Raw genomic sequence first — 113,003 nt, 5'->3', positions numbered from 1 at the left:
GGGCCCGGTAGCCGCCGCCGGGCAGCCCGCCCACGTCGAGGACGTCGGGGGACGGGGCGACGGCGTTGGGCCGGTAGGGCGAGTTGGGCACCTTGGCCACGGCGGACGCGAACGTGTCCAGCGCGTCGAGATGGCCGGGCCATGTGTCCAGGGTGCCGGTGCCCGCCTCCAGGACGAGCACGCGCCACCCCTGGTCCCCCAGTCGCTTGGCGACCAGGCTGCCTGCCATCCCGGCGCCCACCACGATCACGTCGTACCGGCGTCGGCCGGGGTGCGCCGAGCCGCTCACGCGGCGCCTCCCGCGCCGTGGGCCGCGCGCTCGGGCGGGGTGAGGGGCGGGGCACCGGGCGGCGGATCGGCCCAGGTGCCGAAGCCGGGGGCCTTCGCGCCCGGCGGGTGACCGTGGAAGGTCCGCCAGACCAGGCCCTCGGGGTAGGCCTCGGGGGCTACCGTGAAGGCGACGTTGGCCTTCTCCCGGCCGAGCGCGCGGTGCACGGACCGGGCGAGCGCGGGCCACACGCCCAGGTACCACAGATGGGTGACGGCCCGGGCGATGTCGCGGGACGTCTCGTCGACGAGCCGGTCCGGGTCTCCCCCGGCGGCCGCCATGTCGTCGATGAAGCGGCCGACGGCCTCGCGGCCCACCTGGTCGACCGTGGTGTCGTGGTACAGCTGGGCCATTCCGGTGGCATACAGGTCGAACGCCTCAAAACCGGTGAGGCGCTCGGAGATGTCGATGAACCCCGCTACGGGCGGGGGCACTTCGACGGACTCGTCTTCGAGTGCCGTTCGATTCAGCTCGGGAATCATGCGTGACCACCCCTCCAAGGGACTGCCCGCACATTCTTACCGAAGAGTCCATAGCGGTAGAAGGGGGGTGAACGACCTTTATCCGGAAGGAGGTTGGCGGAATAGGTGATTCGGGACAACCGCCTCCGGCTCAGCTCCGTGGCGGGGCCACCGCCGCCTCCAGCAGGACGCGCGCGGCCTCCTTGGCCCGGAGCGCCGGCTCGGCACCACCGGAGATCGCGGCCGTCACGATGGCCCCCTCGGCGAGCAGGGCGAGCTGGTCCGCGAGCGCGGCGGGGGCACCCGCCCCGGTCACCAGGCCGGTGAGATACCGCCGGAAGGCGTCCTTGTGGGCGCGGGCGACCGCCGCCACCGTTTCCGAGGCGGCACCCAGCTCCCCGAAGGAGTTCACGAAGGCGCAGCCGCGGAAATCGGGCTCCTCGAACCACTGGTGGAGCCAGTCGAAGACGGCCATGACCCGCTCGGGTCCGGCGGGCCGGGCGTCGGCGTAGCGCGCCAGCGCGTCCCGCCAGCGGGCGTCGCGCCGTCGCAGACAGGCCTCGACCAGCGCGTCCTTCGACGGATAGAGCTGATAGAGGCGCTTGAGGGACACACCCGACGCGGCACGGATCGCGTCCATGCCCACCGCCTGGAGCCCTCGCCCGTAAAAGAGCGTCCCGGCCGCGTCCAGCACCCGGGCCTCTGGCGTCGCGGCTTCCGTTGCCGTGGTTTCCATTACCGCTCCCACCTCGCGCCTTGCCTGAGAACCATCGTTCTCCTAGGCTACCGGACAGCAGAGAGAACGACCGTTCTCCGCGTGGAAGGGAAGAGTCATGTCCGAGCAGAGGCCGCCGCTCCCGCCGTTCACCGCCGAGTCCGCCCTGCGGAAGGTCCAGGCCGCCGAGGACGCCTGGAACAGCCGCGATCCCGAGCGCGTCGCCCTCGCCTACACCGAGGACTCCGAGTGGCGTAATCGCGATGTGTTCCTGAACGGCCGGGCGGAGATCGTGGACTTCCTCCGCGCCAAGTGGGAGCGCGAGCACGGCTACCGCCTGCGCAAGGAACTGTGGGCGTACGACGGCGACCGCATCGCCGTGCGCTTCGCGTACGAGTGGCACGACGACGAGGGCCAGTGGTACCGCAGTTACGGCAATGAGAACTGGGAGTTCGACGAGGACGGTCTGATGCGGCGCCGCTACGCCAGCATCAACGACCTGCCGATCAGCGAGGACGAACGGCGCATCGCCGTCTGACCGTCGCCTGCGGATCAGGCCAGAACGGCGGGGGCGGGGGCGGCGACGGGGGAGGCAGCGGTCAGCGGGGTGAGCTGCTCGATGTCATAGCGCTTGCGCAGCGCGGCGATGGCCTCCTGGTCGATGTCCGGCCCCGAGTTGAGGATCTCGAAGAGCTCCTCGAAATAGCGCTCGTGATCCGGCGGGGGCGAGGCCTGGAAGAACATGCGCGCGGGGTCGGACGTCGGGTTGGCGAACGCGTGCGGGCAGCCGGGCGGCACGACGATGAGCGTGCCCGCCGTGGCCCGCACACAGCGCTCCCCGCTCGGGGACTCCCACTCCCGCCAATTGTGGACGGTCCGGATGCGGGGCTCGAAGGCGAGGACGTCGAGCTCGCCCTCGAGCACGTAGAAGAGCTCCTCGCTGCGGGTGTGCAGATGCGCGCCGACGTCGAAGCCCGGGGGGACGACGACCTCGAAGCTGGAGGCCGCCCGCGAGTGCTCCCCGGTCACCTTGAACGTCACCTGCTGGGCCGCCGTGACCAGGGTGCGCCCCGCGCCCGGGGGGACGACGAGGCCATCCTGATAGCTGGTGAGAGTCATCGTGCGCAGCCTTTCGGGGTGTTCACGAGGAGACCGGATTCGATCGTCGTCATCGGCGTGCACTCCTCGTCATGAGGTGGACGCGGGCGAGGCGCGGCGGGAGACCCCCGTTCAGGCGCTCTCCCGGGAAATAATCCCCGACTCCGCCCGGCGGCCACAGGCCGCGCCCGGAAAATCACCCGTCCAGGGGACGGATTCGAAAGGCTCACTCCGGTTCCTTGTCCGCCGGGGGCACGGCTCCGGGCCGTCTCAGGGCCGCCCACGGGCCCGTCTAAGGTGACGGCATGGACGCCTTGGGGGATCTGTTGCGTGGAGTACGGGCCGACGGCGCCCTGTTCGGCCGGTGGACGGTGGCAGCGCCGTGGTCGCTGCGGTTCTCGGACGGGGCTCCGCTGACCCTGTGCACGCTGGTGCGGGGGACGGGGTGGCTCGTACCGGCGGAGGGCGAGCCGCGACTGCTGCGGCAGGGCGACACCGCGCTCGTGCGCGGGCCCGCGCCGTTCACCTTCGTGGACGCGCTCGCGGGCGCGCCTGCGGACCGCACCGGGGAGAGCGCCGAACTGGTGTCCGGTGCCTACCGCTCGGAGTCCGACATCGGCCGCCGCCTGACCGGTGCGCTGCCGCCGGTGCTGATCGTGCCCGACGAGGGCGGGCCGGAGAGCTGCGGCGCGCTCCACGAGTTCATCGCGGCCGAGGTGGCCGCCGACAAGCCGGGGCAGCAGTTCGTCCTCGACCGACTGATGGACTGGATGCTCGTGTGCACGCTGCGGGCGTGGTTCGACAGCCCCGAGGCCTGTCCGCCCGCGTGGTACCGCGCGCTCGGCGACCCGGTGGTCGGGGCGGCGCTGCGCGCGATGCACGACGCACCGGCCCGGCCCTGGACCATCGCCGCGCTGGCCACCGGGGCGGGGGTCTCGCGGGCGTCCCTGGCCAAGCGGTTCACCGAGCTGGTCGGGGAGCCGCCGCTGGCGTATCTGACGGGGTGGCGGATGACGCTCGCCGCCGAACTGCTGGCCGAGCCGGAGGCGACGGTCGCCGGGGTGGCGAGGCGGGTGGGGTACGCGGACGGGTTCGCCTTCAGCTCGGCCTTCAAGCGGGAACGCGGCCTCAGCCCGAGCGCGCACCGCGCGTCCCGGGCGGGGGCGGCCCGCGAGCGGGTCGGCGTCTGAGGGCACCGGCCCGGACGGCTCTGGACGCTCGGACATACGGTCGAGCGTTTCGGCCATGGCCCGGCGGTAGGCCCGGCGGGGAGGCTCGGGGCATGACGAACGAACCGGTATTGGTGATCGGCGGCACGGGCAAGACCGGCCGCCGCGTGGTGGCAGGGCTCCAGGAGCGCGGCGTGGCCGTGCGCGTGGCGTCGCGCAGCAGTGAGCAGCGATTCGACTGGCTGGACGAGAGCACATGGGAGGCGGCGCTGGAGGGCGTCGGCGCGGTGTACGCGGTACCGCTGGAGGGGGTGCCGGTGCCGCGCTCCTTCACCGAGCTCGCCGTGAAGAGCGGAGTCGGCCGCATCGTCCTGCTGTCGGCCCGCGGTGTGGACGTGCCCGGGTACTACGGGGACGGGGAGACTGCGGAAGCCGCGGAGGAAGCCGGCGTCGCGAGCCATCTCGAGGGCGAGCGCGCGGTGCGGGCCTCGGGCCTGGAGTGGACGGTCCTGCGTCCGGGCTGGTTCGCCCAGAACTTCAGCGAGGGTCTGTTCCTGGACCCGCTGCTCGCGGGCGAGCTGCGGCTGCCGACGGCGGACGCCGCGGCGTCGTTCGTCGACCTCGACGACGTCGCGGCGGTCGCGGTGGCGGCGCTGACGGAGGACGGGCACACCGGGCAGGTCTACGAGATGTCCGGCCCCCGGGCGGTGACCCTGGAGACGGCCGTCGCGGAGATCGCCGAGGCCACGGGCCGCCGGATCCGCTTCGTCCCGGTGACGGTGGACCGGTTCACGGCCGAGCTGAGGCAGGACGGGCTTCCGGCGGAGGACGCGGAGCTGTGGGCCGCGGCCCTCAACCCGATCCGCCGGGGTCTGGAGGCCAAGATCTCCGACGGTGTGCGGCGGGCGCTGGGCCGTGACCCGCGCGACTTCGCGGAGTTCGTGTCGGCCGCGGCCACCGCCGGGGCCTGGCGCGGCTGATCCGCCCGCGCCGAGCCGGTCCTGCCCCATGGGCCGGCTCGGCGCACCCCGTTCGTGTGACCTCCGGGCGTGGCACGGCGGGGGACGGGGTGCGCTCCCCGATCCTGTCGGCGCGGATGCGCGTCACGGGATGGGAGTTCTGCGTGGAGAACGGGATCACGGCGACGGCCCGGGCGGCCGTGTGAGACGCGTGTGGGTCGCCGTCCTCGCGGCGCTGAGCGTACTGGGGACATCAGGGGTGGCACAGGCCCACCACGAGGTGGGCGGACGCTCCACTCTCGCGGCGGTCACGCCGATCGTGACAGCCGACCAGGCCACCCGGTCCGTGTACGTACTGGACGCGGAGCGGACACGGTGGAGCGCCGAGGGGCCGGGCGGGGGCGTGCTGTGGTCATGGCGCGCCGACGGCCGCGCGGACCTCGCCGATCTGCGGCCCGGCAGCTCGTGGACGAACCCGAGCGAGGTCAAGCTCCGGGAGATGGACGGCCGGCGGTATCTGCTGACCACGGCCTCCGGCGGCCTGGCGGCCGTGGTGAGGTACCCGGAGGGCACGGCGTACTGGGCGGCCGACACCGGCTCGGGCAACGCGCACAGCATCGAGCTGCTGCCGGACGGGAACGTGGCGGTCGCGGCCAGCAAGGGCGAGTACGTGCGGTTGTACGCCGCGTCCCGGAGCACGCGGGCCACCGAGTACACACAGGTGGCCCTCGCCGGGGCGCACGGCGTGCACTGGGATCCGCGCAACGAGCTGCTGTGGGCGTTGGGCGACCGCGAACTCGTCGCGCTGGCCGTGGGCGGCACGGCGGACTACCCCGCTCTCACGGTCGTCCACCGCCGGGCGCTGCCCACCCGGGGCGGTCACGACCTGGCCCCGGTGCTCGCCTCGCCCGGCCGGCTGTGGGTGACCACGTCCTCGGCGGTGTACCAGTACGCGACCTCGGAGCGGCAATTCGTCTCCTACCCGCTCCAGTCCAGGGTCAGCGGGCGGTCGGTCAAGAGCGTCGGCGACGATCCGGTCACCGGACAGGTGCTGGTCGCCCGGCCCGAAGCGGGCAACCCCTGCGTCTGGTGCACCTCCACCCTGACCCTGTACCAGCCCGACGGGACCCGCACACTGCTGCGCGGCGGGATGTACAAGGCCCGCTGGTGGTCCCCCTACCGCAGCTGACGCCCCGCTAGCGGGCGACCGGGCGGGACACCTCCTCCGTCAGCCGGGCACGGACGTCCGCGGTGGCGTCGACGCTGTCGGGCACCTGCTCCCACAGGGCGAGCAGGGCGGGTGCCAGACGGCGGGCGCGCTCCCCGCTGTGCTGCCAGCAGTAGTGGGCCCGCTTCAACGCGGCGAGGGCCTCGGTGTCCGCCGGCCCGCCCCGGGCGAGGCGGTTCGCGGCGGCCGACATCCACAGCTCGGCGGCGCGCGGGTGATCGCCCGCCAGCCGGGCGAGGTCGGCGCGCACCTCGATCCACAGCCGGGCCTCGGCACTGTCGGAACCGTGCCGGCGCAGCGTCTGCTGTTCCCACGCGGCGGCCATGTTCGCGGCCTCGTTGTGCCGGCCGGCGTGGGCGGCGGCGAGGATCCGTGGCAGCGGGTCGTCGTCCGGCTGGGCCGCGGGCTCGGGGACCGCGGGCGCCGGGGGCGCGGTGTCGACGGGCGCGGGGGACCCGAATCCGGGCACCGCCGGCACGGGCGCGGGGCGCCGGACCACGGGCGTCGCGGAGGGGTTGGTGAGGACGGGGCCGAACGCGCCGTGCTGGAAGGCCACGACGCCCTCGGGGAGGGTGGCCTGGGCGAGGGCCTGGTGATGCACGTGGGCGGGGTCGAGCGTGGGGCCGGCGGTGGGGTTGCCGGTGCGCAGGGCCGCGAGGAAGGACCGGGTGTACGGTCCGGCCTCCAGGGGCGCCTTGGGTGCGGCGGGGGTGATGACGCCGCAGGCCGGGACCCCCGCCGCCAGGTGCCCTTCGCGGGCCGCGGCGGCCACGTGGGGCCGGGCGTGGGCGTCGGCTTCCGCGTCGATCACGAGCAGCGTGGGGCCGGGGTGGTCGCGCAGGGTGCGGGTGAGCCATTCCCAGGGCAGTCCGGTGTAGCGGACGGTGGCGGGGGTGCTCTCCCGCAGGGCCAGGTGCAGTTCGGTGCTGCGGCGGGCCGGGATCATGAGGTGCCCGGTGACCCAGACCAGCAGCGGTCCGGTGCCCGTGACGGCGTGCTGGAGGTAGGCCAGGACGCTCTGGGGGCCCGCCATCGCGGGAAGCTGGACCACGTCGGCGGACGCGGCGGCGAGGAATCCGCGTGGGTTGGCTCCGGCGATGGCGTGCGCGGTGGGGTTGGGTAACGCTCCCCGCCGTCTGTCCGGGGTGCCGTCCAGCAACAGAACACAACCATGAGCGGGGTGGTTCACTGCGCGCTTCCTTCCGGCTGATGCGGGTCCCGCGCCGTCGCGGCGGGTACGGGGCTGCCCCTGTGGCGTGGGCTGCCCCGGTGGCTGGGTACGGGGTCGGGTACTCGGTTCACCGCAGGCGGTGACCACGGGCACCGGCACCGGAGTCGGGGCGGGGCCGGGCCCCGCCCCCGGCGACGTCCGGTATCTCCCCGTCGGCGGTGTCCGGTGGCGGGTGCCGGGTGGGCCGGGCCGGGCGCACCCGTCGGCGCGGCCCTCGGCGGGGTTGCCCGGGCGGCCGGACGGCCACCGGGCCGGCGGGCCCGTTCAGGACCACTTCCGGGCGCTGGGGCGGCCCCGGCGCTCCTCGGTGCGGATCCGGCGCTCCTCGGCGGCCTTCTTCACGCCTTCGGCGCGGCGCTCCGCGTAGCCGTTGGGTTCCACGACGTGGAAGCACTGGCCGCAGACATAGCCCCCTTCGGGGCCCTCGATCACCGGGTTCAGGCAGTCTTTGCACAGCATCGCGGCAGCATTCGTCTGGGGGATGTCGGTGCCGTCCATTATTTCCCGGCCGCGCCGCAGTTGTTGCACGACCAGCCGCCGTCGGACCCCTGGATCACGGGCGCGCCGCAGTGTGTACAGTTCACCGGTTTCCCCTCCCCCGCTCGCCATCATGGCACCCGGCCGGGCCTGCCGGAAGCGTGACCGGCGCGGCCGTTCGGCACGAGGTGGCCCTCGCGCCCCGGTGAGCGCCCGTACGCCCGTGGTCGGCACCTTCCCGTTCGCTGTGCTTCCGTCACCCCCTGTCCCCGACTCGCCCAAGTCGCACAGAGATGCACCAATAAGTCATATAAGGCGTGCAGCTCACCGTCGACGAACCGGGAGTCGGAGCGATGGGGACATACGGAGGCAGGACCGCCGTGGCGGCGCTGGGGATAGTGCTCGCCGTGGCGCCGGGGTGCGCGCCGGGCGGGGACGCCGACGGCCGGGCGGCACGGGGACCGGGGGCCACCCAGGCGGCGCGGGGGCAGCGCGGATTCACCCTGCTGGCCTCGGGGGACGTGCTGCCGCACGATTCGATCATCCGGCAGTCGCAGCGGGACGGGGCCCGGTCGGGCTCGGGGTACGACTTCCGGCCGATGTTCGCCGGGGTGAAGGACGTCGTCTCCGGCGCCGACCTGGCGATATGTCACATGGAGACGGTGTACGGGGAGCGGTCGGGTCCGTTCAGCGGCTGGCCTGCGTTCGTCTCACCGCCGCAGGTCGCGCGGGCGCTGAAGGAGACGGGCTACGACTCCTGCTCGACGGCCTCCAATCACACCCTGGACGCCGGGAGCACCGGGGTCCGCCGCACGCTGGACGCGATGGACGCGGTGGGGCTGCGGCACACCGGTTCCGCGCGGTCGGCGGCCGAGAGCGCCCGGGTGAATCTGCTGCGGGCGGGTCCGGCGAAGGTGGCCCACCTGTCCTACACCTACGGCACGAACGGCATATCCGTGCCGGAGGGCAGCCCCTGGGTGGTCAATCTGATCGACGACGAGCGCATCGTCTCGGACGCCCGGTCCGCCCGGAAGGCCGGGGCCGACGTCGTCGCGGTCTCCCTGCACTGGGGCACGGAGTGGCAGCGGGATCCGGACGAGCAGCAGCTGACCCTGGCCAAGCGGCTCACCGCCGCCAGGAGCGGCGGGCGCCCGGACATCGACGTCATCCTCGGCACGCACAACCACGTGCCGCAGGCCTACGAGAAGGTGGGCGGCACCTGGGTGGTCTACGGGATGGGCGACCAGCTCGCGGGCGAGATGTTCAATCCGCAGGGTGCCCCCGACGTGCGGGGCAACCAGAGCTCCCTCGCGCGCTTCACGTTCGCACCGCCCCCGAGGGCGGGCGGGCGCTGGACCGTGACGAAGGCGGAGTTCCTGCCCCAGCTCACGGACCAGGGCCCGCCGTTCCGGGTGGTCGCCCTGGGCCGGGCGGTGCGGGAGCGGCCGGGCCGCGCCGACCTCGCCGACGCCCGGGAGCAGATCCGCGAGGCGGTGCTGTCCCGGGGCGCGGCGAAGGACGGCCTGGTCATGGGCGACTGATGTCAGCCCATGGCGGCGCGGGTCGCGGGGGTGTCCTTGAGGGCGCCGTGGTTGACGCTCCTGCAGAAGGGGACGGAGCCGACGGTACCGACGTACTTCGCCGCGACCCAGGTGGGGCGGGCCCGCAGGAGGTACCAGGTGTCGTTGCCGCCGATGTTCTGCGCGCGGACCTTGCAGCGCAGGCCGATCGGGGCGCGGTACTTCAGCGGTTGGCCCGTCACCTTGGCGTCGGTGCTCGGGTAGGCGCGCTCGTTGACGCCCGAGACGGACGTGACCGTGCCGCTCGGCGCCACCGGTACCGGCGCCGACTGAGCCGGTCCGACGGCCAGCAGTGGGGTGGCGAGCGCGGCGGCCGCGATCAGGCCGCGGATCGCGAGTGTCCTGGACATGGGAACTCCCTGCAGTGCGAAGTGGATAACGCAATGCCCAGTTTCAGCACTCCAAGACCCGATAAACCCGGAGAAATGCCGGTCCTTCCGGGTGATCAGCCGATCGGGTGGCATCACTTCTTGGCACGGCTCGGCTGGACCCGCTTCGGTTCGCCCTTCATCTTCGGGTGTTCCGGCGGATAGGGCAGATCGCCCAGACCGTGCTCGCGCTCGTCGCGGTCGGCCAGTTCGAGTGCGGCCTCCAGACCGTAGGCGTGGTCGTCCATGTCGGCGTGCACGTCGCCCGCCTCGGCGAACCGGGCGGGCATGGTGGCCAGGTCGAAGTCCTCGGGCACGGCACTGGGGACCTCCTCCCAGCGCAGCGGGGCGGAGACCGGGGCATGCGGGCGCGGCCGTACGGAGTAGGCACTGGCGATGGTGCGGTCGCGGGCGGTCTGGTTGTAGTCCACGAAGATCTTGGCGCCCCGCTCCTCCTTCCACCAGGCGGTGGTGATGCGCTCCGGCGCCCGGCGCTCCAGCTCCCGGGCGACGGCGATGGCCGCGCGCCGCACCTGGACGAAGGTCCACGTCGGCGCGATGGGGACGAAGACGTGCAGTCCCCGGCCGCCGGAGGTCTTGGGCCAGCCGACCAGGCCCAGCCGGTCGAGCACGTCGCGCAGTTCGAGTGCGGCCCGGACCGCGTCGGCGTAGTCCGTGCCGGGCTGGGGATCGAGGTCGATGCGCAGCTCGTCGGGGTGCTCGGTGTCGGCGCGCCGCACCGGCCAGGGGTGGAACGTGAGACAGCCGAGGTTGGCCGCCCACAGGACGGCCGCGGCCTCGGTGGGGCAGATCTCGTCGGCGTAGCGGCCGCTGGGGAAGGAGATGCGGCCGGTCGGGATCCACTCGGGAAGGTTCTTGGGTGCCCGCTTCTGGAAGAACGACTCCCCCTCCACCCCGTCGGGGTACCGCTCCAGGGTGGTGGGCCGGTCCCTGAGCGCCCGCAGGATGCCGTCTCCGACGCTCAGGTAGTAGCGGGCGAGGTCGGCCTTGGTGAATCCCCGCTGGGGGAAGTAGACCTTCTCCGGGTGGGACACCCGCACCGTCCGCTCGCCGACGGTGAGCTCCAGCGAATCTGCCATACCGTCACGCTAGGCCGCACGGGCGGGCGGCGCCCGTCGGCGGGCGCGGGGGCCGTCGGGCCCGCACAATCAAGATCATGGACCTTCCGGTGATGCCTCCGGTGCGGCCGATGCTGGCGAAGTCCGCGGCGGCCATCCCGCCCGGCATGAGTTACGAGGCCAAGTGGGACGGCTTCAGGGCCATCGTCTTCCGTGACGGCGAGGAGATCGAGCTCGGCAGCCGTTCGGGCAAGCCGCTGACCCGCTACTTCCCCGAACTCGTGGGCGCGCTGCGCGAACTGCTGCCGCCGCGCTGCGTCCTGGACGGGGAGATCGTCATCGTCCGGGGCGGACGGCTGGACTTCGACGCGCTGTTGGAGCGCATCCATCCGGCCGATTCCCGGGTGCGCCATCTGGCGGAGATCACCCCCGCGAGCTTCGTGGCGTTCGATCTGCTGGCCCTCGGCGACGAGTCGCTGCTGGAGACGGCGCAGCGGGCCCGCCGGGCCGCGTTGGAGGACGCGCTGCGCGACGCGGCCGACCCGCTCTTCGTCGCGCCCGTCACCGACGACCTCGACGTGGCCCGGGCGTGGTTCGAACGGTTCGAGGGCGCGGGCCTGGACGGGGTCGTCGCCAAGCCGCCCGGGCTCCCCTACCGGCAGGGCGAGCGGGTCATGGTCAAGGTGAAGCACGAGCGCACCGCCGACTGCGTGGTCGCGGGTCTACGGCTGCACAAGAGCGGGCCGGTCGTCGGTTCGCTGCTCCTCGGCCTGCACGACGGGGCGGGCCGGCTGCAGCACGTCGGGGTCTGTGCGTCCTTCCCCATGCGCCGCCGTCAGGAGTTGATGGGCGAGCTGGAGCCGCTGCGGATGCCGTCCGTCGAGGGCCACCCCTGGGAGCGGTGGGCCAGCGAGGAGGCGCAGGCCGCCGACCGGTTGCCCGGCGGACCGAGCCGGTGGACCGGCAAGAAGGACCTGTCGTGGATCCCGCTGCGCCCGGAGCGGGTGTGCGAGGTCGCCTACGACCACATGCAGGGCGACCGCTTCCGCCACACCGCGCAGTTCCGCCGCTGGCGCCCCGACCGGGAGCCGGAGGGGTGCACGTACGCGCAGTTGGAGGAGCCGGTCCACTACGACCTGGCGGAGGTGCTCGGCGGATAGCGGCCGGGGCACCGAACCGCCGACCGGGGCACCGGGCTGCCCGTTCGGCGCAGTTCCGCGCGACCTGACGGACCGACACATGTAAGCGTGGAGGAACGGACCAGGACCATGTGAAGAAGGCGGAAGGGTGGGGTTCATGCCCAGGGCACGTACAGCCCGCTTCGTCGCCGGAGCCCGGCGCGGCGCCGTCCTGTTCGCGTGCGCGTGCGGCGTGTGCCTGACGTCCTGCGCCGGCCGTGCGGTCGCGGTGAGCGCCACGGACGGCCCCGACACCCCGTTCTGGGTGGAGCCCACGGGCCGGGCGGCACGGCAGGTGCGGGTGTGGCAGGAACGCGGCCGGGAACAGGACGCGACGGCGCTCCTGCGCATCGCCGACCAGCCGACGGCCGTATGGATGGCCGGGGACGGCCGCGACCCGAAGGAGCAGGTGGAGCAGGTCACCCGACAGGCCGAACGGGCGGGCCGGGTCCCGTTGCTGGTGGCCTACAACATCCCGCACCGTGACTGCGGCCAGTACTCCTCCGGCGGCGCGAAGGACGCGACCGCCTACCGGGCCTGGGTGGACAGTGCCGCGGCGGGGATCGCCGAGCGCCGGGCGTGGGTGGTGCTGGAGCCCGACGCCATCGCCCAGTGGGCGTCGGGCTGTGTGCCCCCGGACGTGGCGAAGGAGCGGCTCGGCCTGCTGGGCGAGGCCGTACGGAAGTTCAAGGCCAATCCCGGCACTTCGGTGTACCTCGATGCCGGCAACTCCGGCTGGATCTCCGACCAGCGGCTCCTGGCCGGTGCGTTGGAGAGGGCGGGGGTGTCGCAGGCGGACGGGTTCGCGTTGAACGTCTCCAACTTCCACACCACCCCCGTGACCCGCGCGTACGGCGACAAGCTCTCGGCCCTGCTGGGCGGAGCGCACTACATCATCGACACCAGCCGCAACGGCAACGGTCCGCTGCCCCCGGGACAGGACGAGGCCACCGGTGGCAACGGAGGCGAGTCGTGGTGCAACCCCCCGGGCCGGGCCCTGGGCGCCGCGCCCACGACGCGCACCGGCGCCGCGCGCGTCGACGCCTTCGTCTGGGTCAAGCGGCCCGGTGAGTCGGACGGCACCTGCCGGGGCGCCCCGCCGGCCGGTCACTGGTGGGCCGACTACGCGCTGAAGCTGGCGCGCGCCAAGCCCACCGCCCCCGCCAAGCCCACCGCCCCCGCCAAGCCCACCGCCCCCGCGAAGCCGGCCGCGCCCAAGCCCGTGCCGGTGACGAAGCCGGTGGTGAAACCGGTGACGCCGCCCGTGGCCGAGCCCCCCGCCGCCCCGGCCGTCACCCCGGCGGCTCCGCCCACCCCGCACCCGACGCCGCAGGCGCCGCAGACCCCCCTCACGCCGGCGAAGTAACCGTCGGCCCGGGGGCGCGGTCCGCGTCGGCGACGAGCGTCGCGAGGCACTCCGCGGCGTGCGTCGCGCCGGCCGGCGCGGCCACCTGTCCGGACCGGAGGTTGACGCGGTCCGTCTCTCTCTCCCCCCCCGCTCGGCGGCGGCGCGCCGGAGGGGCCGCATCAGCGCGTTCCGGACCGGGTACGACGACACCTCGCCCTCGTACGCGGCGTGTCACGGACGAAGCGGTTGGGGATGCCGCGCGCCGGACTCCTCCGTGGCGTGGAAGCCCGTGCCGATCTGCACGGCGTCGGCGCCGAGCGTCAGCGCGGCCGCGACGCCCTCCCGTCGGCGATGCCGCCACCGGCACCGAGGGGGCGCTGCCCGGGGAGCCGCCCCCTGCATGCTCGTCCGGGCCGTCGTGGCCCGGACGCACCGGGTCGGGCGTGGCTCAGCGGACGTGCACCCACGCCGCCTCGGACGGGGTGCCGTCCCGGTCGGTCAGGAAGACCATGTACCAACCGGCCGGCACCAGGGACGGGTCCTTCGGAATCGTCACGGACAGGCCGTCGGCCCGGGCCGTCGCCTCCAGGGCGATGGAGCGCTGCTCGACGTCGGTGGCGTGGGTGACCGCGCTCGGGCGCATCAGCCGGACCGCCGCCACCTTGCCGGGGGCGGGCGTGGGGAGGGTGACGGCTGCGCCGCGCTCGGCCTCGATCGGCCCGGTGCGCAGGGTGGGGCGCTTGTCGCGGTAGAGGTACGGCGGGGTGTAGACCTCGATGCGCTGCTCGAACGTGCCGGGCCTGGTGTCGTCCTCGTCACCGAAGAGCGGATTGGAGCCGAACACCGCGATCCGCCCGTCGGGCAGCAGCAGGGCCTCGGAATGGTAGTTGCGCCCCACGGTGGGAGCGGCCATGGTGTCGAACGCCCTCGCCCGGGGGTCGTAGAACTGGGCGCCCAGGATGTCGGAACCCTGCTTGCCGCGGTAGTCGCGTGAGCCGCCGGTGGTGAAGACCTTGTCGTCGGGGGTGAGCACGGCGTTGAGGTAGCGGGTGCCCACCGGAAGGTCGGGACCGGAGGCGAACCGGGGGTTCGCGGCCTTCAGATCCGCCACCGCGGTGCGCTTGGTGGCTTCGTGGGACTCCCCCACCCCGCCGCCGCCCAGGATCATCACCTTCTGGTCCTGGGCCGGGGGCAGCAGCACCGACGCGGACGTCTCCGTGAGCTCCGGGTCCGTCAAGCCGGGTACGGGGGTGAAGGTGTTGGCGTCCAGGTCCCACACCCCCGGCTTGCGGCCCTTGTCGGCCGGGCCGTAGCCGGCGTTGGAACCGGAGTAGAAGAGATTCCCGCCCTTGGTGAGGAACAGCGCGGGGTAGGTGGGGAAGTACCGCTGCGGCGCCGGGCCCCAGGTGCGGGTCTTCGGGTCGTAGATCTCGTTCTTGCCCGGGATGATCTCGCCCATGTCGTCCAGGCCCGAGACGGACAGCACCCGGCCGTCCTTCAAGGTCACCAGGGTCGGATACCAGCGGGCCTCGTCCATCGGGTCGACCGTCACATACCGCTCGGCGACGGGATCGAACTCGTAGGTCTCCTTGAGGCCTTGGAAGTCCTTCTTGTCCAGCCCCAGCTTCGTCGCCAGCCCGTAGACCATCTGGGCGTCCTTGCCCCGCAGCCCCTTGATCCTGTACTGGTCGGCGGTGTTGGCGATGCCCTCCTCGCCCTCGACGTCCGACTCCACGTACACCCGCGCCTGGGACGCGCTGACCACGACCTTCTTCGGGGTGTCCTCGGTCTCCTCGGTCACGGTCTTCGTCGCGCGCGGCACCAGCACCGGCAGCTGCGAGCGGTACCGCTTGCCGGTCGAGCCCTCGAAGACGGTGCCGACGGGAAGGGTCCGGGGGTTGTCGGGGTCCTCGTTCTTCACCATCATCCCGCCGCCCGCGCGCGTCACATCGCCGGTCAGCTTCTCGTAGCGCGCGGTGCCGCCCGCCACCAGCAGCTTGCCGTCGGGCAGCTGCGCGTGCCCCGCGCAGAACATGTCCTTGGGGGTGGCGATCTCCTTGAACGTGTCGTTCCGCGGGTCCCACAGCACGCTCTGGAAGGTCCCCGACTTGAAGTTCTTCTCGTCGTTGCCCGAACCCGCGATCAGCAGCACCTTGCCCGTGTGCAGCAGGGCCGCGTGGATCGCGTTGATCCTGAACTTCTCGGGGACGTCCACCAGGTCCCAGTGCCCGTAACGGATCTTGTAGGACGCTTGGTTGATGGTGTATTCGTGCCAGGCCCGCTCCGCGAACCCGGCGGCGGCCGGGGCGTTCGCCGCGACGAGCGCCGACACCGCGACCGCGCCCAGCGCCGCCTTGCGTGCCTTCGTCTTCGGGTAGACCTTCACCACACCACCCACATCCCATCCGTCGCATCAGCACTCTCGGCGCCGCCGCTGCACTCTCGGCACTGCCGCGCCGTACGTCCGTACCGAGGACCGCCGCCCGCGCGGGCAGCCTCCGTTCACACCGGGCTGCGCTGCTCCACCGGGCGGGCCGCCCCCGCCTCCGCCTCCGCCTCCGCGGCCACCGTCTCTCCCACCACCGGGACCGGCTCCACCTTGCGGCGGGACCGCCGGCGGTCCCGCAACAGGCCCGCCTGCCACACCCCGAGCGGCCCGAGCGCGGTCAGCATGGCCAGCCCGGCCCAGATGCGCATCGCCGTGTGGGCGTGGCTCAGCACCATCGACGCGGCCAGGGACAGCCCGAAGACCCCGACCCACACCAGGTGGGTGCGGAAGGTCGCCAGGCAGTCGGGGCTGGCCGAGTCGCCCTTGGGGGTCACGACGAACCGCGAGCGCCGCCGCAGCAGCGCCTCGCCCAGCGCCCGCGCGTAGAGCGGGGCGGAGAGGGCGGACATCACCATCCCGGCCGCGCCGGAGGACCCGGCCGGCTCGTGCGGGCTCACGTTGTGGCGCCGGTTCCACATGTACAGCCCGACCTGGAGCGCCGCCGCGTCGCTGTAGAGCATCAGCCACACCTGGGACTCCACGTTGATCCCCGCCGCGCCCAGCCCGAGGAACAGCACGCACGACACCGCGCCCAGGAACCAGTTGAGCGCCGCCATCGGGTAATACGTCACCATCAGCGTGTAGTTGAGTGCCCGGCCGGGCGAGAGGCGCCAGACCGTGTGCCCGTACTGCTTCAGCAGCGTCTCGAACGTCCCGCGCGACCAGCGCAGTTGCTGGGAGAAGAAGTCGGTCCACGAGGACGGGCCCTCGCCCACGGCCAGCACGTCCGGGGTGTACACCGACCGCCAGCGGCGGCCCGTGGCGGGGTTGCGGCGGCGGTGGATCTCCAGTCCCGTCGCCATGTCCTCGGTGATCGAGTCGTAGAGCCCGCCGATCTGGCGCAGCACGCTGACGCGCACGCAGTTGCTCGTCCCCACGAACATCGGCGAGCCGTAGGCGTTGCCCGCCCGCTGGATCAGCGCGTGGAAGAGGAACTGCTGGCTCTCGGCGGCCTTCGTCACGGCCGCCGTGTAGTTGCCGTAGACCTGCGGGCCGACCACGAACGCCACGTCCGGGTCGCGGAAGTACCCCATCATGCGCTGGAGGAAGTTCGACAGCGGTACGTGGTCGGTGTCCACGCAGGCCATGAATTCGTAGTCGTGGCCGTGCGCGTCGAGCCAGGCGTTGTAGTTCCCGTGCTTGGTGCGCGCCCGGAAGGAGCCCGACGGCTGGTTCCACCGGGCCATCCCCTTGCGGGAGAAGTGCCGCACGCCGAGCTGCCGGCACAGCGCCTTGACCTCGCGGTCGTCGCCCTCGTCCAGCAGCCAGACGTCGAGCACCCCGTCGTGCTCGATGCGCACCGCCCCCTCCAGCGTGGCCTTCACCATCTCCAGGGGTTCCTTGCCGGGGACGAAGCTCGTCAGGAACGCCACCCGGGTGCCCGGCTGCGCCCGCACCGGCACCGGGTCCCGGGCGACCCAGGTCGCGTGGGCGTTGGAGAGGACGTTGACCACTCTGAAGACCTCGATCAGCCCGATCGAGATCAGCATCGCCGCGTCCGCGGCCCGCCCGATGGGGCCGACGTACTCCCGGTGCGCCCAGTGCCCCGGCCACAACAGCCATACCAGCAAACCCATAGACACCAGCGGGGCCGCTCCCACGAGCAGCCCGATCCCCCATCCACTGCCGGATTCCCGGTCCAGCAGCCGCTGGTACCGCACCCGGTACACGCCCTTCGGCGGCTCCGTCAGCTCCCCCGCCAGCCGACTGAACCCCTCGTAGTCATAACCCGCCGGCCCGTTCGCCCCGTCCGGCTCCGCCACCTCCGGCCCGCCCGGGCCACCCGGTCCCGCTCCCCCCGAGCCCAGACCGCCGGAGCCGGGGACACCCGGGCCCCCGGGGCCGGCCGGGCCCGATCCGCCCGCGTCTCCCCCCGGCCCGGGAACGCCGCCGGGCGGCCCGCCGGACGCGACGCCGCCCCCGGCCGCCATCCCGTCGGCGGGCCGGGCGCCGGAAGCACCTTCACTGGACACACTCGCCACCGAGCACCCACCGGTGGCCTCCAACCGGGCTCCACTCGCCGAAACCGTCACCACACACCCCCAGCCGCACAAGGACACGGGAACTTTGAATGACTCGCATAAGCGCACACATCGCTACATCAGCTCTGAAAACCTAACAAGATGACTCTCTGATCATCTGACAATCAGCACGCAACACACCGTCAGGCCACCCACACAGACCACACCGGACCCTTGCCGCCCGACTGCGAGTAGGCCGCCGGTAGTACGGCGGTCGGCCCAGGCGGCGTACGGCTTACGGCCGAGGCGCCGGGGCGCAGCCCGTCGATAGCGTCCGGGGAATGACGAACATGCCACCGGCGCGCAGTGCCGGACAGCGGAAGTCCGACGTGCTGGAACGACTGGAGAAGGACCAGGACGCGTGGGTGTCCACGGCGGACCGCGACGGCGGACCGCTGCTCGCCCCGCTGTCCTTCGTCTGGCACGACGGCACGCTGGTGATGTGCACCCGCGCCACCAACCGCACCGCCCGCAACCTCGCGGCGAACGGGGAGGCCCGCATCGCCCTCGGTCACACCCGGGACGTGATCCTCATCGACGCCGACGCCGAGACCGTCGCCGGGGCGGACCTCCCGGCCGCGGCGGCCGACGCCTTCGCGGCGAAGCTGGCGTGGGACCCCCGGGGGCGCGACGCCTGGGTGTACCTCCGCTTCCGGCCCCGCCGACTCCTGGCCTGGCGGGAGGAGAACGAGCTGGAGGGGCGGGAATTGATGAAGGACGGGGCATGGCGGGTATGACCCGGCGCCCGGCGGGTGGGACGCAGCGGGGCGTGCCCTAGAATTGAAGAATTCTTCAATTCACCAGGTGCCTGGGTCGTCAGGCGTGCCGCATAGGGGGCTGTGGTGAGTGCGTTCGCCGAAGCGATGCGGGAGCGGGTGCGCGACGCGCGCGCCGCTCTGGAGACGGCACGGGCCGACGGTGACGCCTACGCGACAGCCGTGGCCGCCGACGAGCTGGACGACGCGCTGCGGGTGGCCCGGGCGCACGGCGTCGACACGGACGCCTCGGCGGACCCGGAAGAGGGGCGGGACAAACGTTGATCGGGGTGCGGGTACCGCTCTACCAGGCGAAGGCGGAGTTCTTCCGGATGCTCGGGCACCCGGTGCGCATCCGGGTGCTGGAGCTCCTCCAGGACGGGCCGATGCCGGTGCGGGACCTCCTCGCCGCCATCGGGATCGAGCCCTCCAGCCTCTCGCAGCAGCTGGCCGTGCTGCGCCGCTCCGGCATCGTCACGGCCACCCGCGAGGGCCCCACGGTCGTCTACGCGCTGGCGGGCGGGGACGTCGCGGAGCTGCTGGCGGCCGCCCGACGGCTGCTGACCCAGGTCCTGACCGGCCAGGAGGAGCTCCTGACGGAACTGCGCGAGGCCGATCGGCCGGGCACCGCCTGACGCCACCCGCGCCGACCGGCCACCAGGCCGCCCGGCCGCCCGGCCGCCCGGCCGCCGAAGCACAGCACAGCACGACGACTGGAGAGCAGCAGTGACCGACGACCCGGCCGAGAAGGCCGCGCCCCCGCGTGACCTCGGCGCAGGCAGTGAGAAGTACAAGGAGAAGGCCGTGGCCTTCCGCGTTCTCATCTACGTCGTCGTCAGCCACGTGCTCGCGGGCTTCATCTGGCTGCTCTTCTACCTCGGCGAGCACGCACCGAAGTAACGCCCGGGCCGCCCTCCCGGCGGCGTGGCTGCGCCGCCGGAAGGGAACAGCCCCTTCATGACCGATGACCGACGTCTCCTGCGGGTCGCCCTGGAACAGGCCCGCGCCGGACTCGCCGAAGGCGGCATCCCGATCGGCGCCGCCCTGTTCGGCCCCGGCGGCGAGCTGTTGGGCGCCGGGCGCAACCGCCGGGTGCAGGACGACGACCCGGCCACCCACGCGGAGACCGCGGCCTTCCGGGCGGCCGGCCGGCGCCCTGGCGGCTACGCCGACACCACCATGGTCACCACGCTGTCCCCGTGCTGGTACTGCGCCGGGCTGATCCGTCAGTTCCGCATCGGGCGCGTGGTCGTCGGCGAGGCCGCCACCTTCCCCGGCGCCCATCGCTGGCTGTCCGACGCCGGCGTCACCGTCACCCTCCTCGACGACGGCGAGTGCGCCGCGCTGATGCGCCGCTTCGTCCGCGAGCAACCCGATCTGTGGAACGAGGACATCGGCGCCTGACCGTCGGCGGGGCGCGGGCAGGACGCCGCCGCCGGGTCGTTCATCAGGACGAGCGATGGCGCATGTGCCCCGATTCAGGCGGCAATCGCCACCTCCTGACGCCCGGGGGATCCGCCCGGGGTGCGCGGTGTCGGCGGCGCCGCACACCCTCGTGTACGCGTGCGTGGTGCACGCGGCATATTCCGCCCGTGTTCTTGTCAACTTGGCAGGTCAGAACATTTCTCCGACCTTCGACGACAGGGTCCGCCGCACCCTCGCGCTGCTACTGTCCCGCGTCATGGAGCAGCTCTTCACCCCTGATGAACGTGCCCGTATCGAGGCCGCTGCGCGAGAAACCGGCCACTCCCCGCGCGATTGGGTGCGCGCGGTCGTTCTGCACCACCTCGACGGCGGGGACTTCGAGGAGACCGATACCGCGCACGGCGCCCTCGCCACCCGCGCGGAGCACCACGGGCCGTACCGGCCCGGGCTCGAGGACGCCCTCTGGCTGGTCACCAGCCACCGCCGGTCCGGCAGGCTCCTCCTGGAGCTGCATCACGCGGGCTGCTGGGTGCCCAAGGGCGGCGAGGACGCCATGACCACCGCGGAGGCCCGCGAGCAGCTCGCGTCGGACGGCGCCCGGCCCTGCGACGCCTGCCAGCCGCAGCGGTTCCTCACCCGGTACTGAGGCCCGCCTCCGCACCGGTACCGGGTGGTCCGCTTCTCCTGCGGCGTTGTGGCGCGAATGCACCAATTACGCTGTCCACGTCAAGATCATCAAGCGACGTGGCCGGGGGATGCGGAACATGAACATAGGGACGCGGCTCACCGGGTGGGCGACGCTGCTCGCCGCCTACGCGGCCGTGGTGGCCGGTGTGATCCCGCTCCGGGAGCTGCCGCCCAAACGGCAGCAGCTGTGGCTGCTCGGCCTGGCCGCCGGGTGCGCGCTGTGCTGGATATGCGTCTCCTGGCTGGTCACGGCCAGAAGGCGGGCAGTGTTAAGGAAGAGGGCCTCGCGCAAGAGATACGAGCCCCGGTCCTCGCGGCTGGTGTGCTGGGTCCTGGGCTTCGCCATCGCGCTCGCCAGCGGAGCCGCGCTCTGCCAGGGGGTGGGGCCGGACGGCCCGTACGGCGAGTGGCTCGCGAAGGTCGGGCGGGCCGACGGCGGCACGTACGACGTCCGCATCCAACGGATCGTCGGCGAGCCGCGCTCCACGGACGTGGAGATCAACGACGTCGACGAGTTCGCGTCGACCATCGAGGTCGTCATCCCCTTCGACTCGGGGTCGCGGCGGGTCACCGTCGAGAACGTGCACACCCGGGGCATGCCGGAGGAGGGCCGTACCGTGCAGTTGCGGTACGCGCCGAGCCGGCCCGACCTCGGGGTGCGCGAGACGCCGGACAACGACATCGGCACCTTCGTCGGCAGGCTGATCGCCCTGCCCGCCATCTGGGTACTGACCTTCGCGGCCGGGGTCGTCACCGGCATGGTGCTGCACGGCAACGAGTTCGGCGTCCGCTCCGCGCGCCGGTTCGCCCCCCGCGTCCACCTGCCGGCGGCGGCCCTCCTGGCCTGCGGCGCCGGACTGGTCCTGCCGCTGCTCACCGGTTTCCCGGCGACGGGCACGGGCTGGGCCCTGGCGGCGGGCGCCGCCACCACGCCGTGGCTCGCCCTGGTGTGGGTGTCCAGAGCGATCAGAACGGCCGGAGCGACCGGAGCGAGCTGAGGCGGCCAGGGCCCGCCCCGCACAAAGACCGGTGCCGCACCGGGAGTTGTCGGTGCGGCACCGGCCGAGGCGACCGGCCGCCAGGAGTCGGGGCGGCGTCGGAGCGAGGTCAGCCGCTCTTGCGACGGAAGTTGCGCTGGCCGCCCGCCTTGCCCTGGGTGCCGTGGATCTTCGAGCCGTCGCGGTTCTGACCGTTGGCACCGCCCGCGGCCTTGCCCTGCTTGCGCTCCAGGGCCTCGCGGAATTTGCGCTTGACCGCGTCCTCGGCCCCCTGGGCGTCCTCGGCGGTCGCGTCCTGCGGCGCGTTGTTCTCTGTCATGAAAACCTCCTGGTCAGTCATACCGGCGTTAGCCACAGCTTGGCACACCGGCGCCATCGCGATTCCCACGTCAGGCGCACGAAGCCCCCAGGCATCGCGCATCGGCGCGGGGCCCGGTGGAATCCCCACGCCCCCTGTCCGTCCGTTGTCCTTCAGCTGTCCGTCAGCGCACGATCAGATCTCCATCGGGAAGATCCTCCACCGTCACCACGCTCCTCGGCGTACCGAGGCCTTCGGCCACGGCCGTCGCCAGCCCGTCGGGGTCGGGCCGCGTCGGGTACGGAACGGTCTCGCCGTCGCCGTAACTCTCCAGGGCCTTGGTGAAGTAGCCGGGGTGCCAGGCCCCGACCGCGCCCTTGACCTCGACGGCGCGGACGGCCCGGCCCCCCACCTGGCGCCGCAGTGCCGCGAGGATCTCGTCCGACCGGTATTCACCGGGCACCTGGAACAGACTGGCGTGGGCGCCCGCCTTGCCGCCGTCGCGCAGGCGGACCGTCACCGTCAGACAACTGGTCACGCTGGGGTAGACGATCGTGCCGCCCCGGCCGATCTCCTTGACCTGTCCCTCGGTGATCCGGACCGTCGCCGTCCGGCCGTCCGATACGGCCGTCGTCACACCGGGGCCGGTCTCCGCCCCGGCCGGGAGCGCGCCGGTCCCGAGCTGGAGGGCCAGCACCGCGGACGCGACGAGCAGCGCCTTGCCGCCGGACGTCAGGAGCGGGGCGGCACGGAGGCCGGATGTACCGGTTGTCGACCGGGGCGGGGACGGGCAGGGTCGCGGTGCGCGCTGTTCGGGCACGTCGCTCCTTGGGGCGAGGAGAGGACCGACGCCCCGCTCGGGCCCGTGAGGGCGGCCGCGCCCGGGCGTCGGGGCCGCGGACGGCGGCCCCGGACATCCTAGGAGCACCGGGCGCCCGCAAGATCATCAGGCGGGCGTCAGGTGCCCCGACGGGCGCCCGGCGCCGTCACACCGCCGGGGCGTCCGGGCCGAAGCGGCTACGGACCGCGGTCTGGACCTCGGCCTCCTCCGCCGGATCGGCGGCGAGCCTGCGGAGCTGCTCGACGACCCGGGCATCGGCCGTGGTGGCGTGGTGGGCGGCGAGCTCGCGGGTGGTCTCCTCGCAGTCCCACAGACACTCGACGGCGAACCCGGTGGCGAAGGAGGGGTCCGTCGCGGCGAGGGCCCGGGCCGCCCGGCCCCGCAGGTGGGAGGAGGAGGTCTCGCGGTAGACGTGCCGCAGGACCGGTGCGGCGCAGGTGATCGCGAGGCGCCCGGCGCCGTCGACGAGATCCCACAGCACGGGTGCGTCGGGGCCCTCCGCCCGCACGGTCCGGCGCAGGGCGCCGAGGACGAGCGGGGCGTCGTACTGGGCGCCCCGGCAGGCCAGCATCCCCGCGGCGGCGGCGCCGAGGGCGTCGGTGCGGTGGATCCACCCACGGGCCCGCTCCAGGGCTTCGGTGCTGCGCATGCGCTCGAAGGCCGTGACGGCGGCCTCCGCGACGAGCTCGCGGGGGTCGTCGGCGGCGGCCTCGATGAGATCGAGGGCCTGGGGATCGTGGTGCTCGGCGAGATAGCGCAGCGCGGTGGCGCGGGCGGCGTCGGGGGCGTCGGCCGCGGCCTCGATGATCTCGACTCGGTCCTCGGGCCCGGCGACCGCGGTGAGACAGCGGGTGGCGGGCACGTGGCGGTGCTGGGTGGGGTGGAGGGCCAGGCCCTGCTGGGCCCAGTCGAGGACCTCGCGGACGCTCCAGCCCGGCCGTGGGCCGGCCGGGCGCAGCTGGCGCTGCCAACGGTCGAAGGAGCCCTGTTCCTGCGCGGCGCGCACCCGGGCGGCGGTCTCGGGGGCGTGCGGGTCCTCGGCCCACAGCCGCCACGGGCGGGGCTCGAAGGCGTCCCGTACGGCGGCGGCGAGCGCGGCCTCGCCTTCGGGCGTGCGGGGGAACCGGGCGACGATGATCTCGCCCAGGGCGGCCAGACCGGCGTCGTCGTCGCGCAGGGCGAGCTCGTCGAGGGCCCAGGACCAGTTGCCGCCGGTGGTGGCGTAGCGGCGCAGCAGCAGGAGGGCGTCGTCGCGGCCGTAGGAGGCGAGGTGGCCGAGGACGGCGAGGGCGAGGCCGGTGCGCTCCTCGGCGGTGTCGAGCAGGTCGTCCGGGGCGAAGAGGTGCTGCTCGATCTCCTCGAGTCCGCCGTCGAGGTCCAGGTGGAGCCGCGCGTAGTAGAGGGAGCGGTTCTCGACCTGCCAGTCACACCGCGGGTCGCGGAGCACGCAGTGGTGCAGTGCCGCGAGCGCCTCGGCCCGCGGCGCCGCGAGGGCATGCAGGGTCCCGTCGCCGCGGCCTCGCTGAAGGAGGCCGAGCAGGGTGCCGCTGGGCGCTATGTCTGGATCGAACATGGGGTCAGCATCCGGTGCGGGGAGTCGGCTGGCAACGGGATTTCCGTCGTCCGGCATTCTTGCCGGTGTCCACCTGTGCTATGCCTGGTGAACTGGAGGAACTCGAGGTCTTCCGAGCGCCCGCAGCCTACCGGAGCGGAGCATTCCACCGAGCCGTGCCCGAATTGCCCTCCGCCGGACCCCTGGAAGCCTCTGACATATGCCTACAGCACCACCGTATCGGGTATTGCAAAACCACTTACGAGCGCTCGCTCCCTGTGCAACAGTCGTTACCGGCCCTTCCACAGATCCACCGGATCCACCAGAGCTGGCCGCGCCGCGCATGTATCGGAGTACGTGATGCCGTCCCCCCTCTCCGCGGACCGTTCCGCCGCCGACCGATCGCCGCAGCGCGGCACCGTCGAGGCACTGATCTCGCAGACGCGGCGGCTGCGCGGCGACATCGACGCCGTGCGCCGCGAGACGGCCGACGAGGAGCGCGCGGGCGACCCCGAGCTGCGCTGGCAGCGCGCCCTGTGCGATCTGGCCGCGCACCATCTGGACGGCCTCGGCGAGCACCTCGACCAGCTCCGCGCGGGGCTGCCCGCCGACGTGCCCCCCGGGGCGCCCGCCCCCGCACGGCCCGCGGCGCCGGATCCCGGCCCCGGCCGCGCCGGGAGCGCCGAGTGGAATCTCCTCAGCGACGAGGTCACCTGGTCCGACGAGCTGTTCGAGCTGTTCGGCCGTCGGCCCGAGGACGGGGCGCCGACCCTCGACGAGCTGCCCTCCTGGCTGCTGGAGGAGGACCGGGGGCTGCTGTCCGCGATGGTCACCGACTGTCTCGTGGACGGCAAGGCGATCGACGGCGAATTCCGCATCGTGCGCGCGGACGGCGCCGAGCGCACCGTGCACATGATGGGTGAGCCGGTGCTCGACGCCGACGGCGCCACGGCCTCCATGTGGGCCGTGCTGCGGGACGTCAGCGAGCTGCGCCGCAGCCAGCGGGAGGTGCACGAGACCCGTGACTCACTGCGCCACCAACGGCACATCGCGCAGACCGAGCGCCGGCTCGCGGTCGAGCTGCAGGAGGCCGTGCTGCCACCGTGGCGCGGCTCCCTCCGGCTCCCGCACGACGGGGACACGGCCCGCGCGATCGGCCTCGCCGAGGCGCCGGGCGTCCTCGATCTGGCCGCGCACTACCTCCCTTCCGCCAGCAGCGCCCTGATCGGCGGCGACTGGTACGACGCGATGCAGCTCCCGGACGGGCGGACGCTGCTGAGCGTCGGCGGTCTCACCGGGCACGGTGTGACCGCCACCTCGGGTATGGCCATGCTGCTCGGCGCACTGCGCGGCATGGCGGTCGCCGGGACCGAGCCGGGGCCCCTGATGGGCCTGCTCAATCACCTGCTCGACGCCTCCGCCCAGCCCGCGCTGGGCAGCGCGGTGTGCTGCCGCTACGACCCGCGCGAGCGCACCCTGCTCTGGTCACAGGCCGGCCATCCCGCCCCGCTGCTCTTCCGGGGCGGACGGGGCCGGCCGCTCCGGCCCCCGGAGGGCGTGCTGCTCGGAGCGGTCGCCGACGCCGCGTACGCCCAGGCCGAGGAGCGTCTGGAGCCGGGTGACGTGCTCGTGCTGCACACCGAGGGGTTGTCGCCCCACCGCACCGCACCCGACACCGATCCGGGCACCGAGCGGCTGCTGGAGCTGGCGCCGCGCTTCGCGAGGGCGAGAAGCGCGCAGGACGGCGTGCGAGTGGTGCTGGAGGAGTTCGGCGGCGAGGCGCGCGAGGACGACGCCTGCGTGCTCGTCGCCCGTGTCGGCTGCTGATCACGTCTGATCACGTCGGCGTCACCGACCCCGGGGCTCATGCCGTACGGCTCATCACCTGAGTCACACGCTCGTGCTCCTGCCCTTCCCCGGCCCCGTCGGCAGCGCCCGCTGGATCTCCTGCCGCAGATCCTCGATCCGGGCGAAGCCCGCGTACTTCCCGGTGAGCCGGTACATCTCGCGCAACCGGTCCCATGTGCGGTGGGAGGAGGTGTCACCGATCGAGACCAGGGCCAGCCGGGCGTAGGTGTCGGCCTGCTCGGGGTCGTTGCCGATGAGGCAGGCGGACGCCATGGAGATGTAGTCGAAGATCTTCGAGCGCAGGGTGTCGTTCCCCCGCAGTGCCAGCGCCTGCTTGGCGTGCCGCTGGGCGATGACCGCGGCCCCCGGTTCGTGATCCGCGAGCGTCCGGTAGGCCAGGGCCTGCATGCCGTGGAGCTCCATCTCGTGGAACGACTGCATCCAGCTCGGCGGCGGCACATCGCCCTTGTCCGACGCGAACAGCTCTTCGGCCTGGCCCAGGGTCCGCCGCATGGCCTGGCCGCGCCCCATCGACGCCTGCGCCCAGGCCTCGATCGTGTACAGCATGGCCCGGGTGCGCGGCAGGGTCTCACTGCCGGAGCCGGACTTGGCGAGCTTCATCAGGTCCAGGGCGTCGTCCGGGCGGCCGAGGTGGACCATCTGCCGGGCGGCCCGGGAGAGCGCCTCTCCCGCGCGCGGCCGGTCGCCGCCCTCGCGGGCCGCGTGCGCGGCGATGACGAAGTACTTCTGCGCGGTGGGCTCCAGGCCCACGTCGTGGGACATCCAGCCCGCCAGCACCGCGAGATTCGCGGCGACCCCCCAGAGCCTGCGCTGAAGGTGTTCGGGGTGGCGGTAGGAGAGCATGCCGCCCACCTCATTGAGCTGGCCGACCACCGCCTTGCGCTGCAGCCCGCCGCCGCGGGCCGCGTCCCAGGCGCGGAAGACGTCGACCGAGCGCTCCAGGGCGTCGATCTCGGTGGAACCCACGGGCGCCGCCTCGTAGCGGTCGAAACCCGCGGCGTCGTTGTGCGCGACGTCCCTGCGCAGCGGATCGTCGAGCCGGGGGGCGTCGGAGGAGAGAAGGGGGTCGGCATGCAGCCAGTCGTGCATGGCGCTGCTGAGTGCTGAGCCTGCGGAGAGCGCGGCGCACGCGCCCACCAAGCCGCGTCGGTTGAGCATGAGGTCCATTCCCGTGAATTCGGTGAGGACCGCGGCGGTCCGCTCGGGCGCCCAGGGCAGTCCGTCGACGGACTGCCCCTTGGTCGCGCGCCCTCGTCGGCCGAACCCGAGATCCTCAATGGTCACGACACGACCGAGACGCTCGGTGAACAGGGCGGCCAGCACCTTGGGCACGGGATCGCGGGGCGACTCCCCCATGTCGATCCAGCGCCGGACCCGCGAGGTGTCGGTCGCCAGCTGCGGATGTCCCATGACAGCCGCCTGCCGGTTCACGAGTCTCGCCAGCTCGCCCTTGGTCCATCCGGCGAGGCCGAACAGATCCGCCAGGCGGGTGTTGGGTTCCCTTGTCACGTCAAGCCCCCAGGTTCCTCGGCTGACTTGAAGGTATCGGCCCGTCATGGGCCAAGCGAGTATTCGCCAGGCTTCGCCAGGGTGCGCCAGATGGTGTGCCACCGGCGGTCGGGTGTGATGTAGGAACGCGCAACCCCGGCCCCCGGCGACCGGAGGGCATTCCCCAGGGTGCACCCGCCCCGGAGGCCGGGATGCGCGGCAACTCGTCGGCACACGAAGGGATCTGTTCCGCCCATGTATGCAGCATCGACCTCCGTGTCCGCGCCGCCCCGACCGATCCGACCGCAGCAGAGCGGCGGAGGGCCGTATCTCGACCCCTCCCACGCCGCGGGAGCCGCGTTCGGAGCGGGGCGGGCCCGGCGGGCCCCGGGGATCGGCGCCCAACCGCTCAGCGGAAGAATCGACCTGTCCGGCCCGCAGGGAACGCAGCTGCGCGCGGCCATCACGTCGGTGCACCGCATCTGCCCGGAGTTCAACCCCGTCCAGGTACTGCGCCGTAGCGCACGCTCCGTCCTCCTGGTCGGTACGACGGGACGCTCGACGGCCGTGGCCAAGTGCTTAACTGATCATTCACCGGCCTGTGTCGAACGATCCCGGCACGAAATAGCCACATATCGCGCATTCGTGCGCCATCGCCCGCCCGTGCGGGTACCTCGGCTCATCGCAGCCGATCCGGACAACTGCACACTCGTCATCGAGCGGATGCCCGGCCGCCCGGCCGCCACCCAGCGGCACCCGGTGGACTCCCCGCCCCGCGCCGATGTGCGGGCGGCGCTCGGCGCGATCTGCCGGGTCAATCTCTGGCGGCCGCCGGCCGGCATGTTCGACATGCCGCTGGACTACGGCAAGCGCATCGCCCGGTTCCATGAGCTCGGCCTGCTCACCGACCGCGACCTGGGCGATCTCCAGAAGCTGCTGCACGGACTGGCGCACGTCCAGGGGCAGTTCTGCCACGGCGACGCCCTGCTCTCGAACATCCTGCTCTCGCCCGCCGGTCCGGTGCTGGTCGACTGGGACCAGGCCGGCTGGTACCTACCGGGGTACGACCTGGCCACGCTGTGGACCGTCCTCGGCGACGCCCCGGTGGCGCGGCGTCAGATCAGCCAGCACGCGCAGGCCGCGGGGCCCGCTTCCCGTGACGCCTTTCTGGTGAATCTGATGCTCGTGCTGACCCGCGAGATCCGGACGTACGAGACCGCCGTGCAGCGCTCCATGCAGGACCCCACGCCGTCGGGGCCCGGCATGGCCGATGCCGGAGAGGAGCAGCGGCTGCTGCTGCGCCGCCTGCACGACGACTGCGCGCTGGCCCGGCGGGCGGTCCGGGCGGCGGTGGGTACCCGCTGAGCCCGGCGGGCCCGCCGCGCCCGGCGCGCGGCGGGCCGGCATTCTCCGTACGTTCACCGCATTGGAGCAGCACCGCCTCGCAGGACCGAACGCCCGTGCCGGGAGAACGCCCCGGCACGGGCGTTCGGCACGTCCGACACCCGCCCTCCACGATGATTGACGGATCGTCGGATTGCGGTTACCTCTTGAAAGTCCGGTCCCGCACGCCTGATGGCGCCCCTACCATCCCAGCGCATGGCACGGCCCGTCCCAAGGAGGCTGCATTGCGAGGATCCGCCGCGGAGTCACGGAGCACCCCGAGGACCCGCCCCCGTAGACGTCCGCGCGGACGTCCCCTTCGACCCTGCCGTACCCTGCGGGCGGCCGGCGCCGCCGCGTCGGCCGCCCTGCTGTTGCCCGTGCTCGCGGCCGCGCCGACCGCGACCGCCGGGCAGCCGGCCTCGGGAGCGCTGCAGCGCGCGTTCGCCGACGCCTCCGCGAAGTACCACGTCCCGCAGAGCGTGCTGCTCGGGGTCTCCTACCTGGAGTCGCGCTGGGACTCCCACGGCGGCGCCCCGAGCGTCACGGGTGGCTACGGCCCGATGCACCTCACCGACGCGGCCACGGCCCTGGCCGGGGTCCCTCACCACAGCGAGGCCGGGGAGGACGCCCGGGGTGACGCCGCCCGGCCTCGTCCGGCCACCCGCGCGGCCGTTCGGACGATCACGGCGGGCCCGCTCCCGGCGCGGCTGCGCACCCTGGAGCGTGCCGCCGCGCTGACGGGGCTGTCCGGCAAGGCGCTCCGGCAGAGGACCTCGGCCAATGTCCTGGGCGGCGCGGCTCTGCTGGCCGCCGCGCAGAAGCGGCTGGGGCTGCCGCCGAGCGAGAGTCCCGCCGACTGGTACGGCGCGGTGGCGAGCTATTCGGGCGCCTCGGACGCGGCGACCGCGACCACCTTCGCGAACGACGTCATGGACGTCATCCGCACCGGCGAGCGGCGCACCACCGACGCGGGCCAGCAGGTCACGCTGGCCGCGACACCGCGGCTGGCGGCCCGTACGGAGCAGGTGCGCGGGCTGGGTCTCACGACGCCGCCGGCCACGGGGGTCGAATGCCCGCCCACCGTGGCCTGTGAGTCGATCCCCGCGCCGTACCAGAAGCTCGAGGGCGAGGACTACGGCAACCACGATCTGGCGGACCGGCCGAAGTCGCAGAAGCCCGATTTCATCGTCATCCACGACACCGAGGGGTCGTGGGAGACCACGATCAAGCTGGTGCAGGATCCGACGTACGTCTCCTGGAACTACACCGTGCGCTCCTCGGACGGTCACATCGCGCAGCACGTGCCGACCAAGGACGTCGCCTGGCACGCGGGCAATTGGTATGTGAACGCCAAGTCGGTCGGCATCGAGCACGAGGGGTTCCTCGCCCAGCCCGACGCCTGGTACACGGAGGCGATGTACCGCACGTCCGCCCGGCTGGTGAAGTATCTGGCGCACAAACTGAAGATCCCGTTGGACCGGCAGCACATCCTGGGCCACGACAACGTCCCGGGCACCACCACCGCGACGATCAGGGGCATGCACACCGACCCCGGCCCGTACTGGGACTGGGCGCATTACTTCGCGCTGATGGGCAAGTTCTTCCAGCCCACGGGCGGCCCCTTCGCCGGCATGGTCACCATCGCACCGCACTACCACGGCCACCAGCCCGACTACACCGGCTGCGTCAAGCCCGGTCAGGCATGTGTCCGGCACGGTTCGGGAGCGGTCCGGCTGCACACCGGGCCGGGCCCGGACGCCCCACTGGTGAAGGACATCGGTCTGCGCCCCGACGGCGGTGCTTCGACGATCGACGTCAACGACACGGGTGCCCGCGCCTCCACCGGTCAGCAGTTCGCGGTCGCCGGTCAGCGGGGCGACTGGACCGCCATCTGGTACCTGGGGCAGAAGGCGTGGTTCCACAACCCGTGGGACAGACCGACGGCGATGGACGCCTTCGGCAAGGTGGTCACGCCCAAGCAGGGCCGGCGGGACGTCCCGGTCTACGGGCGCGCGTACCCGGAGAAGGAGGCCTATCCGGCGGGTGTGCCGGTGCAGGCCGTGTCGCCCCTGCCGTACAAGCTGCTCGCCGGTCAGGCCTATGCGCTGGGCCAGCGGTCGCCGAGCGAGTATCTCTGGGCGACGACCTTCGACGAGAAGGCCCACCAGGTGATCCGCGGCAAGGACACGTACTACGAGATCCAGTTCGGGCACCGGGTGGCCTTCGTCAAGGCCTCCGATGTGGACGTCCGGCCCTCGAACCACTAGACGGGAACGCGAAGGAGCCCGGCACGGTGACCGTGCCGGGCTCCGGTGTGCCGAGGCGTGTCCGGTGGGTCAGCCCTGCTGGAACATCTCCGCGGGCAGCGGCTTGAGGAGCTGGTACAGCTCGTCGGTGATGGGGCGGTCCCAGCTCGCGATGGTGACGAGCACGCCGTCGCTGCGGTCGAACTGGGTGCAGGAGATGCGGCCCTCGGAGCACTTCACGCGCCGCACGATGAGGAGGTTGTCCTCGTGCATGACGGGGATGTCCTCGGTGCCCACCACGTGCACGGGCTCGTCGTTGCCGAGCGCCGCGAGGAGCTGCGCGACCTCGAACGGCACCTGGTCCTCCTCCAGCTCGCGCGCCGGGGAGCCCTCCGGCAGATTGCCGATGATCATCGCCGGGCCGCGCCCGCCGAAGAGGTCGTAGCGGAGGAAGACGCCCTGGCAGGTGCCGTCGGGCGCGGGCAGCAGCCCGGCCCCGAGGTCGCCGGGCCAGTCCCCCGGGTCCATGGCGAGGACGTCGAAGTCCGGCCCGGTGGGCGTGGCTGCGCTGCGGCGGCGGAGGAACGACATGCCCACATCGTACGTGCCCGTGGCCGGGCCGCCGTCCCGGGGAACCCGGCGTGGCCCGCGCCCGCTCAGGCGGCGTCCGCGGCGAGGGTCTCGAGCAGCTCCACGGCCTCCGCGGCCCGCTCGTAGGGGACGAAGAGGTGGTCGTGGTGGCAGCCCGCGACGACGTTGCAGCTCAGCTCCGCCTGGGCCAGCGCCTGGGCCACGGCGGCGGTGAGGCCGACGGCCTCCAGGGCCGAATGGACCCGCAGGGTGATCCAGCCGGCGACGTATTCGTACGCCAGACCGGCGGCGTCGGCCTCCTCCTTGCGGAGCACGAGGGTGAGTCCCTCGTCCTCGGCCACGGTCACCACCGGCTTGACGCCGACCGGCGCCGGGCCGCTCACCACGGTGAAGACATAGCGCCCGGGGTTGAGCTGTGGCCGCATGCCGCCGAGCAGTTTCGTCAGATCGCGTTCTCCTGCCATGCCGTCACCCTACGGGGGTGACTGTGCCGCCTGCGGCGGCGAGCGCCCTGGCGGGCGCGTCCTCAAGCGCCGGACAGGCTGATTGCAGCCTGTCCGGCGCTTGAGGACAGAGCACAGCAGCCTGTCCGGCGCTTGAGGACAGAGCACAGCAGCCTGTCCGGCGCTTGAGGACACCGCCGCGCGGCGGGGGTGCAGGCGACACGGCCCGCGGTACACCGCTGCCCTGATCCGCCTGACAGGCACTAGGTGAGGTCGAACTCGCCCTTTCGCGCGCCCACGACGAAGGCGCGCCATTCCTCCGGGGTGAAGACCAGCGAGGGCCCGCTCGGGTTACGGCCGTCGCGCATGGCGATGTAGCCCTCGACGAAGGCGATCTGGACGTCGCCCGTCCCCTCGCTGCTCGACTGCCAGGTGGCCTTGCCGAGGTCCAGCTCCGGCTGCGCGCCGTCCGTCGGTCGCCCCGGACGCTGTCCCCTCAGGTGACCCGTCATGCTGTCCGCCACGTCTTTCGCTCCTCCCGGTTCGTCGTCGTCCCGGGGCCACAGTAGCGAGCGCGGCGGGTGCCGGACAGGCCGCCGGGAAACGTCTGTACTCCCGTCAGGTGGTGGGGGGTTCGGCGGCGACCAGCCACATGGAGAAGAACTGCGCGCCCCCGCCGTAGGCGTGGCCGAGCGCCTTGCGGGCGTCCGCGACCTGGTGCTCGCCCGCCCGCCCCCGGACCTGGAGCGCGGCCTCGGCGAAGCGGAGCATGCCGGAGGCGCCGATCGGGTTGGTGGACAGGACACCGCCGGAGGGGTTGACCGGGAGGTCGCCGTCCAGTTCGGTCACCCCCGCCTCGGTGAGCTTCCAGCCCTCGCCCTCCGCCGCGAAGCCGAGGTTCTCCAGCCACATCGGCTCGTACCAGCTGAAGGGCACGTACATCTCGACGGCGTCGATCTCGCGCCGCGGGTCGGTGATCCCGGCCTGGCGGTAGACGTCGGCGGCGCAGTCCTTCCCCGCGCGGGGCGAGACGAAGTCCTTGCCGGCGAACAGCGTCGGTTCGCTGCGCATGGCGCCGCCGTGCAGCCACGCGGGCGGGTACGGGGCGCGGGCCGCGCCCGCGCGGTCGGTGAGGACCATGGCGCAGGCCCCGTCGGAGGAGGGGCAGGTTTCGGAGTAGCGGATCGGGTCCCAGAGCATGGGTGAGGACCGGACCTTCTCCAGGGTGATGTCGTGCTCGTGGAGGTGGGCGTAGGGGTTCTTGAGGGCGTTGCGGCGGTCCTTGTAGGCCACCAGGGAGCCCACGCCGTCGGGCGCGCCGGTGCGGCGCATGTACGCCCGGACGTGCGGGGCGAAGAAGCCGCCGGCGCCGGCCAACAGGGGCTGCTGGAAGGGGACGGGCAGGGACAGGCCCCACATGGCGTTGGACTCGGACTGCTTCTCGAAGGCCAGGGTCAGGACGGTGCGGTGGACGCGCGCGGTGACGAGGTCGGCGGCCACGAGGGCGGTGGAGCCGCCCACGGAGCCCGCGGTGTGCACCCGCAGCAGCGGTTTGCCGACCGCGCCGAGCGCGTCGGCGAGGTAGTGCTCGGGCGTCATGACGCCCTCGAAGAAGTCGGGTGCCTTGCCGATGACGACCGCGTCGATGTCGGACCAGGTGAGCGCCGCGTCGTCGAGCGCGCGCCGGGCGGCCTCGCGGACCAGTCCGGCGATGGAGACGTCACGGCGGGCGGCGGCGTGCCGGGTCTGCCCGATTCCGACGACGGCCACGGGTTCTCGGGTCACCGGGTCTCTCCTTCCAGGACCGCGACGAGGTTCTGCTGGAGGCACGGGCCGGCGGTGGCGTGGGCGAGTGCGCGGTCGCTCGCGCCCCGGTGGATCCGGGCCGCGGCCTCGCCGAGCCGGATGAGGCCCGTGGCCATGACGGGGTTGGCGGCCAGGGCGCCGCCCGAAGGGTTCACGGTGACGCCGTCGCCCAGGCGCAGCGCCTTGCGCAGCACGATCTCCTGCGAGGTGAAGGGCGCGTGCAGTTCCGCCGTGTCGACGGGGGCGTCGAAGGCTCCGGCGCGCGTCGCGGCGAGGCGGGTGGAGGGCGAGTCGGTGAGATCGCGTACGCCGAGGGCGTGTGTCTCGACGCGGTGGTCGATGCCGCGGATCCAGGCGGGCCGGTCGTGGAGCCGGCGGGCGGTGTCCCCGGCGGCGAGGACGACGGCGGCGGCGCCGTCGCCGATGGGCGGGCAGTCGCGGGCGCGCAGCGGCGCCACGACGTAGTCGCCCGCCGCCCGGGGGCGGTGCGCGGCCCCCTGTGGGCCGGCCGCGCGGTTCCTCGCGGCGACGGCGGCGAGGGCCTGCTCGTCGGTCTCCCCCGCGTCGATGAGCGCCCGTGCCTGGAGGGCGGCCAGGGCGACGGGGTCGGGCCACAGGGGGGCGAGGTAGTAGGGGTCGAGCTGCCGGGTGAGGACGTCCCGTACGTCACCGGCCGAGGACGTGCCGTAGGCGTAGACGAGCGCGGTGTCGGCCGCGCCGGTGAGGATCTTCACCCATGCCTCGTACAGCGCCCAGGCCCCGTCCGTCTCCACGTGGGACTCGGTGATGGGTGGCCAGGCCCCGACCCCGTCGAGGGCCATGGTGAAGGAGAAGGCCCGGCCGGCCAGGTAGTCGCTCGACCCGGAGCAGGTGAAGTCGATGTCGCGGGCGGTGAGGCCCACGTGGCCGAGGGCGTCGTGGAGCACCGGCATGAGCGTCTCGACCTCGGAGAGTCCGTCGGTGCGGCGCCGGTGGGCGCTCTGCGCGAAGGCGACGATCGCCACGTTCCGGGCGGCGTGTGTCACAGCAGCTCCTTGTACGTGTCGTAGTCGGCGTCGGGCTCGTCCGCGGGGCGGTAGTGGTCGGGGTAGCGGGCGCCTTCGGTCCATACGGGCTCGACGCGCAGCCCCATGCGCACCCGGTCGTAGGGGATGCCGGCGATGCGTCCGTGGAGTGCGAGGTCGGCGCCGTCGAGGGCGATGTGGGCGTAGACGTAGGGGACTTCGATGTCCAGGCCTTTGGCTTTGATGTTGACGACGCAGTAGGTGGTGACGGTCCCGCGCGGGCCGACCTCCACCTCCTCGTCGGTGGCGACGCCGCAGGTGGGGCAGGCACCGCGGGGTGGTACGTAGACCTTGCGGCAGGCGGGGCAGCGTTCGCCCACGGTCCTGCGGCCGGCGAGGGCGGTGAGGTAGCGGGTCTGGGCGCGGCCGGGTGAGTAGGTGTAGTCGAGGCGGGCGGGCGTGGTGACGGCGGTGACGGGGTCGGCGAACACGCCCGGCGAGGAGGCGTGCGCGGTGGCGGCCCGCTCGGTGGGTTCGGTGGCCTCGTCGTCGTGCGGCTCGAAGCAGGCGATGTCGGTGATCGCTCCGGTCCGCTCCAGGGCCCAGCGGACGCGGACCCGCATCCCGGTGCGGACGGCGTCCGGGCCGGGGGCGTCGAGGGCGTGCAGCAGGGCGGTGTCGGCGCCGTCGAGGCGGACGAGGGCCCAGGCGAAGGGGGTGCGCAGCGGCTGGCCGCGGCGTGGGGCGGGGTTCCAGGCCCAGGTGGTGACGGTGCCGGTGGCGGCGACCTCGACGAGGTCGCGGATCTCCTCGGCGGTCCGCGGGTCGTACTCGACGGGGGGCACGAGCACCTGCCCGTCGGTGGTCCGGACGCCGAGTACGGTCCGCTCGCGCAGCCCGGTGAGGAACGCGCTCTGCACGGGGCCGAGGGAGCGGGTGAAGGGGAATTCCACGACCAGCGGGGCGGTCAGGGGTTCGGGCATGGCGAACTGTTCTCCTTCGGCGGCCGGCGCTCAGGAGCGCCGGTAGACGGCGGGGCGTTTCTCGGCGAAGGCGCGGGCGCCTTCCTTGGCGTCGTCCGTGTCGAAGATCGGCCAGCCGCGCCGGAGTTCGAGGGCGAGGCCCTCCGCCTCGCCCATCTCGGCGGCGTCGTGAACGCAGGCCTTGACGGCTTCGACGGCCAGCGGTCCGTTGGCGTTGACGAGTTCGGCGGTCGCCAGGGCCGCTTCCAGGGCCGTGCCGTCGGGGACGACGCGTCCGATGAGCCCGATGCGTTCGGCTTCCCGGGCCGGGTACGGGCGTCCGGTGAGCAGCATTTCCAGGGCGTGGGTGCGGGGGATCTGGCGGGCGAGGCGGACGGTGGAGCCGCCGATGGGGAACAGTCCGCGGCGCACTTCGAAGAGGCCGAAGACGGCGCTCTCGCCGGCGATGCGGATGTCGGTGCCCTGGAGGATCTCGGTGCCGCCGGCGACGCAGGGGCCCTCGACGGCGGCGATGACCGGTTTGCGTGGCCGGTGGTGCCGGAGCATGGCCTTCCAGTGCAGGTCGGGGTCGGCGTCGAGGCGCTCGCGGTACACGTCGCGGGCCTGGCCCCGGCCGGCGAGGGCCTTGAGGTCCATGCCGGAGCAGAAGGCGCCGCCGGCGCCGGTGAGGACGACCGAGCGGATCGCGTCGTCCGCGTCGGCCGCCAGCCAGCCGTCGTACAGCCCGACGAGCATCGGCAGCGAGAGGGCGTTCTTGGCCTCCGGCCGGTTCAGGGTGAGCACGAGGGTCGCGCCGACGCGCTCCGCGGTGAGGTGCGGGGTCCCGCCCATGACAGTTCTCCCGTCTCGAGACGGAGAACAGGTTGCAGGAGGCGGGGGCGGGGTTCAATAGATTTCTGACTTCCCGTCAGTTTTCTTGGGTGAACTCCCTTCCCCCCTCGGTCCCCGGACGCTCTAATGACCGCCGAGCCCCTGTTCCCCCGGGCAGGCCCGGTCAGGAGGAGACGTGGACTACAACCTCGCCGATCTCTTCGAGTCGGTCGTCGACACGGTGCCGGACCGGGAGGCCCTGGTCCATCTCGACCTCCCGGGCGGCGGCGCCGAGCGGCGGCTGACGTACGCCGAGCTGGACACGGCGGCCAACCGGCTCGCCCACCACCTCCAAGGCAGCGGGATCGGGCCGGGCGAACACGTGGGGCTCCACCTCTACAACGGCGTCGAGTACCTCCAGACCGTATGGGCCTGTCTGAAGATCCGGGCCGTGCCGGTCAATGTGAACTACCGCTATGTGGACGAGGAGTTGGCCTACCTCTACCGGGACGCCGATCTGGCCGCCCTGGTCTTCGACGCGGAGTTCACCGGCCGGGTCGCGGCGGCCGCGCCCCGGGCGGAGCGGCTGCGGCACCTCGTCCGGGTGGGCGCGGCCCCCGAGGGTGCTGCCGAGCCGCCCCTCACCCCCGTCGGCTTCACCGCCGCCGTGGCGTCGGGGGCGCCCTGGCGCGACTTCGCACCGCGTTCGGGAGACGACCAGTTCATCATCTACACCGGCGGCACCACCGGGCTGCCCAAGGGGGTCATGTGGCGGCAGGAGGACCTGTTCTTCTCCGGCCTCGGCGGCGGCGCGCCGACGGGCGCGCCGGTGCAGCGGCCGGAGGAGCTGGCCGAGCGGGTCGCGGCGGGTGGTGAGGGGCTCGTCTTCTTCCCCACCCCGCCGCTGATGCACGGCACGTCGACGCTCACCTCCTTCATCGCCTTCGACTTCGGGCAGAAGGTCGTCCTCCACCGCAAGTACGCGCCCGAGGAGGTGCTGCGCACCGTCGCGCGCGAACGGGTGACCAGCCTCTCGCTGGTGGGCGACGCGATGCTGCGACCGCTGGTGGACGCGCTGTCCGGGCCGCTGCGCGACACCGACTGCTCCTCGCTGCTGACCGTCAGCAGCTCGGGTGCCGTCCTCTCCGACACCGTGCGCGCCCAGTTCGCGGCGCTCCTGCCACGGGTGGCGCTGCTGAACAACTTCGGCTCCTCCGAGTCCGGCTTCAACGGCACGGCCACCGAGGACGCGGGGGCCCGGCGGGGCTTCCGGCTGCGCGTCAACGACCGTACCGCCGTGGTGGATCCGGCGACGCACGAGAGGGTCGCGGCCGGCGAGGTGGGGCGGATCGCACAGCGCGGCCATGTGCCGCTGGGCTACTACAACGACCCCGTCAAGACCGCCCAGACGTTCTTCCGGGCGCACGGCGAGCGCTGGGTGCTGCTCGGCGACATGGCGACGGTCGACGAGACGGGCGTGGTCACGGTCCTCGGCCGTGGCTCGCAGTGCATCAACACCGGTGGCGAGAAGGTGTATCCGGAGGAGGTCGAGCAGGCCCTCAAGGCCCATCCGGATGTGTACGACGCGCTGGTCGCGGGCGTGCCCGACCCGACGTGGGGACAGCGCGTCGCCGCCGTGGTCCAGCCCCGCGCGGGCGCCGCGCCCCTGACGGCCGACGCCGTGCGGACGCACTGCCGGGCCCGGCTCGCGGGCTACAAGATCCCGCGCGTCGTCGTCCTCACCGACCGCGTCAGGCGCTCCCCCAGCGGCAAGGCGGACTACCGCTGGGCGCGGGAGGTGGCTCGGGCGGCGGCCGCCGGAGGCGCCGGGGACGGCGACGACGCGGAGGACTGACGCGCGGCCGTCGGCCCCTCCCCCGCGACGAGGAGGGCAGGCGGCCGGGCGGGCGAAATCGGTCGCAGCGGGGTCCGGGCGCTGCTAGCTTGCGGGCCGTGGATCTCTTCTCACGCTCGTGGACAGCGTTGCGCACGGCGGTCGCCGAACTCCCGGACGAGGACTTCGCGCGGCCGTCCGGCTGCACCGGCTGGCTCGTGCGGGACCTGGTGTGCCACCTGATCATCGATGCTCAGGACGTCCTGATCACCCTCGTCACCCCCGCCGGAACGGAACCGACCCGGGACGCGGTGAGCTACTGGACCATCGCCGAAGCCCCGACCTGCGACGACCCGCTCGACGCGCTGACCGTCCGGCTGGCCACCGCGTACGAAGAGCCGCGGCTGCTCAAGTTCCACCTCGACGACGTCGGCTCCGCCGCGGGCCGCGCTGCCGGACTCGCGGATCCCGCCCTCCGGGTCGGCACCCGCGACGAGGTGCTCACCGCGGGCGACTACCTCCACGCGTACGTCCTGGAATGGACGCTGCACCATCTCGACCTGATCGCGCACCTCCCCGACGCGGCGGAACCGCCCGCCGAGGGGCTCGCCCGCTCCCGCGAGCTGCTGGAGAAGATCGCCGGTGCGGCCTTCCCCCCGTCGTTCTCCGACAAGGACGTACTGCTGATCGGCACCGGACGACGTGCCCCGGCCGGGACCGAGATGACCGAACTGGGTGAGTTGACCGCGAAACTCCCGCTCGTCCTCGGCTGACGGGCGCCCATGGCGCTTGCCGATCCGCGCCACTGCGCGTCAGTCGACGACACGCACTCCTTGACTACCGAGGCGGGCTGCGGGTTACTTGATCACACAGGTAACTACCGAATGATCGGTCGGCTGACAACGGGGCGGTGGAGCGCATGACGGATTCCCGGGGACTTCCCGACGCGGCGGAGCGGCTCTCGCGCGAGGAGCTGGCGGCGCTGCAACTGCAAAGGCTGCGCTCCACGCTGCGGCACGCCTACGACCGCGTCGACTTCTACCGGCGGTCGTTCGACGCGGCCGGGGTGCACCCCGAGGACTGCCGCAGTCTCGCCGATCTCGCCCGGTTCCCCTTCACCACCAAGGCCGATCTGCGCGCCAACTACCCCTTCGGCATGTTCGCCGTGCCCCAGGCCGAGGTGCGGCGCGTCCACGCCTCCAGCGGCACCACCGGCGAGCCGACCGTCGTCGGCTACACCGAGCGGGACCTCGACACCTGGGCGGATGTCGTCGCCCGCTCCCTCCGCGCCGCCGGCGCCCGGCCGGGCGACAAGGTCCACGTGGCCTACGGCTACGGCCTGTTCACCGGCGGCCTGGGCGCGCACTACGGCGCCGAGCGGCTCGGCTGCACGGTGATCCCCGCCTCCGGCGGCATGACCGCGCGCCAGGTGCGGATCATCCGGGACTTCCGGCCCGAGGTCATCATGGTGACGCCCTCCTACATGCTCACGCTGCTCGACGAGTTCGAACGCCAGGGGGTGGATCCCCGCTCCACGTCACTGCGGGTCGGCGTCTTCGGTGCCGAACCGTGGGGCGAGGGGATGCGCCGGGAGATCGAGGACCGCTTCGCCATCGACGCCGTCGACATATACGGGATCTCGGAGGTCATCGGCCCGGGCGTCGCCCAGGAGTGCGTGGAGACCAAGGACGGCCCGCACATCTGGGAGGACCACTTCTTCCCGGAGATCGTCGACCCCCTCACCGGGGAGCCCGTGCCCGACGGCGGCCACGGCGAGCTGGTCTTCACCTCGCTCACCAAGGAGGCCATGCCCGTCGTCCGCTACCGCACCCGCGATCTCACCCGGCTGCTGCCCGGCACCGCCCGCCCCGCCTTCCGCCGGATGGAGAGGATCACCGGCCGCAGCGACGACATGGTCATCCTGCGCGGGGTGAATCTCTTCCCCGCGCAGATCGAGGAGATCGTCCTCGGCACCCCCGGCATCGCCCCGCACTTCCAGCTGCGGCTGACCCGTGAGGGGCGGCTGGACCACCTCACCGTACGGGCCGAGGCGCGTCAGGGGGCGACGCCCGAGCAGCGGGCGGCGGCGGCCTCGGGCATCGTCCGGCGGGTGAAGGACGGGATCGGGGTCTCGGTTGCGGTCGAGATCGTGGAGCCCGAGTCCCTGGAGCGGTCGGTGGGCAAGCTCAAGCGGATCGTGGACCTGCGCCCGAAGGGCGCGTCGTGATCCCCCGTGAGCCGGTGGGCGGCGCCCCGCTCACGCGCCGAAGCGGTCGCGCAGCTCCCGCTTGAGGACCTTCCCGCTGGCGTTGCGCGGCAGCCGGCCCACGAACAGCACGCGCTTGGGCGCCTTGAACGCGGGCAGCCGCTCACGTGCGTAGGCGATCAGCTCCGGTTCGTCGACCTTGTCGCGCGCGACGACCACGGCCGTGACCGCCTCGATCCACCGCTCGTCCGGCAGTCCGACCACCGCCACGTCGGCGACGGCCGGGTGCCCGTAGAGGACGTCCTCGACCTGGCGGGAGGCGACCAGCACACCGCCCGAGTTGATGACGTCCTTGACCCGGTCGACGACGGTCAGATAGCCCTCGCCGTCGCGGACGGCGAGGTCGCCGGAGTGGAACCAGCCGTCGCGGAAGGCCTCCGCCGTCTCCTCGGGCTTGTCCCAGTAGCCCTCGCACAACTGCGGTGAACGGTAGACGACTTCGCCCGTGGTGCCGTCGGGCACCTCACGGCCCCGCTCGTCCACGATCCGTGCCTCCACGAACAGCACCGGCCGCCCGCACGACTCCAGTCGCCCCTCGTGCTCGTGCGGCCCGAGGACCGTGGCCAGCGGGCCGATCTCGCTCTGCCCGAAGCAGTTGTAGAAGGCGAGGCCGGGGAGGCGGGCGCGCAGCCGTTCCAGCACGGGGACGGGCATGACGGAGGCACCGTAATACGCCTTGCGCAGGGCGCCGAGGTCGCGGGTGGCGAAACCCGGGTGGCCGGCCAGCGCGATCCATACGGTCGGCGGGGCGAAGAAGCTGTCGGCGTGCCCGGCGGAGACGAGTTCGAGGATCCGGTACGGATCCGGGGCGTCGATGACGGTGTTCTCCGCGCCCACCGCCAGATACGGCAGCAGGAAGACGTGCAGCTGCGCCGAGTGGTAGAGCGGCAGCGCGTGGACCGGCCGGTCCGTCTCCTTGAGGTCGAGGGCCAGGACGGCACTGGCGTAGGCGTGCAGCAGCGCCCCGTGCGTCATCATCGCGCCCTTGGGCAGGGCGGTGGTGCCGGAGGTGTAGAGCAGCTGCGCGAGGTCGCCCTCGTCCGGGCCGCCGGCCAGGACCGTGGCCGTCCCCGGCGGGTCCACGAGCCGTTCCAGCAGGGAGCCGGTGGCGTCGCGCAGCGGCAGCGCGCGCACGCCGCCCGGCAGCCGGTGCTCGAGCTGCGGGTCGGTGAGGACCAGGGCGGCGCCGGACTGTTCGAGGATGTAGCGCAGGTCCTCGCCGGTGAGGTGGTGGTTGACGGGCACGTGCACCAGCCCGGCGCGGGCGCAGCCCAGGAAGCCGATCAGATAGGCGTCGGAGTTGTGCCCGTACGCGGCGACCCGGTCACCCGACCGCAGCCCCCGCTCCAGCAGCACCCGGGCCGCGCCGGTCACCGCCTCGTCGAGCTCGCGGTACGTCCAGGCGCGCTCCCCGTACCGCAGGGCGGTCCTTTCGGGCACCCGCCGGGCGCTGCGCCGCAGGACGCCGTCCACCGTGTTCTCGCGTGCTGAAGGCCGTGAAGACATGGCCGGATCCTGTGGGCGCGTCGCGACCCCCGTCAAGGGCGGCGGAGATCCCAGGAGGGGGAGGACGACCGAAGCGGCGGTCAACTGACCGTGCCTCGGCTGCGTCTGACTCCCCGCAGACAACAGTTTTTCCGTCCTTCGTATGGGAGTTCATGTTGCTCATCCGTCACCGCTTACGCGCGCTGACCGTAGGGGGGCTGGTCCTGCTGACGGGGGCCACCGCACTGCCCGCCTCGGCTGCCGCCCCGGACCGTACGGACAGACCGTCAGGCGGCGGGCTGTCCGCCGTCATCCGCTACACCGAGTACGGAATCCCGCACATCGTCGGCAAGGACTACGCCCAGCTGGGCTTCGGCCAGGGCTGGGCGCAGGCCGCCGACCAGGTGTGCACGCTCGCCGACGGGTTCGTCACCCTGCGCGGCGAGCGCTCGCGTCACTTCGGCGGCGACGCCGCGCCCGACCACTCGCTCTCCTCGGCCAGGACGAACCTCTCCAGCGACCTGTACTTCCGGGGGCTGCGGGAGGCGAAGACCGTGGAGAAGCTCCTCGAGAGGCCCGCGCCCGTCGGACCGAGCAAGCAGGCCAAGGAGCTGATGCGCGGCTGGGCCGCCGGGTACAACGCCTGGCTGCGCCAGAACAAGATCACCGACCCGGCCTGCCGCACGGCTGACTGGGTCCGGCCGGTGACCGCCCTGGACGTGGCGCGGCGCGGCCACGCCATCACACAGCTGGGCGGCCGGGGCGCGGTCGTGGACGGCACCACGGACACCCGGCCGCAGGACAAGAAGGCTTCCCGCGTCGCCGGATCTCCCGACCCGGCCAAGGCGTCCCGCGAGCTCTTCGACCGCCGCGGCAACGACATGGGGTCCAACGCGGTCGCCTTCTCCGGCTCCACCACCGCCGACGGACGCGGTCTGCTGCTCGGCAATCCGCACTACCCGTGGCAGGGCGGCCGGCGGTTCTGGCAGTCGCAGCTGACCATCCCCGGCGAGCTGGACGTCGCGGGCGGCTCGCTGCTCGGCATGCCGGTCGTCACCATCGGCCACAACGCGGACATGGCCTGGAGCCACACGGTCGCCACCGGCACGGCCATGAGCCTGTACGAGCTGAAGACCACACCCGGCGATCCGTACTCCTACCTCGTCGACGGCAAACCCGAGCGCATGACCGAGCGCGCGGTCACCGTGCCGGTGCGGGGCAAGGACGGCCGCACCACCGAGGTCACCCGCACCCAGTGGTGGACCCGCTTCGGTCCCGTCACGACCCGGCTGGGGAACATCCCCCTGCCGTGGACGGCCGGCTCCGTCCACACCATCGTCGACCCCAACGTGGCCAATCTGCGGATCACCGACACCTTCCTGGCGCTGGGCAAGGCCCGTGGGGTGCGGGGTGTCCAGGACGCGCTGCGGCGCACGCAGGGGCTGCCGTGGGTGAACACCATCGCCGCCGACTCCCGGGGCCACAGCCTCTACACCCAGTCGCAGGTACTGCCGCGCGTCACCGACGCGCTGGCCGAGCGGTGTTCCACGCCGCTGGGCCGGCAGACCTTCCCGGCCTCGGGGCTCGCGGTGCTGGACGGCTCGCGGCGGGACTGCGCGCTCGGCGACGACCCCGACGCGCTGCAGCCCGGGACGTTCGGCCCGGCCGCGATGCCGACCCTGGTCGACGCCCCGTACGCCGAGAACTCCAACGACAGCCCCTGGCTCGCCAACGCGGACCGGCCGCTCACCGGCTACCCCAGGATCTTCGGGGACGTCGGGACCGCGCGTTCGCTGCGCACCCGCGGCGGCATCGAGGACGTCGCGGCCATGGCGAAGCGCGGCAAGCTGAAGGTGGCCGATCTGGAGCGGCAGCAGTTCGCCAATCGGGCACCCGCCGGTGATCTGGCGGCCACCGACGTGGCGAAGGCGTGCGCGGCGCTGCCGGGCGGCAAGGCCACGGGCAGCGACGGCAAGGCCGTCGACGTCTCGGCGGCGTGCGACGCGCTTGCGGGCTGGGACCGGACCGTGAAGACCGGCAGCAGGGGCGCGCTGCTCTTCGACCGTTTCTGGCGCGCCCTGCTCGACACCGTTCCGGAGGAGCGGCTGTGGCGGGTGCCGTTCTCGGCCGCCGCCCCCGTCACCACCCCGAACACCCTCAACACCGCGGACCCCGGTTTCGCCAAGGCGCTGGCCGACGCGGTCGGCGAGCTGCGCGCGGCGGGCATCGCGCTGGACGCCCCGCTGGGCGAGCACCAGTTCGTCGTGCGGAACGGCAAGCGCATCCCGGTCTCCGGCGGCACGGACGCGCTGGGCATCTGGAACATGATCGAGGCCCGCTGGGACGCCCCGCGCGGCGGCTACACCGAGGTGGGGCACGGCTCCAGCTACATCCAGGCCGTCGGCTTCGACGGCAGCGGCTGCCCCGTGGCCCGTACGCTGCTGACCTACGGGCAGTCCTCCAACCCGCTCTCGCCGCACTACAGCGACCAGACCGAGCTGTTCTCGGCCGGGCGCATGGTCAAGAGCCGGTTCTGCGAGAAGGACATCCTCGCGTCGCCGAAGCTCGAGGTGGTGCGGGTGAGCGAACGCTGACCCGCTCCGGCATGCGGGGCGCACCGCGCGGCATCGCGCGGTGCGCCCTTCGCCGGTCCCGGCGTGGGTCAGACCCAGATCTGGACCGCTTCCAGCCGCAGCGAGCGGCCGGTGGTGCCCACGGTGACGGGGTTGCCGCGCACGGACCCCAGCCAGCCGAGGTTCTGTATGTGCGCCTGGGCCGCCACGGAGCCGGAGTTGACGCCGACCGAGAGCGCTTCCATCCGGCGGGACTGGCCCGTGGTGCCCACGACGACGTTGGTGTAGTCCGCGCCGCAGCGGGTGCCCTGCCAGCCGATGCCTTGCAGATGGGCGTTGAGGCACAGGCCGCCGACGTTGCCGGTGGCCACCTCCAGGGCCTCGATGGCTCTGCTCTGGCCCGTGGTCCCCGCGACGCCGCCGTCACAGACGACCGGCTGCCAGCCGATGCCCGCGACATGGGCGCGGTAGCACACGATGCGGGCGTCCGGTCCGGCCGCCGCCCGCTTTCCCAGTTCGGCTCTCACCGCTTCGGCGGCCGTGCGCGGCGCACCCGCCGAGGACTGGCCGCGCCCGGTGTCCGTGGCGGCCGGGCCTGCGTGGGCGGTGCCCATGCCCGCCGCGCCGAGTACGGCGGTGACGGACAGGGCGAGCAAGGCTTTTCCGCTCTTGGTGACGAAGCCGTTCACAGTGTTTTCCTCCTGTTGATGGGCTGACAGCGGACATGTCTAGCGAGCCGGGGAGGAGAGCGGAACCTCCGGGGCCAAGGCGGCCGGGAATGGTGCGTGAGGGGCCGGGTCCGGCTGTGCCGGGCGGGATCGTGCGGTTCAGACCGGGCGCTCCCGGCCTTCCCAGTACGGCGCGCGAAGGCGCCTTTTGTAGAGCTTGCCGTTGGGGTCGCGGGGCATGGCGGCGATGAAGTCGAGGGACCTGGGGCGTTTGTAGCCCGCGAGCCGGTGCTCGCAGTGGGCGAGGATCTCCGCGGCGAGCGCCGCGTCCGGCGCCCGGCCACCGGCGGGCTCCACGACGGCCTTGACCTCCTCGCCCCACTCCTCGTGCGGGATCCCGAAGACGGCGGCGTCGACGACGGCGGGATGGGCCAGCAGGACGGATTCGATCTCGGCGGGGTAGATGTTGACGCCACCCGAGATGATCATGTCGATCTTGCGGTCGCGGAGGAACAGATACCCCTCCTCGTCGAGGTGGCCGATGTCGCCGACGGTGAAGAAGTCACCGATGCGGTTCTTCGCCGTCTTGCCCTCGTCCTTGTGGTACGCGAAGCCGCCGGTGGTCATCCGCATGTAGACGGTGCCGGGTTCGCCCGCGGGCAGCCGGTTGCCGTCGTCGTCGAAGACGGCGAGTTCGCTGATGGGCCAGGCCCTGCCGACCGTGCCGGGCTTCTTCAGCCAGTCCTCGGCGGTGGCGAAGGCGCCGCCGCCCTCGCTCGCCGCGTAGTACTCCTCGACGCAGTTCCCCCACCAGTCGATCATCGCCCGTTTGACGTGGTCGGGGCAGGGGGCCGCGCCGTGGACGGCGTGCCGCATGGACGACACGTCGTACGCGGCCCTGACCCGCTCCTCCAGCGCCAGCAGCCGCTGGAACTGGGTGGGGACCATATGGGTGTGCGTGCAGCCGTAGCCGTCGACGAGGCGCAGCATCTCCTCGGGCGTCCACTTGTCCATCAGCACCAGCCGGTGCCCGATGTGCAGGGACGCGGCGGCGAATTGGAGGACGGCCGTGTGGTAGAGCGGTGAGCAGACGAGGTGGGTGTTGCCGTCGAACGGCTTGATTCCGAAGATGCCGAGGAATCCGCCGAGGTGGGACTCCTCGGGCGGCCGGCCGGGCAGCGGGCGGCGGATGCCGCGGGGGCGGCCGGTGGTGCCGGAGGTGTAGTTCATGACCCAGCCGAGGGTGCGGTCGGCGGGCGGGGTGGCGGGCTGTCCGTCGAGGAGGGCGGTGTACGGGCGGAAGCCGGTGATGTCGCCGACGGCGTAGCGGCGGTCGGCGGGGGTGGCGGCCTCGTCGGCCGCGGCCGTCGCGGCGGCGGCGAACCGCTCGTGCGCGATGAGGACCTCGGCGCCGGAGTCGGCGACGATCCAGGCGATCTCCGGGCCGACGAGGTGGTGGTTGACGGGGACGAGGTAGAACCCGGCCTGGGCGGCGGCGAGGTAGGCGGTGAGGAGCTCGACGCCGTTGGGCAGGACGACGGCGAAGGCGGCGCCCGGCCGGAGCCCGGCGGCGCGCAGCCCGTGCACGAGCCGGTTGGCGGCGGCGTGCAGGGCGCCCGCGGTCCACTCCCGGCCGTCCGGTGCGACGAGCACGTACCGGCCGGGGTCCGCGGCGGCCTGCGCCCAGAAGCCGTTGGGGTGTTGGAGGGTGTCTGCCATGGCGGTGCTCCTCCTCAGGTGTCCGTGCCCGTGGCGGCGCGTCCGGCGATGCGCTCGAGGCGGTCGAGGGCGCGCTCGAAGCCCGTCGTCAGGTCGTCGAAGACGGCTTGGACGCTGCGCCGTGAGGTCATCCGGCCGACGATCTGGCCGACCGGTGTGCCCAGCAGCGGCTCGGCCTCGTACCGCTGCACGCGGGAGACGGCCTCGGCGACCAGCAGCCCCTGGAGCGGCATGGGCAGCGTGCCGGGGCCCGCCGGGTCGTCCCAGGCGTCGGTCCACGCGGTGCGCAGCTGGCGGGCGGGTTTGCCGGTCAGGGCGCGGGAACGGACGGTGTCGCCGGAGCCGGCGGCGAGGAGTTTGGCGGTCAGGGCCGGGGAGTTCAGCTCGGCCTCCTCGGTGGTGAGCCAGATCGAGCCGAGCCAGACGCCCTGCGCGCCGAGCGCGAGTCCGGCGGCGATCTGCTCTCCGGAGCCGATGCCGCCGGCGGCCAGGACGGGCAGCGGGGCGACGGCCCGGACGAGTTCGGGCGTCAGCACCATGGTGGCGATCTCGCCGGTGTGACCGCCGGCCTCGTAGCCCTGGGCGACGACGACGTCGATGCCGGCGGCGACGTGGTGCGCGGCGTGCCGGGCGCTGCCGGCCAGCGCGGCGACGAGCATGCCGTGGTCGTGGGCGCGCCGGACGACGTCGGCGGGCGGCGGGCCGAGGGCGCTGGCGAGCAGCTTGACGGGGTAGTCGAAGGCGACGTCGAGCTGGGAGCGGGCGACCTCTTCCATCCATCCGGTGATGCGCCAGCCCGAGGCCTCGCCGTCGGGGAGTTCGGGCACGCCGTACCGGGCGAGGGTCTCCGCGACGAACCGGCGGTGCCCGGCCGGGATCATCGCCTCGACGTCGGCCTCGGTCACGCCCTCGACCTTCTTGGCGGGCATGACGACGTCGAGCCCGTACGGTGTGCCGTCAGTGTGCGCCTGCATCCAGTCGAGGTCCCGGGCGAGGTCGTCGGGGGTGCTGTAGCGCACCGCGCCGAGCACGCCGAGGCCCCCGGCCCGGGAGATGGCCGCGGCGACCGCGGGGAAGGGCGTGAAGCCGAAGACGGCGTGCTCGATTCCCAGCTGCTGGCTCAACTCCGTCTGCATGGGCGGCAGGATGCCGCAACGGGCCGGGCGAGGGAAGAGCGTTTCTGATGCTGCGTCAGATCGTGGTGGTCCGGGGCCTGTCGCGCACGGCGCCCGGTGGGTGTCACCGCGGGTGGTGGACCGCGTGCGGGGAGCGGGTCTGGCGCAGCGCCGCGACCTGGCGGTACAGCTCGTGGGCCTCGGCGGAGCGGCCCAGCTGCTCCAGGCAGTGGGCCTCGTCGTTGCGGCTGGCCAGGGCGTCGGGGTGGTCGGCGCCCAGGACCCGCTGACGGGCCTGGGCGACATCGCGGTAGACGGCGAGCGCGTCGGTCCAGCGGCCGAGCCAGCCGAGCCCGACCGCGACCTCGCGGCGGCTGACGAGGGTGTCGGGGTGGTCCGGGCCGAGGACCCGGACACGGATCGCGCAGACGTCGCGCGACTCGGCGAGGGCCTCCTCCCAGCGGCCGAGCCGGCCGAGGTTGACGCCGAGGCCGTGCCGGGCGCGCAGGGTGTCGGGGTGGTCCGGCCCCTGCGCGCGGGTGCGGACCTCCACGAGATCGCGGTACAGCTCCAGGGCCTCCGCGCTGCGGCCGAGCCGGCCCAGGCAGATACCGGCCTCGTAGCGGGCGGCGAGGGTGTCGGGGTGGTCGGCCCCCAGCGCCCGGACGCGGGCGGCCGCCACCTCGTGGTAGGTGTGCAGCGCCTCGGCCCAGCGGCCCAGCTGACCCAGCGCGTAGCCGACCTCGTAGCGGGTGACGAGCGTGTCGGGGTGGTCGGCGCCCAGGACGCGGGCGCGCGCCGCGGCCACGTCCCGGGCCATGCGGTACGAGTCCTCCAGCCGCCCGAGTCTGCTGAGGTTGTAGGCGAGGTTGTGGCGGCAGCGCAGCGTGTCCGGGTGGTCGGCGCCCATGGTGCGCTCCCGGTCGGCGAGCACATCGGCGTAGACCTGATGGGCCTCGAAGTGGCGGCCGAGCTGCCCGAGGACGTACGCGGTCTCCTGGCGGGCGGCGAGGGTGTCGGGGTGGTCGGGGCCGAGCACCCGCTCCCGGCCGTCCGCGGCCTGGGCGTATTCGCGCAGCGCGTCGGCGGGGCGGCCCAGCCGGCTGAGGGTGAAGGCGACCTCGTACCGGCTGGCGAGGGTGTCGGGGTGGTCCGGCCCGAGGACGTGCTCGCGCTCGGCGGCCACGCCGCGGTGCACCTTGCCGGCCTCGTCCCAGCGGCCGAGGCGGGCCAGGCTCAGCCCGGCGCTGTGCCGGCTCGCCAGCTCGGCGAGGACCTCGGGGGGCGGCGGCGGACGTTCGGTCCCGGTGGCGGAAGGGGTCGGGCGGCGGGGGTCGGTGACGCCGTTCCACGCCCCCGTCCAGGAACCGGTGAGGGCGACGGCCGGGTGCGGCGGCGGGGGCTGGAGGGGGCCGGTGCCGGCCGCCTTGGAACCGGTGGTCATGTTCCTCGCCCAGCCGGGCAGCCGGGGCGGCTCGGGCAGCCGTACGGACGCCCGGACCGGCCGGGCCCTGCCCTCGGGCAGCGTCCGGTGCGGCGCGGAGCCGTCCCCGCGCACCCCGCCGAGCCGGCCCGCCGCGCGCAGCCGCGCGATCCGCCGGACGAGCTCGCCGGCGTCGTCCGGCCGGTCCTCGGGCTCCTTGGCGAGCAGGTCCAGGACGATCCGCTCGAAGTCCTCGGGCAGTTCGGGGCGCCGCTCGCGGAGCGGCTCGGGCTGTGTGTCGCGGTGGCCGACGAGGACGCCCCAGGCGTCGTCCATGTCGAAGGGCGGGGCACCGGTGGCGATCTCGTAGAGGACGCAGCCCAGCGAGTACAGGTCGCTGCGGTGATCGACGTTGCCGCCGCCGATCTGCTCGGGCGACATGTAGTGCGGGGTGCCCATGGCGATGCCGGTGCCGGTGAGCCGGCTGGTGAATCCGATGTCGTGGCCGAGGCGCGCGATGCCGAAGTCGCAGATCTTCACGGTGCCGTCGGCGACGCGCATGATGTTGGCGGGCTTGAGGTCGCGGTGCACGACGCTCTGCCGGTGGGTGTAGGCGAGGGCGGCGCCGACCTGCTCGGCGATGTCGACGACCTCGGGCACGGGCAGGGGGCGCTGCCGGTTGTCCTCCAGGAGCTGGCTGAGGTTGTGGCCGTCGAGCAGCTCCATGACCAGGTACAGCACGCCCTCGGACTCGCCGAAGTCGTGGACGACGGTGATGCCGCGGTGCTGGAGCGCGGCCGCGACCCGCGCCTCGCGCCGGAACCGCTCGCGCAGCACGCGCAGATAGGACTGCTCGTGGTGGGGCCCCATGGGCTTGAGGCACTTGACGGCCACGTGACGGCCGAGCGACTCGTCGCGGGCCCGCCAGACCTCGCCCATCCCGCCCCGCCCGATCAGGTCGAGCAGCTGGTACCGGCCCTGGATCAGCCTGGTGTCCGCCATCGGTGTGCCGCCGCCCCCGTCGAATTCGCTGTGCCGCCCCCGGCCCCTCCAGTATGGCGGCCGGTCCGCGCGGGTTGTAGGCGGAAGGACGGCTCCCGGCGTTCGCGGCCCCCGCCTCCTTCGCCGCCCCTTCCCCGGGCGCCCGCCCGGCCGGGGCTCCCGCGCACTGCTGTGACGTCGGTGCCCTTCCTCTACACCCGTGGTTCGACGAGGTTCGTCTCCCAGGCCCAGGCGGCGATGCCCACCCGGTTCCGGACCTTCAATTTGGCCTGGATGTTGGCGACGTGGGTCTTGGCCGTGCCGGGGGCGATGAAGAGTTCGGCGCCGATCTCGGCGTTGGTCAGGCCCCGGGCGACGAGACGGGCGATGTCCTGTTCCCGGTCGGTGAGCACGGCAGTCGGGCCGGTGGGGGCAATCGGTGCCGCCGAGGCCGGGGAGGCCGGGGAGGCCGGGGAGAGGGGCGGTGGGGACAGCCGGTCGAGGAGGCGCACGGTGATCTGGGGGCTGATGAGCGCGTCACCGGCCATGGCGGCCCGGACTCCCTCGATCAGCAGGGCCGGGCCGGAGCGCTTCAGCAGGAAGCCGCAGGCACCGTTGCGCAGCGCCGTGTGCACGTACTCGTCGTGGTCGAAGGTCGTGACGACCACGACCCTCGTCGGTCGTGCGGCTTCGGGGCCCGTGAGCAGGCGCGTGAGTTCCAGGCCGTCGAGGCGGGGCATGCGGATGTCCGCCAGCACGACGTCGGGTTCGAGCCGACGGGCGAGGTCCAGGGCGGTGGCACCGTCGGCGGCCTCGCCGACGACCGACATGTCCGGCTGTGAGTCGAGCACGAGGCGGAAACCGCTGCGGACGTCGCTGTGGTCATCGGCCAGCAGGATGCGTATGGTCACACCGGTCATGATCCCTCTCCGGTGGGACCGGTACCGGTCCCGGTGTCCGGGGCGGTCCCGGTGTCCGGGGCGGTCCCGGTGTCCGGGGCAGGACGGCCACGAGGAGCCAGCCTCCGCCGTCACGCGGCCCGGCGGACAGGCTCCCTCCGGCCACCCGCACCCGTTCGCGCAGGCCCCGCAGGCCGTGTCCGCCGTGCCGGTCGTCCCGCTCCCAGCGGGTGGCGGGGCCCTTCTGCCCGTTTCCCCCCGCGTCGTTGCTCACCCTGACCTCGACGGCGTCCTCTCCCACGGCGGCGAGGACGACATCGACGCGGGCCGCCCGGGGTGCGTGCCGCCTGACGTTGGTCAGCGCCTCCACGACGACGCGGTACGCGGTCGAGCCGACGTCGCGGGAGAGGGTGTCCGGCACGCCCGGGTCAACGGCGAGACGGGCCCGGGTGCCGTCCGCGGCCGAGAACCTCTCGATCAGCCCCGGGAGTTGCTCGGGGCCCGGCAGCGGGTCGACGCCGTGCGGGGTGGCCCCGTCGGTCCAGGTGTCGTCGTGGAGCATCCGGACCATGCGGTCCATCGACTCCAGCGCGTTGAGACCCGCCTTCTCGATGCGTTCGAGCGCGGGCAGGGCCTGCTCGGGGGCGGAGGCGGCGACGAACCTGGCCGCCTGTGCCTGGGCCACGATGCCGCTGACGTCATGGGCGATGAAGTCGTGGAGGTCGCGGGCGATCTCGAGCTGCTGCGCCCGCCGCGCGTCCCGCACCCAGCCCCTCCCCCGGCGCTCGGCCCACCGGGGATAGCCGCCGACGACGACCGCCCCCAGCACCGGCAGCGACCAGAACGCGGCCGCGCCGACGCGCGCCAGGAAGGACATGGACGGCAGCAGCGGCCAGGTCCACAACGAGACGGCCGCCCCGACCACGAGCCCGGCCGGCAGCACGTGCCGCACCGGCGACCGGCGGACCACCACGGCGAGCAGCGCCGCCAACACCCCCGCCTCGACGAGGTTCCCGTACGCGACCCAGCCCCCGTCCGCCCGATCCGGCGTCACGGCGAAGGTGCTCACCAGTGACAGCACCGCCGCCACCGCGACCGGGGGTGCCAGGCGTCTCCTGGACGGCGGTCGGCACAGGAGCGCCCAGAGCGCCACCGCGGGCGCCGCGACCGTCGACAGGGCGGCGATCGGATGCACCCCGTAGGCGACGGCCGCGGCGCCCGCCGCCGTGCCGGCCGACACTCCCGTGACGGCGGCCAGGACCCTGTCGCGACGCGTCATCGCCGATGTCATGCGCTCCCCCGTGATCGTCCCCATGCCGTGGACTCTACGGACGGCCGCCGCACCGGCGCTCTCCGCCGATCGGCACAGACCCGCTGCCCGCGGGTGCGGGGGATCCGCCGATCGGCAGATGGCCGCGGTCACGGCCGGTGGACGAAGCTTGATCCATCAACCGGAGCGCGGCCACGGGGGCCGCGGAGCAAGGGAGTTCGCCATGAGGGGCATCACCACCGCCACCGTCCGCAAGGCCGTCACCGCCGTCGTCGCGACGGCGGCGCTGGCCACCTTGACGACCGGGGTCCCGGCTTCGGCGGCGACCACGAAGAGCGACGCACGGTCGGTCGAGCCCGCGAGCGTCCACGGCGGGGGCCGGATCTTCTACGGTTTCGTCCCCGACGACGACATCCGCTTCACCGTCGACGCGACGTCCGCGCCGTACTCGCGGCCCTACCCCGGCGTCCCGGCGCTGAAGAACGGCCTGCCCACCGACGCCAAGGGCACGGTCACGATCTCTCATTGGTCGGCCAAGGACAACAAGACCATGAAGTCCGTGGCGACCGTCGACTGCCTCGTGACCGGCGACCGCACCGCGACGGTCACCGCGACCATCACCACGGTCAACGACCCGGAGCTCGCCGACACCATCGGTGAGCGGCGGGGCTTCAGCGTCTACGACGGCAAGGGCGGCCGGGACCGGTTCGGCTTCTCCTGGGGGGTGGGGAACCTGGACACCGACGAGAAGGGCAACCCCGTCCCGGGGCGCGTGGGCACCTGCATGGCTCCGGCCCCCTTCGCCCCGGTGGTCAAGGGCGGCTTCACGGTCCGTCACGCGGAACTCGCCACGGAGCCGCCGAAGGCCGCCCGGGGCCGCTGACCCGGTCCGGTCCGGCGCGGGGGTCCGGACCGGACCGTGATCAGACGACGTCGGTTCGTCGGGCGTCAGGCGGTGGGCGTCAGGCGTCAGGCGGTGGGCAGGGTGACGGCACCGAGTTGGACCAGCATGCCGAGCCAGTCCTCGCCGAACCACGCGTCGATGATCCTGCCGTCCCGGACGGTGTAGATGCCGATGCCGAGCCATTCGGCCTTCCTGCCCGTGGCCGGGACGCCCATGAACGGCCCGGAGTGGGTGACACGGGCGACGAACCGGACCGCGACCTTGTCACCGCTCGCGACGACGTCCTTGACGTCCAGGCACAGATCGGCGAGCGCGTCCGTGTTCGCTCCCAGGAACGTCTTCCACGCGTCGCGGCCGTGGAAGTCCCCCAGGCTGCCGCCGTGGCAATGGAGGTCCTCCGCCCACAGTTCGTCGACGAGGTCGTGGTAGCCGTTGTTGACCACTTCGTCGAGGTGCCGTCTGACGACGGCGACGGGGCGGGCCGGGGCGTCGGATCCCAGCAGGGTGCGCACCGGTGGGTCGTCCAGCTCCACGAGGCGGCGGACGGCGTCCGCGACCTTCGCCGGGTCATCGGCCGCACGGGGGGAACCCTCCTGGCGGAAGCCGGAGTCGGGGCCGCCGGGTTCGACCACGGTGACCTTGATCCCGAGCGGGGCGACCTCCTCGGCGAGCACCTCGCTGAAGCCCCTCACGGCCACGTCGGACAGGCGGTACGGGGAGCGGCCCGGTACGGACACGTTGAGGACGTGCCCCTTCCCTTGACGGCGCAGCACGGGCAGGGCCGCCTCGGTGACGTTGACGACCCCGAGGAGCCGGGTGTCCTCGACGGCCGCCGGAAGGGATACCGGGTCCACGCAGCCCGCGTTGTTCACGACGACGTCGATCCGCCCGAAGGCCCGCACCGCCTCGTCGACGGCCTCGCGTGCGGCGGCCGGGTCGGTCACGTCGAGCGGTATCGGCAGGACGGCACGGCCGTAGGCCCGCACGAGTCCGTCGAGACGCCTCGCGTCGCGGGCGGTCGCGGCGACGCGGTCGCCGGCGCGCAGAGCCGCTTCGGCGATCTCCCGCCCCAGCCCGCGCGCGCTGGTGGTGATGAACCACACCTTGCCGGTCATCTGACTCTCCTTCGCTGGTGGGAGACCCTTCGGAGCAATGGCCGCAATCCGTTGGGTTATGGCATTCCAGCCACTACTGGGCCGCCCGGACGGTGACTAGCGTCGGCGGACAACGCCCCCTTCGGGGCTACTCCACAGAACTCCCCACGGAAGGGACTCGTCCCGATGCTGTGTCAGATCGTGCTGTTCGACGGCTTCGACCCGTTGGACGTCATCGCCCCCTACGAGGTGCTGTTCGCCGGCGGGTTGGCCGCGCCGGGCGCGCTGACGGTCGAGCTGGTCTCGGCCGAGGGTGCGCGCGAGGTGCCCGGCGGCGCGGGGCCGTTGTCGCTGCGGGCCGTCGCCGCACTCGATCCGCAGCGCGCGGACCTGGTCCTCGTGCCGGGAGCGGCGGGCCGCCTCGACGGCCTCTCTGCCCCTGACGCCCCTGACGCCCTTGACGCCCCGGGACGCGAGGACTCGATTCCCGCCCTGCTCGGCCGTGCGCTGCGGACCGGCCTGCCGGCCCTGCTCAAGGAGGCCCTCGACCGTGAGGGCCTGACCGTGGCGACGGTCTGCGGGGGCTCCGGGCTCCTCGCCATGGCCGGGCTGATCGACGGCCGGCACGCGACCACCCACCACATGGGCGTCGGCCTGTTGGACGCCGGCGGGGTGGTCGCGATCGACGCCCGCGTCGTCGACGACGGCGACCTGGTGACCGGCGCCGGCGTCACCTCCGGCCTGGACCTCGGCCTGTACCTGCTGGAGCGCGAACTGGGCCCCCGCGTCGCGCACGCCGTCGAGAAGCTCTTCGCCCACGAACGCCGGGGCACGGTCTGGCGCGCCACCGGCCCGGTGCCGGCCGGGTTCTGACGCGGACCCTTCTCCTGGCCCGCCGCTCCCCGTAACCGGGGCTCGTGCCCCTTACCGCAAGATCTCGGCGTGAACACGGGGCTCTATCAGCCTGGCCACTGATCGGGTGACGGCGGCATGGGGCGCAACGGCACACCCGTGCCGTTGCGCCCCATGCCGCCGCGACCGGTTCGACCAGAAGGCTGGCGGCTGTCAATCAACTCCGGCGTGTATCGCCGACGGACTGGGGGCCCGCGTGCCGCATCTCGCGGGGGCATACCCCGAAGCGCTGCCGGAATGCCGTGCTGAGCGCGCTCGAGGAGGAGAATCCCGATGCGTACGCCAGCTCGGTGATCGTCATATGCCGGTACGCGGGTGCCCGCAGCCGGTCCCGTACCAACCGCAGCCGCTCCTCGCGGATCAGCTCGCGGGGGGTCGTCCCGGCATGCCGCAGGGCCAGCTGCACCTGGCGCAGCGACCAGCCCAGCGCCTGCGCCATGGTGGCGCCGGTCATGTCGGGGTCGGCCGCGTGCTCGCGAATGTACCGGCGGACCACTCTCTCCACCTCGTTCAGATGGCCCGGGGCGGTGGGGCGGTCGTCGCCTGCGGCGAGCATGCACAGCAGCTCGACCAGCCGGTCCGACACCGCGTCGAACTGGCCGCTGGTGAGGGTGTCGCGCTCCTTATGCAGACCGGTCAGCATGTCGCCCACCACCCGGCCCAGGCCGGAGGTCAGGTCGAGGCCTGCAATGAGCGGTGACGACCGGTTCAATCGCCCGTTCACCTCCTGAGCGGGGATCGACATGATGAGCGCCCGCATGGAGGCGTTCTGCAGGACCTCCAACGGTGCGGCGAGCGTGAGAAGGCACCCGGCATCCGGCGCCAGCCGTACCTCCTGGCCGTCCTGCCGCAGCACCAGCTCCCCGGCGACCGGTAGCAGCAAGCGGTAGTCCTCGTCCGGGGCGTGCCGCACCTGGCCCGCGGTCCGGGTGTATTTGATCGTGTCCGACCAGAACATGACGAGCTGATAGGTGTCAGTGCGCTGGCGGATCGTACCCCCATGAAAATCGTCGGTGCGCGGGTACCTGTAGCCCATCCGGACTTGATACGACGTCACGTGCTCGCTCCAGAAGTCGGTGCGCTCACGCGACGCCACGTCCCGGGTTGTCGACACATCTACAACGTAGGTTCCTGAGGCCATCGAAGACACCCTTCACCGCAGCCTTCTCGTAGTGCGCATGTCCAGAGTCGTATTCTCGCGCCCACGGCATCAAGAGTTGCGCACTGTCACAACTTCCTTACGCGCAAGCGCAATTCCCGGCGCGCGATCCAGCCCTACGGTCGGTCACAGGATCCGCTGTGCGCCAGGGCAAGGCGGGTCCCGGTCCCCGCATGACTGAGGTGGGACGGCCCCGCGACCGTCCCACCCGGGGGGGGGAGGAACCCATGGGCCTTGCCCAGAGAACCCAAGTACCTGACTGAGGATCAAGATGGCAAGTGACAAGCCGATCCAGGGCCTGCGTGAGCGGCACAGGTCATCCCGTGCCGTCCCGAGCGGTCCAGTGGCCCGAAGAGCCTTGGGGCTGACGATGGCTGTAGGGGTTGCGGGCGCAAGCGTGGGAATTTTCGGAGCCGGACCCGCAGCCGCGGACCCGGTATCGCTCAAACTGCGGTACGTATGCTCACTTCCGGTGATCCCCGACCGGCCGGGCACGGTGGAGGTTGACTCGGATGTCCCGAAGTCGGCCGCGGTCGGCAAGCCCACCCCGAAATTCGCCATCCGTGCGGCGGTGCCGGTGAACGCGGCTGACACGGAGGGGCTGCACAAGGCCGGCATCAAGACCATCAAGGGCACAGTGGAAGCGAAGGTCCGCGTGACAGCGCCGGAGGGCGACACCAACCTCAGAGTGCCGTTCCACGTGGCCAGGACCAACGTCCCGGGGTCCGGACCGTTCTCGGTCAAGATGACCGGCGTTGCGCCGAGGCTCACCTTCAGCCAACCGGGCAGGGCGAAAATCACCGTCGGTGACCTCATCATGCACGTCACCGCGAGTGGCGGCATGACGGTCAAACTCAACGTGCCATGCAGGCTGGACACCGGGCAGAACAACGTCGTGGCATTGCTCGACATCACTGGGACGAGAACGACGACCGGCCCGACCCCGTCCAGGATGCCTGATACGGCCACCTCCGGCACCACTGGGTCGCAGAACCGAAGCGAAGGTGCGAGGGCGGGGGCGACCACGGAAGGCCCGGGCCGCCCCTCCGGCAGCCTGGCTACGACTGGCAGCCAGGGCATCACGAGGCTGATCCCGCTGGCTACGGGAGCTGTCGTCTTGGGCACCCTTGCCGTGGCCGCCGCTTTTCGATTCCGCTCACGCAGCAGGTGACCAGGGCGAACCCTGAAATCCCCGGACGAGGACGAGAGAAACCCGGGGATCTGATTCAGGCGATGAGAGGGTGCGCGGTGGCCTGCCGGGAAGCTCACCTCGTGCATTCGGCTGAGCCGGACAATCTGATGCAAAGTCAGTAAAAGGTGCCCCTGAGCACAACGAAGCCATTGTGAGGATGGGTACATGGGGGCGGCACGTCACACGTGGTGGAGATGGTTGGCGCTGACGGTGGTGGCCGTGGCGGTGGCGGTCACCATAGCTGTTCGGGCGGGAACCGGGGAGGTGGACCCGGGCGGGTTGGCGGTCGGGCTGGCCAGCCTGATGCTGGCGATAGTGGGCCTGCACCAGGCGACGCGCTCCCAGGCCTGGCAGGACACCGACACCGCCGGACTCGCCGACCGCCTCTCCGTCGACATCAGGAAACGCGAGGAGGAAGCCCGCCAGAGACTCCTCGGCGGCAGCGACCGCACCATCAACGTCGAGTTCACCTTCCTGCCCTCCCCCGCCCACCACGCCACAGGCGCAGCACCCCACGGCACGTTGGAGGAAGCCGCCACCTACTACCGCACTCTTCGGCCCGGCCGCCTCGTTATCACCGGCGCGCCCGGAGCCGGCAAGACCGTACTCGCCCTCCATCTCATGCTGCTCCTCCTCGCCGACCGGGCGCCGGGCGGTCCCGTTCCTGTACGCCTGTCGTTATCCACCTTCGACCCCAGCCGGAATAAGCTCGAGGACTGGCTCGCCGAGCATCTCGCCCGTACCTACCGGCTACGCCCCGCCGCAGCAGCCGCCCTCGTCGCCGCCCGACTGGTCCTCCCTGTGCTTGACGGGCTCGACGAAATGGACGCCAGTGAGACTCCCGGGCACGGCTCCCGCGCTGCAGCCGCTTTGGAGGCTATGAACACCTACCTCCACGGCATCTCCAAGGGCCAGCTTGTCCTCACCTGTCGCAGCACCCCCTACGTCGCTCTTGGAGATGCGGGTCTGTGGGCACAGGACGCCTCCCGTATCGACATCGCCCCCGTCAGCCTGGCCGCGACCGAGGCGTTCGTCACCGCCCGCGCCCGCAACCCGGCCCGCTGGGAACCCGTCCTGAACGCACTCCACGCAGCCCTGGCCAGTCCACTGGCCCGGGGCCTCTCCACACCCTGGCGGCTGACCGTAGCCCTCGCCGTCTACGACGAACGTCACCCTGACGGTAGCTGGGTCCGTGATCCCGTGGATCTCCTCGAGCCCACCCTGCGGACCCCCGAGCAGATCCGAGACCACCTGCTGAATCTGTACATCCTCACCGCTTCCTCGACAGGCGGCACGACAGCGCCCTACACCCGGCTGCAGGTACGCACCTGGCTGACAGTCCTCGCCCGCTACCTGCACACCAACACCACCAGCGCCGGCGAAGTGGCCGGACGGCGTCTATCAGGCACCGACCTCGTCCTCCATGAACTGTGGCCGCTCACCGGCCACCGCCGCGCCCGCACCGTCCACGTCCTACTGACCATCGCGGTGTGGGCCACCGCCGACCTACCTGCCGCCCTGCTCGACAGCTGGGACGTGTACGCAACGAACGTGACACTCATGGTGGTGGGCAGCCTTCTCATAGGAATCCCTCCCTGGCCCACACCGTCTCGGCTGGAACGAGAAACGGCCAGAATCCCTGCTGGAAGACGCCAGTTCGTGAACGGGCTTGTGGGTGGGCTCTTCTGGGGAGTGCTCGTAGTCGTGGTCGACATGGGGAATGTGGTCGGGCTGGTGATCGGGCTCGTATACGGATTGGTGGTAGGGCTCGCCGGTGGAGCGATGGTCGGAGTCGGGCTGGCCGGCGTGCTCTCGGACACACCCGAAGTTCGCAGGTCACACGGGAACGCGTCGCCGCGCGGCATGGTGCGGGACGACCTCGTGACCGGGTTCGCGACCGGCCTCGTGGTCGGGCTCGGGTTCGTCCCTTTCTATTGGTTCGCCCTGGGCCCCGTACTCGCGCTCGGGGCAGTACTCATCTACATGCTTCTGTTCGGTCTCGGCGGCGGGCGTGCGCTCGCAATCCTCTACAACCGCCTGTTCAGATGCGGCTACCGGGGCGCGCTCGACTCGCTGTTCAGGCCCTGGCGTGCGTTCGGACCCCTGTTCAGGACCGGCGCCGGCCCAGCCCTCGGCGCCGCAGGTGTCCGCTACACAGCTTTCCTCCTCTGCACCCGCCCCTGGTGGTCCAACCAACCACTGCCCTGGCGCCTCGGCCGTTTCCTCGACTGGTGCTGCGACATGGGCCTGACGCGCACCGCCGGGATCGCCTACCAGTTCCGCCACCGCGAGCTCCAAGACTTCCTCACCCGCGGCCACATCCACCACGACCCGCCGAACCACCCCGCTTCTGCCCAGATACCACGACCCTGAGCTTGCCCACCCGACTCGCGTCCATGTTCCACGGCCGTCAGCGACCGATGCGACCTTCACCGAAGGCGGCTCCCCACTCTCCCCGCACCACGGACCACCTGGCGCAACCTTGCATCGGTGTCCTGCGCGCCGCCGGATGCCGCGGCATCGCAGCCGCCCCACGCCGAAACGCCCGCGACGCCTTACGCTCTGGTCTTACTCGGCATCGCGAGCGCATGACCACGAACCAGATATCACGACTTCACACCCAAGCCCCGACTTGGCGGGACCAGCCCGTTCCGCTATATGCTGGAAGCGCATATCTGCGCCCTCGGGTCCTTCCTCAATCAGTTCGACCGCAGCGGCCAAAATGGGGTTCTGTCGCCTGAGGCCCTGCCGCTTTCAGCGTGTATCGCGACCCGTCGTCATTCGACGAGCGTATCGAGCCGAATATCTGCAATCGGAACCATGCCGCGACCCTACCTGCAACAACAAGATCGGGGAGATTCCGGCGCCGCCACGAACGCGAGCGGTGCCGCGCGCTGTCGTCGTGAGGGAGAGATCGGTTCCCATGGACCTCAACACCATCACCGAAGTCGTCCGGCGACCGTCCGATCGGCCAGGCGTGGACTGGCGCGAAGGCGACGCCTGGCTCGCAGGCGGAACGTGGCTGTTTTCCGCGGAGCAGCCGAGCCTGTACCGCCTGATCGACCTGACAGCGTTGCGTTGGGATCCCCTCGTCCCGAGCGACGCGGGCCTCGAGATCGGCGCCACGTGCACCATCCGCGACCTGTACGCCTTTGCGCTGCCAAGTGATTGGATCGCGGGTACCCTTTTCACGAAAAGCTGCGAGGCGTTCTTGTCCTCGTTCAAGGTCTGGAACTCGGCGACCGTCGGCGGCAATATCTGCATGTCCTTGCCTGCCGGTCCAATGATCACGCTCACGGTCGCACTCGAGGCAAAGTACGAGCTGTGGGCACCTGACGGGTCCGCGCGCGTCGTCGATGCCCTCGACTTCGTGACCGGCAACAACCGGAACGTTCTTGCTCCCGGAGAAATCCTGCGGCGCATCGACATCCCGGGGCACGCCCTGAGGAAACGCACCGCGCACCGCCGCTTCACACTGACCCGCCTCGGCCGTTCGACGGTATTCCTCATCGGTACTCAAACGGCAGGAACGAGCGACCTGCTGCTCACCGTCACAGCCGGTACCGAACGTCCTGTGCGCATCGCCTTCGACACCATGCCCGATGCCCGAACGCTGCACGAGAGCATCGACGCCATCCCCGCCGACGTCTGGTTCGCCGATCCCAACGGGACACCCGCCCACCGTCGCCACCTGACAAAGCACTTCGCCGAAGAGATTCGTCGCGAACTCATGGCCGGGGGCGACCTGGCATGACCTACATCGTGAACGGCAAGCGGTTCGACGAAGAACCGGACCCTGGCCAGTGCCTGCGTACCTTCCTCCGCTCACTCGGCCACTACGGCGTCAAGAAGGGTTGCGACGCAGGCGATTGCGGCGCGTGCACGGTGTGGTTGGACGGCGATCCGGTGCACAGCTGCATCACCCCCGCTTTCCGTGCGGACGGTCGCGAGGTGACGACGATCGAGGGGATCGGATCACCCGGCAACCTGCATCCGATGCAGCGACAGTTCCGCGACGCCCCGGGGTTCCAATGCGGTTTCTGCACCGCAGGGATGATCATGACCTCGGCAACGTTCACCGAGGCCCAGAAGGAGGACCTGCCACGGGCGTTGAAGGGCAACCTCTGCCGCTGCACCGGCTATCGGGGGATCGAGGACGCCGTGAAGGGCGTCGCCGGCGTGGAGACAGCCGCGCCGGGAAAGGCCGTCGGGACGAGCGTCGGTGCGCCGGCAGCCAACGACGTGGTAACCGGTCACGCCGAGTTCACGATGGACACCCACATCGAAGGCATGCTGCACCTCAAGGTGCTGCACTCACCCCACGCGCACGCCCGGATCGTCTCGATCGACAAGACCGCCGCGCTCGCGGTTCCCGGCGTGCATCGGGTCTACACCTGGGAAGACGTGCCGCGTAAGCGCTTCACCACGGCGATCCACACCGACCATCTCGTCGATCCGGACGACACCTTCATCCTCGACAACACGGTCCGCTTCGTCGGCCAACGCGTCGTCGCGGTCCTGGCCGACACGGTGGGGGCGGCAGAAGAGGGCTGCCGAAGGGTCGTCGTCGAATACGAGGTCATGCCGGCCGTATTCGACCCGGAAGAGGCAATGGCCGAGGGGGCGCCACAGCTGCACGGCGCGAACGATCCCTTCGTCCGCGACCCCGACCACAACATCCTGCTCGAGATCCATTCGCACATCGGCGATGTCGACGCAGGGTTCGCCGAAGCCGACGTGATCCACGAAGGCACGTACTCCTCACCGCGGGTGCAACACGCACATCTCGAGACCCACGGCTCGATCGCCTGGATGGAGGACGGCCGCCTGAACGTCCGCACCAGTTCGCAGTCGCCGTCGATCGGGAAAGTCAAACTCGCCTATCTGTTCGCGCTGCGCCCGGACCAGCTCCGCGTGTTCTGTAAGCGCGTGGGCGGCGGCTTCGGCGGCAAACAGGAAGTGATCTCGGAGGATCTGGTCGCGCTCGCCACCCTGGACACCGGCCGACCCGTGTGTTTCGAGTACACCCGGGAGGAGGAGTTCACCACGGCTTCGCCACGGCATCCGATGACGTTGACGGTCAAGCTCGGCGCGAAGGCGGACGGAACGCTCACGGCGTTCCAGGTCCGCAATGTGTCGAACACGGGCGCCTACGGCAACCATGGCGGCGAAACGCTGTACGCAGGCGGCGCCGCCGTCATGATCTACCGCTGCCCCAACAAGAAGTACGACGCGTTCTCCGTCTACACGAACACCGTTCCGAGTGGGGCACTACGCGGTTACGGGATGACGCAACCGGCGTTCGCCGTGGAATCGGCGATGCACGAACTGGCACTCGCCTTGCACATCGATCCGCTCGAACTGCGACGCCGTAACATCGTGCGCCCGGGTGACCCGCTCGTCGCCCTGGACGACGGCCCCGACGACGTGATATTCACCGAGGACGGGCTGGCGAAGTGCATCGATCTCGTGGATGCCGCCATGGCCCGTACGTCCGACGATCCGCCCCCCGGCCCCGGATGGCTGGTCGGGGTCGGCGTCGCGAGTTCCTTGCACGAGACCGCACCCCCGACCGAACATGTCTCCGAGGCCTGGGTCACGCTCGGCAACGACCTCATGTACGAGCTGGCCGTCGGAACGGTCGAATTCGGCGAGGGTACGTCGACCGCGCATGTCCAGATCGCGGCCAACCAATTGGGCACGACGCCGTCGCGGGTCCGCCTGGTGCAATCCGACACCGACCGCACAGGATTCGATACCGGCGCCTTCGCGAGTGCGGGCCTTTTCGTGGCGGGCAACGCGGTACTTCGAGCGGCCAACGCCGTACGCGACCGCATCCTGGAATTTGCCGCCGCGCACACGGGTGTCCATGTCGTGCTGTGCTCGATGGACGACGACGGTGTCGTCTGCGGCGACCAGCGTGTGTCGTTGGCCGAGCTCGTCGCATTGGCCCGAGCGCGCGGAATCCGATTCACTGCCGCCCGCAAGGCCTACGGCTCACCCCGAAGCGTCACCTCCAATACGCAGGGCTTCCGGATCGCCGTCCATGGGGTGACCGGTGAGATCCGTATCCTGTACAGCGTCCAGGCGACCGACGCCGCCGTGGTCATCAACCCCGCACAGGTCCGGGGACAGGTGGAAGGCGGTGTCGCCCAGGGAATCGGCTTCGCCCTGACCGAGAATTACCACGTCGACGCGAACGGCGTCATGGTCAACCCGAACCTCCGCAACTACCGCATCCCCACCTATGCCGACATCCCCCGCACCGACGTGCTCCTGGTGGACTCGGCGGACTCCGTCGGGCCCATGCGGTCGAAGGGGATGGCGGAATGCTGTATCAACCCGGTGGCCCCCGCGTTGGCGAATGCGCTCCACGATGCCACGGGCGTCCGCTACCGCACGCTTCCCCTGACTCCGGAACGGATCTACGGCCGACTCAACGCAAACCAGTCGCTGTCGACGTTCTGAGCGCATGAACGACCGGGCCGGCGTCAGCGCCGCACCCTGGGCATGCCGAGTCCGATCCAGGAGATGATCTCCCGCTGGATCTCGTTGTTGCCGCCCCCGAACGTGAAGATGACGGCGCTGCGGTAGCCGCGCTCCAGCTCTCCGTGGAGCACGGCGCCCGCGGAGCCCTCCTTCAGGGGGCCGGCGGCGCCGAGGATCTCCATCAGCCAGGCGTAGGCGTCCCGGCGGGCCTCGGATCCGTAGACCTTGACGGCCGAGGCGTCCTGCGGGGTGAGCGTGCCCCGGTGCAGGGCGTCCACCATGCGCCAGTTGAGCAGCTTCATGGCGTCGAGCCTGACGTGCGTACGGGCGAGCCGGCCGCGGACCCAGCCGAGGTCGATGACGCGCCGGCCGTCGGCGAGCTTGGTGTCGGCGGCCCAGCGCTGGACCTGGCGCAGGGCGCTGATGGCGGTGGTGCCGTGGGCGGCGAGGGTGACGCGCTCGTGGTTGAGCTGGGTGGTGATCAGCCGCCAGCCCTGGTTCTCCTCACCGACGCGGCGGGTGACGGGGACCCGGACGTTCTCGTAGTGGCTCGCGGTGGTGTCGTGCGAGGCGAGGGTGCGGATGAGGGTGCAGGAGTAGCCGGGGTCGGCGGTCGGTACGAGGAGGATGGTGATGCCCTTGTGCGGCGGCACTCCGGCCTCGACGGGCCGGGTGCGCACGGCCAGCCAGACCCAGTCGGCGGTGTCGCCGTTGGTGGTCCAGATCTTCTGCCCGTTCACGACATAGTCGTCGCCGTCGCGCACCGCGCGGGTCTTGAGGGAGGCGAGGTCCGTACCGGCATCGGGCTCGCTGTAGCCGATGGCGAAGTCCAGCTCGCCGGAGAGGATCTTCGGGAGGAAGTACGCCTTCTGTTCGTCGGTGCCGAACTGCATGATCGTGGGGCCGACGGTGTTGAGGGCCATGAGCGGCAGCGGCACGCCCGCCTGCGCGGCCTCGTCGAAGAAGATGAACTGTTCCATCGGCGTCATGCCGCTGCCGCCGTACTCCGTCGGCCAGCCGACCCCGAGGCGGCCGTCCGCGCCGAGGCGGCGGATCGTCCGGCGGTAGAAGCGCTTCTGCTCGGCGGGGTCGAAGTGGCGGGCGTAGGCGTTGTCGGGCACCAGCGCGGCGAAGTACTCCCGCAGTTCCGCGCGCAACCGCCGCTGTTCGGGGGTGTACTGGAGATCCACGGCCCCTCCAAGGTCCCGCTGGTCCCGATGACTGTTCCCTGACACCGGCGCGGGTGCCCCGCGACGACGGCGCACACAGTAGAACGCGTTACAGAAATACGGAAGGGGTGGCGGAACGGAAGCGGCCCCGGGGGCCGGTGGGCCCCCGGGGCCGGCCCGGGAAACGAACAGAGGGAGGGGCTCAGCGCCCCGCGTGCTTGCGGTGGCGGCCGCCGCCGGCCGGTGTGCCGGGCGCTCCGGCACGCGTCTGTCCGGGCACGTACGCGACGCCCTGTGCCGCGGCGGCCTCCCGGGCGAGGGCTTCCCGCTCCTGGGTGAGCCCGTAGCGCTCCATCAGCGGCACGCGGTGCAGCTGCGGCAGCAGCCAGGTGTGCCACACGCCCGTCACGAAGGTGATCGCGGAACCGGCGATCAGTACCGAGCCGAAGGTGTCGGTCGGGTAGTGGGCGCCGACGTACATCCGGGAGAAGGCGATGAGCAGCACCGCGAACACACCGAGGACGAGGACGGTCCGGCGGTGCCGGGTCTCGCGCAGCAGGAAGTACGCGGCGATCACGGCCGCGACCGTGAAGGCGGTGTGACCGCTGGGGAAGCTGTTGGAGCCGATCTCCGGGTCCAGCATGAACTGCCTCGGCGGCCGGGGCCGGGCGACGAGGGCCTTCGCGATCTGCGTGCTGTTCCAGCCGACCGCCACCACCAGGAAGGTGGCGACCGCCTTCGTGGGCTTGCGCCGCACGAACAGCAGCCAGCCGCTCCAGACCGCGAGGATCAGCAGGCCCGCGATCGGCGAGGCGAGGGCGCTGACGCCTTCCATCACGTGGTTCAGCCAGCCCGTGCGGGTGTTGGTCTGGATCGTGCGGTCCAGCTGCAGGTCGTGCGGCTGGATCAGCTCGGTGTGCGCGGCGACGAGGCCCAGCGCGATCGCGGTCGCGAACAGCAGGATGGAGTTGCGCAACCAGTGGCGCACGTAGGGCATGGGCAGGGCGTCCTTTGGATCTCTGTCGGTGGGTGCGGCGGGGCGGTACCGAAGCGGCAGGGTACGCGGAGGTGACGAACACACGTCGCGCGGATGTCATCGGCACGGCTGTATGACAAAAGCTACACGCGATCACTCGATGCCCCACCGGCGCGCCCGGCGCACGACGGGCCCCGCGCCGACACTCTGGGGTCGGCGCCTCGAAGCCGTGGCAATGTTGTGACGTTTTGCCCCACTGCGCGGCGGCGGATTTCAGCAGAACGACGGACCCGTCACCGCCGGTTACGCGGCGTGGCAGGCCTCGATCAGGGCGCGCAGCTCGGCCCGGGGCGGGTCGGGCCGCACGGCGAGGTACGTGCGCATGGCCGGGGCGGGGTCGCGCAGCGGGCGGAAGACGACGCCGGGGACCGGGAGCTGGTCGGCGTGCGGGGCGTAGAACACCGTCCAGGACGGCTTGCCGAAGCCGATGCCGGCCAGGGTGTCCTGGGCGGTCGTGAACTCCGCGCCGAACTGCGGCTCGAATCCGGCCGCACGGCAGGACCGCGTCACCAGCTCGTACAGCGCGGGGTTGCGGGACCGGGAGGACAGCCGCAGGGGCAGGGCGGCGAGGTCGGCCATGTCGATCACACCGCGCACGGCGAGGTCGTGGCGGGCGGGCAGGGCGACCATGAGCGGGTCGTGCCACAGCGGCAGCATCTCCAGCTCCGGCTCGGTCCGCTCGCCGCGCAGCAGCGTCGCGTCCAGCTCGCCGGACCGGACCCGCTTCAGACGGTCGTCGGTGGCGCCGGTGACCAGCTCCAGCTGGGCACCGGGGGCGAGCCGGGCGAACTCGGCGAGGATGGTGTCCAGCCGCACGCCCAGCCCGGAGCTCGAGCCGAGCCGCAGCGTCCCGGCCCGCTCCGCGCGCAGCTCGTCGATCGCCGCCCGGGCCCGCGACCGCGCGGCCAGCACCTCCCTGGCGTGCGGCAGCAGCCGTCGGCCCGCCTCGGTCAGCCGCACGCTCCGGGTGGTGCGGTCGAACAGCGGGACGTCCAGCTCCCGCTCCAGCCGGCGCACCTGCTGGCTGACCGCCGACTGCACGATGTGCAGCCGCTCGGCGGCCCGTCCGAAGTGCAGTTCCTCGGCCACGGTCAGGAAGTACTGCAGCTGCCGGATCTCCATGCCCACCCCGTCGACCGGCCGGCGCGAAGCCGCCGCGATTGATCACTTGTCGTGATGAGTGTATGCGCGCTTCCCTCATTGGTCGCCGGGCGTGATCGCGATGAGGTGGAGGCACAGCGAACGGCACACCAGCGATTCGAAGGAGTCGGCATGACGTACGTGGATGTGAACGACACCACGCTCTACTACGAGGACGAGGGCGCCGGACGGCCCCTGTTGCTCCTGCACGGCTGGGCGACCAGCGGCCGGGTGTGGGGCGCACAGCTGCCCGACCTCGTCCGGGACCACCGGGTCGTCACCCTCGACTGGCGCGGCTGCGGCCGGTCGGCCCGGCCCGCCCGGGGCAACACCATCGACGGGGTGGTCGCCGACCTCGTGGCGCTCGTCGGCGCGCTGCGCCTGGACCGTCCGGTCGTCGTCGGCTCGTCGATCGGCGGCGTCTTCGCGACCGAGCTCGGTGCGCGTCACCCGGAGCTGATCGCGGGCGTGGTCTCGGTGGACGGGCCTGCCTACTGGCCTTCGACCATGCCCGAGCTGCTCGGCGGCCCGGTCGAGGGGCTGCGTCGCGACCGGGCCGGCACGGTCGCCGGGTGGGTGTCCGAGTGGTACGCGCCGGGCACCCACCCGGCACTGATCGACTGGACGGTCCGCCAGGTCCTCGACTCGGGCGTCTACGTCGACGGCCAGCTCCCGGCCTTCACCTCCTACGACCCACGGCCGCTGCTGCCCGGCCTCCGGGTGCCGGTCCACTACATCCACGGCGAGCTCGACACCCAGATCCCGCTCGACGTGGCGCGGACCTGCGCCGCGCTCACGCCCGGCGCCGAGGTGAGCGTGATCGCCGGGGCGGGCCACCTCCCGCACCAGGAACGGCCGGCCGAGTTCAACGCGGCGCTGCGGGCCGCGCTCGCCCTGATGCCGTCGGCTCCCGCCGCCGGCTGACGGCCACCGCACGCCTCACCCACCTCGCACGACAAGAAGGACGGAACATGCCCAGGACAGGCCTGCGGATCAGCGGCGGCGACGCCGTCGTCGAGTACGACATCACCGGTACGGGTCCGGGTCTGGTGCTCGTGCACGGCACCGGTGCCGGCCGTGAGCAGTGGCTGCCGCTGACCGAGGCGGTCGCCGACCGGTTCACCGTCGTGGCGCCCGACTGCTCGGGGTCGGGCGGCACCACCGACCACGGCGGGCCGGTCACCCTGGCCGACCTCGCCGACGAGGTCCTCGCCGCCGCGAACGACGCGGGGCTCGACACCTTCCACCTGGTCGGCCACTCCTTGGGCGCGGCGATCGCGACCCACCTCGCCGGGACGCACCCCGGCCGGGTCCGCTCGCTCGTGCTGCACGCGGGCTGGGCCCACACCGACACCCGGCTGGACGCCGAGTTCCGGTACTGGCTGGAGCTGCTGAGCGCCGACGCCGCGCACGGGACGTCGCTGTTCGCGCGGATGCTGCCGCTGACGGCCTTCGGTCCCGGGTACTGGGCGCGCACGGACGCCGCGGCCAACGAGGAGCTGGTGCAGGGGCTCACGGGGATGCTCGCGCCGGGCACCGCGCGCCAGACCGAGACCGACCGCACGGTGGACCTGCGGCCCCTGCTCGGCCGGATCACCGCGCCGACGCTGGTCCTGGCCAGCGCGCACGACCGGATCATCGCCCCCGAACAGCAGCAGGCGCTGCTGGCGGGCATTCCGAAGGCCCGGTACGCGGAGATCGACGCGGGCCACGGGGCACCCGCCGAGGACCCGGCCGGCTTCGCCGCCAGGATCACCGCCTTCCTGGACGAGCAGCCGACGACACCCGCGGAGACCGTGACCGTCCACTGACACCGCGCACGGTTCGGGCATCACGGCGGCCCGGGCACCTCACCGCCGGCCGAAGAACTCCACCTCGGCGACGGCGAGCCGCCGGTCGAGGCGGATGCCGAAGTCGGCGTCCGCCGTCAGCCGAATGCGCACGACGTCGGAGCCGCGTACGGCGAAGGTCTGCTGACCGGGCTGGTCCCGGAGGGTGACCGTCTTCGTACGGCGCTCACCGTCGGCGGCGACGAGCAGCACGGTGATCTTCGCGGGGCGGGCCTGGGTGAGGAACTCGTCCTGGTTGACCGAGCTCCCCGAGGTGATCAGCAGCTCCCGCAGCCGCACCGGCTTGTCGAAGTCGGCCTCCAGGTACTGCCCGATGCCCGAGCCGGGGTTGACGGGTGCCCAGTACCGGTTGTTGAAACCGTCGAAGGCCGCACTCGCCGGATGGCCGGGCGCCTCGCTGGAGGCACGGACCTCCGTCGGGCGCAGCGCCTCCGGCTTGGTGGTCCGGTCCTGGGTGAAGGTGAAGACGTCGGGGAGGTGGGAGCGGCCGAACCAGACCGCGAGCAGCAGGACCAGCAGCGTGAGGGGCAGTGCCAGGCGGGGCCGCCGCCAGGTCCGGTGCCGGGGTCGGCTGCCGGCCGCCAGGGCGCGGTCGGAGCGCCGGAGGATCCGGCGCCACCACGGCGGGCGCGTCCGCCGGGGCGGCGGTGCGGTGTCGAGGACGGCACCGCACCGGTGGCACAGCCGCCGGTCGTACGGATTGTCCGTCCGGCACAGCGGGCAGAGCCGGCCCGTCGGCCGCCGGGCCCCCGCCGGGTGGCCGGTCGTGCCGGTTTCCCGGCCGGGGTCCGGGCCGCCGTCGGGGCCGCGCTCGGGCCGGTCGCCCGGCCGCCTGGGGGCGGCCGGGGGCGGTGGGGCAGCCGCCGGCGGGGACGGGGGTTCCGCCGGAGTGGGTGGCGTGCGGGGACGGGGTGGGGTGGCCGCGAGGGGAGCCACCGTGGGCCGGGGCGGCACGGACGGCGCCGGGGTGGCGGGCGCGGGCGAAGGCGAAGGAGCAGGCGGGGGCGGGGCGGTGGCGGGTGACGGGGGCGCGGGGGCCGGCTGCTCCTCCCACTCCAGGAACGCCTGGCAGGAGGCGCAGAACCGGTCGCCGGTGTCGTTGCGGTGGCCGCAGTCGGGGCAGGTCATGACGGGTCCGCTCCCTCCGCCGCCGTGGGCAGCAGCTCGACCCGGTACGCGATGTGCGCGGGTGTCTCGGCGGCGACGAGCCGCTCCAGCCGGGCCCGGTCGAACCGGTCCGGGTCGGGCACCCGCAGCCGGACCGTGACCGATGCCCCGGCCGAGCCGGGCAGCGCGGCCCCCGGCACGGGCGACCAGGCGGTGGCCCCGCTCTCGTCGATCTCCGGCTCGGTCCCGGTCTCCAGCCGCACCGCCGCGGCCAGCCCGTGCCGCGTCCCGCGCCGCCGGTGCCGGGCGACCGCCTCGGCGACCACGGCGCGCCGCTGGTCCTCCGGCCGCTCGGCGTCGGCCTCCACCGCGAGCCACCCCGCCAGCCAGGCGAGGAAGTCCTCGGGCGCGGTGCCCGGGTGGAGGTACGCGGGCAGGTTGTCGAGGGTGAGGTGCAGCGGCGCCAGCACCTCGTCGAGGGCGCCCAGGAAGCGCTGGAGGAAGTCGTGTTCGAGGTAGAGGGCGGGCAGTCCGTCCAGGAGGGGGTGGGGTGTCGGCAGGCCGGGAATCGCCGCGCGCACGTCAGTCCTCCCTCACCCGGAGCTGGTGTTCGTAGCTGAACGCCAAGGCGTGCCGGTCGAGCGTGATCTTGGCGGTCGCCTCGGCCCTCCGTCCGGTCACGGGGTCGGCGGGGAAGAGCCGTACGTCCTCCACCAGATCGACGCCGGGCACCTGTTGGAGCACGCCGAACACCTCGCCGGAGTGGATGGGCCGACCGAACGGCCAGCCCTGCCCGGCCGGCCCGCCGGTGAGCGGGTTGAAGTAGCCGTAGAGGGCGGCCAGGGCCGCCTCGCGCAGCCGGTCGGCCGCGACGGCCCGGCCCGCCCGGACCGAGGCGACGACGGTGACGCCCTGGTAGTAGGGGGGTTCGACGACGAGCCGGGTGCCGATCGGGCGCCGCTCGTCCAGATACGCGGCGATCATGGCGAGGGTGTCCTGCGGCGGGATCAGCTCGTCGAAGTCGATCCGGCCCTGCGCGTCACTGCGACCGGCGGGAACGACGAGGAGCCGCACCCCACCGGCCTGGTCCTCCCCCTCGGCCCCCTCGGCTCGGCCCGCCGGTACGCACGTCACGCGGGCGGCGTCCGGCGCGACTTCACGGGCGAGCTGTTCGTAGTCGTGCGGTACGACGGCCCGGTGCAGGGTGCGCAGGGTCATCGGGCCGCGTACGCGGGCGTTGTCCACGCTCTCGCCGTCGACGCCGCCGAGCGCCGGGCGCCGGTTGTGCACCCGGGCCACGTACGGCAGGGAGCTGCGCAGCACGCGCAGCGCGCCCCGGGCGACGTTGCCGCGGCGTCCGCCGCCGGTGCGGTAGGCGCGCACCCGGACCGGGCAGCCCTTCGGGGGCACGGCACCGTACAGCCGCAGGGTTCCGTCCTGTTCCCGTACGGCCGGGCCGAAGTCGACCCGGCCGGAGGTGAGGTCGAGGGTGATGTGCCGGTCGGTCGCGGTGGAGTGGGCGAAGTCGTCGACGCGTGTCCACTCCACCCAGCCGCCGCCCTCCGCGACTTCCACGACGAAGGGCTCCTCCGCCGGCACCACCGGCGGCCGGGCGACGCGGAAGCCCTGGCCCGGTACGCCTTCCGACGGGCCGAGGAGTTCCTCGGTGACGGTCTCGGCGTGGGCGGCCTCCACGGTGCCGCCGATGGTGAAGGCGGTGATGTGCCGTACGGTCGGCGACGCGAGGTAGGCGGGCTGGTCCGGGGCGGCCTCCCGCAGCCGGCAGCGCAGCCAGCCCGCGGAGTGCCGGGCGACGACGGAGGCGCTGTGGGTGGCGGGCATGTGCAGGATGACGTCCCCGGCCTTGTTGAACGCGCCGGTGTCGTCCTGCTCCACCTCGCAGGGCTCCCAGGCGCCGCCGTCCCACGCCTCCCACACCAGCGGCGGGCGGCGGGGGTCGACGCCCACGCCGTCGACCCGGCAGTCCAGGCGCAGCACGAGGACACAGCCGGGCACGGGGTTGCTCAGGCCGATGTAGAGGCAGTCGCCGGGTGCGGGCGGGGTGGCGAAGCAGGGCACGTCGCGGCCCAGGGCCAGTTCCTCCGAGCGGTCCGTGGCGTTTCCCGCGTCGGGCCGGGTGGCGAGGTGGGCGAGGGAGCACGGCGGCACCGACAGGTCACGGCTCGTGGTGAAGACCACGGCCTCCTCGGTCTCGGTGCGTACGGTCGCGACCTCCGTACCGGCCTTGATCCGCACCGTCTCCGGCTGCGGGGCGGAGAGCCGGAAGGTGACCTCGGTGCGGGCCGCGGTCGGCGGGTAGAGCCGCACCCCGATCAGGTCGAGGAAGGCCAGATAGTTCTTGTCCGGCACCCGGTTGAGGCGGTAGACGAGCTGGTCGACCATGGTGGCGAAGGCCTCGATCAGGGTGACGCCCGGGTCGGAGACGTTGTGGTCCGTCCACTCCGGGCACCGCTGCTGCACCAGCCGCTTGGCCTCGTCGACCAGAGTCTGGAACCGGCGGTCGTCCAGGTTGGGGCCGGGGAGCGTCATGGGCCCTCCTCGGGGCGAAGGTCGTGCCCCGCGGTGGGGTGTGCGTCGTGCTGCGGGATCACGTAGAAGGGGAAGACGAGGTTGCGCGGGTCGTTGGCGCCGCGGATCGCGTAGCTGATGTCGATGTAGAGCACCCCGTCGTCCGCTTCGTCGAAGCGGACGGCGACGTCGGCCACCTCCACGCGCGGCTCCCACCGCTCCAGGGCGAGCCGTACCTCGTAGGCGAGCTGCCCGGCCGTGCCCGCGTCGGCGGGTGCGAAGACGTACTCGCCGAGGTCGCAGCCGAACTCCGGGCGCATGGGGCGTTCGCCGGGCGAGGTGCCGAGGATCAGCCGGATCGACTCCTCGATCTCCCGGTCCCCGCCGACCAGGGCGATGCCGCCGGTGGCGTCCGTACGGGGCGGGAACGCCCAGCCCGCGCCGATGAACTGCTGTGCCACGCTCCTCACCCGCCGATCAGCACGGTCGGGCAGCCGGAGACGATCGGGGAGCCGCAGCCCGTCGTGTCGCCGACGCGGGCGGCCGGGCGGCCGCCGATCAACACGCCGGAGCTGCCCGACGCGATCGTGGACGGCGGGTGCGCGGCGGGCGAGGCGCATCGGTGCGGTGTGCCGACGGTGGCCGCGGGACTGCCGCCGATCAGCACCGTGGGGTCCCCCGGCGGGCTGACGGTGCCGGGGTGGCCGGTGGGATCGCCGACGCGTGCGGCTGCTGGCATGTGCGGTGCCCCTCTGCGTTGAGTGCGTGGACGTCGACTGCCCCGATCACGTCGACCACCTCAATTGAGCTTCACCAAGGGCGCGTTGACGGACACGGTCCGGCCGCCCTTGACCTCGGTGCGGGTGGTGCCGTTGACCGCCACCTGGTTGCCCTGGACCTCCACCGCGCCGGTGGTGGACACCGTCACCTGACCGTTTCCGCCGTCCAGCCGCACTCCGCTGCGGGCCGTCAGTTTCACGGAGCCGCCGGCGAGTTCCAGCGCGCCGTTGCCCGCGTCCAGGGACACCCCGTCGCCCGCCTTGATCGACACCCGTTGCCTGGCGTCGATCTCCACGGTGCCGTCGCTGTGCAGCACGATGGTGGTGCCCTTGCGATCGAGGTCGATCTTCAGCTTTCCGTCGCCGGTGACGAGCCGTACCCCTTGCGGGCCGTTCGCCGTGTCGAGCAGTTCGAGCTTGTTGCCGTCGCGGGATCCGAAGGCGCGCTTGTTGACGGCGCCGCTCGTGGGGTCGATGGTCTCCCCGTCCTGGCCTCCCGCGCCCTGGGACGGCTTGTCCTGCCCGTTGTAGAGGGCGCCCAGCACGTACGGGCGGTCCAGGTGCCCCTGCTCGAAGCCCACCAGCACCTCGTGGCCGACCTCGGGGACGAACACCTCGCCGCTGCCGGTGCCGCCCGCCTGCGCGGTGCGGGCCCAGTCGCTCGCGTACTCGTCCGACAGCCAGGGGAAGCCCACTTTGACCCGGCCGAGCCCCTCGGGGTCCTTGGTGTCCGTGACCGTGGCGTTGACCAGCCCGGACATGCCCTGGTGGGTGGCGGCACCCCCGCCGCCGGTCAGCCCGAACAGCGAACGCTCCTGCTGGCCGGAGACCGAGATCCACGTCTCGTACCCGCGCAGCGCGTCGAACACGTGCCGCGAGGAGGTCACCGTGTACCGCCCCTCGAAGGGCGCCCCGACCCCGGTCAACGTGACCGCGCCGCCCGCCCGGACCGCGGGGTTGCCCCGGACGACCGCCTCCAGTTCGGCGAAGGACCCGGCGATGCGCTCGGCCAGTGCCCCGGCCGCCTGGTCCACCTCCGCCTGCGTGCCGTACGGGGCGTCCGTGACCACGAAGCCGGCCTCCCCGAACGGTGCGGTCACCTGTGCCGCGGTGACGCCCAGCTCCAGGGTCCTGGCCTTGCCCGCCTCCGCGCGGCCGACCAGCGGCTGCTTGGCCCGTACATCCCAGCCGCGCACCTCGACCGCCGAGACCTGCTCGGCCGCCGACACCCCGGCACGGCAGCGCAGCAGATTGACGCCCATCTCCAGGACGAGCGGGTGCCTCTCGGCCCGGGCCGAGACGTCGGGTGCGCCGCCGGCCTCCGTCGGTCTGGTGACGTGCAACCGGCCGTCGGTCACATACACCTGCGCGCCTGCCTCCTCCGCCAGGCCCCGCAGGAACTCCCAGTCGGAGACGTTGGGCTGTGCCACGTGCTCCAGCACCGGCCCCGCGACGTCGACCTGCCCGGGCCGCAGCCCGGCCCGCTGGGCGACGCGGGCGCAGATGTCGGCGAGGGTCATGTTCTGGTAGCTGGCCACCCGGCGGCCGCGGAAGAGCCGGTAGGACTCGTCGAGGCCGCGTACGACCGTGAAGGTGCCGGTGTCGTCGATCTCCACCTCCAGCGCGGTGACGCTACCGGTCAGCAGCGGCCGGGGCGCCGGGCCGCCACCGCCCGCGCGGGCCAGCAACCGCACCTTCGTACCGACGGCGATTCCCGCCTGCCCCAGCAGCACCCTGCCCGGGTCGCGGAAGCGCAGCACGAACAGATCGGGCAGCGTGCGGCTGTCGTCCACATAGCCTTCGACGAGGGTGTTCGCCAGGGCCGCCGGCAGCGGACGGCCGGCGAACTCCACGAGCAGGGACTTGGCGACGCTCTGTCCCGTCACGGCCGGCTCACCGCCCCACGGTGTCGTCGTCGTACGGACCGTCCGGGTCCCGGAGCCGGTCCAGCTCGTCGAGGGCAGGGAGCAGCAGTTCCCGGCCGTTGGTCAGCCGCATCGGGTCGTCGATGTCGTTGGCCTCGGCGATGACCCGCCAAACGGTGGGATCGCCGTACTCGCGCCAGGCGAGGTGCGCCAGCGTGTCGCCGGTCTGCACCCGGTGCACCCGCCGGGCGTGCAGCGCACCGGAGGTGGGGTTCTGTCCGGGCGTCTCGCCGCTGATCTCCTCCATCGTCACCTGGCACACGGCCCGGATCGGCACACCGGAGGTGGTGAACAGGGTGTATTTCACCTGCACTTGGCTGACGTAGCCGGGAAACCCGGTGAGGCCGCCCCAGTGGAACACCACCCACGGCGGGGAGGACCGCTGCTGCTGCCGCGTCTCGTCGGTCGGCACGCAGCAGGCGAACAGCCGCTCCACGGACGTCACCACGCGGGTGTCGTGGGTGTCGCTCGCGTCGAAGAACATCTCGACGGTGAGCTTGCTGGGCTGCGGCCCCTGGTACTCGGGCGGACCGGCGCTCTTCGCCCCCTTGGCGGGGGTGCGTTTCCACGCCGCCGCCTTGGTCAGGCTCAGCTCCTTGGGGTTGAACTGGAAGTCGATCCGCCCGCACGGCCCGCCCGGGGTGAGACCGCCGCCGGGCGGCGGGGTGCGCAACTCCAGGTAGGCGTGCTCCAGTTTGGGCCTGGCCCCACCTCCTCGGGCCCCGGAACCACCGGTACCGGCGGCGCTGAACGCCACGGGTGCGCTCATCGGCCTCAGCCCTCCATCACATAGCCGTGGTGGGCGATCTCGATGGTCTCGGTGGCGACCTTGGGTGACTCCGGGTTGAAGGAGGGCCCGGTCCAGCGCACCGGCACGACTTCCAGCAGCCCCCATTGGGCGACCTTGCGACCGTCCCCGGTCCGCGCCTCGATGTGGGCCGTCCGGCGCTTGAAGCCCGTGGTCATGCCGGCGAACCACTTGGCCACCTTCTCGGTCTCTCGGGTCAGCGGCCGGGACAGCTTCACATTGGGGTACTTGAGGCGGGTGGGCAGCTGCCACAGGTGCCCGTTGTTGCCGCCCTCCTCCCGCTGCTCCAGCACCACTTCGCAGCCGAGGCCCTCACAGGTGTTGAACGATCCGAGTTCGATGCCGTCGACGGTGACGACGAAGCAGACACTGACCGCCGGGTCGTCGGTTACGGGCATGCGCTGTCCCCTCTGCTGTGTTCCTTCGGTGCTCGGCGCTCGGCGCTCGGCGCTCGGCGCTCGGTGCTCGGTGCTCGGTGCTCGTCCAGTGCCGGGTGTCGATTTCAGTGGCGGGTGTCGATGAGGAACCCGGCCCGTTCGCGTTCGAGCCGGAGCTCGGCCTTGAGCAAGCGGCTGAGCGGGGCGAACAGGGCGCGGACCAGCTCGTCGGTCACGGCGGGTGCGGTGTCTTGGGGGGTGCCTTTGCCGTCGGAGAGGCCGGTCCTGGCGGGCGGGGCGGGTTCCTGGCCGTCGGTTCCGCCATCGGGCGGGGACGGTTCGGGGCCGGGTTCGGGGGGCGGTGGTGCGGGCGGGGGCCCGGGCCCGAGCGGCGGGGTTCCGGACGGTGCGGGGCCGGAGGCGGTGGCCTCGTGCTGCACGGCAGGCAGCGACCGCGCTGCGCGGAAGACCACCGACCCGTCGGCCATGCGCTGGGCCACTCCCGCGGCGACGGCCACCGCACCGGCGTCGAGCATCCGTGCGGGCTGTTCCGCCTCCGCGCGGGAAGACGGCGTCGCCGGGGCGGCCGTCAGCCGCTGCACCGGGGCCCCGGGGAGGCCGGGGGACGGCGGTACGGGAGCCGCTGTCCAGGGGACGACGGGGGTCGGCGCCGGGGTGGTGCGCTGGACGGGTGGTGGTGCCGTCGCCACAGCGGGTCCGGACCGGCGCACAGGAACGACTGCCGGGGCAGCCGGTACGGGGGTGGCGGGGTCGGCCGGTCCCGTGGGGAACGGCCCGGAGAAGCCGGAGAAGTCGGAGAAGAGGGGCACGGATCGCTGGGCGACCAACGGGACCGTGGGTGTCACCGGTGCGGGCGACCTGGCCCAGGGGCCCGGATCGGTGACTCCCTCGACCGGTCGGCCATCGGCGGTGGCTCGTTGCAGCGGTACCGGCGGACGATCCGCGGGCGCCTCGGGGCCGTTCGGCGGTGTGGGCTCCGGGTCGGCGGCGCTCTGACGGGCCACGAGCGGGGACGCGCCGAGCAGCGGGCGCGTGGGGACGACGGGTGCGGGTGCCACCGGAGCATCCGGGGCTTCGGGGCCGGCGGTCTCCGGTGCGGTCGGGCCGGGAAGCGGGGGAGAGGCGGCCGGGGACTCTCCGGTGCTCGCGACGGGCGCGCGCTGCGCCGTGGGCGGCAGCGCGGCGAGGGGCGCGCCCAGCCCGAGGCCGTGCGGTGCCGCGGAGCGCTGGACAGGGGGCGGTGGGGGCGGCGAGGCGGGGGCGCCCGCGACAGGCCCGGGCCCCGGGACGGGTGCCGGGCCCGTGGCCGAGGGCAGGGGTGCCAACTGATGGACGAACGTCTCCCATGGCCGAGCCGACACCAAGGTTTCGTTGGCCACCCGTTGGAGCGGAACGGGCGGGGCCGGGGACTCCGAAGGCACTGAAGCGCCGCGTGCACCGTGCGCTGCCACCGACGGCACCGTTTCCCGGCTGACCGTCGGGGCGGGCGCGGACGGGAACGCCGGTGTGCCGGCGGCACGCGTCGCCAGCCCGTGGCCGACTCCGGACGGCGCCTGTGGGCTCACCTCGTGGCCGAGCGGAGCGGTGGTGAAGGAGGCGTTCCGCCAGGTGCCGAGGGAGTCGCGGAACCCGTCGGGGTCGGTGACGAGGGCCGTGTCACCGAGGGTCCGTTGCAGAGGTGGCAACTCCCGCCAACCGTCCCCGGACACGGCAGGGGCAGGCGAGGCGGGGCCGTCGGCGGGTGGGACGGCGTGGCGGCGGCCGCTCAGCCAGGACAGCAACCCCATCAGTTCCTCGGTCCGTTCAGCCGGGCGATCTGATCGACGTACCTCAGCCGGTCGGCGTGTTCCAGGTCGATGATCTGATCGAGCGACCAGTGGAAGTGGTAGGCGAGGTACGCGACTTCCTCATGGATCCGGTCGGCCGCGTACGTCACGATTCCCCCAGGCGACCACCGCCGGCGAGATCCACCGCGAAGTTCTCCCGACACGCGGGGCAGGTGACCGCGGCGCGGGTGTGTCCTTCGGCGTTGATACGGCGGTAGAAGTCCTGCAGGAAGGCGAGGTCGGATGCGAACAGGTCCTCGACGACGCCCGGGTGGACGTCCTCGATGGTGCCGAGGCGGGTGATGACGCGTGCGATGAGCACCACGGAGAGGTAGGCGGAGTTCTCCCGTACCCGGTCGTCCCGCAGCGGGATCAGCTCGTCCCGGGCCGTGGCCAGCCGCATTACGCCGGAACGGTGGACGGTGCCGGATTCGTCCACGTACCCCCGTGGCAGTTCGAAGGCGAACTCGGTGCGCAGCCGGTCCGGTTGCGCAGGGGATTCGGCTTCCTGACGGTCGGTCGCCGCGATGGTTCGGCGCATCAATCGACTTCCATGCTCTCGTACGTGATCGCCAGTTTCTCCGTGAGGACGGAGGTGTCGCCGGCCTTGAGCGCGCTGATCTCCAGCGACTTGGGCCAGGCGTTGATCAGCTTGTACCGCTTGATCGGGATGCCCTCGTAGTCGTAGACGATGATCGAGCCGTTGCGGCGGGCGTTGTTCATCCTCCCGAACCGGGAGTCCTTGATCCAGCGTTCGAAGCTGTTGTCCTCGGTCAGCCCGCGGGCGACCGTGACCTCTCCGGCCTTGGGGCGTCCGGGCAGCTTCTTGACGGCGTACTTGCCGTCGGCGGTGTTCTGCTTCAGCTCGATGACGTCCTGTTCCATCTTCAGGCCGGTGACCTCGGTGATCTGCCGGATGAGGACGCTGTCGAATTCCAGCCCGAAGGAATGCCCCACGGAACTGTCGAGATCGGGGAGTGGCATGCCAGTCTCCTAGGTTCGGTCCCAGAGTTCAGTCAGTGCGCGGTCATTCGTCGACCGCGCCGCTTCCGCCGGACAGCTGGGCGAGCCGGAACACCACGAACTCCGCCGGCTTTACCGGTGCCACTCCGACCTCGCAGATGACCTGCCCGGCGTCGATGCTCTCCGGGGGGTTGGTCTCGCGGTCGCATTTCACGTAGAACGCCTCGTCCGGAGTGAGTCCGAACAGTGCTCCTTTTCGCCACTCGTTGACCAGGAACGCCGACACGGTACGCCGGACCCGGGCCCACAGGGCGTCGTCGTTCGGCTCGAAGACCACCCACTGCGTCCCCGCGAGAATCGACTCCTCCAGGTAGTTGAAGAGCCGCCGGACGTTGAGGTAGCGCCATGCGGGGTCGGCGGCGAGGGTACGGGCGCCCCAGACCCGGATGCCGCGGCCGGGAAAAGCCCTGACGCAGTTGAGGCCGATGGGGTTGAGGAGGTCGTGCTCGCCCTTGGTGATCTGCGTCTGGAGGGCGACGGCTCCCCGCACGACCTCGTTCGCCGGGGCCTTGTGCACCCCGCGCGACGCGTCGTTGCGCGCCCACACGCCCGCGATGTGGCCGCTGGGCGGTACGAAGGCGTTGCGTCCCGCGTTCGGGTCGAAGACCTTGATCCACGGGTAGTACATGGTGGCGTACTTCGAGTCGAAGCCGGTGCGGTCGATGCGCCACGCCTTGATCTGCTGCGGGCTCAGTCCGGGCGGCGGGTCGAGGATGGCGATGCGGTCCCCCATCGCCTCGCAGTGGGTGATGAGGCCCTGCTGGACGGAGACGACCGTGTCGAGGTCGAGCGCGCCGCGCTCGTAGGCGCTCATCAGGTCCGGTGCCGCCACCATCGTGATCTCTTCGACGGCTTCCAGGCCGCCGAAACCGGTGCGGAGGTCGGGGTCACCGACGTAGGACTCGGCCGACAGCTCTTCGGAGGCCGGGGTGCCGTCGGCGGGCGGCGCGGCGAGGGAGACCGACTGCGCGGCGGGCCGCGCGGGGGCGGCGCCCTTGCCGGGCTCCTCCAGGGCGATGAACCGGGAGCGGGACGCGACCTGCGCGGCCACGTTGTCCTTGCTGCGCTTGGTGGTGACGGCGGGATAGGTCTCGACCACGTCACCGTCCCGCTTCACCAGGAGCGTGAAGACGTCCTGCGGCGGATCGTCCCCCTCCGGATCGGCGACCTCGACGGTGATCTCGCCGGTGACGCCGGGCAGGGCGCGTACGAGGTAGGGCCCGAGCGACGCCGGCGGCCCGGCGGCGACGGCGGGGGCGGCGCCCGCGTCGTCCCCGTCCCCTCGCTGCCCGCCGATGCGTACGACGTAGCAGATCCCGCCGCCGTTGGCGAAGAAGCCGTAGACGGAGGTGGCGAGGTAGGTCCCTTCGACGAACTCGCCGAAGACGCCGACGAACTGGGTCCAGTTCGTGATCAGCGTCGGCTCGTTGAACGGACCCTTCTGTGCGAATCCGACGAAGGCGGCGACCGAGGTCCCGACCCCTTCGATCGGCCGCGACCCGGACTCCACCTCTTCGACGTAGACGCCCGGGGACAGGTACGACGGCATACCACTCTCCTTGACCGGGGAACGAGGGTGATTCTCGTCAGCGCGCGGGATCAGCGGAACGAGCTTTCGGCCGCCCCGACGTACACGGCCGCCTGCCCGAACGGGCACCGGGCGCTACCCCGTGTTCGTCCCCCGAGCCGTGCCGTCCGGCTCCGCGGTCCGCGCATGCTCGACACCATGTCGGGGACGTACGGGACCGTACGGGACGAGCGGGTGACGTCGTGAAGGCCGCCCCGGAAAAGGCCGCCACGAAGGAACGCGGCACGCCCTCCGGGGCGGGAGCGCGTACGACCCGTGCCACGGGATCCGTGTCCGCCCCGATGCCCGGGGGCCGGGGACTGGACCGACGCGGCATTCAGCGGCTTCAGGGTGCGGCAGGGAACGCGGCGGTCTCCCGTTTGGTGGCACAGCGCTATGCGGAGGTCGTGAAGCCGCCACCGGCGCAGGCACCGGGCTTTCGTGAGGTCACGGCCGATGTCGCGGCGAAGAAGCAGACGGTCGCGCAGCACCCGTCGGCGGCTGGTGAGTCGAAGGCCGCGCAGGACGCGGCGGTGGCTCCGCCGGACGACAAACAGGCCCAGGGCAAGGCGGCCCAGGCCGAGAAGATGAACGCGGCGAAGCCGGGTGAGTTCGACAAGGCGGCGTTCATCAAGGCGGTCAACGACGCGATCGCGGCGCAGGCGCCGAAGAATCTCGACGAGGCGGACAAGTTCTCGGAATCCGGGAAGGCCGACAAGGTCAAGGAACAGGTCGACGGGAAGGTCGGGGAGGGCAAGGAGTCCTCGGCCAAGGACATCGAGACCACGACCAAGGCGGCCCCGGACACCTCGGCGGCCAAGGAGAAGCAGGTCACCCCGATGACCCCGGACAAGCCTCCGGGGAACCCCGGCCCGCCGAGCGCCGACGCCGCGATACCGGCGAAGCAGCCGGACGCGGTGACGGACTTCTCCGAGGGGCCGCAGGAGAACGACAAGGCGCTGGCCGACGCGGAGATCACCGAGGACCAGCTCGCCAAGGGCAACGAACCGGAGTTCGACCAGGCCCTGTCGGAGAAGAAGAAGGCCGAGGAACATTCCGCGCAGGCTCCCGCCCAGGGCAGGGCCGCGGAGAACCGGCAACTGACGACGGCCAAGGCGAACGCCGCGGCGGCCGGCACCCAGGCGATGGCGTCCCTCACCGCCACCCGCGCCACGGCGGGACAACAGGTCGACGGCGGAAAGGGCGAGACGAAGTCGAAGGACGAGCAGAAGCGGACCGAGGTCACGGCCAGGCTCCAGACGGTCTTCGACGACACGAAGAAGGACGTCGAAGGCACCCTGTCCGGCCTGGACAAGACGGTCGACGACCAGTTCACGCGAGGCGAGAAGGCCGCCCGGGACGCCTTCATGGCCGACCAGGAACGCCGGATGAAGGCGTACAAGAAGAAGCGCTATTCGGGCTTCACGGGAAAGCTCAAGTGGGTCAAGGACAAGTTCAAGGGCCTGCCGGAGGCGGCGAACCAGCTCTACCAGGAGTCCCGCAAGCTCTACGTCCAGCAGATGCAGGGCGTGATCTCCGGCATCGCCGACACGATCGGCGCGGAGCTGGGCAAGGCGAAGGCCCGTATCGCGAAGGGCCGCGCCGAGCTGAAGGCCGAGGTGGACAGACTCCCCGCGGATCTCCGGCAGTTCGGCGAGGAGGCGGCGGCGGACTTCGCGGGCAAGTTCGACGACCTCGAGTCGGAAGTCAATGAGAAGTCCCAGCAACTGGTGCAGGAGCTGGCCACCAAGTACACGCAGGCCCTCAACAAGATCGACGAGGAGATCAAGAAACTCCAGGAGGCCAATAAGGGTCTGATCGACAAGGCGAAGGACGCGATCGTCGGCGTCATCAAGACGATCAACGAACTGAAGAATCTCCTGATGGGCATCCTGGCGAAGGCGGCCGGAGCCATCATGAAGATCATCAAGGATCCGATCGGCTTCCTGGGCAACCTGGTCCAGGCGGTGGGCGCGGGCCTGAACCTCTTCATCGCCAACATCGCCGACCACCTGGAAAAGGGCCTGGTCTCCTGGCTCCTGGGCACCGCGGTGAAGGCGGGCCTGGAACTTCCCGCGAAGTTCGACCTCAAGGGCATCATCCGCATCATCGGCTCGCTGCTGGGCCTGACGTGGGACAACATCCGCGCGAGAGTCGTCCGCAAGGGCGTTCCGGACCAGGCGATGAGCGCGGTCGAACAACAGGTCCCGGTGGCGGGGGCGTTGCAGCGTGAGGGCCCGGCGGGAGCGTCGAAGGAAATCTCCGCCCAGGCCGGCGACCTCAAGGGCTCGATCCTCCAGAAGCTCAAGAGCTATCTGATCCCGACGGTCCTGATCGCGGGCATCACCTGGATCGTGTCCCTGCTCAACCCCGCCTCCGCCTTTGTCAGGGCGGTCAAGGGAATCATCGACATCGTCACGTTCATCGTGAACCAGGGCGCGCAGGTCGTCGACTTCGTCAACGCGGTGCTGGACGCGGTGGTCGCCATCGCGAACGGCGGCAAGGCGGGCGTCCCGAAGATGGTCGAGACGGCGCTGGCGGCGAGCGTTCCCCTGCTGATCGGCTTCTTGGCGGCGCTGGTGGGTGTGGGCGGGCTGGCGAACAAGGTGAAGCAGGTCTTCCATGCGGTGGCGCGGCCGGTGAATCGCGCGATCGACAAGATCGTGGACTTCCTGGCGAAGGCGGCAATGCGCCTACGCGGCGCGTCCGGGAACAACCCGGGCACGAATGACAAATCAGCGAATGCGAAACCTGACGATCAAAGGCGCCTTTCGCTCTCCAAAACATTCACGATGGCCGGGGAGGGGCACACTCTATTCGCCAACAGCCAAGGCCGTCGGATAGTTGTCGAGATGGCGTCCGCGCGTCGAGAATGGGTCGAAGATTTAACCAAGGCAGCCATCAAGGAAGAGGAAGAAAATCCGGTGGCTACCCGAAGAGCAGATCTCTTGAAAATACTCCGCGAGATCTTGAGCAGGTTGCGAGAGATAAAAGCGAAGGAGCAGGGGCCACTCAATGCACGAAAGAAGAAGGAGATAGAGGATCATCTTGTCGAATTGAGCAAGGCTCTAAACGTGATCGGCGCCACCTACGGCATGACAAGTCTCAAGGGCGAGGATCGAAGGCCGTACGTGGTGAACGGAAAACTACACGCGGACTATAGATCAGGAAAGGCCATACGAGCCACCTTCTATCCGTCATGGAGCCCGGAAGCGCAAAAACACCGTGCCGAACAGAGCCTCGCACTCACTCGACGCAAACACCAGGAAAGAGGCGTCTGGGAAGGTGACCCACTGTTCAAAGAATCCGACTCCTACGTTTGCCCCGGAAACGGAATCAACACACATCCCCACCTCGCCTGCAAAAGTGCCGACAACGGTCGGCAGGCGCTCGATCACAAAATACCGGTGGGTGGCCACTGGAACGATGGGCGGGACAGCGACCCGCCCGGACACAACACCGACCAGCCCCACAGAAATGATTTTTACAACGACACCAACAACCTGATCATGATCTGCACTTCATGCAACTCCGCGAAAGTTAAATTCGACCCTTCATACATTCTCGACATTGGTCCTAATTTCAGAGGACCCAAATGACCCCGACACCCGGACGAGGTCCAGCCATGACTGACAGGGCACAAGATGAGCGAATCACCTTTAAGATCTGGAATCCTATAGTCATTCAAGACGGTGCCGCCGTTTGGTGCGAAATGGATGTCACCAGTATCGGCGATTGCCTGCTCAACGAGGGAGATGGGTCACTGGCCGAAAAGTTCGTGGAAGAAATTGCCGCGCCAAACCCGACCATCATCTCGTGGCAGGTGGAAAGATTTCGTTCGCAATACTACTCAGACTATCCACGGCATGGCGACTGGCGCGGCCGGCTCGCCCTCACATGGCGCATGCGAATCGACTTCTCGGGTACCGTGCGGACAGTGGGGCATAAAGGGAGTGGACCATTCGGGGTGAACGCATGGGACTCCACCTTCGATGCCGACACTTTACTCATGGATCAAGCCATTGAGCGCTGTATAGTCATATGCGAAATCGAGGGACCCAGCGACGTCACACGGCTTGAAAATTGCGTTCAGGATATCCGTACAATCGACTACCCCGCCCTTTCAGGAGTGCCAGCGCGAATCGACCTTGGCGAGGTTGCTCTCCCGGCAGATGTCGAACGCGTGCACCGGGTGATCAGCGCATGCGAGGCCCAAGGCTTACGCACCAATTGGGCTGGCCATTAATTGTAATCTTTGCGGCCCTTGGTTGATTGCAACCACACATCCGGCCCGAATTCCGATACCGATGCCAAGCCGCCCCGCTTCTGATATCCCGCCGCACCTCCGGATCAGGTCCGTCGAGGCGCAGTCGGGTTCCACCAGACCAAGAAAGCCCCAGATCATGCTTCCGCCGTGCTGCGAACGCCCCACCATCGGGCGGTGTGGCCAATCGGGACGGGATCAGAACCCTCGAAAAGGGACCCGCCATACGGGTTGCCAAGCACCCCACACTATCCGGGCAGTCGATTCACTCATCCGAGTGCTGGCAGCACGTTGTAACGTATCCATGGCGGACAGTACACCAAGGTACTAGTACGTACACATACTGCACTGCGAGGCGTCATGCCCTGGCACCTATGAGATGTGAGATGGAAGGGGAAGTCCGCGATTGGCTTCACAGGCAGGGGTGAGCGAGGTGCGGATCCACTTTTATCTTCGACCCGCAACGCAACGCGGTCCTGCTGGTGGCAGGAGACAAGGCCGGGCAGTGGTCCGAGTGGTACCGCCAGTCGATTCCCATCGCGGAGGCACGCTAGGCGGCCTGGCTGGACCACCTCGAACAGCGGCAGAAGGAGACACGGAAATGACAAGCTTTCACTCTTGGGACGACGTCAAGCGTGAGGTCTTCGACGCCGAGGACCTGGACGAGATCGCAGCCGGAGCTCGGCGCCTGGTCTGCGAGTCACGCGCGCACCGGCTCGCCGAGATGCCCGATTGAACGCGGCAACGCCAATGCCACCGAGGTAGGGACTATCGCCGCTTACATTGCGGCGCTTGGAGGCAGCCTGGAGATCGTGGCGAACTTCAATGGGAGCCGGGTGGTCGTCGCGTAGACGCCAAGGTCCGCCCGCGGGTCAGCGGGGCCATCAGCCCGTGAGCAGCCGCATGTACGGCCCGAACTCCGAGACCAGCGTCAAGCGCCCCAGCTTCTGGTACTCCCGCTGCACCCCCCGGATCAGGTCCGGCATCGTCACCGGCTCCCCCGACTCCGCCGCCAGGTACGCCGCCGTCACCGCCACCGACCGGATGTTGCCACCCGCCAGCTCGAACGACTCCGCGCAGAACTTCAGGTCCAGACCCGCCGAGCGCGGCAGCACCCGGCCCAGGCAGCGTTCCCACAGCAGCAGGCGCTGCTCCGCGTCCGGTACCGGGAAGTCGATCACCAGGTCCAGGCGGCGCGTGAAGGCGTCGTCCAGGTTGGCCCGTAGGTTGGTCGCCAGGATGGCCAGGCCGTCGAACGATTCCATGCGTTGCAGCAGATACGCGCTCTCGACGTTCGCGTAACGGTCGTGCGCGTCCTTCACCTCCGACCGTTTGCCGAAGATCGCGTCGGCCTCGTCGAAGAGCAGCACGCCGTTGATCCCCGCCGCCTCCGAGAAGATGCGTTCGAGGTTCTTCTCCGTCTCGCCGACGTACTTGTCGATGACCGTCGACAGATCCACCGTGTAGAGGTCCAGCCCCAGGTCCGCCGCGATCACCTCCGCCGACATCGTCTTCCCCGTACCCGAGTCCCCGGCGAACAGCGCCGTCACCCCGCGCCCCCGCCCGCCCCCGGGGCGCATGCCCCACTCCCCCAGCACCCGGTCACGGTGGCGGGCCCGGGCCGTCAGTTCCCGTAGTTGGGTGAGGGAGTCCGGTGGGAGGACCAGGTCCGGCCAGCCGACTGTTGGTTCGATGCGGCGGGCCAGGCGGTCCAAGCCTGCCGCGTTCTGGCCGCGGGCGCCGGCGCGGACGTGGTCCGCGCCGAGGGGGCCTCCGTCCAGTACGGATGCCTGCGCCGCGCTCCGGGCCGCGCGAGCGATCTGGTCCGGGGACAGGAGAAACGGGGACAGGACCCGGGTGATGTCTAAGTCAAACGGGATGGCCGAGGCATACGCCTTCGTCCACAAGGCAGCCCTCGCCGCCGGTTCCACCCTCGGTGCGTGCAGCAACAGCGGTGGCCGGGTCGACCACGTCGCGTCCCACGGAGCGCGCCCCACCAGGATCACCGGGAGCGGCGCGTCCGCGACCAGGCGGATCACGTCCGCCTTCTCCCGGGCCAGGGCGTCGATCGGCCCGCACACCAGGCCCGCACCCGTGAGGCGGGCCTCGCGGGCCAGGACGCGTACCGCTTCCGCCGGGTTCGGGTCCGCGGCCAGGCGTTCGAGGTCCACCCCCAGTGTCCCGTGGCCCGAACGGGTCAGCGCGGACGCCGCCAGGGCCGCGCCCGCTCCGCCCTGTTCCTCCCGCAGGTACGCAAGATGGATGCCGCCGTCCAAGCCGCGAGCCAGTGGTCCGGGGTCGCCCACCCCGGGCACGTCGTGCCACGGAGCGAGCAGATCGGCGATCCGTGGAGCCGGGGTGTCGTCGCCGAGCAGGTGGGACGTCACCCGGTCCGGTACACGTAACTCCCGTCCCAGGAAGGGGCGGTCCCCCTCCTCCACCAGCAACAGCCCACCCGTGCGCAGCGCCGCCGACGGGCCCAGCCGCGCCCGCGCGGCCGCGTCGGCGGGGGACAGTCCGCACAGGCCGAGGGCCAGCCCCACCGAGGGACGGCGTCGCGTCACGTCGTCGTTCAAGTAGCCGTAGAGGGCCTCGAAACGGTCGTCCAGGTCCGGTACCAGGGCGATGAGCAGGATCTCCGTGTCCAGCTCGGTCAGGTCGAACTCGTTCATGAGCGCGCCCAGCCGCGTCGGTCCGACCGACTCGGCAGACTCCGTCATGAACTCCGGCACCACGATCCGCCTGCCCTCGTCCAGCAGCCGCCGCACCCTCTCGTCGCTCAAGTACAGCCCGCGGAACGCGTCGTCCGGGTCCGGGTCCGTCTCCTGCCTCGCCTCCACCGCCCGTCGCACGCGCTGCTCGACCATGACCGCGCGGCTCAGGAGGTGGCTCAGGCTCTGGTCCTCGCTCATTCCGGCCTTTCCTCCCTGCCCCTGCCCTCCGCCACCCGGGATGCGATCCCCGCCGCCGGTGCGCCCGGCCGGGTGCCGTAGACCGGCAGCCGTCGACCGTCCGGCGTCTTCCGATAGGTGCCCTCCGCCTCGGACGGCCGCTCGGGCGGGATGCCGGAGAAGCCGAGCCGCACCCCCTCCTCACCGACCGGCGGCCCCGCCTCGTACACCGGCGACGCCGTCACCGGCACGCTCACCACCAGGTCGAGCGACGGTTTGAGTTCACCGCCGAGCGCACTCCACACGTCCGCGAACGACCGGTCCTCCGGCGGGGGCAGTGCGATGGTCATGGGGACCGCCACGCCGATCTCGGCCAGGGAGCCGGTGAGCCGATCGGCGGGCAGGGCCTCGTACCGCAGCAGACAGGCGAGCAGGGAGGAGAGCAGCCGGTGTTCGTCCTCCGGGCGTTTCGTCCACGCGGTGATCAGATACGAGAGCTTGAAGTAGCGCGGCGGCCGACGGCGGGCCACGACGACACCGGCCTCGTCGTACGCGTTGTGCAGCCCGCGTTCCCGGCGCCGCGTGTCCTCCCGGATGTCGTACAGGTACAGATTGACCGTCGGCGCGTTGACCTTGGCCGCCCAGTCACGCGTGGGCGCGTCGAAAGCCACCACGATCTGGGCGCCCTCCAAGGCATCGTCCCGGAGCAACGTGCGCAGGGACTCGTCAACCTCGTGAATCAATGGCGTATCCCCTGCCGTTTCAACTGCGGCCCGCGAAGTCCGGTGGGTTCAGATTGCGTTGCACGACCAGGAAGGGTCGCTGGAGCCGGTCCAATCCCCTTACTTCTGCGTGGAGTTCACGTGGTCCGAGCCGGTCCTTGCGCAGCACCAGCACCTGGGCCTCGAACGATCCGTCGCGCCCGACCCGCACCACCGACCGGGCCGCGGTGATCCCCGGCTTCCAGGTGAGCCGCACTGTCGAACCGGGCGGGAAGTCCCTGCCGCGCGCCTGCACCACCTGTCCGGGCGGCCCGACCTCCGGTGTGATCGTGAGCTTCGGCTGCAGGACACGGATCCGGGCGACGGCGGTGTTGTTGCCTTGTCCCGGGTCGCGCAGCGCGCCGCGTACGTAGGCTCGAACGTCGCCGCTGACCGGCACCGAGTACACCGCCGGTTGGGTCACCGTGAGCCGGCCGCCGACCGGGATGCTGCACGGGTTGTCCCGGCCGCAGGCCGAGAGCCGGCCCACCGCACGCTTGCTCGCCTCGGTCACACCCGGCCACTCCGCCGCGAGCACGACGCCTTCCGCCACCCTCGGGCCGGCATTGGTGAGGGTGAAGCGCGCCTCGGTGGTTCTCCCGACGTAGTTGGGTACGGGCGTCACGTTCGCGGTCACCGCGATGTCCGCCTCGACCGGGATGGGGGCCGGGAGCACGGTGAAGGTGGCCGTGTCGGTGCCTCGGTTGCCTGCGGAGTCCGTGGCGGTACACCTCACCTCGGTGGTCCCCAGCGGGAAGAGCGACCCCGACGCGGGTACGCAGGTGACCGGCAGATCGCCGTCCACCGCGTCCTTGGCGGTCGCGACGTAGTCGACCTTCGCACCGTCCTTGCCCGTCGCCTCGACCATGCGGTCGTCCACCGTCACCTGCGGGGCCGACGCGTCGTTGACGATGAAGGTGGCCGTGTCGGTTCCCTTGTTGCCCGCGGAGTCGGTGGCCGTGCAGGTGACGTGGGTGGTACCCATCGGGAAGAGCGAACCCGGTGCGGGCGTGCAGGTGACCGGCACGTCGCCGTCCACCGCGTCGTTGGCGGTCGCGACGTAGTCGATCTTCACGCCGTCCTTGCCCGTCGCCTCGACCGTGCGATCGTCCACCGTGACCCGCGGAGCCTCGACATCGCGCACGGCGACGCTGATCCGCTCGTGGTAGTCGGGGACGGGTTCGGGGACGGCCCCGTCCCTCATCCGCGTGTTCCCTCCCGGCACCTTGCCGTCCATCAGGAACTGCACGGTGCACTGCAGAGTCTGCCCCTGAGGGGCGTCGCTCGCCGCGGTGATGGTCTCCTTGAATTCGACGGTGGCGCCGCTGGTCACCTTCTGCGTCGCCGGCTCCAGGGCGACGGTGAGGGCCGGGTCGCAACCGGTCGTCCGGTGACTGACGGTCGTGGGCAAATTGGTCAGGCCTTCGACGATCTTGTCGGCCACCCGCTTGGGGTCGACGCCCTTCAGGATCGTGCCTCCGGTGCCGTTCGCGACCTTGCTGCCCTGGTTCGGCTCGTGGGGCTCCTTCGGCCTCCCGTCGCCGTCGAGGCCGTCCCCGACGGGGGTGTCGATGTCGACGGCGACCACGCGGGCCTTCCTGCCCGTCAGGGCGCCGATGGCGTCGTCGAGGGTGTGGCCGAGGCTGGGGTCGTGGCTGGAGGCGTCACCGATCAGGACGACGACCGGGCTCGAACCCTCCCGGAACGCCGTCTTCCCGCCTCCCCCCTGGGCGATCTGCCACAGTGCGTTGATCCAGTCCTCGACGGGCGGGCTGCTGCCACCGAGATCCGCCTTGAGCTGGTCGACGCCTTTCTCCTGGACGTCCTTCAGGTTGTCCGTCAGTCCTTGCAGAACGGTGAACGCCTTCTCCCCATCGGTGACATCGCCGTACTTGGCCACGGCGAACCAGGAGTCCGGCTGTTCGTCCCGTACGGTCTTGGTGATGGTGCCGAGTTCCGTCCTCAGCTTCCCGATGGTCTCCGCCATGCTGATGGTGCCGTCCACCAGCAGCACCACGTCCGGCCTCGGTGGCACGACCGGTGTCCTCACCTGCTTGTCCACCTGGAAGGACGTGCCCGGGGCGAGGGTCGTCGCGACGGTGTCGGGCCGGACCGTCCACCAGTCCGGGGAGCTCCGCCCGCCGGCCGCGCCGGGTACGACGCCGACCAGCAAGGCCAGCACGACCGTCACCGGGCCGATACGAGAAGCCTTGACGCGCGCCCAGGAGCGCCTGCCGAAGTCCGTGCCGGAGGCCGTCCACCGCACCGGCCATCGCTGAACCCTGCGCACACCACACCCCGTTCACGATCGGTGCCTCGGGCCACGCCCCGGCCGCCCCACCCTCGCGCGCGCGGGCCCGCACCCACAGCGGAGTGCGAGCCAACCCATCGGGTGCGCGGCCGTGCCCGAAGGGGCACGGCCGCGTCACGCGTCGTTCAGATCAGCCCTTGACGGAGCGCGTAGGCGACGGCGTGCGAGCGGTTGCGGAGGTTCAGCCGGGTCATCACCGCGTGGAGCACGTTCTTGATGGTCCGTTCCGAGTAGGCGAGCTTCAGGGCGATGTCGGCGGTGTCGTATCCCTCGGCGACCAGCCGCAACACCTCGATCTCACGGGCGGACAGGCCGTTGAAGTTGATGCCGCGCGGCCCGAGCACCTCGCCCTGCAGACGGCCGACCTGCTCCAGCAGGCTGCCCAGCAGATCGGCCGGGACGTACCCCTCTCCCCGCGCCACGGCCCCTATCACCTGGACCAGCCGTTCCGGAGTGGCTTCGGCGCGCCGGACGACGCCGACGAAGCCGCATTCCGCCGCGCTCACCAGTTGCTGCTCGTCGATCTGTGTGGTGACCAGCACTCCCCGCGCGGTGCTGGTCCGCTGGATCTGGCGCAGCACGCGCAGTGCCACCTCGTCGACGACGTCCACGACCATCACCACGACCTGGGCGTCGTCCGTGCCGCCCCGGTCGACGAGCCGCACTTCGGGGCGGGCGCGCAGTTGGCTCGCCACTCCGGCCTGCGAGATGGGGTCCTGTGCTCTGAGGTCGACCATGATGCGGTCCGCGGTTGTCTGGTTCACATCGTTCCTCCCTTGCCGAGCCACCGGTCCTTGCCGAGCCACCGATGTGATGCTTGTCGAATGCATCTGTCGTGCGCCTGTCACGTGCGGGCACCCGCAGCTCTCCTCACCCCCTCATTTCCCGGCAGGCTCAGTATTCACCCGGGAAACTGACGATGTCTCAGGGCGAACCTCGATGTGCCCGAAAGTGTTCCTGTGCGGCCGCTGCCTCGCCGTGGTAGCGGACCGTAGCGTGCGCGCCATGAGTGTTTCGGCGAGCCTGGACGAGTCTTCGGTCACCGTGGAGCCCGGTGGCGAGGCCGAACTTCCCGTGCGGGTGCTCAATTCGGGCACCACCGTCGAGGAATTCCGGTTCGAGGTGGTCGGGCCGTGCGCCGGCTGGACCACCGTCGAGCCGGAGAGCCTGTCCCTCTACCCGGGCGCGTCCGGCTCCGCGACCCTGAGGCTCCGGCCACCGCGCGACCCCGACGTCGTCCCCGGTGAGACCCCGCTCGGCCTGCGTGTCGTACCCACCGGCGACACGAGCGGCACCGTGGTGCCCGAGAGCGTCGTGACGGTACTGCCGTTCACCGAGATCGCCTCCGAGCTGGTACCGCGCACCTCGCACAGCGCCTGGCGCGGACGGCACAAGGTCGCGGTGGACAGCCGGGGCAACACCCCCGTGACGGTGCTGCTCACCTCCCAAGGAGGCACCGAGCGGGCCCGGTTGGTCTTCGAGCCCGCCGAGTTCACCATCCCGCCCGGTCAGGCCAAGTTCGCGAAGCTCAAGGTCCGCCCGGCGGGGCGCCTGTGGCGCGGAGCGCCGGTCACCCATCCGTTCCAGGCCGTGGTGGCGCCGAAGCCGGTGGAGGGGCGGCCGCACGCGCCGGAGGTGCTGGACGGCTCGTACGAGCAGCAGGCCATCCTGCCGGGCTGGCTGCCCCGCGCGCTGATCGTGGCGGCCCTGCTGGTGGGCGTGCTGGTGGGGCTCTGGTTCGCGGTGCTCCGCCCCACCGTGCGGTCGGCCGCGCGGGAGGCGATCACACCCGACGCGGTCGAGAGGGCCGTGAACAACAGACCCAAGGGGGGCGGGACCGCGGGCGCGGAAGGGCAGCCGTCGGGCGGCCCGAACGCACCGGGCGGTGCCAACGGCGGCGACACGGCCGGAACATCAGGATCGTCCGGCTCCCGGGCCACGCCCGGCCCCTCGGCGGGTGCGACGCCGAAACCCGGCGAGCCGGGCGGGCCCGCGGCCCCCAAGAGCGCCCGGGTGGAGGTACGGGACTCCGTCGGCGGCGGGGCGCAGAGCGCGTCCGCGCTCGTGGTCCCCGAGGGGAAGACGTTCGAGCTGACGGACATCGTGCTGCAGAACCCGCAAGGTGACGCGGGCACGCTGGTCGTGTCGATCCAGGACGAGCAGCACTTCAATCTCGCGCTGGAGAACTTCCGTGATTCCGACTACCACTTCGTGACCCCGATCGAGGTCCCCGCCGGCGGCAGGGTCACCCTGTCGGTCAGCTGCCGTGAGGTGGGCAGACCCGTCAAGGCACCGACTCCGTCGCAGTGCTCCGAGTCGATGTTCCTCGGCGGCTCGCTGCGGGCGGAGAAGGCCGGCAACGGCTGAGCACACGGGCCTTGGGCAACCGGGCCCCCAGCGCCTGCTACTCCGGCGGCGCCTCCTCTTCCTCCTCGCCGCCGCCCTCCGTGGCCCGCTGCACGAACGACCCTTGGACGTCGGCCGGCTCCTCGTCCTCGTCCTCGGTCTGCCGTTGCACCGGTGGCGCGGCGGCCGTGGGGGCGGGCGCCGGTACGGGGGGCGGCGGCGCGGCCGGGGAGGGCTGCGACATGACCCGCTCGGCGTTGGCCGTGGCCTCCTGCTCGAAGCGGTCGCCGGGGTCGCTCACCCGGATCCCGCCCGGCGCCTCGGTGCCCTCCACCGGGCCGCTGCGCTGCTGGATGACGTGGGTGAGTTCATGGGCGAGCGTGGTCCGGCCCGCGTGTGAGGACGGGTCGTACGCATCGCGCTGGAACACGACGTCGTTGCCCACCGTGTACGCGCGGGCGCCGACGTCCCGCGCCGACTCGTGCGCCGCGGAGCCCGTGTGCACCCGTACGTCGGAGAAGTCCGCACCCAGCCTGGCCTCCATGTCGGAGCGGGTCTCCGGCTCCAGGGAACGCCCGCCGCCCGAGGCGATCACCTCGTGGACCGAGGAGCGCGGCGGGGCGTCCTCCGGTGTCTCCCGTTGGAGCATCGACCGCACGGCGCCGTTGCCCACGGCCCGTTGCAAGGCGCCCATCCCGGACCGGCCGACCACGTCCGTACGCCCCGAGGCAGCCGCCTCGTACAGCCGGGAGAGATCGGCGGGGGCCTGCGCGTCCGCCGCCTTCCCGGGCTTCGCCGTCTCGTCGTGCTCGTGCTCGCTGCCGTGCTCGTGTGCGTGCATTCATGGCTCCCCTCGAGTCCTCCAGCCTCGTGGGCGGGCGCCACGGGCGTCCAGGCCCGGCCTCCGCCGGGAAAGGGCAGCGCCGTCTGCCCGAAAGGGAAGGCCCCGACCGCTCTGGCCCGCGCACGCGCGCCCATCGATCCGACGAGACCCGCCTCGCTCCGGTGACCCACTGGCAGCGATCGCCTACGGTACGTTCCCGCGGGCCCCATGGTCGCCGTGACAGCCCGGCCTCGCCGTGTTTGAGTTGAAGGTGAGGGCCGCGAGTGTCGCAGAGTTCGCCACGTTCGCACCCTGACAGGTCTCGGTGCCTCTCCAGCTCGTGATCAGCACGAACGGGCCCCGGGCAGACACGCGGCGCCTCCCGCAAGGAGGGAGCCGTCATGGCTGCCACAGTCAACCGCGGCGAGATCGAAGCCGACATCAAGCAGACCTTGGGCCTCGTCCCGCACTTCTTCTCCACCATCCCGACCGAGCTGCTCGCACCCGAGTGGGAGATCTTCAAGAGGATCGAGCTCGGTGAGACGCTCATACCCAACAAGTACAAGGAACTGATCGGCGTCGGTCTGCACTCCGAGACCAAGTGCCGCTACTGCAGCCTGTTCCACACCGAGGCCGCGAAGCTCTTCGGCGCCACGGACGAGGAGATCCAGGAAGCCGTGCACTACGCGAAGGCGAGCCTGGGCTGGAGCGCGTACATCAACGGCATGCAGGAGGACTACGACGCCTTCGCCGCCGAGATGGCGCAGGTCGTCGACTACGTGCGGTCCCAGGGCTGATCGATGGAACTGGAGAGAGTCCGCCCGACGGTGCTCCGGGGTACGTTCCACGCGTACGAACTGGCGGCCCTGGCCGCGGCCGCCCGTTACGTCACGGAGTCCGAACCGCCGGAGCTGCCCGCCGAAGCCCTCGCGCAGCTGCGTCAGGTGCTGGAGGAGTACGACCGGCAGGTCCGCGACCTGTCGGCCCCGTGACGGGCGACGCTCAGGGCCCGGCATCACCGCCCGGCGCCGCACCGCCGTGGCCGCCGGCCACCAGGCACTCCGCCTGGGCCATGGGCGTCGCGTCCTCGAACAGCCTGTTGAGCAGTGCGCCCTCGAGCTCCACGGACGCGACCTCGTCGACGCCGTACTCCGCGAGGAGTCTGCCGATGGACTGCAGCGCGAGAAGAGAGTAGCCGCCGAGTTCGAAGAAATCGCTGTGGTGAAGGTCGATCGATGCGATGTCCACTTCCAGGACATCGGCCCAGATCCTGCGGACCGTCCTCGCCACCGCGGCGGCGGGTGGCTCTGCCGATGGTGCTACGTCCGTTGAAACAGTAGAAGTTACGGTATTCCGGAACGTTGAATCGTCCGCCACAGATCCCCCAAATGGAATGTGCGCGCTTGACTGATTTCCTTTTCGCTCACGGCTTGCCCTTTTCGGGCTCCGATGGCCATCGACCCCGGCGGGGGTGGCTGTTGCCATGAACGCGTACCAATAGTTGATGAAACCACATCAGGATCATTGCCGCAACCATCTTCTGCGGCGAACCACTATCGCGATCCCGAACCCAACTTCCCTACTGCTGCCCACCGTTGACGTGTATTACTCTTCTTGAAGGGCGCTTGCCGGAACGATCCGAGCCGCGAACCCATCCGGCCGACGACGGGCCTCTCGCCGGAGCGACAGGCCCCGCGCGATATCGCCTTCCTATTTCCCGTGCGCCCATGTTCCGTACCCACCCCTATGCCCGGGCCGTACTGCGTGCGCACCATCCGCCGACGGCCCGAACCGACCTGGAGGAGTGCCCGATGGGAAACGTCAGGCCGACCGTCACGATGACCGTCGACGGTCAGGCAGTCGAAGGGGAGCCGCCGGGGCTGCCCGTGGAGGATCCGGCGCTCGCCCGGCCCTTCGCGCACGCTCCACGGTGCACTCCCTACCTGCTCGGGCGGGCCGTGAACGCGTGCGGCACGGCCTTCCCCTCCTGGGCCGCCCGGCCGGAGAGCGACCGGCGCGAGCACCTGCTCGCCTGCGGGGACGCCCTGTCCCCGCACACCGAGGAGTTGGCCCTCCTGCTCACCCGGGAGCAGGGCAAGCCGCTGCGGGATGCCCGGGCCGAGGTACGGCGGGCCGTCGACTGGTTCCGCCACACCGCCGAACTGGCCCTTCCCGTAGAGACGTTCACCGATGACCAGGGCACCGAGGTCACCCTCACGCGCAAGCCGCACGGGGTCGTGGCAGCCATCTCCCCCTCCAACTTTCCCGTCATCCTCAGTGTCTGCAAAATCGCGCCGGCCCTGCTGGCAGGCAACACCGTGGTCCTCAAGCCCTCCCCCGAAACACCGTTGACCGCCCTGCGGATCGGGGAGCTGCTCCGGGAGGTGCTGCCCGCCGGGGTGCTGAACGTCGTCTCCGGGGACGCCTCCCTCGGTGCGGCGCTCACGGCCCGGCCGGGCGTCGGGATGATCTCGTTCACCGGCTCCCCCGCCACCGGCCGGGCCATCGCCCGGCAGGCCGCCGAGACCTTCACACCCGTCGTCCTCGAACTCGGCGGCAACGACCCGGCGATCGTCCTGCCCGGCACCGACATCGACGCCGTGGCCGGCCCCCTCTTCCGTGCCGCGCTGGTGAACAACGGCCAGTTCTGCGCCGCCGTCAAACGCGTCTATGTGCCGCGCGCGCTCCGGGATCAGCTTCTGGACGCACTCGGCGAGCTCGCCTCCTCGGCGGTCGTGGGCCCCGGGCTCGACGCCGGCACGGAGCTGGGGCCGCTGGTCTCCCGTGCGCAGCGGGACACCGTCGCGGCCATGGTGGAGGAGGCGGTGGCCGCGGGTGCGCGGGTGACCGCCCGTGGCAAGTGCCCGGAAGGAGAAGGCCACTTCTACCCGCCGACCGTGATCACCGACCTGCCCGAGGGCGGCCGGCTGGAGGTGGAGGAGCAGTTCGGCCCGGTGATCCCGGTCATCGCCTACGACGAGGTGCCACAGGCCGTGGAGCGCGCCAACGCGACGCCCTATGGCCTCGGGGCCTCCGTATGGGGGGCCGGTGAGGAGCTCACCACCACGGCCGACGCCCTGCGGTGCGGCACCGTCTGGCTCAACACCCACGGTGAACTCCGTCACGACGCTCCCTTCGGCGGGGTCGGCTGCTCGGGCACGGGGGTCGAGTACGGCTACTGGGGCCTGTTGGAGTACACCAGGATCGCGGTCCGCAACGTCTCTCCCCCTACGGCGTAGGGCCTCCTCAATCGCCGGACGGGCTGGTCAGCCCGTCCGGCGATTGAGGACACCGCCGCGCAGCGGAGGTGCACCTTCACACGAGCAGGTCGGGATCCTTCGCCACAGATTCCAGCAAAGCTGAGAACGCATCGGTGAGGCGCCGCGCGGTGGTTTCGTCGTAGAGCGCGAGGTCGTACTCGAAGAGGCCGTCGTAGCCGCCGTCGTCGCCTTCCTCCAGCATCACGGTGGCGTCGAACTTGGCGGATCGGGTGTCGGTCTTCAGGGGTGTCACGGTCAGCCCGGGAAGGTCGGGGTTGCGGACGGTCGTGCTGCCGTAGGAGAACATCAACTGGAACACGGGGCTGTGGCGGCCGCGGGGCGGGCGGAGTTCCTCGACGACGCGGTCGAACGGAACGTCCTGATGGGCCATGGCCTCCTGGACCGTTTCCTTCACCCTGGGCAGGAAGCGACGGAACGTCGTCCCCTCGGGAAGCTCGGTGCGCAGGGCGAGGGTGCGGGTGAACAGGCCGATCAGATCGGCGGTCTCCGGGCGGTCACGGCCGGACAGGAGTGTGCCGACCACCATGTCGCGGGCGCCGCCGGCCCGGTGGACGAGCGTCAGGAACCCGGCGAGCAGCACCATGAACGGGGTGACGCGTTCGGCCGCGGCCAGATCGCGCAGCGCCGCCGCCACGTCCGGCCGGACGGAGAAGGGGCGGACGGTCGCACCCACGGGGCCGCCGTCGGCGGCATCGCGGGCGGGGGGCAGCCTCGTGACGGACGGAGCTCCTGCCAGTTTGTTCTTCCAATAGGCGAGTTGCCGGTCCATGGCCGGCCCTGTGTGCTGTCGGCTCTGTCTGACGGCGTGGTCCGCGTACTGCGTCGGCAGGGGCGGCAGCAGCGCCGGCACCCCTGTCCTGGCCTCCCGGTAGTGCTGCGTGAGCTCGCGGAACAACACGTCCATCGACCAGCCGTCGAAGACGATGTGGTGGAAGACGAGTACCAGGACGTGGTCGTGGGGTGCGGCACGCAGCAAGGCCGCTCGGATCAGCGGGCCGCGGGTGAGGTCGAAGGGGGCACCGGCCAGTTCGGCGACCCGGCGGCGCAGTGCGCCCTCCGGGTGGCCGGAGAGGTCGGTGACGTCGAGGGTGAGCGCGTCGGCGGTGGCGGGCGGGGCGATGAGCTGTACGGGACGCCCGTCCTCGCTGCCTATGGTGGTGCGCAGCGTCGCGTGCCGCCGTACGATCCGCCGCAGCGCCCCCAGCACGGCCCGCTGATCGAGCTCTCCCTCCAGCCGCAGGACCACCGGGTCGTTGTAGGCGGCGCCGGACGGTGCCATCTTGTGCAGGATCCACATCCGGCGCTGGGAGGCCGTCACGGGGGCACGCGTCGGCTCCGGCGTCTGCCGCGCACCCTCGCCGGGCGCGCTCCGCTCCGCTGAGATCAGTGCCGCGAGCGCGCTCACGGTCGGTGCCTCGAAGACCATCCGCTGTCGTACGTCGACGGCGAGCGCCTCACGCAGGTGGGCCGCGAGCCGGGTGGCCGTCAGGGAGTCGCCGCCGAGTGCGAAGAAGTCGTCCTCGACGCCGATGTGGGAGTGGCCGAGCGTCATCGCCCAGATCCCGGCGAGGGCGGCTTCCAGCGGGGTGCGCGGCCCGGGCCCGGTGCCGCCCGGGGCTGCGGGCTCCGCGTCGAGCGGCAGGTCCCGGAGCGCTCGGCGGTCCACCTTGCCGTTCGGGTTGAGGGGGAGGCCGGCGACGGGGACGACGCGGGAGGGGACGAGCGCGGGTGAGAGCTGGGTGGTGAGGTGCGCGCGCAGGCCCGCGTCGTCCCGCCCTGCTTCCCAGACCACGCAGGCGCACAGCTGGTCGGTCCCGGCGGCGTTCTTCCGGGCCAGGACCGCGCACTCCGCCACCCCCGGGTACCGCCTGATGACCGACTCGACCTCGCCCGGTTCGACGCGGATGCCGCGGATCTTGATCTGGTGGTCGATCCGGCCGAGGAATTCGAGGTTGCCGTCGGGCCGACGGCGTGCGAGGTCGCCGGTGCGGTACATCCGGCTGCCCGGCCGGTCGCCGTACGGGTCGGCGACGAACCGCTCGGCCGTCATCCCGGGCCGCCCCAGGTAGCCGCGGGAGACGCTGTCGCCGGCGAGGTACAGCTCGCCGGGCCGCCCGTCCGGCACGGGGCGCAACCGCTCGTCGAGCACGCGCACCCGGACACCGCCCAGCGGCGTCCCGACGGGGACGCGCGACCACGTGCCCACCTCGGCCGCCGGCCCGGTGACCTCGTACAGCAGCTGGGAGACGGTGCCCTCGGTGGCGCCGTACTCCTGCACCAGGCGCACCCCGGTGGGCAGCCAGGCCGCGACCTTGTCGACGGCGACCGCCTCGCTGCCCACGACCAGCAGGCGCAGCGAGGCGGGAGGCCGTGGCAGCCCGTCGTGTTCCAGCTCGCGCGACCACTCGTACCAGTAGGCAGGGGTGAGCTGCATGACGGTGACGCCCTGCTGCTCGGCCACGGCCCGCAGGCGGGCGCTGTCGGCGAGGGAGTCCTCGGGGTCGAGTACCAGGCAGGCCCCGGTGACCCAGGTCGAGAGGATCTCCTCAGCGGCCACCGAGAAGCCGATGGAGGCGAACTGCAACACGCGGTCGCCCGGCCCCAGTCCGAGCCGTCGGCCGACCTCCAGGGCGAGGTTGGCCAGGGGGCCGTGGGCGAGGCCGACGCCCTTGGGCCTGCCGGTCGAGCCGGAGGTGTACGCCACCCAGGCCAGGTTCTCGGGGTGGAGCGGGCGGCCTTCCGCAGGCTGCGGCTCGTCCACCGGGGCGTCGTCCGGAGCGTCCTCCGGATGCACGAGGGTGCCGGAGTAGTCCGCGGCGGGCCCGGAGGCCGGGTGCCGGGTCAGCAGGACCGGGGCGGCGACGTCGTCCAGGATGAAGGCGAGCCGGTCGCGGGGGTAACCGGGGTCGAGCGGAACACAGACGCCGCCTGCCTTGAGGACGGCGAGGACCGCCACCGCCAACTCGACGGAACGGGGCAGGTGGATGCCCACCCTGACCTCCGGGCCCACCCCGTGGCGGCGCAGTCGGCGGGCGAGCCGGTCGGCCCGCAGGTCCAGCTGCGCGTAGCCGAGGCGCTGGTCGCCGCAGAGCACAGCGACGGCGTCCGGGGTGCGGCGTGCCTGTTCCTCGATCAGCCGGTGCACACCGGCGGTGGCGAACCGGTCTCCCCCGACCACCGACGGCGCTGTGGTGGGGGTGCTCACGGGATCAGCACCACCTTGCTCGCCTCACCGGCGTCGAACAGCCGGAACCCCTCGGCGGCTTCGGATAGCGGAAGCCGGTGCGAGATGACGAAGGTGGGGTCGATCCGGCCGCCGCACACCAGGTTCATCAGGGGTTCCCGCGCGCTGATCGGGTCCCCGACGGCGAACCGCAGGGTGATCTCCTTGGCGAAGGCCAGGCGCGTGGGCATGGGCATCGCCTCGGAGGCGTGGGAACCCACGGCGCACACCACGCCCCTCGGCCGGACGATCTCCAGCGCGCTCAGCAGGGCGGCGTCGGTGCCGACGGCTTCCAGGACGACGTCCGCGCCGCGCCCGTCCGTCAGGTCCCGGACCCGCTCGGGGAGGTCCGCGCCGGTGGGGACCGGGTGGGCGCCGTGGTGGGCGGCCAGGGCGCGCCGGCTCTCCAGCGGGTCGACGGCCAGCACCCTGGCGGCGCCGAGGACCCGGGCGGCCTGCATGGCCAGCAGGCCCACGGGGCCGCAGCCCACCACGGCGACGGTGTCCCCGGGGCGCACCTCTCCGCCCACCGCGCCGGCGTAGCCGGTGGCGAGGACGTCCCCGATGAGCAGGGCCTGTTCGTCGGAGACGGTGTCGGGGACGGGGAACAGCACCACATCGGCGAAGGGCACGCGCACGTACTCGGCGTGGCCGCCCGCGAACGGTGTCGTGCCGACGACGGTGTCGTAGCCGAAGAGGCCCACCCGGTCGCACTGGTAGTGCCATCCCCGTCGGCACGGGCCGCAGTGCCCGCACGCGATGATGTCCGAGGCGACGACCCGGTCGCCGGGGGCGAGGTCGCGCACCCCCGGCCCGACGGTCTCGATCACGCCGGTGAACTCGTGTCCGGTGACCGTGCCCGGCGTGAACGACGCGATCTCGCCCCGGTAGGGGTGCAGATCGGTGCCGCAGATCGCGCTCCTGACCACCCGGACGACGGCGTCCCGGGGGTCCTCGACGCGGGGCGTGGCGACCTCGTCGGTGATCTTCACCTGGTACGCCCCGTGCCACTGCAAGGCCCTCATACGTCCTCCTTCTCCTGGAACGGCGGTCGGGCTCGCGGGCCGTCCACGGCGGCGGGCCGAAGTGCGTGGGACGCGGCCAGGAGTGCCTGGTGCAGGTCGTCGAGCAGGCGCGCGGCGGCCGCGTCGTCGTACTGGGCGCGGCGGTGGGTCAGCAGTGCCCGCAACGCTCCGTCCTCTTCGTAGAAGCCGAGGTCGAGGTCGTATCCGGAGAAGGGGTCGGGGTGGTTGATCAGCGTGACGTCGAGGCCTTCGAGCGCGGGCGGCACCTCGGGGGTGGACTGGAAGGAGACGCACACGTTGGTCACGGACCTGAAACCGCGTCGCTTGAGGCCGAGCTCCGCCATCAGCCGCTCGTAGGGGACGTCCCGGTTGGCGTACACCCCGATCAGGTTGCGCCGCACGTCGTGCAGCAGTTCGCGGAAGTCGGCGGTCTCGGGTACGCGGGTGCGGAGGGGAAGGACGTTGACGAAGAACCCGACGGCCCGCTCGAACTCGACGCGGCTGCGGAATCCGCCCCGGGTGGCGACGAGGATGTCGTCGCCCGGCACATAGCGGCGCAGCACCTGCTTGAAGGCGGTGAGCAGGAGCATGTAGAGGGTGACGTGCTCGCGTCGGCTGATCTCCCGCAGACGGTCGTAGAGGGGTTGGGGGAAGGTCAGCCACCGGGTCACCGGGGAGTCTTCGGACCGGCCGGCCGTCGGCTCGGCGAGGGACAGTTCGGGGAGCGGTGCCACACCGGCCAATGTCTTCCGCCAGTAGGCGAGTTGTCCGGGGTACACGGGGCCTTCGAGCCAGTCGCGCTGCCATCGCACGAAGGCGGCGTAGTGGGTTTCGACGGGTGGGAGCGGCGAGGGCAGGCCGTGGACGCGTGCGGTGTAGAGCCGCTCCAGCTCGCGGAAGAGCACGGACCACCAGGACCAGGCGTCGGACACCAGATGGTGGGTGGTGATCCGGACGATGTGCTCGCGCGGGGCGAGCCGGATCAGCGCGGCCCGTATCACCGGCCCGTGGGCCAGGTCGAACGGTTCGCCCAGGTCCGCGTCCAGGAACCGGGCGGCTTCCGCCTCCCGCTCTTTCGGGTCGAGGGCCGTCAGGTCGGTCAGCGGCAGCGGCACGGCGGCGTCCTGGGACACGTACTGGACGGGCCCGCCGTCCACCACGGGGAACCGTGTGCGCAGTGCCTCGTGTCTGCGGACGAGTTCCTCGATGCTGCCGTGCAGGGCGGCCGTGTCCAGCTCGCCGACGAGACGGAACGTCATCGGGTCCGCGTACAGCGTCCTGCCGGCGAGCCGTTCCAGGAACCACATGCCCTGCTGCGCGTAGGACAGCGGCAGGCCTTCCTGACGGTGCCGCCCTGGGCGGTCCACCGCCGTGGCTTCGTCCCCCACCGGCCGTACCCCCCTCCTACTTGACACCGCTCACGAACAACCAGCGCCGGGGTACTTCGGTCAGCCCCAGGTCCTGGAAGGTCGTGCGCAGGGCGGCCTTCAGCGCCTCGGAGCCGAGGGCCATGTCCGTGAGACCGGTGGCGCCTTCGATGAACACCGAGTAGCCGCACAGCGCGTCCCAGTCCTCCAGCGTCCACGCGTAGGCCTCCTCCTCGGACTTCACCCCGGAGAATCCGGCCCGCTCGAAGAGTTCCTCGTGCTGTCGCGGCGTCAGCGTCTCCAGCGCGACCGGCTTGTCGCGCTCGAGAACCAGATCGCTGCCGCGGCTCCTCAGCCAGGCGCGCGTGGCCTGAAGCCAACGGGCATAGAAATGGCGTGTCCCGGGCAGCACGGCACCGTCGTAGAACAAGGTGTTGAGGGCGCACCGGCCACCGGGTTTGAGCATGCGGTAGCACCCGCCGACCACCGGGCCCCGTTCGGTCTCCGGGATTTGGTGCATCACATTGCTGAGCACCGCGACGTCCACCGGGTCGACAAGGGATTCGACGTCCTGGGCGCGCCCGGTGAGAAAGCGGACCTTGGGGTCGCGGAGCCTTTTCCTGGCGATGGCGAGTTCGTGCTCCGACGGGTCGACGCCCACGACGGAGCCCACGTGCGCGAAGCGTTCGAGGAGCAATTGCGTGGCGAGCCCGGAGCCGCAGCCGACGTCGACGACGACGCTTCCGGGAGCGGCCTCGCAGATGTCGACGAGTCGCTGGGTCACGTCCCCGTACAAAGGGCGGCGCGACATTTCATCGAATTCGTATCCATGAAGGAAAGCCATTTTCCTCGTCTTCCTCTTACGGGGTGAACAGGTCCGGTCGGCCGGTCAGTCGTGCGGCCGTGCCGCCCATGACGGCCCGGTACTCCTCCGGTGTCAGCGGAGCGCTGCCGTCCGGCCACGGCTCGCTGTCCTTGGTCAGCCGCGCCATGCGGTCCACGGACTCGGTCATGGTCGCGAAGGGGAAGTCGGTTCCCCACAGCACGCGGTCCAGCACGCCCCGTTCGCGGGCGTGGGCGAGTGCGCCGGCCACCGTCGCGGGCGGCCGGTAGGAGCCGAAGATCGACAGATCGGCGTACAGGTTCGGGTGGCGGGCGAGCAGTTCGACGCAGGGGCCGGTCCACGGCGTGCCGAGGTGGGCCAGGATGATCTTCAGGTCCGGGAAGTCCCGGGCCACCGGCTCCAGCAGCAGGGGCGAGAAGTAGCGGCCGTCCGCGTTCTTGGCGGGGGTGTAGCCGGTGTGGACCAGCACCGGGATGCCGAGTTCCCGCGCGGTTTCGTACACGTCGTACCAGCGGGGGTCGGCGGGTGACATCCGCAGATAGCAGGGAGCGGTCTTCAGGCCGCTGAGCCCCAGCTCCGTGATCGCGTGCCGCAGTCGGTCGGCGGCGCCGGGGGTGGCCGCGTCCACGGAGGCGAAGCCGATGAACCGGTCGGGGTGGCGGGCGCACAGCTCGGCGACGAACTCGTTCGGCACCGAGAATCCCTCGACGCGCCGCACGTCGAAGGCGAGCAGGAACGCCCGGTCGACGCCGGCCGCGTCCATCTCGGCGATCAGTTTCGCCTCCGGGGCGGAGAGCGCCTCGGGCGGCATTCCGGTCGTGGCCATCATCTGGTCGGCGAAGGCGGTGGTGAAGTGCCGGTAGTACTCCCCGGCGTGAACGTGGGAATCGATGATCACGTGCGGGCCCCCTTCAAGGGTTCCGGGGGCACGGTGTGCCGGGGCGGCGGTCCGGCGCGCCAGAACGAGAGGTGGACGCCCTTCGGTTCCAGGACCAGGTGCTCGGTGGTCTCCGGGTCGGTGGCCGTGGCCGCCCGGCGTACGGTCGTCCGCACGTCCACGGGGGCGTGGTTGATCACGACGCCGCACCGTTCGTCCCCGCGGCCCAGCACGGTGGTCTCCACCAGGGGGTCGTCGGCGGTGAGCTCGGGCCGTATCCCCGCCGCCTCGGCGACGGCGGCGTACAGCCGGTGCCAGGGCGCCTCCTGGAGGCGGTAGGGCGCGTTGAGCCGGTCCTCCAGCGGGGCGTTGAGGTAGTAGGCGGTGCCGTGGCCGTAGGGGTTGCGGGTCAGCGCGGGTGAGCCGTTGGGGTAGGCGGCGAGCACCTCGGCGCCGGCCGTGTCGATCACCGGGATCAGGCCGGGCGGCCAGTCGACGGGGAAGCGGTGGCCGGCCCAGGTGAAGGCCTCCTGCTCGGCGGCGCGCAAGGTGAAGTCTTTGGTCCGCACCGCGAACAACTCCTCACCGCCGGCGCCGTGCAGCAGGTCGCCGGTGGAGTAGAGCACGGTCCCGCCGGACGCGGCGTACCGCTCGAGGCGGCGCTGGTCGTGCAGCGAGAGGTGGCGGACCGAGGGGCAGACGACCATCGCGTAGCGCTCCAGCTCCGCCGTGCCGGTGAACTCGTAGGCCAGGTGCGCCTGTTGGAGCAGCAGATGGGCGTAGAAGGCGGCGGGTGCGTCGGACCCCGCGGCCGACAGATATCCGCCGCCGTCACCGTCGCCCTCGGGCAGGAAGACCCCGACCGCGGCGGGCACGGGAGCGAAGCCCGCGAGTTCGGTGGTGACCCGGCGGGCGAAGGTCCGGTACTCGGCCATGGCGGGCTTCTCGGCTCCGTCCGCGTCCAGCAGCCCCACGAAGCGTTCGCCGGGGCGCAGTGCGTACGGCTTGCGCTCGGTGGTGAAGTCCTGCCAGCACCAGACGGCCGTACCGACCGCGCCCGCGGCGAAGGCACTGTGGGCCGCCGCCCGCAGATACCGCGCCGCGGTGGCCTCGTCGCAGCCGTAGCTGCCCATCTCGTCGACGTACACGGGTGTGTGGGCCCGCCCGCGCCGCACCAGGTAGGACAGGAAGGAGGTGGCCTTCGGCGCGGAGACGGACTCGATGTGGAACGGCGTCCACACCGGGAATCCGTGCAGTCCGACGAGGTCGAGCGGCTGGGCGTGCTCGGGGCGGAAGGCGTGGTCGCCGACCACCGCGGACGCCTCGTTGGCCTGGAGGACCAGCGCGCCGGGATCCGCCGCGCGGACGGCACCGGCGAGCAGCCCCCACCACGCGCGGACCCCGTCGGCGTCGAGCGCGGCCGACGCGGCCCGGTCCACGTGGATGATCTCGTCGCCGAGGTCGTAGGCCAGGATGTCGGGCGCGTCCCGCAGGGCACCGGCGATGTGGTGGACGAAGTCCTGCTGCCGTTCGACCATGCCCGCGTCGTGCCACAGGTCGCGGCCGTTCCGCCAGGGCGGGTCGAAGCGTTGTCCGTTCATCCAGATGGTCAGCAGCGAGGGAAGGCAGAGCAGGCCGTGCCGTCCCGCGATCTCGACCAATTCGCACAGCCGGGCCGTCATCACCGGGTCGTACGTCCCCTCCTCGGGTTCGAAGTCGGCCCAGAAGACGAAGAACCGTACGGTGTTGAAGCCCAGGTCCGCCATCCGGCGGAAGTCGGCGTCGAGGGTTTCGGCGTCCCACTCCCGCCAGTGGTCGCACCCGGTCCGCGAGGGGTGGTAATTGCAGCCCACGCTGAAGAAGGGCCGTCCGTCGCGGTGCGGTACGCCGTCGACGAGGGTGATCCGCCGGGGCCTCAGGGGGTCGGCTGCCATGCCGCCCTCACCGCCTCGACGACGAGGGCGACCTCCCGGTCGCCGATCCCCGCGTAGAGCGGCAGCGACAGCTGGCGCCGCGTGACGCTCTCGGTGACCGGCAGACTGCCGGGGCCCAGTCCGTAGCGTTCGCGGTACGCCGTGAACAGGTGGGTGGGCGGGTAGTGCACGCCGCTCTGGATCCCCGCGCCCTTCAGCCTCTCCTGCACGACGTCGCGGTCGAGCCCTTCGGGCAGGACCACGGGGAACAGGTGGTGCGCGCTCTCCTCGAGCGGCCGGTCGGCGAACGGCAGGGCGATGCCGGGCAGGTCGGCCAGCTGCTCCCGGTACTGCCGCACCGCTTCCTGACGGCGTTTCGACTTGGCGCCGAGTGCCTCCAGTTGTACGCGGCCGAGCGCACAGGCGATCTCGGTCGGCCGGTAGTTGAGCCCGAAGGTGTCGACGTCGTACGTGGAGGGCCCGCCGCGGTGCCGGTCCTGGGCGCTCACCGTGAGGGCGTGCGAGCGCAGCCGCCGGATCCTCGCGCGGACGTCGGGGTCGCGGGCGACGACCATGCCGCCCTCGCCCATGGCGAGGTTCTTCGTGGCGAAGAAGCTGTAGCAGCCGATGTCGCCGACGGTGCCCAGGACGCCCTGGGCGGTGGTGGTGGCCGGGGCGTGCGCGGCGTCCTCGATCAGCACGAGCCCGTGGGCGCGGGCCAGTCGGTCCAGGGCACCGAGGTCCGCCGCGTAGCCGCCGTAGTGCATCGCGACGACGGCACGCGTGCGCGGGGTGATCCTGGCGGCCGCGTCCACCGGGTCGATGGAGAGGTCGTGTGCGCCGCCGACCTCGGCGAACACCGGTGTCGCCCCCGACAGGGCGACCACCGCGGCCGCGGAGACGAAGTTCAGCGACGGCAGGATGACCTCGTCGCCCGGGCCGAGCCCCAGGGCGAGCACCGCCAGGTGCAGGGCGGCGGTGCCGTTGGCGACCGCGACGGCGTCGTCGACGCCGAGGGCGGCGGCGTACCGGGCTTCGAAGTCCTGGGTCACGGGGCCGGTGGACAGCCAGCCGGAGCGCAGCACGTCGGCCACCGCCTCGGTCTCGGCGGCGCCGATCTCCGGACGGTACAGGGAGACCTTCCAGTTGCTCATCCGCCCACCATCTCCTCCGCCGGGCCGGTGCCGGCCCACAGCTCGCTCTGTTCGTTCGGGCCGAGGTAGCGGGAGCGGTCGGCGCGGAACGCCGCGGTGGCGCGCTCCAGTTGCTCGGGGGTGCCGATGTCGCACCATTCGCCGTCGAAGACGTAGCCCTCGACGCGTTCGCCCTGCTCGCGTGCGTCGGCCAGAAGGGCGGGCATGTCACGCCGCCCGCCGGGTGACAGCAGGGCGAGCAGGGACGGCTCCAGTACGTAGATGCCGCCGCTGACCAGGAAGCTCATCCGGGGTTTCTCACGGAAGTCGGTCACCTGCCGCTCCTCGTCGATCTCCACCACCCCGTGCGCGATGTCGATGTTCTGCTGGGCGAGTGCGATGGTCGCGGCCGCCTGTGACTTCTTGTGCCGCGACCAGAGGTCGGCGAAGTCGATGTCGGTGAGCAGGTCCGCGTTCATCACGAGGGTGGAGTCCTCGAACGGCGGCAGCAGGGTGAGCGGACCCGCCGTGCCCAGGGGCTCCTCCTCCAGGGAGAAGTCCAGCTCGAGGCCCGACCAGCGGTTCCCGCCGAAGCTGGCCCTGATCATGTGTGCGCGATATCCGAGCGACAGGGTGACGTGGGTGAAGCCCGCGTTCCTGAGCTGCAACAGGATGATGTGCAGGATGGGTGTCCCGTCCACCGGCATCAAGGGCTTCGGGACGGTGTGGGTGGCGGGCCGCAGCCGACGGCCCTCGCCTCCCGCGAGTATCACTGCCCTCATAGGACCCCCTCCGTCTGTTGCCGGGCGGCCGTCAACGTGGTGTAGACCGTGTGCACCCGGTCGGCGACCGCCTCCCAGGTGAGGTCGCGGCGCACCCGCTCGTAGCCGCTTCGTCCCATCGCCGCCCGTTCGGCGGGGTCGGCGAGGAGGCGGTTCACCGCGTCGGCCACGGGGCGCGCGGCCGGGCTCACGAGCAGGCCGTCGCGGCCGTGGGCGACGACCTCCTCGCTGCCCATGAACGCGGAGCCGATGACCGGCTTGCGGCAGGACCAGGCCTCGACGTAGACGAGGGGGAACAGGTCGGCGGTGGACGGCAGACACACCAGATCGCAGGCCGCGAGGGCGCTGTGTTTGGTGTCCTCGTCCGCCATGTCCAGCTCGATGATCCGGGGATCGGCGTGCGCCGCGAACCGGCTCACGCAGTCGTCGTCCCAGCGGGGCCCGAGGAACACGAAGTGGGTGTCCGGGTGGTGCGCCCAGACGTGCCGGGCCGCCTCCAGCACGACGGTGTAGCCCTTCGAGCGCATCTTCCTGCCGAGGAAGAGCACCATCGGCCCGGTGATGCCCAGGTCACGGCGGAAGCCCTCGGGGTCGGCGACGCCGGGCAGGTGCGGGCCCTGCCCGATGAGGTGCAGAACGGAGTCGTCGACCCCCTCACCGCGCAGCATGGCGCGTTCCGCCTGGGACAGCACGAAGACGGCGTCCGCCTGTCGGCAGCAGTCGAGCACCGTCTCCCGGTCCGGCCACACCTCGGGGGCGGAGGCGGGGGTGATGGTGAAGGGCACGTCCCAGGCACGGGCGAGCTCCAGGCCCGCCCGCATGTCCGCCGGGTGGAACGCGTCGAAGGCATGGATGACGTCCGCCGCGCGGGGGGCGCCGTCGGTGGGGTGGGGGATCGCCTCGACGCTGAGCCCCGCGGCCGCCATGAATCGGGCGGAGTCCTCGTCCACCGCCCCGGAGTAGACCCCCACCTCCAGCCCGCGGCGGCTCATGCATTCGGCGAGGTACTGCGCCATCAGTTCGGCCCCCGCGCGGGCCGGGAAGTAGCCGCGGTGCACATACCGCACGCGCATGGCGCTCACCGCCTCTCGCGGGCCGCTATGTCCCGCGCGTACCACTCGTACGTACGCCGCAGGCCCTCGCTCAGGTCCACCTTCGGGTCGTAGGCGGTGAGTGCGCGCAGGCGGGTGAGGTCGGGGAGGCGCCGGAGCGGGGACAGCGGCGGGGCGGGGTGGATGTCGACGGCGGGGCGGCGGCCCACCGTCTCGAAGACCTTCCGCGCGAGGTCCTCGATGAGGACCTCCTCCCGGTCGTTGCCGATGTTGACGAGCAGCGTCTCCTTGGTGGGGAGGGCGGTCAGCGCGGTGATCGCGTCGACCGCGTCGTCGACGTAGCAGAAGGCGCGGGTCTGGTCGGCGCCGTAGATCGGGAAGGGGTCCGCACCGCCGAGCAGCCGCTCGATGAACTGCGGGATGACGTGCTCGTACCCCATGCGGGGGCCGTAGATGTTGTGGAAACGCACCATGCGCAGCGCGAAGCCGAACGTCCGGGCGTAGTTGCGGCAGAGCAGCTCGCCGGCGATCTTGCTGAAGCCGTAGCTGGAGCGGGCCACCGTGGGATCGGAGACCACCAGGGTGACGTCCTCGGTGGTGGGTACCTCCGCGACCCCGGCCTCGACGCTGCCGGCGTACGCCTCGCTGGAGGAGGCGAAGCAGAGCGTGGCCCCGGTCAGGGTGGTGAACCAGTCGAGGAGGTGGACGGTGGCGAGGAGGTTGGTGCGCAGGACGCGCTGCGGCTCCTCGTTGGAGTGGACGACGCCGACCACGGCGGCCAGGTGGTAGACCTCGGTGAAGTCGTCGGCGAGCAGACCGTCGGGGACGGGGGTCGTCAAGTCGTGTTCCACGAGGGTGACACGGCCCAGCAGTTGGGAGAGTTGTTCGTCGGAGCGGCCCCTGCTGAAGTCGTCGAGGAGGGTGACATCGCAGGTGGCGGCCAGCTTGCCGGCCAGATGCAGGCCGATGAAGCCCGCGCCGCCGGTGATCAGGATCTTCTTACGCACTACCGAGCCTCATTACCTTGGTCGTGGGCGGGAGGACCCGCCAGGTGTCGTACACCAGTGCCGGTGCGCTCATCCGTGAGATCAGGTCGTCGGCGTCCAGCTCCCCGTAGCGCAGATGGTCGTTGAGGAGGATCACGGCATGGGCGTCGGTGAAGCCCTCGGCGATCGGCACCGGGCGCACGCCCAGCGCCTCGATCCGTTCCTGCGGGACGACGAAGTCATGCCCGACGATCTCCTTGACGCGGCCGCGCAGGAATTCCAGCAGCGGCTCGTACGGGGCGCCGCGCAGGTCGTCCGTCTCGGGGCGGCCCTTGTAGGCGAAGCCGGAGATCAGGATCCTGGCCTCGCCGGGGTCCAGCCCCTGGTCGCGCAGCGCGTCGAGGACGCGTTCGCCGACCCGGCGCGGCATGGACTCGTTGAGGGTGCGGGCGGCCGTGACCAGATCCGGTGTGTGGCCGTGGGGTGCGAGGGAGTACCTCAGGAGGTAGGGGTCCTTCGTCAGGCAACTTCCGCCCACGAAGCCGGGTTTGTTGATGTCGGGCCTCGGGTAGTCGAGGTTGGCGGAGCTGATGATCTCCAGCGCGTCCAGGCCGAGCCTCTCCGCGATCAGCCCGATTTCGTTGCCGAATCCGTAGATGAGGTCGGTGTGGCAGTTGCAGGTCAGCTTGACCAGCTCGGCGGCCTCCAGCGAGGAGACCGGCACGATCTGGTCGGTGACGGTGGCGAAGAGTCCCGCGGCCAGTTTCACGGCCTCGTCGGTCAGGCCGCCGACGATCTGCGGGAGGGACAGCAACTCCGCGAGGGCCTGCCCTTGGATGGTCCGCTCGGGGCAGAAGGCCAGCAGGGGGTCGGCGGTGCGGCGGCGCAGCACGGGCAGCACCAGGCCGCGCGAGGTGCCGACCGGTACCGTGCTGCGGACGATCACCAGGGTGTTCTCGTCCATGCGGTCGGCGATCGATTCGGTCGCCGCCGCCAGGTGGCTGAGGTCGGGGG

Annotated in this window: 101 protein-coding genes and 1 pseudogene (2 of these 102 running past the window's edge); 38 read left to right on the top strand and 64 right to left on the bottom strand. The window is 71.7% G+C overall.

Annotated elements, in window-relative coordinates; genetic code table 11:
• From FHS38_RS06365 to FHS38_RS06355, 3 genes are all read right to left on the bottom strand, one after another.
• On the bottom strand, positions 1-289 hold the 5' end (the start) of the coding sequence (locus FHS38_RS06365) for a GMC family oxidoreductase (protein ID WP_229822544.1). 1,616 nt of this gene lie to the left of the window's left edge; 289 of the gene's 1,905 nt are visible here — the first part of the coding sequence; its start codon is at positions 287-289; its stop codon lies beyond the left edge, outside the window.
• Positions 286-810, bottom strand: coding sequence for a hypothetical protein (locus tag FHS38_RS06360; protein WP_184731640.1), 525 nt, complete (start codon positions 808-810; stop codon positions 286-288). Before FHS38_RS06360 ends, FHS38_RS06365 begins: the two co-directional genes overlap by 4 nt.
• A 130-nt stretch (positions 811-940) precedes the next feature.
• Positions 941-1,525: a TetR/AcrR family transcriptional regulator gene (locus FHS38_RS06355; RefSeq protein ID WP_184731638.1), complete on the bottom strand. Its 585-nt coding sequence runs from the start codon at positions 1,523-1,525 to the stop codon at positions 941-943.
• 97 nt (positions 1,526-1,622) lie between these two features.
• Here FHS38_RS06355 and FHS38_RS06350 point away from each other — a divergent pair, with 97 nt between their 5' ends.
• Complete coding sequence (locus tag FHS38_RS06350; RefSeq protein ID WP_184731636.1) at positions 1,623-2,042, top strand: nuclear transport factor 2 family protein; 420 nt, start codon at positions 1,623-1,625, stop codon at positions 2,040-2,042.
• Positions 2,043-2,056: 14 nt separating this feature from the next.
• Here the strand turns inward: FHS38_RS06350 and FHS38_RS06345 are convergent, their stop codons facing one another.
• Positions 2,057-2,623, bottom strand: a complete 567-nt coding sequence (locus tag FHS38_RS06345; RefSeq protein ID WP_184731634.1) for a cupin domain-containing protein — start codon at positions 2,621-2,623, stop codon at positions 2,057-2,059.
• A 284-nt stretch (positions 2,624-2,907) separates the two neighbouring features.
• Between FHS38_RS06345 and FHS38_RS06340 the strand changes: the two genes are divergently transcribed.
• The 4 genes from FHS38_RS06340 to FHS38_RS06330 all read left to right on the top strand — a co-directional run bounded on the left by FHS38_RS06340 (position 2,908) and on the right by FHS38_RS06330 (position 5,919).
• Positions 2,908-3,792, top strand: coding sequence for an AraC family transcriptional regulator (locus FHS38_RS06340; protein WP_184731632.1), 885 nt, complete (start codon positions 2,908-2,910; stop codon positions 3,790-3,792).
• Between the two features lie 92 nt (positions 3,793-3,884).
• The gene (locus tag FHS38_RS06335) at positions 3,885-4,751 is read left to right on the top strand and encodes an NAD(P)H-binding protein (protein ID WP_184731630.1); all 867 of its coding nucleotides are present in this window, start codon (positions 3,885-3,887) and stop codon (positions 4,749-4,751) included.
• Positions 4,752-4,807: 56 nt separating this feature from the next.
• Positions 4,808-4,936 carry a hypothetical protein gene (locus tag FHS38_RS35120; RefSeq protein WP_260420658.1) on the top strand — a complete coding sequence of 43 codons (129 nt, stop codon included), beginning with the start codon at positions 4,808-4,810 and terminating at the stop codon, positions 4,934-4,936.
• Positions 4,933-5,919, top strand: a complete 987-nt coding sequence (locus FHS38_RS06330) for a DUF6528 family protein (RefSeq protein WP_184731628.1) — start codon at positions 4,933-4,935, stop codon at positions 5,917-5,919. The genes FHS38_RS35120 and FHS38_RS06330 overlap by 4 nt, the downstream gene beginning before the upstream one ends.
• 7 nt (positions 5,920-5,926) lie before the next feature.
• On the opposite strand, the gene FHS38_RS06325 is transcribed toward FHS38_RS06330, so the two are convergent.
• Together FHS38_RS06325 and FHS38_RS06320 are read right to left on the bottom strand one after the other, a co-directional pair.
• On the bottom strand, positions 5,927-7,147 hold the full coding sequence (locus FHS38_RS06325; protein WP_184731626.1) for a hypothetical protein: 1,221 nt from the start codon (positions 7,145-7,147) through the stop codon (positions 5,927-5,929).
• Between the two features lie 306 nt (positions 7,148-7,453).
• Positions 7,454-7,648: a hypothetical protein gene (locus FHS38_RS06320; RefSeq protein WP_184731625.1), complete on the bottom strand. Its 195-nt coding sequence runs from the start codon at positions 7,646-7,648 to the stop codon at positions 7,454-7,456.
• Between the two features lie 371 nt (positions 7,649-8,019).
• Between FHS38_RS06320 and FHS38_RS06315 the strand changes: the two genes are divergently transcribed.
• Positions 8,020-9,207, top strand: a complete 1,188-nt coding sequence (locus FHS38_RS06315; protein ID WP_184731623.1) for a CapA family protein — start codon at positions 8,020-8,022, stop codon at positions 9,205-9,207.
• A 2-nt stretch (positions 9,208-9,209) separates the two neighbouring features.
• Here the strand turns inward: FHS38_RS06315 and FHS38_RS06310 are convergent, their stop codons facing one another.
• Together FHS38_RS06310 and ligD are read right to left on the bottom strand one after the other, a co-directional pair.
• The gene (locus FHS38_RS06310) at positions 9,210-9,596 is read right to left on the bottom strand and encodes an SH3 domain-containing protein (protein ID WP_184731621.1); all 387 of its coding nucleotides are present in this window, start codon (positions 9,594-9,596) and stop codon (positions 9,210-9,212) included.
• A 113-nt stretch (positions 9,597-9,709) separates the two neighbouring features.
• Complete coding sequence (ligD, locus tag FHS38_RS06305; RefSeq protein ID WP_184731618.1) at positions 9,710-10,714, bottom strand: non-homologous end-joining DNA ligase; 1,005 nt, start codon at positions 10,712-10,714, stop codon at positions 9,710-9,712.
• A gap of 77 nt (positions 10,715-10,791) precedes the next feature.
• Here ligD and FHS38_RS06300 point away from each other — a divergent pair, with 77 nt between their 5' ends.
• Both FHS38_RS06300 and FHS38_RS06295 read left to right on the top strand, forming a co-directional pair.
• Positions 10,792-11,853: an ATP-dependent DNA ligase gene (locus tag FHS38_RS06300; protein ID WP_184731617.1), complete on the top strand. Its 1,062-nt coding sequence runs from the start codon at positions 10,792-10,794 to the stop codon at positions 11,851-11,853.
• A gap of 136 nt (positions 11,854-11,989) precedes the next feature.
• Positions 11,990-13,237, top strand: a complete 1,248-nt coding sequence (locus FHS38_RS06295) for a glycoside hydrolase family 6 protein (protein ID WP_184731615.1) — start codon at positions 11,990-11,992, stop codon at positions 13,235-13,237.
• 213 nt (positions 13,238-13,450) lie between these two features.
• On the opposite strand, the gene FHS38_RS35115 is transcribed toward FHS38_RS06295, so the two are convergent.
• The 3 genes from FHS38_RS35115 to FHS38_RS06280 all read right to left on the bottom strand — a co-directional run bounded on the left by FHS38_RS35115 (position 13,451) and on the right by FHS38_RS06280 (position 17,740).
• Positions 13,451-13,621: a nitronate monooxygenase gene (locus tag FHS38_RS35115; RefSeq protein WP_229822543.1), complete on the bottom strand. Its 171-nt coding sequence runs from the start codon at positions 13,619-13,621 to the stop codon at positions 13,451-13,453.
• Between the two features lie 46 nt (positions 13,622-13,667).
• Positions 13,668-15,608 carry a radical copper oxidase GlxA gene (gene glxA, locus FHS38_RS06285; RefSeq protein ID WP_373301823.1) on the bottom strand — a complete coding sequence of 647 codons (1,941 nt, stop codon included), beginning with the start codon at positions 15,606-15,608 and terminating at the stop codon, positions 13,668-13,670.
• A 113-nt stretch (positions 15,609-15,721) separates the two neighbouring features.
• On the bottom strand, positions 15,722-17,740 hold the full coding sequence (locus FHS38_RS06280; protein ID WP_373301822.1) for a glycosyltransferase: 2,019 nt from the start codon (positions 17,738-17,740) through the stop codon (positions 15,722-15,724).
• Positions 17,741-18,069: 329 nt separating this feature from the next.
• On the opposite strand from FHS38_RS06280, the gene FHS38_RS06275 reads away from it, so the two are divergent.
• The 7 genes from FHS38_RS06275 to FHS38_RS06245 all read left to right on the top strand — a co-directional run bounded on the left by FHS38_RS06275 (position 18,070) and on the right by FHS38_RS06245 (position 21,653).
• A complete protein-coding gene (locus FHS38_RS06275) occupies positions 18,070-18,525 on the top strand; it encodes a pyridoxamine 5'-phosphate oxidase family protein (protein WP_184731613.1) in 456 nt (151 codons plus the stop codon).
• Between the two features lie 105 nt (positions 18,526-18,630).
• The gene (locus FHS38_RS06270) at positions 18,631-18,828 is read left to right on the top strand and encodes a hypothetical protein (RefSeq protein WP_184731611.1); all 198 of its coding nucleotides are present in this window, start codon (positions 18,631-18,633) and stop codon (positions 18,826-18,828) included.
• 5 nt (positions 18,829-18,833) lie between these two features.
• Positions 18,834-19,178: an ArsR/SmtB family transcription factor gene (locus FHS38_RS06265; RefSeq protein WP_184731609.1), complete on the top strand. Its 345-nt coding sequence runs from the start codon at positions 18,834-18,836 to the stop codon at positions 19,176-19,178.
• Positions 19,179-19,269: 91 nt separating this feature from the next.
• On the top strand, positions 19,270-19,443 hold the full coding sequence (locus FHS38_RS06260) for a DUF6126 family protein (RefSeq protein ID WP_184731607.1): 174 nt from the start codon (positions 19,270-19,272) through the stop codon (positions 19,441-19,443).
• 57 nt (positions 19,444-19,500) lie between these two features.
• Positions 19,501-19,947, top strand: a complete 447-nt coding sequence (locus FHS38_RS06255) for a nucleoside deaminase (protein ID WP_184731605.1) — start codon at positions 19,501-19,503, stop codon at positions 19,945-19,947.
• A gap of 202 nt (positions 19,948-20,149) precedes the next feature.
• Positions 20,150-20,614, top strand: a complete 465-nt coding sequence (locus FHS38_RS06250; RefSeq protein WP_184731603.1) for a DUF6233 domain-containing protein — start codon at positions 20,150-20,152, stop codon at positions 20,612-20,614.
• A gap of 118 nt (positions 20,615-20,732) precedes the next feature.
• Complete coding sequence (locus FHS38_RS06245; RefSeq protein WP_184731601.1) at positions 20,733-21,653, top strand: hypothetical protein; 921 nt, start codon at positions 20,733-20,735, stop codon at positions 21,651-21,653.
• A 109-nt stretch (positions 21,654-21,762) separates the two neighbouring features.
• Here the strand turns inward: FHS38_RS06245 and FHS38_RS06240 are convergent, their stop codons facing one another.
• The 3 genes from FHS38_RS06240 to FHS38_RS06230 all read right to left on the bottom strand — a co-directional run bounded on the left by FHS38_RS06240 (position 21,763) and on the right by FHS38_RS06230 (position 24,365).
• On the bottom strand, positions 21,763-21,972 hold the full coding sequence (locus FHS38_RS06240) for a DUF5302 domain-containing protein (protein WP_184731599.1): 210 nt from the start codon (positions 21,970-21,972) through the stop codon (positions 21,763-21,765).
• A 163-nt stretch (positions 21,973-22,135) separates the two neighbouring features.
• The gene (locus FHS38_RS06235) at positions 22,136-22,771 is read right to left on the bottom strand and encodes a hypothetical protein (RefSeq protein ID WP_229822541.1); all 636 of its coding nucleotides are present in this window, start codon (positions 22,769-22,771) and stop codon (positions 22,136-22,138) included.
• 166 nt (positions 22,772-22,937) lie between these two features.
• Entirely contained in the window at positions 22,938-24,365 is a 1,428-nt protein-coding gene (locus FHS38_RS06230; RefSeq protein ID WP_184731597.1) for a HEAT repeat domain-containing protein, read from the bottom strand.
• A 339-nt stretch (positions 24,366-24,704) separates the two neighbouring features.
• Between FHS38_RS06230 and FHS38_RS06225 the strand changes: the two genes are divergently transcribed.
• Positions 24,705-26,171 (top strand): PP2C family protein-serine/threonine phosphatase, encoded by a 1,467-nt coding sequence (locus tag FHS38_RS06225; RefSeq protein ID WP_184731595.1) that lies wholly within the window; start codon positions 24,705-24,707, stop codon positions 26,169-26,171.
• Positions 26,172-26,234: 63 nt separating this feature from the next.
• Here the strand turns inward: FHS38_RS06225 and FHS38_RS06220 are convergent, their stop codons facing one another.
• On the bottom strand, positions 26,235-27,722 hold the full coding sequence (locus tag FHS38_RS06220) for a DNA-binding protein NsdB (protein WP_184731593.1): 1,488 nt from the start codon (positions 27,720-27,722) through the stop codon (positions 26,235-26,237).
• A 234-nt stretch (positions 27,723-27,956) separates the two neighbouring features.
• Here FHS38_RS06220 and FHS38_RS06215 point away from each other — a divergent pair, with 234 nt between their 5' ends.
• Together FHS38_RS06215 and FHS38_RS06210 are read left to right on the top strand one after the other, a co-directional pair.
• Positions 27,957-29,066 carry an aminoglycoside phosphotransferase family protein gene (locus tag FHS38_RS06215; RefSeq protein ID WP_184731591.1) on the top strand — a complete coding sequence of 370 codons (1,110 nt, stop codon included), beginning with the start codon at positions 27,957-27,959 and terminating at the stop codon, positions 29,064-29,066.
• A gap of 263 nt (positions 29,067-29,329) precedes the next feature.
• Positions 29,330-31,354 carry an N-acetylmuramoyl-L-alanine amidase gene (locus FHS38_RS06210; protein WP_373301821.1) on the top strand — a complete coding sequence of 675 codons (2,025 nt, stop codon included), beginning with the start codon at positions 29,330-29,332 and terminating at the stop codon, positions 31,352-31,354.
• Positions 31,355-31,423: 69 nt separating this feature from the next.
• Here FHS38_RS06210 and FHS38_RS06205 read toward each other — a convergent pair whose 3' ends face one another.
• The 7 genes from FHS38_RS06205 to FHS38_RS06175 form a co-directional block, all read right to left on the bottom strand.
• The gene (locus FHS38_RS06205; RefSeq protein ID WP_184731587.1) at positions 31,424-31,924 is read right to left on the bottom strand and encodes a hypothetical protein; all 501 of its coding nucleotides are present in this window, start codon (positions 31,922-31,924) and stop codon (positions 31,424-31,426) included.
• 65 nt (positions 31,925-31,989) lie between these two features.
• Positions 31,990-32,388, bottom strand: a complete 399-nt coding sequence (locus tag FHS38_RS06200; RefSeq protein ID WP_184731585.1) for an ACT domain-containing protein — start codon at positions 32,386-32,388, stop codon at positions 31,990-31,992.
• 242 nt (positions 32,389-32,630) lie between these two features.
• Complete coding sequence (locus FHS38_RS06195; protein ID WP_184732209.1) at positions 32,631-32,879, bottom strand: DUF397 domain-containing protein; 249 nt, start codon at positions 32,877-32,879, stop codon at positions 32,631-32,633.
• A gap of 106 nt (positions 32,880-32,985) precedes the next feature.
• Complete coding sequence (locus tag FHS38_RS06190) at positions 32,986-34,152, bottom strand: thiolase family protein (RefSeq protein WP_184731583.1); 1,167 nt, start codon at positions 34,150-34,152, stop codon at positions 32,986-32,988.
• A complete protein-coding gene (locus tag FHS38_RS06185) occupies positions 34,149-35,198 on the bottom strand; it encodes a thiolase family protein (RefSeq protein WP_229822539.1) in 1,050 nt (349 codons plus the stop codon). Before FHS38_RS06185 ends, FHS38_RS06190 begins: the two co-directional genes overlap by 4 nt.
• On the bottom strand, positions 35,195-36,160 hold the full coding sequence (locus FHS38_RS06180; protein WP_184731579.1) for a Zn-ribbon domain-containing OB-fold protein: 966 nt from the start codon (positions 36,158-36,160) through the stop codon (positions 35,195-35,197). Before FHS38_RS06180 ends, FHS38_RS06185 begins: the two co-directional genes overlap by 4 nt.
• A gap of 30 nt (positions 36,161-36,190) precedes the next feature.
• Positions 36,191-36,991, bottom strand: coding sequence for a crotonase/enoyl-CoA hydratase family protein (locus FHS38_RS06175; RefSeq protein ID WP_184731576.1), 801 nt, complete (start codon positions 36,989-36,991; stop codon positions 36,191-36,193).
• A 175-nt stretch (positions 36,992-37,166) separates the two neighbouring features.
• Here FHS38_RS06175 and FHS38_RS06170 point away from each other — a divergent pair, with 175 nt between their 5' ends.
• The 3 genes from FHS38_RS06170 to paaK all read left to right on the top strand — a co-directional run bounded on the left by FHS38_RS06170 (position 37,167) and on the right by paaK (position 41,031).
• A complete protein-coding gene (locus FHS38_RS06170) occupies positions 37,167-38,825 on the top strand; it encodes an acyl-CoA synthetase (protein WP_184731574.1) in 1,659 nt (552 codons plus the stop codon).
• A 98-nt stretch (positions 38,826-38,923) separates the two neighbouring features.
• Positions 38,924-39,577, top strand: a complete 654-nt coding sequence (locus FHS38_RS06165) for a maleylpyruvate isomerase N-terminal domain-containing protein (RefSeq protein ID WP_184731572.1) — start codon at positions 38,924-38,926, stop codon at positions 39,575-39,577.
• A gap of 146 nt (positions 39,578-39,723) precedes the next feature.
• A complete protein-coding gene (gene paaK, locus FHS38_RS06160; protein WP_184731570.1) occupies positions 39,724-41,031 on the top strand; it encodes a phenylacetate--CoA ligase PaaK in 1,308 nt (435 codons plus the stop codon).
• Between the two features lie 30 nt (positions 41,032-41,061).
• Here the strand turns inward: paaK and FHS38_RS06155 are convergent, their stop codons facing one another.
• Positions 41,062-42,576: a fatty acyl-CoA synthetase gene (locus FHS38_RS06155; RefSeq protein ID WP_184731568.1), complete on the bottom strand. Its 1,515-nt coding sequence runs from the start codon at positions 42,574-42,576 to the stop codon at positions 41,062-41,064.
• Between the two features lie 152 nt (positions 42,577-42,728).
• On the opposite strand from FHS38_RS06155, the gene FHS38_RS06150 reads away from it, so the two are divergent.
• Positions 42,729-45,149 (top strand): penicillin acylase family protein, encoded by a 2,421-nt coding sequence (locus FHS38_RS06150; RefSeq protein ID WP_229822537.1) that lies wholly within the window; start codon positions 42,729-42,731, stop codon positions 45,147-45,149.
• Between the two features lie 68 nt (positions 45,150-45,217).
• On the opposite strand, the gene FHS38_RS06145 is transcribed toward FHS38_RS06150, so the two are convergent.
• The 6 genes from FHS38_RS06145 to FHS38_RS06120 all read right to left on the bottom strand — a co-directional run bounded on the left by FHS38_RS06145 (position 45,218) and on the right by FHS38_RS06120 (position 53,248).
• Positions 45,218-45,817 carry a hypothetical protein gene (locus tag FHS38_RS06145; protein WP_184731566.1) on the bottom strand — a complete coding sequence of 200 codons (600 nt, stop codon included), beginning with the start codon at positions 45,815-45,817 and terminating at the stop codon, positions 45,218-45,220.
• Positions 45,818-45,955: 138 nt separating this feature from the next.
• Positions 45,956-47,515 carry an acyl-CoA synthetase gene (locus FHS38_RS06140; protein ID WP_184731564.1) on the bottom strand — a complete coding sequence of 520 codons (1,560 nt, stop codon included), beginning with the start codon at positions 47,513-47,515 and terminating at the stop codon, positions 45,956-45,958.
• 14 nt (positions 47,516-47,529) lie between these two features.
• Positions 47,530-48,651 (bottom strand): NAD(P)H-dependent flavin oxidoreductase, encoded by a 1,122-nt coding sequence (locus FHS38_RS06135; protein WP_184731563.1) that lies wholly within the window; start codon positions 48,649-48,651, stop codon positions 47,530-47,532.
• Positions 48,652-48,754: 103 nt separating this feature from the next.
• Positions 48,755-51,055 (bottom strand): serine/threonine-protein kinase, encoded by a 2,301-nt coding sequence (locus FHS38_RS06130; protein ID WP_184731561.1) that lies wholly within the window; start codon positions 51,053-51,055, stop codon positions 48,755-48,757.
• A gap of 191 nt (positions 51,056-51,246) precedes the next feature.
• Complete coding sequence (locus tag FHS38_RS06125) at positions 51,247-51,954, bottom strand: response regulator (protein WP_184731559.1); 708 nt, start codon at positions 51,952-51,954, stop codon at positions 51,247-51,249.
• Entirely contained in the window at positions 51,917-53,248 is a 1,332-nt protein-coding gene (locus FHS38_RS06120) for a sensor histidine kinase (RefSeq protein ID WP_229822535.1), read from the bottom strand. The genes FHS38_RS06125 and FHS38_RS06120 overlap by 38 nt, the downstream gene beginning before the upstream one ends.
• A 178-nt stretch (positions 53,249-53,426) precedes the next feature.
• Here FHS38_RS06120 and FHS38_RS06115 point away from each other — a divergent pair, with 178 nt between their 5' ends.
• Complete coding sequence (locus FHS38_RS06115; protein WP_184731557.1) at positions 53,427-54,086, top strand: hypothetical protein; 660 nt, start codon at positions 53,427-53,429, stop codon at positions 54,084-54,086.
• An 86-nt stretch (positions 54,087-54,172) separates the two neighbouring features.
• Here the strand turns inward: FHS38_RS06115 and FHS38_RS06110 are convergent, their stop codons facing one another.
• On the bottom strand, positions 54,173-55,222 hold the full coding sequence (locus FHS38_RS06110) for an SDR family NAD(P)-dependent oxidoreductase (RefSeq protein ID WP_184731555.1): 1,050 nt from the start codon (positions 55,220-55,222) through the stop codon (positions 54,173-54,175).
• Between the two features lie 165 nt (positions 55,223-55,387).
• Here FHS38_RS06110 and FHS38_RS06105 point away from each other — a divergent pair, with 165 nt between their 5' ends.
• Positions 55,388-56,074: a DJ-1/PfpI family protein gene (locus FHS38_RS06105; RefSeq protein WP_184731553.1), complete on the top strand. Its 687-nt coding sequence runs from the start codon at positions 55,388-55,390 to the stop codon at positions 56,072-56,074.
• Positions 56,075-56,270: 196 nt separating this feature from the next.
• Here the strand turns inward: FHS38_RS06105 and FHS38_RS06100 are convergent, their stop codons facing one another.
• Positions 56,271-57,227: an AraC-like ligand-binding domain-containing protein gene (locus FHS38_RS06100; RefSeq protein ID WP_311775267.1), complete on the bottom strand. Its 957-nt coding sequence runs from the start codon at positions 57,225-57,227 to the stop codon at positions 56,271-56,273.
• Between the two features lie 316 nt (positions 57,228-57,543).
• Between FHS38_RS06100 and FHS38_RS06095 the strand changes: the two genes are divergently transcribed.
• The 4 genes from FHS38_RS06095 to FHS38_RS06080 all read left to right on the top strand — a co-directional run bounded on the left by FHS38_RS06095 (position 57,544) and on the right by FHS38_RS06080 (position 64,932).
• On the top strand, positions 57,544-58,443 hold the full coding sequence (locus FHS38_RS06095) for a DUF6801 domain-containing protein (RefSeq protein WP_308433543.1): 900 nt from the start codon (positions 57,544-57,546) through the stop codon (positions 58,441-58,443).
• Between the two features lie 186 nt (positions 58,444-58,629).
• Positions 58,630-60,837 (top strand): NACHT domain-containing protein, encoded by a 2,208-nt coding sequence (locus FHS38_RS06090; RefSeq protein WP_184731547.1) that lies wholly within the window; start codon positions 58,630-58,632, stop codon positions 60,835-60,837.
• Positions 60,838-61,387: 550 nt separating this feature from the next.
• Complete coding sequence (locus tag FHS38_RS06085) at positions 61,388-62,218, top strand: FAD binding domain-containing protein (protein ID WP_184731544.1); 831 nt, start codon at positions 61,388-61,390, stop codon at positions 62,216-62,218.
• Complete coding sequence (locus FHS38_RS06080) at positions 62,215-64,932, top strand: molybdopterin-dependent oxidoreductase (protein ID WP_184731542.1); 2,718 nt, start codon at positions 62,215-62,217, stop codon at positions 64,930-64,932. Before FHS38_RS06085 ends, FHS38_RS06080 begins: the two co-directional genes overlap by 4 nt.
• Positions 64,933-64,955: 23 nt before the next feature.
• On the opposite strand, the gene FHS38_RS06075 is transcribed toward FHS38_RS06080, so the two are convergent.
• The 3 genes from FHS38_RS06075 to FHS38_RS06065 all read right to left on the bottom strand — a co-directional run bounded on the left by FHS38_RS06075 (position 64,956) and on the right by FHS38_RS06065 (position 68,280).
• Positions 64,956-66,143, bottom strand: coding sequence for an acyl-CoA dehydrogenase family protein (locus FHS38_RS06075; RefSeq protein WP_184731540.1), 1,188 nt, complete (start codon positions 66,141-66,143; stop codon positions 64,956-64,958).
• A 181-nt stretch (positions 66,144-66,324) separates the two neighbouring features.
• A complete protein-coding gene (locus FHS38_RS06070; RefSeq protein ID WP_184731538.1) occupies positions 66,325-67,119 on the bottom strand; it encodes a phosphatase PAP2 family protein in 795 nt (264 codons plus the stop codon).
• A gap of 282 nt (positions 67,120-67,401) precedes the next feature.
• Positions 67,402-68,280, bottom strand: coding sequence for a LysR family transcriptional regulator (locus FHS38_RS06065; RefSeq protein ID WP_184731536.1), 879 nt, complete (start codon positions 68,278-68,280; stop codon positions 67,402-67,404).
• Between the two features lie 150 nt (positions 68,281-68,430).
• Here FHS38_RS06065 and FHS38_RS06060 point away from each other — a divergent pair, with 150 nt between their 5' ends.
• Positions 68,431-69,222 carry an alpha/beta fold hydrolase gene (locus FHS38_RS06060; RefSeq protein ID WP_184731534.1) on the top strand — a complete coding sequence of 264 codons (792 nt, stop codon included), beginning with the start codon at positions 68,431-68,433 and terminating at the stop codon, positions 69,220-69,222.
• Positions 69,223-69,269: 47 nt separating this feature from the next.
• Entirely contained in the window at positions 69,270-70,109 is an 840-nt protein-coding gene (locus FHS38_RS06055; RefSeq protein WP_184731532.1) for an alpha/beta fold hydrolase, read from the top strand.
• A gap of 39 nt (positions 70,110-70,148) precedes the next feature.
• Here FHS38_RS06055 and FHS38_RS35110 read toward each other — a convergent pair whose 3' ends face one another.
• The 13 genes from FHS38_RS35110 to FHS38_RS05990 form a co-directional block, all read right to left on the bottom strand.
• On the bottom strand, positions 70,149-71,276 hold the full coding sequence (locus FHS38_RS35110) for an NADase-type glycan-binding domain-containing protein (RefSeq protein WP_229822530.1): 1,128 nt from the start codon (positions 71,274-71,276) through the stop codon (positions 70,149-70,151).
• Complete coding sequence (locus FHS38_RS06045) at positions 71,273-71,836, bottom strand: phage tail protein (RefSeq protein ID WP_184731530.1); 564 nt, start codon at positions 71,834-71,836, stop codon at positions 71,273-71,275. Before FHS38_RS06045 ends, FHS38_RS35110 begins: the two co-directional genes overlap by 4 nt.
• 1 nt (position 71,837) lies before the next feature.
• Entirely contained in the window at positions 71,838-73,805 is a 1,968-nt protein-coding gene (locus FHS38_RS06040; RefSeq protein ID WP_184731528.1) for a putative baseplate assembly protein, read from the bottom strand.
• Positions 73,802-74,245 (bottom strand): gp25 family contractile injection system sheath assembly initiator, encoded by a 444-nt coding sequence (locus tag FHS38_RS06035; RefSeq protein WP_184731527.1) that lies wholly within the window; start codon positions 74,243-74,245, stop codon positions 73,802-73,804. The genes FHS38_RS06040 and FHS38_RS06035 overlap by 4 nt, the downstream gene beginning before the upstream one ends.
• A gap of 5 nt (positions 74,246-74,250) precedes the next feature.
• A complete protein-coding gene (locus tag FHS38_RS06030) occupies positions 74,251-74,523 on the bottom strand; it encodes a PAAR domain-containing contractile injection system baseplate protein (protein WP_184731525.1) in 273 nt (90 codons plus the stop codon).
• 60 nt (positions 74,524-74,583) lie between these two features.
• Positions 74,584-76,449: a VgrG-related protein gene (locus FHS38_RS06025; protein ID WP_184731523.1), complete on the bottom strand. Its 1,866-nt coding sequence runs from the start codon at positions 76,447-76,449 to the stop codon at positions 74,584-74,586.
• A gap of 7 nt (positions 76,450-76,456) precedes the next feature.
• On the bottom strand, positions 76,457-77,257 hold the full coding sequence (locus tag FHS38_RS06020; protein WP_184731521.1) for a CIS tube protein: 801 nt from the start codon (positions 77,255-77,257) through the stop codon (positions 76,457-76,459).
• A gap of 5 nt (positions 77,258-77,262) precedes the next feature.
• The gene (locus tag FHS38_RS06015; protein ID WP_184731519.1) at positions 77,263-77,694 is read right to left on the bottom strand and encodes a phage tail protein; all 432 of its coding nucleotides are present in this window, start codon (positions 77,692-77,694) and stop codon (positions 77,263-77,265) included.
• Positions 77,695-77,798: 104 nt separating this feature from the next.
• Positions 77,799-79,481, bottom strand: coding sequence for a hypothetical protein (locus FHS38_RS06010; RefSeq protein WP_184731517.1), 1,683 nt, complete (start codon positions 79,479-79,481; stop codon positions 77,799-77,801).
• Complete coding sequence (locus FHS38_RS06005; protein WP_184731516.1) at positions 79,481-79,630, bottom strand: DUF6760 family protein; 150 nt, start codon at positions 79,628-79,630, stop codon at positions 79,481-79,483. The genes FHS38_RS06010 and FHS38_RS06005 overlap by 1 nt, the downstream gene beginning before the upstream one ends.
• Entirely contained in the window at positions 79,627-80,061 is a 435-nt protein-coding gene (locus tag FHS38_RS06000) for a hypothetical protein (protein WP_184731514.1), read from the bottom strand. Before FHS38_RS06000 ends, FHS38_RS06005 begins: the two co-directional genes overlap by 4 nt.
• On the bottom strand, positions 80,061-80,504 hold the full coding sequence (locus tag FHS38_RS05995; RefSeq protein ID WP_184731512.1) for a phage tail protein: 444 nt from the start codon (positions 80,502-80,504) through the stop codon (positions 80,061-80,063). The genes FHS38_RS06000 and FHS38_RS05995 overlap by 1 nt, the downstream gene beginning before the upstream one ends.
• 43 nt (positions 80,505-80,547) lie before the next feature.
• Complete coding sequence (locus tag FHS38_RS05990; protein WP_184731510.1) at positions 80,548-82,092, bottom strand: phage tail sheath family protein; 1,545 nt, start codon at positions 82,090-82,092, stop codon at positions 80,548-80,550.
• Positions 82,093-82,313: 221 nt separating this feature from the next.
• On the opposite strand from FHS38_RS05990, the gene FHS38_RS05985 reads away from it, so the two are divergent.
• The 4 genes and pseudogenes from FHS38_RS05985 (at position 82,314) to FHS38_RS35105 (ending at position 87,110) form a co-directional block, all read left to right on the top strand.
• Entirely contained in the window at positions 82,314-85,709 is a 3,396-nt protein-coding gene (locus FHS38_RS05985) for a phage tail protein (RefSeq protein ID WP_229822527.1), read from the top strand.
• A 26-nt stretch (positions 85,710-85,735) separates the two neighbouring features.
• The gene (locus FHS38_RS05980) at positions 85,736-86,356 is read left to right on the top strand and encodes a hypothetical protein (RefSeq protein ID WP_184731508.1); all 621 of its coding nucleotides are present in this window, start codon (positions 85,736-85,738) and stop codon (positions 86,354-86,356) included.
• 439 nt (positions 86,357-86,795) lie between these two features.
• Positions 86,796-86,928 (top strand): annotated as a pseudogene (locus tag FHS38_RS05975) (type II toxin-antitoxin system RelE/ParE family toxin); the annotation flags it as partial.
• A gap of 47 nt (positions 86,929-86,975) precedes the next feature.
• Complete coding sequence (locus FHS38_RS35105) at positions 86,976-87,110, top strand: hypothetical protein (RefSeq protein WP_260420609.1); 135 nt, start codon at positions 86,976-86,978, stop codon at positions 87,108-87,110.
• A 148-nt stretch (positions 87,111-87,258) separates the two neighbouring features.
• On the opposite strand, the gene FHS38_RS05965 is transcribed toward FHS38_RS35105, so the two are convergent.
• The 4 genes from FHS38_RS05965 to FHS38_RS05950 all read right to left on the bottom strand — a co-directional run bounded on the left by FHS38_RS05965 (position 87,259) and on the right by FHS38_RS05950 (position 93,074).
• Positions 87,259-89,286, bottom strand: coding sequence for an ATP-binding protein (locus FHS38_RS05965; protein WP_184731506.1), 2,028 nt, complete (start codon positions 89,284-89,286; stop codon positions 87,259-87,261).
• Positions 89,283-90,008: a Pvc16 family protein gene (locus FHS38_RS05960; RefSeq protein ID WP_184731504.1), complete on the bottom strand. Its 726-nt coding sequence runs from the start codon at positions 90,006-90,008 to the stop codon at positions 89,283-89,285. The genes FHS38_RS05965 and FHS38_RS05960 overlap by 4 nt, the downstream gene beginning before the upstream one ends.
• Before the next feature lie 19 nt (positions 90,009-90,027).
• Entirely contained in the window at positions 90,028-92,316 is a 2,289-nt protein-coding gene (locus FHS38_RS35990; protein WP_229822525.1) for an HYR domain-containing protein, read from the bottom strand.
• A 146-nt stretch (positions 92,317-92,462) separates the two neighbouring features.
• The gene (locus tag FHS38_RS05950) at positions 92,463-93,074 is read right to left on the bottom strand and encodes a helix-turn-helix transcriptional regulator (RefSeq protein WP_184732201.1); all 612 of its coding nucleotides are present in this window, start codon (positions 93,072-93,074) and stop codon (positions 92,463-92,465) included.
• A gap of 268 nt (positions 93,075-93,342) precedes the next feature.
• Here FHS38_RS05950 and FHS38_RS05945 point away from each other — a divergent pair, with 268 nt between their 5' ends.
• Positions 93,343-94,704 (top strand): COG1470 family protein, encoded by a 1,362-nt coding sequence (locus tag FHS38_RS05945; protein WP_184731502.1) that lies wholly within the window; start codon positions 93,343-93,345, stop codon positions 94,702-94,704.
• 37 nt (positions 94,705-94,741) lie between these two features.
• Here FHS38_RS05945 and FHS38_RS05940 read toward each other — a convergent pair whose 3' ends face one another.
• On the bottom strand, positions 94,742-95,524 hold the full coding sequence (locus tag FHS38_RS05940; RefSeq protein WP_184731500.1) for an eCIS core domain-containing protein: 783 nt from the start codon (positions 95,522-95,524) through the stop codon (positions 94,742-94,744).
• 383 nt (positions 95,525-95,907) lie between these two features.
• Here FHS38_RS05940 and FHS38_RS05935 point away from each other — a divergent pair, with 383 nt between their 5' ends.
• Positions 95,908-96,303 (top strand): carboxymuconolactone decarboxylase family protein, encoded by a 396-nt coding sequence (locus FHS38_RS05935; protein ID WP_184731498.1) that lies wholly within the window; start codon positions 95,908-95,910, stop codon positions 96,301-96,303.
• Between the two features lie 3 nt (positions 96,304-96,306).
• On the top strand, positions 96,307-96,498 hold the full coding sequence (locus FHS38_RS05930) for a hypothetical protein (protein WP_130880988.1): 192 nt from the start codon (positions 96,307-96,309) through the stop codon (positions 96,496-96,498).
• A gap of 10 nt (positions 96,499-96,508) precedes the next feature.
• Here the strand turns inward: FHS38_RS05930 and FHS38_RS35095 are convergent, their stop codons facing one another.
• Positions 96,509-96,991: an acyl carrier protein gene (locus FHS38_RS35095; protein WP_260420608.1), complete on the bottom strand. Its 483-nt coding sequence runs from the start codon at positions 96,989-96,991 to the stop codon at positions 96,509-96,511.
• Positions 96,992-97,317: 326 nt separating this feature from the next.
• On the opposite strand from FHS38_RS35095, the gene FHS38_RS05920 reads away from it, so the two are divergent.
• Complete coding sequence (locus tag FHS38_RS05920) at positions 97,318-98,745, top strand: aldehyde dehydrogenase family protein (protein WP_229822523.1); 1,428 nt, start codon at positions 97,318-97,320, stop codon at positions 98,743-98,745.
• Positions 98,746-98,821: 76 nt separating this feature from the next.
• On the opposite strand, the gene FHS38_RS05915 is transcribed toward FHS38_RS05920, so the two are convergent.
• The 11 genes in view from FHS38_RS05915 to FHS38_RS05865 are tightly spaced (at most 49 nt apart) and all read right to left on the bottom strand, a layout consistent with a single transcriptional unit that may run on beyond the window.
• Positions 98,822-101,992 carry a non-ribosomal peptide synthetase gene (locus FHS38_RS05915; RefSeq protein ID WP_184731494.1) on the bottom strand — a complete coding sequence of 1,057 codons (3,171 nt, stop codon included), beginning with the start codon at positions 101,990-101,992 and terminating at the stop codon, positions 98,822-98,824.
• Entirely contained in the window at positions 101,989-103,035 is a 1,047-nt protein-coding gene (locus FHS38_RS05910) for an alcohol dehydrogenase family protein (protein ID WP_184731492.1), read from the bottom strand. Before FHS38_RS05910 ends, FHS38_RS05915 begins: the two co-directional genes overlap by 4 nt.
• Positions 103,032-104,423 (bottom strand): condensation domain-containing protein, encoded by a 1,392-nt coding sequence (locus tag FHS38_RS05905; protein ID WP_184731490.1) that lies wholly within the window; start codon positions 104,421-104,423, stop codon positions 103,032-103,034. Before FHS38_RS05905 ends, FHS38_RS05910 begins: the two co-directional genes overlap by 4 nt.
• Before the next feature lie 16 nt (positions 104,424-104,439).
• The gene (locus FHS38_RS05900; protein WP_260420629.1) at positions 104,440-105,213 is read right to left on the bottom strand and encodes a class I SAM-dependent methyltransferase; all 774 of its coding nucleotides are present in this window, start codon (positions 105,211-105,213) and stop codon (positions 104,440-104,442) included.
• A 49-nt stretch (positions 105,214-105,262) separates the two neighbouring features.
• Positions 105,263-106,144 (bottom strand): amidohydrolase family protein, encoded by an 882-nt coding sequence (locus FHS38_RS05895; protein ID WP_184731486.1) that lies wholly within the window; start codon positions 106,142-106,144, stop codon positions 105,263-105,265.
• Positions 106,141-108,057, bottom strand: a complete 1,917-nt coding sequence (locus FHS38_RS05890; protein WP_184731485.1) for a beta-galactosidase trimerization domain-containing protein — start codon at positions 108,055-108,057, stop codon at positions 106,141-106,143. The genes FHS38_RS05895 and FHS38_RS05890 overlap by 4 nt, the downstream gene beginning before the upstream one ends.
• Complete coding sequence (locus tag FHS38_RS05885; protein WP_184731483.1) at positions 108,039-109,190, bottom strand: DegT/DnrJ/EryC1/StrS family aminotransferase; 1,152 nt, start codon at positions 109,188-109,190, stop codon at positions 108,039-108,041. Before FHS38_RS05885 ends, FHS38_RS05890 begins: the two co-directional genes overlap by 19 nt.
• Positions 109,187-109,951, bottom strand: coding sequence for a nucleotidyltransferase family protein (locus tag FHS38_RS05880; protein WP_184731481.1), 765 nt, complete (start codon positions 109,949-109,951; stop codon positions 109,187-109,189). Before FHS38_RS05880 ends, FHS38_RS05885 begins: the two co-directional genes overlap by 4 nt.
• Positions 109,948-111,024 (bottom strand): glycosyltransferase family 4 protein, encoded by a 1,077-nt coding sequence (locus FHS38_RS05875; protein ID WP_184731479.1) that lies wholly within the window; start codon positions 111,022-111,024, stop codon positions 109,948-109,950. Before FHS38_RS05875 ends, FHS38_RS05880 begins: the two co-directional genes overlap by 4 nt.
• Positions 111,025-111,029: 5 nt before the next feature.
• A complete protein-coding gene (locus FHS38_RS05870; RefSeq protein ID WP_184731477.1) occupies positions 111,030-112,010 on the bottom strand; it encodes an NAD-dependent epimerase/dehydratase family protein in 981 nt (326 codons plus the stop codon).
• Positions 112,003-113,003, bottom strand: partial view of a nucleotide sugar dehydrogenase gene (locus FHS38_RS05865; RefSeq protein WP_184731476.1) — the 3' portion only. It continues 304 nt past the right edge of the window; the window shows 1,001 of its 1,305 coding nt (coding positions 305-1,305); its start codon lies off the right edge, out of view; the stop codon is at positions 112,003-112,005. Before FHS38_RS05865 ends, FHS38_RS05870 begins: the two co-directional genes overlap by 8 nt.

This window comes from Streptomyces netropsis, from assembly GCF_014203545.1.
In the GTDB taxonomy this organism is placed as follows: domain Bacteria; phylum Actinomycetota; class Actinomycetes; order Streptomycetales; family Streptomycetaceae; genus Streptomyces; species Streptomyces netropsis.
The sequence above is the reverse complement of the archived record's forward strand: the minus strand, read 5'-3'. Positions and strand labels throughout refer to the sequence as shown.

What these genes read in the sequence shown, in the direction of transcription:
- FHS38_RS06180 (WP_184731579.1), bottom strand. Translation starts at nt 36,160, where the DNA reads ATGCCCGAACCCCTGACCGCCCCGCTGGTCGTGGAATTCCCCTTCACC.
- FHS38_RS05980 (WP_184731508.1), top strand. Translation starts at nt 85,736, where the DNA reads ATGACTGACAGGGCACAAGATGAGCGAATCACCTTTAAGATCTGGAAT.
- FHS38_RS06350 (WP_184731636.1), top strand. Translation starts at nt 1,623, where the DNA reads ATGTCCGAGCAGAGGCCGCCGCTCCCGCCGTTCACCGCCGAGTCCGCC.
- FHS38_RS05990 (WP_184731510.1), bottom strand. Translation starts at nt 82,092, where the DNA reads ATGCCGTCGTACCTGTCCCCGGGCGTCTACGTCGAAGAGGTGGAGTCC.
- FHS38_RS06200 (WP_184731585.1), bottom strand. Translation starts at nt 32,388, where the DNA reads ATGGCAGGAGAACGCGATCTGACGAAACTGCTCGGCGGCATGCGGCCA.
- FHS38_RS06295 (WP_184731615.1), top strand. Translation starts at nt 11,990, where the DNA reads ATGCCCAGGGCACGTACAGCCCGCTTCGTCGCCGGAGCCCGGCGCGGC.
- FHS38_RS06275 (WP_184731613.1), top strand. Translation starts at nt 18,070, where the DNA reads ATGACGAACATGCCACCGGCGCGCAGTGCCGGACAGCGGAAGTCCGAC.
- FHS38_RS06155 (WP_184731568.1), bottom strand. Translation starts at nt 42,576, where the DNA reads ATGTCTTCACGGCCTTCAGCACGCGAGAACACGGTGGACGGCGTCCTG.
- FHS38_RS35095 (WP_260420608.1), bottom strand. Translation starts at nt 96,991, where the DNA reads ATGGCAACAGCCACCCCCGCCGGGGTCGATGGCCATCGGAGCCCGAAA.
- FHS38_RS05950 (WP_184732201.1), bottom strand. Translation starts at nt 93,074, where the DNA reads ATGGTCGACCTCAGAGCACAGGACCCCATCTCGCAGGCCGGAGTGGCG.
- FHS38_RS06225 (WP_184731595.1), top strand. Translation starts at nt 24,705, where the DNA reads ATGCCGTCCCCCCTCTCCGCGGACCGTTCCGCCGCCGACCGATCGCCG.
- FHS38_RS06345 (WP_184731634.1), bottom strand. Translation starts at nt 2,623, where the DNA reads ATGACTCTCACCAGCTATCAGGATGGCCTCGTCGTCCCCCCGGGCGCG.
- paaK (WP_184731570.1), top strand. Translation starts at nt 39,724, where the DNA reads ATGACGGATTCCCGGGGACTTCCCGACGCGGCGGAGCGGCTCTCGCGC.
- ligD (WP_184731618.1), bottom strand. Translation starts at nt 10,714, where the DNA reads ATGGCAGATTCGCTGGAGCTCACCGTCGGCGAGCGGACGGTGCGGGTG.
- FHS38_RS35105 (WP_260420609.1), top strand. Translation starts at nt 86,976, where the DNA reads ATGACAAGCTTTCACTCTTGGGACGACGTCAAGCGTGAGGTCTTCGAC.
- FHS38_RS06065 (WP_184731536.1), bottom strand. Translation starts at nt 68,280, where the DNA reads ATGGAGATCCGGCAGCTGCAGTACTTCCTGACCGTGGCCGAGGAACTG.
- FHS38_RS06120 (WP_229822535.1), bottom strand. Translation starts at nt 53,248, where the DNA reads ATGGGGACGATCACGGGGGAGCGCATGACATCGGCGATGACGCGTCGC.
- FHS38_RS06320 (WP_184731625.1), bottom strand. Translation starts at nt 7,648, where the DNA reads ATGCTGTGCAAAGACTGCCTGAACCCGGTGATCGAGGGCCCCGAAGGG.
- FHS38_RS05935 (WP_184731498.1), top strand. Translation starts at nt 95,908, where the DNA reads ATGGCTGCCACAGTCAACCGCGGCGAGATCGAAGCCGACATCAAGCAG.
- FHS38_RS05965 (WP_184731506.1), bottom strand. Translation starts at nt 89,286, where the DNA reads ATGAGCGAGGACCAGAGCCTGAGCCACCTCCTGAGCCGCGCGGTCATG.
- FHS38_RS06255 (WP_184731605.1), top strand. Translation starts at nt 19,501, where the DNA reads ATGACCGATGACCGACGTCTCCTGCGGGTCGCCCTGGAACAGGCCCGC.
- FHS38_RS06020 (WP_184731521.1), bottom strand. Translation starts at nt 77,257, where the DNA reads ATGAGCGCACCCGTGGCGTTCAGCGCCGCCGGTACCGGTGGTTCCGGG.
- FHS38_RS06195 (WP_184732209.1), bottom strand. Translation starts at nt 32,879, where the DNA reads ATGACGGGTCACCTGAGGGGACAGCGTCCGGGGCGACCGACGGACGGC.
- FHS38_RS06315 (WP_184731623.1), top strand. Translation starts at nt 8,020, where the DNA reads ATGGGGACATACGGAGGCAGGACCGCCGTGGCGGCGCTGGGGATAGTG.
- FHS38_RS06310 (WP_184731621.1), bottom strand. Translation starts at nt 9,596, where the DNA reads ATGTCCAGGACACTCGCGATCCGCGGCCTGATCGCGGCCGCCGCGCTC.
- FHS38_RS06140 (WP_184731564.1), bottom strand. Translation starts at nt 47,515, where the DNA reads ATGGCAGACACCCTCCAACACCCCAACGGCTTCTGGGCGCAGGCCGCC.
- FHS38_RS06245 (WP_184731601.1), top strand. Translation starts at nt 20,733, where the DNA reads ATGAACATAGGGACGCGGCTCACCGGGTGGGCGACGCTGCTCGCCGCC.
- FHS38_RS06215 (WP_184731591.1), top strand. Translation starts at nt 27,957, where the DNA reads ATGTATGCAGCATCGACCTCCGTGTCCGCGCCGCCCCGACCGATCCGA.
- FHS38_RS06125 (WP_184731559.1), bottom strand. Translation starts at nt 51,954, where the DNA reads ATGACCGGTGTGACCATACGCATCCTGCTGGCCGATGACCACAGCGAC.
- FHS38_RS05900 (WP_260420629.1), bottom strand. Translation starts at nt 105,213, where the DNA reads ATGTCGCGCCGCCCTTTGTACGGGGACGTGACCCAGCGACTCGTCGAC.
- FHS38_RS06205 (WP_184731587.1), bottom strand. Translation starts at nt 31,924, where the DNA reads ATGTCGTTCCTCCGCCGCCGCAGCGCAGCCACGCCCACCGGGCCGGAC.
- FHS38_RS06085 (WP_184731544.1), top strand. Translation starts at nt 61,388, where the DNA reads ATGGACCTCAACACCATCACCGAAGTCGTCCGGCGACCGTCCGATCGG.
- FHS38_RS06340 (WP_184731632.1), top strand. Translation starts at nt 2,908, where the DNA reads ATGGACGCCTTGGGGGATCTGTTGCGTGGAGTACGGGCCGACGGCGCC.
- FHS38_RS05995 (WP_184731512.1), bottom strand. Translation starts at nt 80,504, where the DNA reads ATGCCACTCCCCGATCTCGACAGTTCCGTGGGGCATTCCTTCGGGCTG.
- FHS38_RS05910 (WP_184731492.1), bottom strand. Translation starts at nt 103,035, where the DNA reads ATGAGGGCCTTGCAGTGGCACGGGGCGTACCAGGTGAAGATCACCGAC.
- FHS38_RS06110 (WP_184731555.1), bottom strand. Translation starts at nt 55,222, where the DNA reads ATGACCGGCAAGGTGTGGTTCATCACCACCAGCGCGCGCGGGCTGGGG.
- FHS38_RS05885 (WP_184731483.1), bottom strand. Translation starts at nt 109,190, where the DNA reads ATGAGCAACTGGAAGGTCTCCCTGTACCGTCCGGAGATCGGCGCCGCC.
- FHS38_RS06130 (WP_184731561.1), bottom strand. Translation starts at nt 51,055, where the DNA reads ATGGCGGACACCAGGCTGATCCAGGGCCGGTACCAGCTGCTCGACCTG.
- FHS38_RS06335 (WP_184731630.1), top strand. Translation starts at nt 3,885, where the DNA reads ATGACGAACGAACCGGTATTGGTGATCGGCGGCACGGGCAAGACCGGC.
- FHS38_RS06230 (WP_184731597.1), bottom strand. Translation starts at nt 24,365, where the DNA reads ATGTTCGATCCAGACATAGCGCCCAGCGGCACCCTGCTCGGCCTCCTT.
- FHS38_RS06060 (WP_184731534.1), top strand. Translation starts at nt 68,431, where the DNA reads ATGACGTACGTGGATGTGAACGACACCACGCTCTACTACGAGGACGAG.
- FHS38_RS06015 (WP_184731519.1), bottom strand. Translation starts at nt 77,694, where the DNA reads ATGCCCGTAACCGACGACCCGGCGGTCAGTGTCTGCTTCGTCGTCACC.
- FHS38_RS06105 (WP_184731553.1), top strand. Translation starts at nt 55,388, where the DNA reads ATGCTGTGTCAGATCGTGCTGTTCGACGGCTTCGACCCGTTGGACGTC.
- FHS38_RS05940 (WP_184731500.1), bottom strand. Translation starts at nt 95,524, where the DNA reads ATGCACGCACACGAGCACGGCAGCGAGCACGAGCACGACGAGACGGCG.
- FHS38_RS06355 (WP_184731638.1), bottom strand. Translation starts at nt 1,525, where the DNA reads ATGGAAACCACGGCAACGGAAGCCGCGACGCCAGAGGCCCGGGTGCTG.
- FHS38_RS06090 (WP_184731547.1), top strand. Translation starts at nt 58,630, where the DNA reads ATGGGGGCGGCACGTCACACGTGGTGGAGATGGTTGGCGCTGACGGTG.
- FHS38_RS05945 (WP_184731502.1), top strand. Translation starts at nt 93,343, where the DNA reads ATGAGTGTTTCGGCGAGCCTGGACGAGTCTTCGGTCACCGTGGAGCCC.
- FHS38_RS05880 (WP_184731481.1), bottom strand. Translation starts at nt 109,951, where the DNA reads ATGAGGGCAGTGATACTCGCGGGAGGCGAGGGCCGTCGGCTGCGGCCC.
- FHS38_RS05875 (WP_184731479.1), bottom strand. Translation starts at nt 111,024, where the DNA reads ATGCGCGTGCGGTATGTGCACCGCGGCTACTTCCCGGCCCGCGCGGGG.
- FHS38_RS06150 (WP_229822537.1), top strand. Translation starts at nt 42,729, where the DNA reads ATGTTGCTCATCCGTCACCGCTTACGCGCGCTGACCGTAGGGGGGCTG.
- FHS38_RS06010 (WP_184731517.1), bottom strand. Translation starts at nt 79,481, where the DNA reads ATGGGGTTGCTGTCCTGGCTGAGCGGCCGCCGCCACGCCGTCCCACCC.
- FHS38_RS06070 (WP_184731538.1), bottom strand. Translation starts at nt 67,119, where the DNA reads ATGCCCTACGTGCGCCACTGGTTGCGCAACTCCATCCTGCTGTTCGCG.
- FHS38_RS06240 (WP_184731599.1), bottom strand. Translation starts at nt 21,972, where the DNA reads ATGACAGAGAACAACGCGCCGCAGGACGCGACCGCCGAGGACGCCCAG.
- FHS38_RS05920 (WP_229822523.1), top strand. Translation starts at nt 97,318, where the DNA reads ATGGGAAACGTCAGGCCGACCGTCACGATGACCGTCGACGGTCAGGCA.
- FHS38_RS06095 (WP_308433543.1), top strand. Translation starts at nt 57,544, where the DNA reads ATGGCAAGTGACAAGCCGATCCAGGGCCTGCGTGAGCGGCACAGGTCA.
- FHS38_RS06030 (WP_184731525.1), bottom strand. Translation starts at nt 74,523, where the DNA reads ATGCCAGCAGCCGCACGCGTCGGCGATCCCACCGGCCACCCCGGCACC.
- FHS38_RS35115 (WP_229822543.1), bottom strand. Translation starts at nt 13,621, where the DNA reads ATGCAGGGGGCGGCTCCCCGGGCAGCGCCCCCTCGGTGCCGGTGGCGG.
- FHS38_RS06040 (WP_184731528.1), bottom strand. Translation starts at nt 73,805, where the DNA reads ATGACGCTCCCCGGCCCCAACCTGGACGACCGCCGGTTCCAGACTCTG.
- FHS38_RS06080 (WP_184731542.1), top strand. Translation starts at nt 62,215, where the DNA reads ATGACCTACATCGTGAACGGCAAGCGGTTCGACGAAGAACCGGACCCT.
- FHS38_RS05930 (WP_130880988.1), top strand. Translation starts at nt 96,307, where the DNA reads ATGGAACTGGAGAGAGTCCGCCCGACGGTGCTCCGGGGTACGTTCCAC.
- FHS38_RS06115 (WP_184731557.1), top strand. Translation starts at nt 53,427, where the DNA reads ATGAGGGGCATCACCACCGCCACCGTCCGCAAGGCCGTCACCGCCGTC.
- FHS38_RS06300 (WP_184731617.1), top strand. Translation starts at nt 10,792, where the DNA reads ATGGACCTTCCGGTGATGCCTCCGGTGCGGCCGATGCTGGCGAAGTCC.
- FHS38_RS06055 (WP_184731532.1), top strand. Translation starts at nt 69,270, where the DNA reads ATGCCCAGGACAGGCCTGCGGATCAGCGGCGGCGACGCCGTCGTCGAG.
- FHS38_RS05890 (WP_184731485.1), bottom strand. Translation starts at nt 108,057, where the DNA reads ATGGCAGCCGACCCCCTGAGGCCCCGGCGGATCACCCTCGTCGACGGC.
- FHS38_RS06175 (WP_184731576.1), bottom strand. Translation starts at nt 36,991, where the DNA reads ATGGGCGGGACCCCGCACCTCACCGCGGAGCGCGTCGGCGCGACCCTC.
- FHS38_RS35110 (WP_229822530.1), bottom strand. Translation starts at nt 71,276, where the DNA reads ATGACCTGCCCCGACTGCGGCCACCGCAACGACACCGGCGACCGGTTC.
- FHS38_RS06135 (WP_184731563.1), bottom strand. Translation starts at nt 48,651, where the DNA reads ATGCAGACGGAGTTGAGCCAGCAGCTGGGAATCGAGCACGCCGTCTTC.
- FHS38_RS06000 (WP_184731514.1), bottom strand. Translation starts at nt 80,061, where the DNA reads ATGCGCCGAACCATCGCGGCGACCGACCGTCAGGAAGCCGAATCCCCT.
- FHS38_RS06360 (WP_184731640.1), bottom strand. Translation starts at nt 810, where the DNA reads ATGATTCCCGAGCTGAATCGAACGGCACTCGAAGACGAGTCCGTCGAA.